Genomic DNA, 96,963 nt, shown 5'->3' with positions numbered 1-96,963 from the left:
TGCCCCTCGGGGACACCGCGGCAGCGCTCAGTCCGTGCCGCGGACGCGGGCGATGCTGTTCATGACGTGGTAGACGACGATCGCGGCGATGGCGCCGAGCGCGATGCCGTTGAACGTGAGCTGCCCGAGGTTCAGGGTGAAGTCGCCGATGCCGATGATGAGCGCGGTGGCGGCCGTGAACTGGTTGACCGGCTTCGAGAAGTCGACCTTGTTGTCCAGCCAGATCTTCACGCCGATGATGCCGATGAGACCGTAGAGCGCCGTGGTGACGCCGCCGAGCACGCCGGCCGGGATGGTGTTGATCACCGCGCCGACCTTGGGGGAGAGGCCGAGGAGCACCGCCACGATGCCCGCCACCCAGTACGCCGCCGTGGAGTAGACGCGCGTCGCCGCCATCACGCCGATGTTCTCGCCGTACGTCGTCGTCCCCGAGCCACCGAAGAAGCCGGCGATCGTCGTGGCGAGGCCGTCCGCGAACAGCGCCCGGCCGGTCAGTTTGTTGACCGTGGGGTCGGTCAGCTGGGCGACGCCGCGGATGTGGCCGACGTTCTCGGCGATCAGCACAAGCACCACCGGCAGGAACGCGGGCAGGATGCCCCAGGTCTCGGCCGGGGCGGTGAACGGGTTCGCCGGCAGGGTGAACTGCGGGAGGCCCAGCCAGTCCGCCTTCTCGACCTTGCTGAAATCGACCTGCCCGGCGAACACGGCGAACACGTAGCCCACGACGACGCCGAGGAAGATCGACAGCCTCCCGAGCATCCCGCGGAACAGGACGGTGCAGAGGATGACCGCCGCCAGTGTCACCAGCGCGGTCACCGGTGCCGCCATGAAGTTGTTCTTGGCCGCCGGCGCGAGGTTGAAGCCGATCAGCGCCACGATCGCTCCGGCGACGATCGGCGGCATCAGTCCGTCGATCCACTTGGTGCCGGTCGCGACCACGATCAGGCCGACGATCGCGAGCAGGATGCCGGTGACGACGATCCCGAACAGCGCCGACGGCATCCCGTGCGCCTTGGTCGCCGCGACGATCGGCACGATGAACGCGAACGACGAGCCCAGGTAGCTGGGGAGCCGGTTGCGCGTGATCAGCAGGAAGAGCATCGTGCCGACGCCGGAGAACAACAGGGTCGTGCTGGGCGGGAAGCCGGTGAGCAGCGGCACCAGGAAGGTCGCGCCGAACATGGCGACGACGTGCTGGGCGCCGAGACCGATCGTGCGCGGCCAGGTCAGCCGTTCGCCGGGGAGCACGATCTCGTGTGCTCCGACCTTCTTGCCGTCACCGTGCAGCTTCCAGGGCAGGGCCATGCGTGTCCTTATCGTGTCGGGAGGGGAATTAGGCTGGTACCGCGCTGTGACATACCTTCGAATGCGCCACGAACCAAACCTCATCGATACTACGGGAGACCACCATTTCCTCTTCGACTTCCACGCCGACGCCGACCGCCAAGGGGCGCCTGGACCGGTTCTTCGAGATCACCTCCCGCGGCACCACGTGGGCGACAGAGATCCGCGGCGGGCTGCTGACCTTCGTGACGATGGCCTACATCGTCATCCTCAACCCGATCATCCTGAGCTCGACGCCCGACGTGACGGGGCACTCGCTCGGTTTCGAGCAGGTCGGTGCCGTCACCGCACTGAGCGCCGGCGTCATGACCGTGCTGTTCGGACTCGTCGCGCGACTGCCGTTCGCGTTCGCGGCCGGCCTCGGCATCAACTCGTTCCTCGCCGTGAACGTCGTGAAGGTGCTCACCTGGCAGGAGGCGATGGGCCTCGTCGTCATCAACGGTCTGATCATCGTGCTGCTCGCGGCGACCGGTCTGCGCCGCCTCATCTTCAACGCGGTCCCTCCGCAGCTGAAGACGGCGATCACTGTCGGCATCGGTCTCTTCATCGCCTTCATCGGCTTCGTCGACAGCGGGTTCGTGCGCAGCACCAAGGCCGCGTCGCCTCCCGTGCAGCTGGGGGAGGCCGGGTCCATCGCCACGCTGCCGACCCTGGTGTTCCTGATCGCCCTGGTGATCATGGGAGTGCTGATGGCGCGCAAGGTGAAGGGCGCACTGCTCATCGGGATCGTGGCCGCGACGGCCGTGGCCATCATCATCGAGGCGATCTTCCACCTCGGCTCCTCGGCGAAGAACCCGGACGGCTGGAACCTCTCCGTCCCGCAGCTGCCGACATCGTTCGTGTCGGTGCCGAATCTCAGCCTCGTCGGACAGTTCGACCTGTTCGGATCGTTCGCCCGCATCGGCGGTCTCGCGGCGATCATGCTCGTCTTCACGCTGGTGTTCACGAACTTCTTCGACGCGATGGGGTCGATGACCGGCCTCGCGCGCAGTGCGGGCCTCGCGAACGAGGACGGCACGTTCCCGCGCCTGCAGTCCGCGCTCATCGTGGAGGGCGTGGGCGCGGTCGTCGGCGGTGGAACGTCGGCGTCGTCCAACACCGTGTTCGTCGAGTCGGCCTCCGGAATCGGCGAGGGCGCGAAGACCGGATTCGCGAGCGTCATCACCGGTGTGCTCTTCCTGCTCGCCATGTTCTTCACTCCGCTGACGAGCGTCGTGCCGAGCGAGGTGGCCGCCGCAGCGCTGGTCATCGTCGGTGCCCTGATGGTGGTGCAGATCCGTCACATCGACTTCCACGAGTTCTCCAGCACGCTGCCGGTGTTCCTGACGATCATCGTCATGCCGCTGACCTACTCGATCGCCAACGGCATCGGCGTCGGCTTCATCTCGTGGGTGCTGGTGCGGTCGCTGTCGGGCAAGGCCCGCGAGATCAGCCCGCTGCTCTGGATCGTCGCAGCCGGCTTCCTGGTGTACTTCACCCGCGGCCCGATCGAGGCCATGCTCCCGCACTGAGAACGGCTTCCGGGGTAATCCCTGAGCACAACCGGGGGTTACCCGGATGTGCTCAGGGTCCCCTCGCCGCTTGACTGGATGCATGACAACGACAGGCACCACCGAGCCGCAGACCACCGCCAACCCGTACGGCACACCGAACCCCTACGCGGCGGCGCCTGCCCGCACCCTCAGCATCATGAGCTTCGCGCTCGGCCTCGCCTCGATCGTCTTCAGCTGGACCTTCCTCGCGCCGATCGCCGGCCTGGTGCTCGGCATCCTCGCTCTCGGCCGCGAGCCGCAGGGCCGCACCTTCGCGATCTGGGGGATCGTGCTCAATGCGGTCATGCTCGCCGGCATCCTGATCAGCCTGCTGATCGCCGTGGTCGGCTTCGGCGTCGGGCTCGCGTTCCTGCCGATCCACTGGGCCATCCCGAACCTCTGAGCGAGGGCGAGGGCTTCTGACGGGGGCGGCTGCGCGGCCTGCGAGAATGGAGGGATGGAACCGTCCCCTCTCGTCCGGCCGCGCAGCTTCGTCATCCGAGGCAGGAAGACCGAAGCCCAGCAGCGGGCCATCGACGAGCACTGGGGCGAGTTCGGCATCGACTTCGATGGTGCGCGACTCGACCTCGACGCGATCTTCGGGCGCTCAGCGCCCCGCGTGGTGGAGATCGGCTTCGGCAACGGCGAGAACCTCCTCGCCCTCGCCGCCCGCCACCCGGAGCGCGACTTCCTCGGCGTCGAGGTGCACGGCGCCGGCGTCGGCCGGGTGCTGGCCGCCGCGCACGAGCAGGGACTGACGAACGTCCGGGTCGTGCGCCACGACGCCGTGGAGGTCTTTGAGCGGGGGCTCGCGGCCGATAGCGTCGACGAGGTGCTGATCTTCTTCCCCGACCCGTGGCCGAAGGCCCGCCACCACCGTCGCCGGCTGGTGCAGCCGGACGTCGTCCGCCTGCTCGTCGGCGCACTGAAGCCCACGGGCGTCCTCCGGCTCGCTACCGACTGGGAGCCCTACGCCGAGCACATGATCGACGTGCTCGACGCCGAGCCCGCCCTCGTCAACGTCGCCGGCCCCGGCGGATTCATCCCACGGCCGGACGAGCGGCCCGTCACCAAGTTCGAGCGACGCGGCGAGCGGCTCGGGCACGCGATCTTCGACCTGGAGTACCGCCCGCGCCGCTGAGCCGGGCGCCCGTGTGATGATGGGCGCATGACGTCCGAGTCCATGCCTCCCGCCGGCACCGTCGCCGGCGCCGCCATCCCGCAGACCGTCGCGGCCCTTCGCGCGGCCTTCGACTCCGGCCGCACCAAGCCGCTGCGCTGGAGGCTGGCTCAGCTGGAAGGTCTGCGCCGGATGCTCACCGAGCGCGCCGCCGAGTTCGAGGACGCCCTCCTGGAGGATCTGGCGAAGAACCCGACGGAGTCGCAGATCGCCGAGCTCGGGTTCGTGGTCGGCGAGATCGACCACATGCGGCGAAACCTGCGCCGCTGGCTGCGGCCGCGTCGGGTCGCGGTGCCCGCCGCGTTGATGCCGGCCACAGCCCGGGTCGTGCTGGAGCCGGTCGGTGTGGTGCTGGTGATCGCCCCGTGGAACTACCCCGTGCAGTTGCTCCTCGCTCCGCTCGTCGGTGCGCTGGCGGCGGGCAACGCCGTCGTCCTCAAGCCGAGCGAGCTGGCTCCCGCGACCTCCGCGGCGATGGCGCGTCTCGTCCCGCAGTATCTCGACCGGGCGGCGGTGGCCGTCGTGGAGGGCGCGGTCGACGAGACCACCGACCTCCTGGCCCAGCGCTGGGACCACATCTTCTACACGGGCAACGGCCGGGTCGGGCGTATCGTCGCCGCCGCAGCGGTCGAGCACCTCACCCCGGTGACCCTCGAGCTCGGCGGCAAATCCCCGGTCTACGTGGACGAGTCCGTCGACCTCGCCGCCGCGGCCCGCAGGATCGCCTGGGGCAAGTTCATGAACGCCGGCCAGACCTGCGTCGCGCCCGACTACGTCCTGGCCTCCCGCCCGGTCGCCGACCGGCTCGCCGACGAGCTGAAGACGGCGGTGAAGGCACTCTACGGCGACGACCCCGCTCAGAGCCCGGACTACGGGCGGATCGTCACCGACCGGCAGTTCGACCGGCTGACCGGCCTGCTGGGCGCGGGCCGTACGGCCGTCGGCGGCGGCTCCGATGCGGCCTCCCGCTATCTCGCGCCGACCGTGCTGGTCGACGTACCGCGCGACTCCGCGGTGATGGGCGAGGAGATCTTCGGGCCGGTGCTGCCGATCGTCCCGGTGGACGGTCTCGACGACGCGATCGCGTTCATCCGCAGCGGAGACAAGCCGCTCGCGCTCTACGTGTTCAGCGAGCGGCGCGAGGTGCGCAGGCGTTTCCTCACCGAGACCAGTTCGGGAGCGGTCGGTTTCGGCGTGCCCGCTGCGCATCTCGCCGTGGGCGGGCTCCCCTTCGGCGGCGTCGGCGAGAGCGGCTCCGGGGCGTACCACGGGCGTCGCTCACTCGGGACGTTCAGCCACGAGAAGGCCGTGTTGTCCAAACCGCTGACCCCCGACACGCTGCAGCTGATCTACCCGCCGTACACCGAGGGGAAGGACCGCTTCGCGCGCGGTCTGCTGCGCAAGCTGGGCTGAGCAGAACCGCTCTCGACACCGTGTCGAACTTCGTCCGGTATCCCGGACGATGTGTCCATCCCGCGCGCCGTCACCGGGGGTAGGCTCGGCACTGCCGGGCGCCACGAACGGCCGGTGACACCCCCGAAAAGCCAACGCACAACGAGAGGCAATGGAGCCAAGCGTGGATTCCACAGCAACGATGGACGAACCGAAGACTCACCCCATCCCCGTCATCGACACCTCCGCCGGCGTCGTCGACGCGTCAGAGAACGTGTCCGACGTCCCGACCCCGAGCGCGGAGGGACGCCCCACCCGCGTGGAGACCGACTCGCTCGGCAGCCGCGAGATCCCCGCCGACGCGTACTGGGGAGTGCACACCTCCCGCGCCCTCGAGAACTTCCCGATCGCCAAGCGGCCGATCTCGGTCTACCCCGACCTGATCGTCGCCCTCGCCGCCGTCAAGCAGGCGGCCGCGCGCGCCAACCTCGAGATCGGCGTGCTCGAGAAGCACAAGGCCGACCTGATCGACCGCGCCTGCCAGCTCATCATCGACGGCCGCTTCCACGACCAGTTCGTGGTCGGCGTCATGCAGGGCGGCGCGGGCACCTCGACCAATATGAACGCCAATGAGGTCATCGCCAACATCGCGCTCGAGCTCGACGGTCGCCCCAAGGGCGACTACGCGCACATGAGCCCGATCGACGACGTCAACCGCAGCCAGAGCACCAACGACACGTACCCGACCGCCATCAAGATCGGACTGACCTTCGCTCTCGGCCATCTGCTGGACGAGCTGGCGCTGCTGCGCGACTCCTTCGCCGCGAAGGGCCGGGAGTTCCGCCACATCCTCAAGGTCGGCCGCACCCAGCTGCAGGACGCCGTGCCGATGACGCTCGGGCAGGAGTTCCACGGCTTCGCCACGACGCTCACGGAGGACCACGCGCGACTCACCGAGACCAAGTGGCTGCTGGCCGAGATCAACCTCGGCGCGACCGCGATCGGCACGGGCATCACCGCGGACCCCGGCTACTCCGCCGCGGCCGTGCGCCACCTCAACCTCATCACCGGCCTCAACCTCGAGACCGCGCCCGACCTGATCGAGTCGACCAGCGACGCCGGCGCGTTCATGTCGTTCTCCGGCTCGCTCAAGCGCAGCGCCATCAAGCTGTCCAAGATCTGCAACGACCTCCGCCTGCTGTCGTCCGGCCCGCAGGCCGGTCTGGGCGAGATCAACCTCCCGCCGCGCCAGGCCGGCTCGAGCATCATGCCGGGCAAGGTCAACCCCGTGATCCCGGAGGTCGTCAACCAGGTCGCATTCTCGGTCGCCGGCGCCGATGTCACCGTGACGATGGCGGCCGAGGGCGGTCAGCTGCAGTTGAACGCGTTCGAGCCGGTCATCGCGCACTCGCTGCTGCAGAGCATCACCTGGATGGCGCAGGCCTTCCACACGCTACGGGTCAACTGCGTCGACGGCATCACCGCCAACGAGGAGCGTCTCGGCGCGATGGTGGGCTCGTCCGTCGGCGTGATCACCGCACTCACCCCGCACATCGGCTACGCGGCCGCGGCCGCACTCGCCAAGTCGGCGCTGCTGACCGGGCACAACGTCGCCGACCTGGTCGTGGAAGCCAAGCTGATGAGCCGCGAGGAGGTCACCCGCCTGCTTTCGCCCGCGCGCCTCAGCGGGCTCGAGGCGATCACCACCTCCATCCCGGTCATCGAGGCCGAGGCCATCGAGAAGGCCGAGAAGGAGCGCGCGATCCAGCCCGACTAGCGGTCCCGCACCTCCGCCGAGGGGCACGTCGTTGTCGCTTTCGCCCGCGAAAAGTGACAACGACGTGCCCCTCGGCGCGTGAAGGGCGGCGTCAGCGCGACTCGGACTCGCGGAACAGCGCGATCATGTCGCGCGCGAGCTGGTTGGGCGCGGTCTCGCACGGGCTGTGCCCGGTGCGGTAGACGGCCAGCCGGGCGCCCAGAGCGGTCGCGTTCGCCGCGTGCAGGCGCGTCGGCCACAGATCGTGGTCGCCGGTGGCCACCAGCACGGGGAGGCCGCTGCCGGCGACGCGCGCCCGCACGTCCGGCACACGCTTCATCAGCCCGACGATGTCGTCGACGCTGGAGCGCCGGGTGAGCGCGAACCGTGAGCGCACGAACGCCAGGCGGGCAGGGCCGACCTTGTTCTTGTTGGTCACGATTCCCCAGATCATCAGCCCGGCGCCCTGGCGGCCGTTCAGGAACCAGCTCAGCCAGCCGATGACCCGCACGCCCCGGAACGCCTGGCCCGGCTCGGGCGGGGAGGTGAGCAGCGTCAGCGTGCGGAACAGCTCGGGGTGGTCGACCAGGGCGAGCTCGGCGAGGATCCCCGCGAACGAGTATCCGAGCACGTGCGCGGGAGCGCCGTCGCGGAGGAACGCGACGAGATCGGCGACGAGCAGGTCGTAGGTGTACCGCCCCGGCCGCACGGGACCCGCGCCGGCGGATTCGTACTGGCCCGCGAGGTCGTAGCTCTGCACGTAGTAGCCGGCGGCGACGAGGATCGGCGCCAGGAGGTAGAAGTCCTCCTTCGACCCGGTCGCCCCCGGCACGAGCACGACGCGGGGATCGCGCGGGTCGCCGAGCGCGACGACGGCGAGCTCGCCACTCGGCGCGCGGAAGCGCGAGAACGTCGCACCGACGGGCGCGACCGACCAGTCGATCTCGGGGAGGACCGCGTCGAGGCGTGCGGCCTCGTCGTCTCCGCCCGTGACACCGGGACGCCGTTCGCCGATAGACATGCACTCACGCTAGCCGACGCATCCGACCGATGTCGGCGATCCGGCGGAATGCGGCCGATTCCGGATCGGTCGTTCGGCCGGTCAGGTCACGCGGCAGTAGGTGGTGAGGTACCCGATGCCGCCGATCGACACCGTGACCGTCGAGCGATCGCGCAGGAACACCGGGGGAGTGCGGGAGTAGCCGGCGCCTCCCGGGCTGCCGGTGGAGATCAGCGTGCCCGGCTGGATGGTCGCCGAGCGCGACAGGAACTCGATGATCTCGGCCACGGAGCGCACCATGTCGGCCGTCGACGCGTCCTGCAGGATGGCGCCGTCGACATTGGTCGTCAGCCACAGGTCTTGCGGGTCGGCGATCTCGTCGGCCGTGACGACCACCGGACCGTTGGGGGTGAAACCGTCGAACGACTTGCAGCGAGACCACTGGGCCTCCGAGAACTGCAGGTCGCGAGCGGTGATGTCGTTGACCACCGTGTAACCCCACACGTAGTCGAGGGCGTCGCGCACCGAGACGTTGCGTGCGGGCTTGCCGATGATGACGCCGAGCTCGGCCTCGTAGTCGACCTGCGTCGTGAGGTCCTCCGGCCAGGAGGTGGTGCCTCCGTGGCCGGCGAGGGAGTTGGGCCACAGGGAGAACACCGTGGCGGCCTTCTCGCTGCGCAGCTTGAGTTCGGAGGCGTGAGCAGCGTAGTTCGCGCCGATCGCGATCACCTGCGGCGGCCGGAGGACGGCGGATGCGTGGCGCAGTTCGTGGACGGGCACGAGCGGCGTCCCCGCCGCGGCGGCCTCGTCGACGATCGCGCGGATGCCGGCGAGGGCCCCGTCGCCCTGCTCGATGAGGGCTTGGAGGTCGCGGGGCGGGTCGGCCAGAAGCTCGTCGAGGAACAGCGCCCCGTCTCCGATGACGGCGGCCAGGCGCGGCTGCGCGTCCGGGGTGGTACTGAGGTGCGCGAATCTCACACTGTCCAACCTATCGGTCGAACGGGTGAGGACAGGTACACACTGTCGAGCGAAACGCGCAGAACTCGACGCTCAGGCGATTGCGCCGGGTGCGTCCTCCGTGTGCTCCTCCTGCCAGCGGCGGCGGGCCGCGCGTCGGCGCCAGGGCGTCTCCTCGGGCAGGTGCATCCGGAGGGTGCCGAACGCCCAGCGGATGCGCCGGCCGAAGCCGCGCCAGGTCGAGAACGGGCGCGCGGAGATCCCGACCAGGAGACGCTCGTCGTAGCGCACGACCACTCCGGGATCGAGGTGGATGGCGAGGTCGAGGTCGTCGTGCACCTCGCGGAGGTCGCTGTGCACGCGGTCGCGCACGTCGCGCCAGACCGCGCGCCGCATCGCGAAGTTGGATCCGAAGATCGGGGGGTGCCCGAGCCAGATCTCCATCGACCAGAAGTAGCCGCCGATGTAGAGCAGCTGGCCGAGCCCCGCGACGAACGTATTGCCGTCGTAGAAGACGCCGGGCCCGGTGAGAACGCCGATGGCCGGGGCATCGACGAACTCCGCCTCGATGTGCAGCAGCCAGTCGACGGGAGGGCGCGAGTCGGCGTCGAGGCGCGCGATGATGTCGCCGGTGGCCGCGTCGTAGCCGGTGGCGGAGGCGGGGAAGATCCCGCGGACCGGCTGCTCGAGAACCCGTGCGCCGCCGGCGAGGGCGACAGCGGCGGTGTCGTCGGTGCTTCCGTTGTCGACCACGATGATCTCGTCGGCCGGCCGCAGTTGGGCCGCCAGGTCGGCCAGGCACCGCTCCAGCATCTCTGCGTCGTCGAGTGCGGGGATCACCACGCTGATCGAGGGCACGAGAACGCTCCCCTCCCGACCGGTTCTTCGATTGTGTCCGTTCGCGATCCTACGCTGTGCGGTGGCCGACCTGCACGCGCGTGGCGGCGCGTGCCGCTCTGGCCTCCTGCTGCGCCGCGTGCGCGCTCTCCCAGAGATGCATCCCCGCGTAGCTGCGCCACGGTGACCAGCTCGCGCCGCGAGCGGCCAGCTGCCGCGGGTCGTCCGGCAGACCGAGTCGCGCGGCGCCCTGCCGCAGGGCGAGGTCGCCGGTCAGCAGTACGTCCGGGCTCCCGAGCACGCGCAGCGCGACGTAGCCGGCCGTCCAGGCTCCGACGCCGGGCAGGGCGAGCAGGCGCTCTTCGAGCTCGGCGCGCGACTCGCCGACGTCGATGACGAGGGAGCCGTCGGCGAGTGCCGTCGCCGCTCCGACGATCGCGTCGATCCGCTTCGCCGGACCGCGGAGGACCTCGCGGCCGTGCTCGGCGATGGCGGCGGAGGTCGGGAAGAGCCGTGAGTGCCCGCCGACCGTCACCGGCTCGCCGAGGGCGTCGGTGAGCCGCGCGAGCGCCGTGCGCGCCGCCGGCACGGAGATCTGCTGTCCGATGAGAGCACGGAACAGGATCTCCTCTGCGTCGACGGCGCCCGGCACGCGGATACCGGGTGCCGCCGCCACGGATGCCGTGAGGGCGGGGTCGGCGGCGAGCGCCGTGTCGATCGCCTCGGCGTCGGCATCGAGGTCGAGGAGGCGCCGCACCCGCGCGACCAGCGGCGCGAGGTCGGCCATGTCGGCGAGGTGGGCCTCGCACACGACCGCGGGCGCGTCTGCATCGCCGGAGTGCGTCAGGCGGATGGCCGCCGGACCGTGCGGGAGGCGCAGGGCGCGACCGTACGAGGGCGGGTTGCCGGCGCTGTGCGGATCGCCGCCGCCCGGGGCTCCGCCGTCCCGGTCTCCGCCGTCGGCCGACTCCATGCCGGCGATGGCGCGCGCGCTGAGGAACCTGAGCACCCGGCTGCCGTCGAACGGGGCCCTGGCCGGCAGGCGCAGGCTGAGGGAGGCTCCGCCCGCCGCGCCGGCCGCGCCGGGCGTGTGCGCGATCGGGTGCCGCCGCCGGGCGGAGGCCCGGATCGCACCGGGAGCGACGTGGTAGATCTCGGCCATCGTCTCGTTGAACTGCCGCACGCTGGAGAACCCGGCGGCGAAGGCGACGTCGGTGATGGGCATGTCGGTGCCGGCGAGGAGGAGTCGAGCGGTCTGGGCCCTGTGAGCGCGGGCGAGCGCGAGCGGGCCGGCGCCGAGTTCGGAGGTGAGCACGCGTCCCAGGTGGCGAGCGGTGTAGCCGAGCCGGTGGGCGAGCCCCGGCACGCCCTCCCGCTCCACCGTTCCGTCGGCGATGAGTCGCATGGCGCGCGCGGCGAGGTCGTCGCGGACGTTCCATTCCGGAGAGCCGGGAACGGCGTCGGGGAGGCATCTCTTGCAGGCGCGGAGGCCGGCCTCGTGTGCGGCCGCTGCCGTCAGGTAGAAGGTGACGTTGTCCGCTTTCGGCGTCACGGCCGGGCAGCTGGGTCGGCAGTAGATGCCCGTCGAGTGCACGCCGGTGATGAACTGGCCGTCGAACCGCGCGTCGCGCGCGCTCATCGCCCGGTAGCGCTGTGCGAAGACCGGGTCGGCCAATCGTTCGTCCGCCGTCTGCCGGCGTGCCGTGGTGCTCGTCATTCCTTCAGCGTGCCATCGGCCGCCGACATCCGATAGCGGAAATCGGACATCACCGCGGGGCGCGTGTGACACGTTGCGCGGCCGTTAGCATGACACCGTGGATGTCATCGACTGGCTCAGGGCGGCGCTCGGCACGGACGCGGACGACGGGGTGCTCTCGACCGATCCCGCTCTGCTCGACGCGGCGCGAGCGGATCGATCCGGGTGGGTCGCCGACGGCAGCCCGCTCGCGGTCGTGAACGCGCGCACGGTCGAGCACGTGCAGGCGACGATGCGTGCGGCCTCCGAGTTCCGGGTCCCTGTCGTGCCGCGGGGTGCGGGAACGGGTCTCGCCGGCGGCGCGAACGGCTCGGCCGGCTCGATCGTCCTGAGCGTGGCCGGAATGAATCGGATCCTCGAGATCTCGACGGAGGATCAGCTCGCCGTGGTCGAGCCCGGCGTGATCAACGAGGATCTCGATGCCGCGCTGGAGCCGTTCGGGCTGTTCTTCGCACCCGACCCGGCCAGCAAGGCGATCTCGACGATCGGCGGCAACATCGCCACCAACGCCGGCGGCCTCTTGTGCGCCAAGTACGGGGTCACCAGGGAGGCCGTGCTCGGGCTGGATGTCGTGCTCGCCGACGGGCGGTTCGTCCGCACCGGCCATCGCACCGTCAAGGGCGTGACCGGGTACGACCTGACGTCGCTGCTGGTGGGTTCGGAGGGGACGCTGGGTGTCATCGTGGGTGCGACCGTGCGGGTGCTGCCGCGCCCGCAGGGGGAGCCGACGACGCTGGGCGCTCTGTTCGCGGACGTGAAGGCCGCCTCGGACGCCGCCGCGCGCGTGACCGCCGCACACCTGCGGCCTGCGGTGATGGAGCTGCTCGACGCCCCTGCGCTGGAGCGGATCTCCGCGTACCTCGGCGAGCAGACGATCCGGGACGCGTTCGGCGCGGCGGGTGGTGCCGCCTCTCTGCTGGTGCAGTTCGACGGCCCGACGGCCGCGGGCGACGCCGCGACGGCGGCGACGGTCATCGCGGAGTCCGGTGGTACCGTCCGCGTCGCCGCGGACGCGGCGGAGGGGGAGCAGCTCCTCGCGATCCGCCGCGCGTTCCATCCGGCGCTCGCGGCGTCCGGGACCGTGCTGATCGAGGATGTGTCGGTGCCGCGCTCGCGGATGCCGGAGATGTTCGCGGCGATCGAGCGGATCTCGGAGCGGCACGGCATCCCCATCCCCACGGTCGCGCACGCGGGCGACGGCAACCTGCACCCGAACTTCGTCGCGCCTGGCGACGAGATCGCGCCAGCGGTGTGGGAGGCGGCGGGGGAGCTGTTCCGCACTGCGATGGAGCTGGGAGGCACGCTGACGGGCGAGCACGGTGTCGGTGTCCTGAAGCGCCGCTGGCTGGCGGAGGAGCTGGGCCCCGACTCCTACGACCTGCAGGTCAAGCTCAAGTCGGTCTTCGACCCCCTCGGCATCCTCAACCCCGGCAAGGTCTTCGGCTAGCCCGGCCAGCCCCCTCCATGCGATCGCGCAGAACCGTCTCGCAGTTGGCGCGATCCCCGAGAATGGCCTGAGTCTGCACCAAGGCGTTCGATCAACGCAGGATGACCCGACCACGTCGCCGCCTGACTCTGAGCGGGGCTGGGAGCCGCACACCCCAGGAACGACCGACAGTAAACACGCAGGGCACCCAGCGAAGCGCCTAAGCGGGGCTGGGAGCCGCACACCCCAGGAACGACCGACAGTAAACGCCGAGGGCTAAAAGAAAACGAAGCGCCCTCCAGGCGCTTAAAAGACTCGACGCCCGGTGGTGCGGCGATGCCTGCAACGCTCCCGGGTCGTCGAGTTATGCGTATAGCCTGCCTCAGGCCGGCCGGGAACGCAAGGCTTTTGACGCAAGCGCCTTGCACCGGTTGGATGGTCTCATGGCAGAGAACACCAACGAGAAGCCCGAAGTCGACGCCCCTGTGGGCCCGGCTCCCACGACCCTCGAGATCGTGGACATCGTCGAGGGCTCCGGCCCGGAGGCGACCCCCGGTTCCAAGGTCGACGTGCACTACCTGGGGGTCGAGTACGACTCCGGCGAGGAGTTCGACTCGTCGTGGAGCCGTGGGCAGTCCATCAACTTCCCGCTCAACAACCTGATCAAGGGCTGGCAGGACGGCATTCCCGGCATGAAGGTCGGCGGCCGTCGCAAGCTCACCGTTCCTCCGGCGCTCGCGTACGGCCCGGCCGGTGGCGGTCACCCGCTTTCGGGCAAGACGCTGATCTTCGTGATCGACCTGCTCGGCGTCAGCTGACCGCTGCGCGTAGGCACGAGGGCACGTATCCGGTGGGTACGTGCCCTCTTCGCGTCCCGTGCCTCAGAGCGCGGGCGGCCGCATGTGGGTGGGGATGGCGATCCGGTTCCAGATGTTGATGGTGCCGATCGCGAGGATGAGGTTGGCGAAGCCTTCTTCGCCGAACTCTGCGACTGCCTGGGTGTAGAGCTCGTCGCTCACTCCGCCCTGGTGGATGAGGGTGACCGCCTCGGTGAGTTCGAGTGCGGTGCGTTCGCGGTGGCTGAACCAGGGCGATTCGCGCCAGGCGGAGACGGCGAACACTTTGCGGAGCGGGTAGCCGCTGTCGGTGAGGTCGACGGAGTGCATGTCGACGCAGTAGGTGCAGCCGTTGATCTGGGAGGCGCGGAGTTTGATCAGGTTGCCGAGGGGCTCTTCGACGACGTGGCCGACGTAGCCGTCGAGGTTGATGACTTTGCGGTAGCCCTCGGGGACGGCGGAGGAGATCTGGAGGCGTTCGGTGGTCTGTTCTGCGGTATCGGTCATGGCTCCACCGTAGGAGGACGATTGGTTCGTTGTAAGCTCCAATTCCAGCGATTCCAATCAGACCATTCCAGTGTTGTCGCGGAGGTGTGCCACGGAGATCCATGTCCCGATCGACGGCAGGGGAGACCGCGCGGAGCGGGTCTACCGTCACCTGCGCGACGCGGTGCTCGACGGCCGGTTGCGGCGTGGCGAGCGGCTGCCGGCCACCCGCGAGCTGGCGGCGCGGCTGGGTGTCTCCCGCAGCACCGTTTCGACCGCCTATGAGCGACTGACGGCGGAGGGATACCTGGCAGCTCGGGTGGGCTCCGGGACGTTCGTCGCGCTCCCCGCCGGTATCGCGGCGCCGGTGTCGGGCGCGCCGGCGTCGCGCGGCGCTGCGGGTGCCGCGCTTCCTGCACCCCGGTGGCGCGGACTCGACGACCCGCTCTGGTCGGAACCGCGCCCGATCGCGTACGACTTCAGCGTCGGCTCACCCGATCCTGCGCTGTTCCCGCACGACGCGTGGCGTCGCAGCGTGGCGGCGGCGCTGCGCGGACCTGCGTTGCGCCGGGCGCATTACGCCGACCCGTCCGGGCTCGAGCGTCTCCGCGTCGGGATCGCCCGGCACGTCGGCCTCGCGCGCTCGGTCGCGACGACCGCGGACGAGGTGGTGGTGACCAGCGGCGCGCAGCAGGCGTTCGACCTGCTGGGGCGTACTCTGGTGCAGCCGGGCGACACAGTGGCCGTGGAGGATCCCGGTTATCCGCCCGTCCGGCAGCTCCTGGAATTGCTCGGGGCGCGGGTGGTCCCGGTCCCGGTGGACGAGCACGGCCTGCGCGTCGACCTGCTGCCCGCCGCTCGGCTGGTGTACGTGACTCCGTCGCACCAGTTCCCGCTCGGGGGAGTGTTGTCGCTTCAGCGGCGCACGGCGCTGCTCGACTGGGCGCGCGCGCACGACGCGGTCGTGATCGAGGACGACTACGACAGCGAGTTCCGTTTCGGTGCCAGGGCGCTCGACCCGGTGCAGCGTCTCGACGGGGACGGCCGCGTCGTCTACGTGGGGACGTTCTCCAAGTCGATGCTGCCCGGCCTCCGCCTCGGCTTCATCGTCGCGCCGCCGTCGCTGGTCCCCGCGCTGCGGAGCGCGAAGCGGCTGACGGACTGGCACAACGACGTCGTCACCCAGACGGCGATGGCGAGCCTGCTCGACTCCGGCGCGTTCGCCGCACACGTGCGGAGGGCGAGCCGGGTCTACGAGGAGCGGCACGCGCTGATCGGCCGGGAAGCGGCGGCGCTGCTGGCGGGGAGACTCGAGGCCGTGCCGTCAGTCGCCGGCCTCCACCTCGCACTGACGCCGGACGCCGGCGTGCCGTTCGACTCCGTGCGCGTGGCGGAGGCCGCCGCGATCGCGGGAGTCGCGGTGCAGCCGATACCGCGCTTCGCCGTGACGGCCGGGTCGGAGGGACTCCTGCTGGGGTTCGGCGCGATCGCCGCCGAGGACATCCCCGACGGGACGCGCCTGCTGGCGGAGGCGGTCGGCCGCACCCATCCCGGGTAGCGGCCGACCGTCGGCCGACCGTGCGGTGCCGCGCGTCAGATCGCCGACCAGCCGCCGTCCGACGCGAGCACGACGCCCGAGATGTTCGCCGAGTCGTCGCTCAGCAGCCAGGTGATGGCCGCGGCGAGCTTCTCCGGCTCCGCCACCGGCGGAACGTTGACCTGCATGAGCGGGCCGAGCCGCTCACCGGCGAGCTGCGACTTGAACGCGCCGTCGACGTTCGTGAGCACGCCGCCCGGGGCGACGGCGTTGGTGCGGACGCCGTTGGGCGCGTAGAAGACGCTGGTGCTCTTGGTGAGGCCGATCACCGCGTGCTTGGACGCCGTGTACGCGGCTCCCGCAGCCGAGCCGCGCAGGCCGGCTTCGGACGAGACGTTGACGATCGCGCCGCTGCCGGCCGCGACCATCAGCGGGAGGACGGCGCGGCTCAGGCGCATGATCGCGGTGACGTTGACGGTGAAGACCCGGTCCCAGGTGGCGTCGTCGACCTCGGCGGCCGGCAGGAAACCGTCCATGATTCCGGCGATGTTGGCGAGCGCGTCGACGCGGCCGCCTGCGGCCTCCAGCACGGCGGCGATGGTCTCCTCGCTGGAGACGTCGCCGGCGACCGTGACGATGTCGAGCTCGGGGTTCTCCTCGACGAGGGCAGTGAGGCGCTCGGCGGAGATGTCGCTGCCGACCACGCGCGCGCCCTCGGACGCGAGGCGCAGGGCGGTCGCCTTGCCGATGCCGGAACCCGCTCCGGTGACGATCGCGGTCTTGCCGGCGAAACGGCCGGTTCCGTTGGTGCTCATAGTGCTGTACTCCTTGACTGTCGATGACATCGTCGGCGCTCGATCAAGCGTCGATGTATTTATAACACTCAGTGCCACAATGGAGACCATGAGTTCGCTGGAAGCCGAAACCACCCCGCGCCGACGCGGCCGCCCCGCCGACGTCGACCCCGATCGGGTCGCCCTGCTGGCCCTGCGCCACTTCGCCGAGCACGGCTACGACGCGACGACGATGGACGAGATCGCCTCGCTCGCCGGCATCGGCCGGCGCACGCTGTTCCGCTACTTCCCGTCCAAGCCCGACCTGGTCTGGGGCGGCCTGGAGCCGGTGGTCGGCCGGATGCGGGCCGTGCTGGAGGAGGCGCCGGCCGGCGAATCGGCGCGCGATGTGATCGCCCGGGCGATGGCCGAGTCGCTCGACCTCGATGCCGAGCACCTGGAGGCGACGCGGTTGCGGCTGCGGTTGATGGCGACCGATCCTGCGCTCATCGGGTTCGGCGTCACCCGGCTGGGCGCCAACCACGACATCCTCGCCGAGTTCATCGCCAGGCGGCTGGGGGAGTCCGTCGACGGGCTGCGCGCGCAGGTGCTCGCGGACGCGATCAGCGCGGCGAACTTCTCGGCGCTGCTGTGGTGGGCCGTGCGAGACGCGGGCGACGACCCGGCGGCGGTCGCCGTCGCCGCGCTCGACGAGGTGCTGCGCGGGCTGCCCGATTGAGCGCCGGCCGCCGTCCGCTCCGCGCTGCAGTGTGCTCCGCGGCGCCGTTCGCTAGGCGTTGGGCACGATGACCGCGCGCCCGCGGATGCGACCCTCGTGCAGGCGCTCGTACGCCTTCGGCGCCTCCTCCAGCGAGTAGGTCTCGATCTCGACCTCCACCCTGCCTGCCCTGGCCAGGTCGAGGACCTCGATGAGCTCCGCCCGCGACCCCCAGTACGGTGCGCGCACGGCCACGTCGTAGGCGACCCGGCCGAAGCCGACGGGAAGCGCGCCCCCGCCGATGCCGACGATCGTCACGTCGCCCTCCGTCGCCGCCATCGCCCCGGCGAGGTCGACGGTCGGCTGCACTCCGACGAAGTCGAAGACCGCGTTCGCGCCACGGCCTCCGGTGAGCTCGCGGACCGCGTCGACCGCCGCCGGGTTCGACAGCAGCGTGTGCTCGGCACCCACCTCGCGCGCCAGTGCGAGCTTCTCGTCGTTGACGTCGAGCGCGACGACGGTCGCGCCGCTGATCGCCCGGAGGATCTGGATGCCGACGTGACCGAGCCCTCCCGTGCCGATCACCACGGCCGTGGTGCCGGCGCCCAGCTTCGGGAGCGAGTTCTTGATGGCGTGGTACGGCGTGAGGCCGGCGTCGGTGAGCGAGACGTTCTTCACCGGGTCGAGTCCGCCGAGGGGCACGAGGTGGCGCTCGCTGTCGACGATCATGTACTCGGCCATCGAGCCGGGGGCACCGAGGCCGGGAGGCATGATGTGCTCTGCGGCGGCGTTCAGGCAGTAGTTCTCCTTGCCCTGGGCGCACATGTGGCAGCGGCCGCAGCCCCACGGCCCGTACACGGCGACGGCGTCACCGGGGCGCACGCCCGTGACCCCCTCGCCGACGGCCTCGACGATGCCGGCGCCTTCGTGGCCGAGCGTGAGCGGGAGGCCGTAGACGTACTGCTCCGCGGGCAGACCCATGATGAACTCGTCGGAGTGACAGACTCCGGCTGCGGTGACCTTCAGGAGGACCTGGCCGGGGCCGACTTCGGGGTCGGGGACCTCGACGACCTCGGGACGTGAGCCGATTTCGCGATACTGGAGAGCCTTCATGACGCCGACGCTACCGCCGGTGACGACGCGGAAGTAAGGCCCGTCTCTCTGGTAAGCTATTCCGGTTGCCGTCCAACGGCCGCGGATAAAGAGAGCCCAGGCATTCGGCCCCGGGCACCGCGCAACGAGAGAAAGGGGATCCCCTCTATGGCACTGGATGCAGAGACCAAGAAGGCGATCATCGACGAGTACGCTACCCACCCCGGTGACACCGGATCCCCCGAGGTTCAGGTCGCCATCCTGACCAAGCGGATCAAGGACCTCACCGAGCACCTCAAGGAGCACAAGCACGACCACCACTCGCGTCGTGGCCTGCTCCTCCTGGTCGGTCAGCGTCGTCGCCTGCTGGGCTACCTGTCCGACATCGACATCAACCGCTACCGTGCGCTCATCGAGCGCCTGGGGCTGCGTCGATAAGACAGCGTCGATCGACAACGCGATCTTCTTGCGAACGGGCCGTCACCTCCGGGTGGCGGCCCGTTCCGCTTTCCCGAGGCGGTCAGTGATTTGCGCCAAATGTGGCGTCTGCGGCCCTGTAGCGCAACATTTGGCGCACATCTGCCACTAGTCTCGCTGCGTGGTCCTTGCGTTCCTGCCGTACATCGTTGTCGGCGTCACTCACTTGATCGCGGTTCTGGCGGGCGCCGATGCCGTCGTCGCCGTCACCAAGCCGCTGCTCATGCCGGCGCTGCTGCTCGCACTCCTGCTCGCGCTGCCGAGCCGCCGCGGGGAGACCGTCGTCCTGGCGTCGCTCGGCATCCTGTTCGGCTGGCTGGGCGACCTGTCGCTGATGGATGTCGGCCCCGGCTTCGTCGTCGGTCTCGCGTTCTTCCTGCTCGGCCACGTGGCCTACATCGTGCTGTTCGTGCGGCGACTGCGCGTGCGGCGGCTGCCGCGCTGGTGGTCTGCGGTGTACGTGCCGTGGTTTGCCGGTCTCCTCGCCGTGCTGGCGCCGCACGCCGGCGGCCTGCTCATCCCACTGGCCCTCTACGGGCTGGCGCTCGCGGTCCTCGGCATCACCGGGTCGGCGTGCTCGCCGTGGATCGCCTCCGGCGCCGCACTCTTCGTCGTCTCCGACAGCATGCTCGGGCTGGACCGGTTCCTGCCCGGCTTCGCGATGCCACAGGTCGACTTCGCGATCATGCTGACCTACATCGCCGCGCAGGGCCTGATCTGCTGGGGCGTCGTGCGGCAGTCCCGCGCGGCGGTCGCGGTGCCGTCGCTCGTCTGAGTCCCAGCGCCGCGACCGGTCAGCCCGGGTTCAGAGCCGAACGCCGCGCCGCCACGCTCCGGTCGATGAGCGTCGCAGCCACCAGCGCCGCCGCGACCAGCGCGATCACCACGGTGACGCCCGCCAGCCCGATTACCGGCGATGCCAGCGGCGCCGCCAGCACGAGCAGTACAGCGATCCCTGTCTTCAGCGGCCGGATGACGACCTCCGGAACCAGCGGAGCGTGCAGCACGTACAGCATGATCAGGAACACCACCACGGGCACGGCGACGGCGTACTCCACGGCGATGTCCGAGACGTGGGCGTGCGCCGCTCCGCGCTTCACCGCGACCTCCAGCCCGGCGCCGAGGGCGGCCAGCGACGCGAACACGAAGTAGTGCCCGTACCCCCAGAAGAACGACCGGTCGCGGTTGGACTGGAGCCCCTCCGCCGCCGGCTCGAGGAAGTACAACCACCACAGCGCGAAGAGCAGCACCAGTCCCGCCGCCGCGATGACGACCAGCGCGGCGGAGATGCCGTGCGCAGCGAGGCCGCTCTGCACACCGATCGCCGACGCCGAGACCGACTCGCCGAGCACGATGATCGTGAACAGCCCGTAGCGTTCCGCGATGTGATGCGGATGCCAGGAGGTCATCCCCGGCCGCTCCGCCCACACCGGCACCAGCAACTCCAGGAGTGCCGCGAGCAGGAACGTCCACAGCTTCCACTCGACGGGCAGGAAGCCCCACGCGATCCAGACGACCTGCACCGCTCCGATCCCGACGGCGTACCGGGTCGCGGTGGCCCGGCCGTCCGGATGTTCGATGGCGGCGCGCACCCACTGCGCGACCATCGCCAGCCGCATGATGACGTAGCCGATGATTATGGCGGTGAATTCCGACAGCTCGAACGAGCCGGGGACGCCGGCCGCGAGCACCAGGACCCCGCCCATCTGCAGGAGCGTCATGAGCCGGTACGGCACGTCGTCGGTGTCGTACGCCGACGCGAACCAGGTGAAGTTCATCCACGCCCACCAGATGGCGAAGAACACCATGAGATAAGGGCCGAGCTTCTCCAGGATGTGTCCCTGCTCGCCGGCGTGGGCGAGCTGGGCGGACACCTGGGCGATCGCGACGACGAAGGTGAGGTCGAAGAGCAGCTCGAGCGGGCTGGAGACGCGGTGCTCCTCGTCGGTCGAGCGTCCGGACATCGGGATGCGGAAGGCGATGCTCATGTGCGCAAGCATAGGAGGATGCGTCACCGTCTCCTCCTCGCCGTCACCGCGCTCTACCTGCTCGCGGTCGCCTGGATCACGCTGAACCCGTTCCCGGGCGACCCGAAGCGCAACACCTTGCTGGAGGGGCTGCTCGCGGCGTTCGCTGCGACGCCGCTGCTCGCCTGGATCGACTACGACGTGGTCGAGTTCACCGCCAACATCCTGATGTTCGTGCCGATGGGTCTCCTGCTCGCCCTGCTCTTCGGCCCAGGCCGCCGCTGGCTCGCCGTGTCGCTCGGGATCGCCGCGACGCTCACGATCGAGTTCGTGCAGCTGTTCGAGCCGGCTCGGGTGAGCGACGCCAGGGACATCGTCGCCAACAGCCTGGGCGCGATCATCGGGGTGGCCGTGGTCGTCGTGGCGGGAGGACGCCGGTCGCGCCTGGATGCGACGCCCTCCCGCAGCTCGTAGGCCTCAGCTCAATCCGAACGCCTCGAGTTCGGTGTCGTCGAGCATCCGCGACCGGATGAGGAAGCGTTTGCCCTCCGGCGCCTCCACCGAGAAGCCGCTGCCGCGGCCGTCGACCAGGTCGATCGTGAGGTGCGTGTACTTCCAGTACTCGAACTGCGACGCCGACATGAAGACCCGGACCGGGTCGATCCCGTCGACCTCCAGCGTGCCGAGCAGCACGTCGGAGGCGCCGACGCGGAACATCCCGACCGGGTAGCACATCGGTGCGGAGCCGTCGCAGCAGCCGCCCGACTGATGGAACATGAGCGGCCCGTGGGCCTCCGCCAGCCGTTGCAGCATCCGTGCAGCGGCTGGCGTGAGCTCCACTCGCCTCAGGTCGGTGCGCATCGGCTTAGAAGAAGCCCATCGGGCCGTCGGCGTACGACACCAGCAGGTTCTTGGTCTGCTGGTAGTGGTCGAGCATCATCCGGTGGTTCTCGCGTCCGATGCCGGACTGCTTGTAACCGCCGAACGCCGCGTGCGCGGGGTACTGGTGGTAGGTGTTCGACCAGACGCGGCCGGCCTCGATGGCGCGGCCGGCACGGTAGAGCTGGGAGCCGTCCCGACTCCAGACGCCGGCGCCCAGGCCGTACAGGGTGTCGTTGGCGGTGCTGATCGCGTCGTCGAAGTCGGTGAAGCTGGTGAGGGCGAGCACCGGGCCGAAGATCTCCTCCTGGAAGATCCGCATCGCGTTGTTCCCCTCGAACACGGTCGGCTGCACGTAATACCCGCCGGCGAGGTCGCCGCCGAGGTCGGCGCGCTCGCCGCCGGTGAGCAGCTTCGCACCCTCCTGCCGACCGATGTTCATGTACGACAGAATCTTCTCCAACTGGTCGTTGGAGGCCTGCGCGCCGATCATCGTGGACACGTCGAGCGGGTTGCCCTGTTTGATGCGCTTCACCCGTTCGAGCCCGTCGGCGACGAAGCCGTCGTAGATCGACCGCTGCACCAGTGCGCGCGACGGGCAGGTGCAGACCTCGCCCTGGTTGAGGGCGAAGAACGAGAAGCCCTCCAGTGCCTTGTCGTAGAACGAGTCCTTCGCGGCGGCGACATCCTCGAAGAAGATGTTCGGGCTCTTGCCGCCGAGCTCCAGCGTCACCGGGATGAGGTTCTCGCTCGCGTACTGCATGATGAGCCGGCCGGTCGTGGTCTCGCCGGTGAACGCCACCTTGCGGATCCGCGGGTGCGACGCCAGCGGGGCGCCCGCCTCGAAGCCGAAGCCGTTCACGATGTTCAGCACGCCGTCGGGCAGCAGGTCGCGCACCAGGTCGAGCCAGACGTGGATGGAGGCCGGCGTCTGTTCGGCCGGTTTGAGCACGACGCAGTTCCCCGCGGCCAGCGCGGGAGCGAGCTTCCACGTCGCCATCAGGATCGGGAAGTTCCACGGGATGATCTGACCCACGACGCCGAGCGGCTCGTGGAAGTGGTACGCGATGGTGTCGTGGTCGAGCTCGCTGATGCCGCCTTCCTGCGCCCTGATCGCCCCGGCGAAGTAGCGGAAGTGGTCGATCGCGAGCGGGATGTCGGCGGCGAGAGTCTCGCGCACCGGCTTGCCGTTCTCCCACGTCTCGGCGACCGCCAGCAGTTCGAGGTTGGCCTCCATGCGGTCGGCGATCCTGGTCAGGAGCAGCGCGCGCTCGGCGACGGAGGTCGTGCTCCACGCGGGGAAGGCGGCCCAGGCGGCGTCCACCGCACGGTCGACGTCGGCCGCGGTGCCGCGGGCGATCTCGGTGAACGGCCTCCCGGTCACCGGTGTGATGTCCTCGAAGTACTGACCGCCAGCGGGTGCGACGTAGCGGCCGCCGATGAAGTGGTCGTAGCGCGTCGCGTAGTCGACCACGGATCCCGCGGTGCCGGGCTGCGCGTAGACGCTCGGCTTCTCGGTGGTGACGGCCGCTGCGGCGGCGTCGGTCTGCTCCGGGCTCAGAGTCATACGAGTCTCCTTTGACTGGTACGGCGTGCACCCTCCGCACGCCTCTGACCCGGAGGCTACGCAGCGGGAGGTTGCATCCGGTTGCGAGCTACGACTCCAGAGCCAGCAGGCGGGCGACCACCTGCGCCCGGCGCGGCGAATGAGCAGGGAGCGCGTGCAGCGCGGCCCGCCAGATGTCTTCGTCGGCCGCGCCCCGCTCCGTCTCGCCCCAGGCGATCAGGAGGTCGGCGGAGCCCGACTCCAGCAGCGCCTCCCGCAGCCGGGAGACGACCTCCTCGCGCAGCTCGTCGATGCCCGGAGCATCCGATCCGGGCAGCGGGCCACCGCCGTACGTCGCGATCGCGGCCCGGTGGGCTCCGCGGCGCTGGAGGTCGAGCACGGCGCCGAGGTCGGTCTCCAGCGGCGCCGCCAGCCGGTAGGGGCGCGCGAGCGGGCCGAGCTCCGGGGCGATCGCGGCGAGGGCGCGCCGCAGCCGGACGATCTCCGCGCGCAGCGTCACCGTGGAGCCCGGGTCGCCGTAGAGGAGCTCGGCGAGCCGCTCCGCCGACAGGCCGTCGCGATGCCACGAGAGCAGCGCGAGGAGCTCGCTGTGCCGGGCGCTCAGGGTGCCGGAGCGGCCGTCGGCACCCGCCAGCTCTCCGGTGTCGCGGCCGAGGACGCGGAGGGCGGCGATCGCCGGGCGCGGGCGCTCCCTGCGCGCAGAACCGGGAGTGCGAGCCTCCCGCAGCCGAGCGATCAGCAGTTCCCGCTCGACGGCCGCCGCCGTCGCCTCCAGCAGTGGCAGCACGTGCGGCGCCGCCACCTGGTCGCCGCCGGTCACGTCGATTACGCCGAGGATGTCGCCGGTCTCGGGATCGCGCACCGGCACCGCGGTGCAGCTCCACGGCTTGACGTCCTCGGCGAAGTGCTCCGCGCCGCGGATCTGCACGCCGTCGCCGATCGCGAGCGCGGTCCCCGGCGCCGACGTTCCGACATCGCCCTCCGCCCACGCGGCGCCGGGCACGAACAGCATGGACTCCGCCCGGCTCCTGAGCACCGGGTCGCCCTCCACCCAGAGCAACCGGCCGCGCGCGTCGCCGACCGCCACGACGACACGGCTGTCCGGCTCGGCGTCGCGCACGAGCAGCTGCCGGATCACGGGGAGGGCCGCGGCGATGGGGTGTGCGCGGCGGGCATCCTCCAACCCGGGGCCGTCGAGCACGAGCGGCGCGGCCACGGCCGGGTCGAGATGCGCCTGCTCTGCGCGACGCCAGGAGGCGTCGACGACCGGGCGCAGGCCCGGGTGGGAACCCGCGACCGCGGAGCCCGCGGGAGCAGTGCCCGCGGGAGCATCGACGCCGTCGTCCATGCGCAGCATCGTACGCGTTGGGTGGTGTCCTGCGTACGGTGGACCCGTGCGCACGATCGTGAAGGAACGCGCCGACGCACCCCGGCTCTTCTTCGAGGCGGAGGCCGCCGGGCTGCGCTGGCTGGGTGCGGCCGAGCGTCTCGGCGGCGCCCGCGTGGTGCGCGTCGCCGAGGTCGGCCCCGGCCGCATCGTGCTGGAGCGGGTGGAGGACGCCCGGCCCACCGCGGACGCCGCGCGCGCCTTCGGGGGAGCGCTCGCCGCGACCCACGCCGCGGGCGCGAGCGCGTTCGGCGCGCCTCCCGGCGGCTGGGACGGGCCGCTGTTCATCGGCCGCCGCCCGCTCCCGGCGGCGAACGAGCCGACCTGGGGCCGGTTCTACGCGCGCGACCGGGTGCGCCCGTACCTCGACCCCGCGGTGGCGGCAGGCAACCTCAGCGAGCGCCAGCGCGCGGTCGTGGAGGCCGCGCTCGAGCGGGTGGAGGCCGGCGAGTTCGACGACGACGAACCTCCCGCGCGCCTGCACGGCGACCTCTGGGCCGGCAACGTGCTCTGGTCGCCCGGCGGTGTCGTCCTCATCGACCCCGCCGCCCACGGAGGCCACCGCGAGACCGACCTCGCCATGCTCGACCTGTTCGGCGCTCCGTTCCTGGACGACATCCTCGGCGCCTACGACGCGGCCCGTCCGCTGCGGCCGGGCTGGCGCGACCGCATCCCGCTGCACCAGCTGCATCCGCTCGCGGTGCACGCGGCGGGCCACGGCCCGTCCTACGGGGCGGCGCTCGCCGAGGCCGCACGCGCCACGCTGGCGCTCTGATCCGGTGATTCCGGGCGTCTTCGGCGCCGGCACTGATAGGATTCCGATGGTCGGCCGAACGCCGACTGGTGGAGCAGGCTGGCAGGAGCTGGTCCTCGGTGGTGGTATCCGGATGCGGTGCACGGTTTTTCGAGTGCGGCGCAACCGTGTATTTCTACTGATGGCCAGACGGGCTCAGCCCACGCACCCGCATGGGATGCCGCGTACACGGACAGCCGTGTCGAACTGCCTGCTCGCTCCGTTGTGGAGTCGCGCCCAAACGGGGCAGCGACGTTAAACAAAGGAGAAAGACCTCTTGGAAGGTCCCGAAATCAAGTTCGCCGAAGCGGTCCTCGACAATGGACGCTTCGGCACCCGCACCGTCCGGTTCGAGACCGGACGCCTCGCCCAGCAGGCACAGGGCGCCGTCGCCGCCTACCTCGACGAGGAGACCATGCTGCTGAGCGCGACGAGCGCCAGCAAGCACCCGAAGGACAACTTCGACTTCTTCCCGCTGACCGTCGACGTCGAGGAGCGCTCGTACGCCGCCGGCAAGATCCCCGGTTCGTTCTTCCGTCGTGAGGGCCGCCCCTCGACCGAGGCGATCCTCGTCTGCCGCCTGATCGACCGCCCGCTGCGCCCGTCGTTCGTCGACGGCCTGCGCAACGAGGTCCAGATCGTCATCACCGTCCTCAGCATCGCTCCTGACGAGTTCTACGACGCCCTGGCGATCAACGCGGCCAGCGCCTCCACGCAGATCTCCGGTCTGCCCTTCTCCGGCCCGATCGCCGGCGTGCGCCTCGCGCTCATCCCGGGCAACGGCCAGCACGAAGACCAGTGGATCGCGTTCCCGAAGGCCTCGCAGCTCGAGGAGGCCGTGTTCGACCTCGTCGTCGCCGGTCGCGTCCTCACGAACGACGACGGCTCCGAGGGCGACGTCGCGATCATGATGGTCGAGGCCGAGGCCACCGAGGGCAGCTGGAACCTCATCCAGGGCGGCGCTGTCAAGCCGAACGAGGAGGTCGTCGCCCAGGGTCTGGAGGCCGCCAAGCCGTTCATCCGCCAGCTGGTGGGTGCGCAGACCGTGCTCGCCTCGCAGTCCGCGAAGGCGATCGCCGACTACCCGGTGTTCCTGCCCTACTCGAAGGAGACCTACGACAACGTCGCCGGCCTCGCCTACGACGAGCTGGTGAACGTCTACCAGATCGCCGACAAGATCGAGCGCCAGAACGCCGACGACGCGCTCAAGGACCGCGTCAAGGTCGCCATCACCGAGAAGGTGGAGGCCGGTGTGCTCCCCGCGGAGACGCTGGAGCAGTTCTCCGCGGCATACAAGTCGGTGTCCAAGGTGGTCATGCGCGGCCGTGTGCTGCGCGAGGGCATCCGTATCGACGGCCGCGGCCTGACCGACATCCGTCCGCTCGACGCCGAGGTGCAGGTCATCCCGCGCGTCCACGGCTCGGCGATCTTCCAGCGCGGCGAGACCCAGATCCTGGGCGTCACCACGCTGAACATGCTCAAGATGGAGCAGCAGATCGACTCGCTGTCGCCGGTCACCAAGAAGCGTTACCTGCACCACTACAACTTCCCGCCCTACTCGACCGGTGAGACCGGCCGCGTCGGCTCGCCGAAGCGTCGCGAGATCGGCCACGGCTTCCTGGCCGAGCGCGCGCTCGTGCCGGTGCTGCCGAGCCGCGAGGAGTTCCCGTACGCGATCCGCCAGGTGTCCGAGGCTCTCGGCTCCAACGGCTCGACCTCGATGGGCTCCGTCTGCGCCTCCACCCTGTCGCTGCTGAACGCCGGTGTGCCGCTGCGCGCCCCGGTCGCCGGCATCGCCATGGGCCTGATCTCCGACGTCGTCGACGGTGAGACCCGCTACGCGGCGCTGACCGACATCCTGGGCGCGGAGGACGCGCTCGGCGACATGGACTTCAAGGTCGCCGGCACCAGCGAGTTCGTGACCGCGATCCAGCTCGACACCAAGCTCGACGGCATCCCGTCGTCGGTGCTGGCGGGCGCGCTCAAGCAGGCCAAGGATGCTCGCACGACCATCCTCAGCGTGCTGAACGCCGCGATCGACACCCCGGACGAGATGGCCCCGACCGCGCCGCGCGTGATCTCGGTCCAGATCCCCGTCGACAAGATCGGCGAGCTGATCGGCCCGAAGGGCAAGACGATCAACGCGATCCAGGACGAGACCGGCGCCGAGATCTCCATCGAGGAGGACGGCACCGTCTACATCGGCGCCACCGACGGCCCTTCGGCCGAGGCGGCCCGCGCCCAGGTCAACGCGATCGCGAACCCGACGAACCCGGAGGTCGGCGAGCAGTTCCTCGGAACCGTCGTCAAGATCGCCGCGTTCGGCGCGTTCATCTCGCTGCTGCCCGGCAAGGACGGCCTGCTGCACATCTCCGAGGTGCGCAAGCTGGCCGGTGGCAAGCGTGTCGAGAACGTCGAGGACGTGCTCGGCGTCGGCCAGAAGATCCTGGTCGAGATCACCAAGATCGACGACCGCGGAAAGCTGTCGCTCGCCCCGGTGCTCGCCGACGAGGCGGACACCCACGGCCGCGACGCGGCCTCCGAAGGCCCGGTCGAGCCCGCCGAGGGCGCGCCGGCTCCCGTCGAGAGCTGATCTCCCGTCTGTAAGCGAAGGCCGCGCCGACTCCGTCGGCGCGGCCTTCGCCGTCTCCCGTGCCCGCGCAGCCATCGCTTCCTCACTTTCTCTCGCGACACGCCGGGTCGCAGCGGGAGAAAGTGAGGAAGCGATGGCTGCGGTCAGTCGCGGGTGAGGAGGGGGCGCAGGCGGTAGGGGATGAGCTCGCCCATGTCGAGGGAGGTCTCGGCTCGGACGACGCCGTCGGTCGACTGGATGGCGCCGGTGATCCGGAACAGGTCCTCCGCGTCGGTGCAGACGACCCGCAGCAGCAGGTCGGACGGCCCGGACAGGCCGTGCGCCTGCACGATCTCCGGGATCGAGGCCAGGTGCTCGACAATCTCGGCGAGCTTCTGCTGCTGCACGTGCACTGTCACGAACGCGGCGAGCGGATAGCCCGCGGCCGTCGCCGAGATGCGGCGCTCGAACGACAGGAAGGCCCCGCTGCGCTCCAGTTCGGCCACCCGCGCCTGCACCGTGTTGCGGCTCAGCCCCAGTCGATCGGCGAGCGAGACATTGGTCGATCGCGGGTCGTCGGTGAGGGCGACGAGGATCCGGCGGTCGGTGATGTCGAACGTGCGCATAGTGTGAAAGCTAGCACCGGCCGCACCTCTCCGACAGTGCAGTGTGCACGGTCGACGCGCCGTTAGTTGTGCGCGCTGAACGGGGAGCGTAGCCTTTCGGGTAATTCCGGCAAGGAGGCCGGAAGCCGATCACGCGTGCCACAAGCGGGCGGATCGGACGTGAGAGTGAAGGTTGCGTGAACCGTGACGATCGACAATCAGCCCGACACCAGACTGGACGACGTCCACCTTCCCGCTGGAGCGGATACCGTCCAGCTGTTGACTCCCGAGGGCGCGCGCACGAGCGACGTCCGCTTCGACGCCTGGGTCGCCGATGTCGGCCCGGAGCAGCTTCTCGACCTCTACGAGGACATGGTCGTCATCCGGCGCATCGACGCGGAGGCGACCGCGCTGCAGCGGCAGGGCGAGCTCGGCCTGTGGCCGCCGCTTCTCGGCCAGGAGGCCGCGCAGATCGGTTCCGGTCGGGCGCTCCGCAGCGACGACTTCGTCTTCTCCAGCTACCGTGAGCACGGCGTCGCGTACTGTCGCGGAGCCGGCCTCGTCGACCTGCTGCGCGTGTGGCGCGGCACGACCCAGAGCGGCTGGAACCCCTACGACATCAACATGGCGACCCCGCAGGTCATCATCGGAGCGCAGACCCTGCACGCCACCGGGTACGCCATCGGCATCCAGGCCGACGGGACCGACGCGGCCTCGATCGCGTACTTCGGCGACGGCGCCACCTCCGAGGGCGATGTCAACGAAGCCCTCATCTTCGCCGCCACCTACGCCGCGCCCGTCATCTTCTTCTGCCAGAACAACCAGTACGCGATCTCGGAGCCCGTCGGCCTCCAGGCGCAGCGCCCGATCGCCGAGCGCGCACCAGGCTTCGGCGTCCCGAGCGTCCGCGTCGACGGCAACGACGTGCTCGCGGTCATGGCCGTGACTCGTGCCGCGCTCGACCGCGCCAGGACCGGAGGCGGCCCGACCTTCATCGAGGCCGTCACCTACCGGATGGGCCCGCACACGACGGCCGACGACCCGACCCGCTACCGCGACCCGGCCGAGCTCGACCAGTGGCGCGGCAAAGACCCGATCGCCCGGGTGGAGGCGCACCTCGCCGCCGCCGGGATGCTCACCGAGGACCGCCTCGCCGCGATCCAGGAGCACGCCGACGCGGTCGCCGTCGAGATGCGCCGGGGCGTCGTCGCACTGCAGGATCCCGACCCGTTGACCGTGTTCGACAACGTCTACGCCGAGCCGCATACCGGCCTGGCCCGGGAGCGGGATCACTACTCGCGCTACCTGCGCACGTTCGTGGGCGGTGACCGATGACCGCTCTCAGCATGGCGAAGGCCATCAACGCCGGCCTCCGGCGCTCGCTGGCCGACGACGACCGCGTGGTCTTGATGGGGGAGGACATCGGCACGCTCGGGGGTGTGTTCCGGGTGACGGACGGCCTCCAGACCGAGTTCGGTCCGCGCCGGGTGATGGACTCGCCGCTCGCCGAGTCGGGCATCCTCGGCACGGCCGTCGGGATGGCGTACCGCGGGCTGCGGCCGGTCGTGGAGATCCAGTTCGACGGCTTCATCTACCCGGCGTTCGATCAGATCGTCAGCCAGGTGGCCCGCATGCACTACCGCACGGCCGGTGCCGTGCGCATGCCGATCACCATCCGGGTGCCGTTCGCGGGCGGCATCGGCGCCGCCGAGCACCACTCCGACTCGCCGGAGGCGTATTTCGCCCATGCGGCCGGCCTGCGCGTGGTCAGCCCGTCCACGCCGCAGGACGCGTACACGCTCATCCAGCAGGCGATCGCCTCGGACGACCCCGTGCTGTTCTTCGAGCCGAAGCGCCGCTACCACGCGAAGGGCGACGTCGACGAGGAGGCGGCGCTGCAGGACGCCCGCCCGATGGGAACGGCCCGCGTGGTCACCCCCGGTGCCGACGTCACCCTGGTGACGTACGGCGGTCTGGTGCAGCTGGCCACGGATGCGGCTCTCGCCGCAGCGGACGAGGGCGTGTCGGTGGAGGTCATCGACCTGCGGTCGCTGTCTCCGCTCGACCTCGACACCGTCGCCGCCTCTGTGCGCAAAACGGGACGGCTCGTGGTCACGCACGAAGCCGCCCTCTCCGGAGGCCTCGGCGCCGAGATCTCCGCATCGATCACGGAGCGCTGCTTCTACTACCTGGAGCACGCCCCCGTGCGGATCACCGGCCACGACATCCCGTACCCGCCCGCCCGGCTGGAGGCCGCGCACCTGCCCGACCTCGACCGCATCCTCGACGGCATCGACCGCGCGATGGACCGGCCGAACTCGCTGAGCGGAGTGGACGACTGATGGCGGTCAAGGACTTCGCGCTCCCGGACCTGGGAGAGGGGCTGACCGAGTCCGAACTGGTGAGCTGGCACGTCGCTGTGGGCGACACGGTTCAGCTCAACCAGATCATCGCCGAGGTGGAGACCGCCAAGGCGCTCGTCGAACTGCCCGCACCATACGAGGGCACGGTGTCGCGGCTGTACGTGGAGCCCGGCGTCACCGTCTCGGTGGGGGAGCCCTTGGTGGCCTTCGAGGTGGCGGGGACGCCGGAGCCGGACGCAGAGTCCGACTCCACTGCCGACGCCGCCGACGCTGCCGACGCAGAGGAGGTGCGCGAGCCGATGCTCGTCGGCTACGGCGCCCGTCCCGATGCCCGGGGGAGGCCGGCCCGCCGGCCGCGCCCGGGACTGACAGCGCCGGTCGTGAGGGAGCCGGCGGTCGCCGCGGCTGCTCCGGCCTCCGCTCCCGTCGCCGCAGAGGTCCAGGAGCGACCGCGCGCGACACCGCCCGTCCGCAAGCTGGCGCGGGAGCGGGGCATCGACCTCGCCGCGGTCGCCGGAACGGGCGAGCGCGGCCTCGTCACGCGCGCCGACCTCGACGCCTACGCGGCACAGGCGCCAGCGCCCGAAGCGCCAGCGACTCCCGCGACCCGTGGCGACGCCGAGGAGATCCGCATCCCGATCCGCGGTGTCCGCAAGGCGACGGCGGACGCGATGGTTCGCAGTGCCTTCGGGGCTCCACAGGCCACCGTGTTCCTCACGATCGACGTGACTCCGACGAACGAGCTGATCGAGCGCCTGCGCGCCCGCCCCGAGTTCGCCGAGTCGCGGCCCGGACTGCTGGCGGTGGTCGCCAAGGCGCTGTGCCTGGCCGTCCGACGCACCCCTGAGGTCAACTCGCGCTGGGACGACGCGGCCCAGGAGATCGTGCAGACCAGGGCCATCCACCTCGGAATCGCCGCGGCAACACCGCGCGGCTTGCTGGTTCCGGTCGTCCGCGATGCGGACGCCCTGTCGCTCGCCGGGCTGTCCGGCGCAATCCGTGAGCTGGCCGTCACCGCGCGGTCGGGCAAGACGCCGCCCGGCGCGCTCACCGGCGGCACGATCACCATCACGAACGTGGGCGTCTTCGGGGTCGACGCCGGCACACCTATCCTGACGCCGGGGGAGGCCGCCATCCTCGCCGTGGGCGCCGTGCGCCGCCAGCCGTGGGAGCACCAGGGCGGGATCGCGCTGCGGGACGTGCTGACGCTCGCGCTCACCTTCGACCACCGCATCGTCGACGGCGAGCAGGGCTCGCGCTTCCTCGCCGACATCGGCGGCATCCTCGCCGACCCCGCGTCCGTCCTCACGCTCGTCTGAGCACCGAACGACCGCGAAGGGCACGCAAACGCCCCTAAAACCGTGTTTTAGGGGCGTTTGCGTGCCCCTCGGCGCTGTCGCCGGGACGCTCAGGCGTGCAGCGCGGCGTTCAGCTCGACCCCGCTGCCGGCGCGCCGGAGCACCTCGACGGCGCCCGTGAGCGAGTTGCGGCGGAACAGCAGGCCGGGGACGCCGGAGAGCTCGACGGCCTTCACCGTCTGTGCGCGACCGTCGGCGGTCACCGGCCCGTCGACGACCACGACCTTGGTGCCGGCCGTTACGTAGAGGCCGGCCTCGACGACCGTGTCGTCTCCGATCGAGATGCCGATGCCGGAGTTCGCTCCGAGCAGGGCGCGCTCGCCGATCGCGACGCGCTGGGTGCCTCCGCCCGAGAGCGTGCCCATGATGGAGGCGCCGCCGCCGATGTCGGAGCCGTCGCCGACGACGACGCCCTGCGAGATGCGGCCCTCGACCATCGAGGAGCCGAGCGTTCCCGCGTTGAAGTTGACGAAGCCCTCGTGCATCACGGTGGTGCCGGGGGCGAGGTGGGCGCCGAGCCGCACGCGCGAGGCATCCGCGATGCGCACGCGGTCGGGCGTCACGTAGTCGAGCAGGCGCGGGAACTTGTCGATGCCGGTCACGTGGATGCCGGCCCGCTGCAGCCGTGGGCGCAGGCGCTCGAGGTCGGCGGGGAGCACCGGCCCTGCGTTGGTCCAGGCCACGATCGGCAGATGAGCGAAGACGCCGTCGAGGTTCACCGTGTTGGGGCGCACCAGGAGGTGCGACAGCAGGTGCAGTCGAAGATAGGCGTCCGGGGTGGAGGCCGGGGCCGCATCGAGGTCGACCTCCACGGTCACGATGTCGACGCGCACGTTGCGGCGGGGGTCGTCGCCCGCGAGCTCCTCCAGCTCGGCCGGCGCGATCCAGCGCTCCCGGCCAGCGGGGATGCCGCCGAGTCTCGGCTCGGGGAACCAGGTGTCGAGCACCGTGCCGTCGCCGGCGATCGTCGCCAGGCCGTAGCCCCAGGCGGTGCGGGCGTCGGCAGCGCCCGCGTCGGCGGACGCGACGGACTGGTCAGGAAAGTCGGAAGGCATGCCCCTAGATTAGTAGCGTGCCTCTCGACCTCAGCGCCACGTCCATCGACCTCACGCGACAGATCTGCGACATCGAGTCGGTCTCCGGCGACGAGAAGACCCTCGCCGATGCCATCGTCGAGGCTCTCTCGCCTCTGCCGCACCTCGAGGTCATCCGCGACGGAGACACCGTGGTGGCGCGCACGAACCTCGGGCGCGAGCGCCGGGCACTCATCGCGGGCCACATCGACACGGTCCCGCTCAACGGCAACCTCCCGACCCGCTTCGAGGAGGACGGCGGCGTCCGGTACCTCTGGGGCCGGGGCACCGTCGACATGAAGGCCGGCGTCGCCGTGCAGCTCAAGCTCGCGGCAGAGCTGACCGAGCCCGCGATCGACGTGACCTGGATGTGGTATGACCACGAGGAGGTCAACGCCGAGCTGAACGGTCTCGGCCGGCTGGCCCGCAACCGGCCCGACCTCTTCGTCGGCGACTTCGCCATCCTCGGCGAGCCGAGCAACGGCGTCGTGGAGGGCGGCTGCAACGGCAACCTGCGCGTGGAGGTCCGCGCCTACGGCCTGCGCGCACACTCGGCGCGCGGCTGGGTCGGCGACAACGCCATCCACAAGATCGCGCCCGTCCTCGATCTGCTCGCCGGCTACACCGCGCGCGAGGTGGAGGTCGACGGGCTGGTGTACCGCGAGGGTCTCAACGCCGTCGGCATCTCGGGCGGAGTCGCCGGCAACATCATCCCGGACGAGGCGATGGTGCACGTCAACTACCGGTTCGCACCGTCGCGCAGTTCGGAGGAGGCCATCGCCTACCTGCACGAGCTGTTCGACGGCTACGAGATCACCGTGGTCGACCGGGCCGACGGCGCGCGCCCCGGGCTCGACGCCCCGCTCGCGCAGGAGTTCGTCGCCGCGGTCGGCGGCGTCGCGAAGCCCAAGTACGGCTGGACCGATGTCGCGCGCTTCAGCGCCCTCGGCATCCCCGCGGTCAACTACGGTCCCGGCGACCCGCTCAAGGCGCACGCCGACGACGAGCGGGTCGACGTCGAGCAGATCGTCTCGGTGGAGGCGGGTCTCCGTGCCTGGCTCAGCGGTTCCGGCTCCCGCTGAGGAGGAGGAGGCCGTCGCCCCTCCCGCCATCCTCTGGTGGTCGCGGTGGTGGGTGCGGGTCCTCGCGATCTTCCTCGCCAGCAGGGTCGTCACGACCGTCATCCTGCTGATCTTCGCGGCGAACCAGGGCAAGAACCCCTGGACGGGCGCGCACCCGGACTACTTCTCGTACGCGACCATCTGGGACGGGCTCTGGTACAACATCGTCGCCGGCTGGGGATACCCGGCGACACTGCCGATGAGCGACGGCCACGTGACCGAGAACGCCTGGGCGTTCCTGCCCGGCTACCCGTGGCTGGTCGACGCCGTCATGTTCGTCACGCGGCTGCCGTGGTCGCCGGCCGCCGTTCTCGTCTCGTTCGCGTGTGCGGCAGGTGCTGCGCTCGTCTTCTACCGGCTGATGCTGCGCGTCGGGCTCGGCGCCTCGACCAGTCTGTTCGCGGTCGTGCTGTTCTGCGTCGCCCCGGTCTCCCCGCTGTTCCAGCTGGCCTACGCCGAGTCGTTCTACCTCCTGCTCCTGACGACGGCGCTGCTGCTGCTCGTGGAACGGCGGTACGGCTGGCTGTTCCCCGTGGTCCTGGTGATGGCGTTCACACGCCCGAGCGGTCTCGCCTTCGCCCTGGCCGTCGGTCTGCACGTGGTCTATCGCTGGGTGCGCAGGAAACGGGAGCCCTTCCCGATCCGGGAGCAGATGCTGAGCGCGGCACTGGCGGTGTTCAGCGCGGTCGCGGGGCTCGCCTGGCCTGCCATCGCGGCGGTGGCCACCGGCTCGCTTACCGCCTACACCGACACCGAGCTGGCGTGGCGCGCGCCCTACATCGGCCACACCCACCTGGTCCCGTTCACGCCGTGGTTCCAGGGCGCCGACTGGTGGGCGAAGGTGATGCTGGGCATCCCCGGCTGGGTCGGCATCGCGGCCATGGTGCTCATCGTGGCGGTCTTCGCCGTGCTGCTGTTCTCGCCCCCCGTGCGCCGGCTCGGCGTGGACCTGCGGTTCTGGATCGTCGCCTACTCGCTCTATCTGCTCGCGGTGTTCTTCCCGCAGTCGAGCACCTTCCGCATCCTGATGCCGCTGTTCCCGCTGCTGGGCGTCGTGGCGATGCCGAAGAGCCGCGTGTACCGGGTGGCGATCGTCGTGCTCTTCCTCGCGTTGCAGGTGGGCTGGATCGCGATCTGCTGGGGTGTCGACGGCGCCGACTGGTCGCCGCCGTGATCATCCGGGGCGATTTCGCGGGTCGGCTCTTGTCGCGGTGAACCGATGGGTCTATGGTCCCTTGGCGTGAGCAACTCCACGAGAGGCGTTCGCCACTGAGGTCGTCATGGGTCGAGAAGGGGACGCGCTCGACTCCACACGTCGCGGAAGCGACGCGCGATCGGTCCTGCGCCGCGTCGTCGCGGCGACCACGGCGCTCGCACTCGGGATTCTCGGTGTGGCCGGTGCCGTTTCGGCAGCCGATGCGATCCCCGGCGTCCCGAGAGCGCTTCCCACGCCCGTCTTCTACGAGAACTTCCAGAACCAGACGGCGACCAACGGTATCCGGATCGGCCAGTACACCGGCGGCCCGGCGGCTGGCAACTCGACCTATGTGACGAGCCCGGCGTGGGCGCCGACGGGCAACCAGTGCAACGGCTGGATCCTCCGCTCGAGCACCCCGCGCAATGCGGTCGTGACGGGCATCGACTCGGGATGCGACGCGACCGCGTGGTCGTTCCTGCAGGGCATGGCGACCGCGATCGGTCTCTACCGCGGCGAGGCGCTCGCCACGGCGCAGACGAACCAGATCCTGTCGGCCTACTCCAACGGCGGCGTCAATCCGGGGCCGGGAGTCCAGTTCCAGACCGCACAGCCGATCACCGGAACGATCGTGCCAGGCCACTTCTACCAGATCAGCGCGATCTACGGCGCTGCGAACTGCGTGTCGGAAGGTCCGGGCCTCGGGCGTGTCGATCCATCGCTGACGTTCAACCTCATCCAGAACCAGACCGGGTCCGGCCCGGCGCCCGGCACCGGCGGCGGGACGATCGCCACCCTCGCGAGCGGGCTGAACCCGTGCACGGACGCGGCGGCGCGGGTCATCACGACCGGCGGCCATACCTATCACATCGCCAAGCTGAACTCGGCGGGCTTCCGCATGCCCGCGGGCGTCACCAGCCTCGGCATCCAGCTCTACAACGCGACGGGAGCGTTCCGCGGCAACGATTCCGGGTTCGACGACCCCACGATCGTCGACGCCACCCCGCAACTGGACAAGGAGTTCTCGCCGTCGACCCTCCCCGCCGGGCAGAACTCCACGCTGACCTTCACGATCACCAACACCGACGAGCTGGCGGCGAAGGACGGCTGGACCTTCTCCGACACGCTGCCCACCGGCCTGGTCTTCTCTGGCCCGGCAACGACCGACTGCCCGGCCGGGGTCGCGACGATCAACGGCACACAGATCACGGGCATCGGCAACCTCGCCGAGGGAATGGCCTCCTGCACGTTCACCGTTCCGGTCACGTCGGCCGTGGCGGGAACGTTCACCAACGGCCCGTCGAACATCGGCACCCTCGACGGCCTGCTGACACCGGGAAGCAGCACGGTGGTGTTCACCACGCCGGACGCGCCGGCCATCTCGCTGGTCAAGTCGACGAACCTCACCGACCCGTCGCAGTTCGTCGTGGGCGGACCGGTGGCGTACTCGTTCCTGGTGACGAACACGGGGAACGTTCCGCTCACGTCGATCGCCGTCTCCGAGACGACGTTCTCCGGCACCGGTCCGCCTCCTGTCGCGTCCTGTCCGGCGACGACCCTGGCCGCGGGTGCATCGATGACGTGCACCGGCACGTACACGATCACGCAAGCCGACGTGAACGCGGGCCACGTCACCAACACGGCCGAGGTCACGGGCACGCCGCCGACCGGCCCAGCGGTCACGGACACCTCCGACGCGGTGATCTCGGGCTCGGCCGCTCCGGCGATCGACCTCGTCAAGACAGCGGACGCATCCGGTGTGGCGAACCCCGCCAGGCCCGGCAATCCGATCGTGTACAACTTCACGATCAAGAACACCGGCAACGTGACGCTGACGGGCGTCAGCATCGCCGACCAGCTGGCGGGACTCGGGACGATCGCCTATACCTGGCCGGGCGTCGCCGGCACCCTGGCGCCCGGGGAATCCGCGACCGCGACGGCGACGTACTCCGTGCTGCAGTCGGACATCGACGCCGGCAGCGTGCGGAACACCGCGACGGCCAGCGGGACCCCGCCCATCGGGCCCCCGGTCGACTCCGCTCCGCAGTCCACCGTGACTCCGCTGGCGCCGGCTCCGGCTCTGGCGCTGACCAAGGCGGCCGCGCCCGCGTTCTCGACCCCCGCGGCCGTCGGCAACCCGATCACGTTCTCCTTCACGATCACCAACACCGGCAACGTCACCCTGAGCAGCGTCGCGATCACGGACCTCCTGCCCGGTCTCCCGGCGATCGCCTACACCTGGCCGGGCACCGCGGGCGTCCTCGCGCCGAACGGGCAGGCGACCGCGACGGTGACCTACCCGATCACGCAGGCCGACATCGACGCGGGCCACGTGGCGAACGAGGCCATCGCGAACGGGACGACGCCGCAGGGGGCGAACACGCCCTCGAACACGGCGGACACCGACACGCCGATCCCTCGCGCCCCGGCCATTGCGCTGACCAAGGCGGCGAACGCCTCCGGCATCCACCACCCCGCCGCGGTCGGCGACCCGATCGTCTACACGTTCACCGTGACGAACACGGGGAACACGACGCTCACGGGGGTCGAGATCACGGATCAGCTGGCCGGGCTGCCCGCGCGGGTGTTCACCTGGCCGGGCGCCGACGGCGTGCTCACCCCGGGGCAGTCCGCGACGGCGACCGCGACCTACACCGTGACCCAGGCCGACATCGACGTGGGGAGGGTCGTCAACAACGCCACCGCGACCGGGACGGCGCCCGACGCCTCGACCGTGACCTCGCCACCGGCGAGCACGACGACTCCGCTCGGCACGGCGCCCGCGCTCTCGCTCGTCAAGTCGGCGAGCCCGAGCGGCCCCGCGCAGTTCGTCGCGGGCCAGCTCATCACCTATTCCTTCGTGGTGACCAACACGGGGAACGTGAACGTCGGCGCCCTGGCCATCCAGGAGACGGTGTTCTCCGGCAGCGGGCCGGCGCCCGTCGCCACCTGCCCGCCCGGTGTACTCGCCCCGGGCGAACAGGCGACCTGCACGGCGACGTACACCCTCACCCAGACCGACATCGATGCGGGGCACGTGACGAACACGGCCACGGCGACCGGAATCGCGCCCGACGAGAGCACCGTCACCTCCAACGACTCGTCGACGACGATCCCGGCGACACCCGCTCCGGCGTTGACGCTGCTCAAGTCCGCCGATCCGACCTCGGTGGCGACGGCCGGGCAGACCATCCTCTACCGGTACACGCTCACCAACACCGGTAACGTGACGCTGACCGCTGCGACCGTGGCGGAGACCATCTTCACCGGCGCAGGCACGGCGCCGACGCCGGTGTGCCCGCCGGACGCCGCCTCGCTCCTGCCGGGCGCGACGGTCGTCTGCACCGCCGCCTACGTCGTCGTGGAGGCCGACCTGACCGGGTCGCCGATCCAGAACACGGCGACGGGGACGGCGACGGGGCCGGGTGGAGGGCCGGTGACGACCCCGCCGGTGACCGTGCTCGTCGACACCACCGCCCCGATTCCGCCGACCCCGACCCCGACGCCGCCGCCCGAGACGGGGACGACGGGCACACCGCTGGCGGGCACGGGTTCCGTGGTGTCGATCGGCGCGATCGCACTGGCCGCTGCGCTGATCGTCGCCGGTGTGATCACGGTGTCGGTCCGCCGGCGCCGACACGGCGGGAACGGTGACGACGGGCGGCCCACGCACCCCCAGGGGTAGACGGGCGATTTCCCCCGCCTGCCCCGGATGTCGGATAATAGGGGAGACATCCACGAAAGGGGAGCTGCATGGCGGCCATGAAGCCGAGGACCGGGGACGGGCCGATGGAGGCTGTGAAGGAGGGACGGCTCATCATCGTGCGGGTGCCGCTCGAAGGTGGGGGACGTCTGGTCGTCTCCGTCAATGACGCGGAGGCCAAGGAGCTCCACGACGCTCTCGCGAGCGTCGTGAGCGCCTCCTGACGATCGACCCGATGAGAAGAGGCCCCGAGCGATCGGGGCCTCTTCTCCGTTTTCGGGCGTGGATCTACGGCGTGAGCTTGGTGAGCTGGAGCAGCCCGTCGCCGGCGGGGGACAGCGCGCTGATGACCGCGCCGGAGCCGGCGGTCTCGGTGATCAGCGTGCGGTAGCCGGTGGAGAGCGGATCGCGCGCGGCCGGGTCGGCGACCCTGCCGCGCCAGAGGGCGCGGGCGACCAGCACCGTGCCGCCCGGCCGGACCAGCCGGAGGCCGTGCTCGACGTACTCGATGACCGACTGCGGATCGGCGTCGACGAAGACGATGTCGTAGGAGTTCTCGTTCATCCTCGGGAGCACGTCCAGTGCGCGCCCGGTGATGAGCCGCACCCGGTTGGCCGCGATCCCCGCCTCGGTGAAGAAGGTGCGCGCGTGCTGCTGGTGGTCGACCTCGACGTCGATGCTGGTCAGCTGCGCCTGCGTCCCCCCGGTGAGCAGCCACAGTCCCGACACCCCGACTCCTGTGCCGATCTCGACGATGTTCTCTGCGGCCGTCGCCGCGACCACGACAGCCGCCTGCGCGCCCGTGCTCGGGGCGATGGGTTCGACGCCCAGCTCGAGGGACTGCTGGCGTGCCCGAGTGATGACCTCGCTCTCGACGATCACGTCGTCGGCGAATCTCCAGTTCGAGTCCTTGTCTGACACTGTTCTCCCGTCGGTGGCTCCGATCCAGGATAGGCCCACGGAATCCAGCATTCGCGCAGCCGCGCGCGATACTCTTCATGTGTGTTCGGCCTGACTCCGGAGAAACTCCTCATCATCGCAGTGATCGCTGCGTTCCTCATCGGTCCTGAGCGCCTCCCGCAGTACGCGGCCAAGTTCAGCCAGTTCATCCGTTCGATGCGCGACTTCGCCAACGGCGCGAAGGCCCGCATGAAAGAAGAGATGGGCCCGGAGTTCGACGACGTCGACTGGAAGAAGCTCGATCCGCGTCAGTACGACCCGCGCCGGATCGTGCGCGAGGCCCTGATGGACGACACCCCCGCCCCGTCGGCGATCAAGCCGGTGACCCAGTCGGCCTACGCGCAGCGCAAGGGCGCGCTCCCGTCGGGCTCTGTGCCGCCCTTCGACGCCGAGGCCACCTGACCGACCGCCCCTTCCCGGCGGTCCTCCGCGCGTCGCGGCTGACCTGACGCCCCGATACGCCTGTGCATCCAATACGATGCGGGAATGATCGCAACGCAGCAGTCGCTGACCCGGTCGACTGTCGCCCGTTACGCCGTCGGCTCGCTCGGTACCGGAGGCTTCGCGACCCTTCCCGGGCTGGTCCTCGTCTACTACCTGACCGAGTCGCTCGGGGTCGCCGCCTTCGTCGCGGGGGCGGTCGTGACGGTCGCCAAGGTCTGGGACGTGATCATCGATCCGGTGATCGGGGCACGCAGCGACCGGATGCTGGCCGCGCGCGGCTCACGGCGGGCGATGATGCTGGTCGGGGCGGTTTCGCTCCCGGTGTTCTTTCTGCTGACCTTCGCCGTGCCTCCCGGAACACCGACGGGAGTGTCCGCGCTGTGGGTCTTCCTGGCGTTCCTGATCACCGCAACGGCGTTCAGCCTGTTCCAGGTGCCCTACATCGCCCTCCCGGCCGAGCTGGCAGCCGGCTATGACGAGCGCACGCGGCTGCTGACCTGGCGGGTGGTCGTTCTCACCTTCGCGATCCTGCTGTTCGGCGCGGGCGGGCCGGCGCTCCGCCAGCTCGGCGGCGGCACGGGATTCGTCGCCTACTTCGTCATGGCGCTGGTGGCGGGGCTCGTGATCGGGGCGGGCATGTTCGTCTCGGCGTTCGTCGCGCCGCGCCAGCAGCCCGCCGCCGTGCTGCCGCCGCGCGAGAGCGTGCTGGTCACCCTGCGAACCAACTACTCGGCCGGCATCGGCGCCCTCCGCGACAGCCAGCCGTTCCGGGCGCTGCTGCTGACATTCCTCCTGCAGGGACTCGCGACCGGGATGATGCTGACCGGCGCGAACTACGTCGCGACCTGGGTGCTGCACTCAGAGGACGCCGTGACGCTTCTCTTCCTCGCGCTGATCGGCCCCGCCCTCGTCGTGACGCCGCTCTGGGGAGTCGTGGCGCGCCGGATCGGCAAGGAGCGCGGCTTCCGCATCGCGAGCGTGCTGTTCGGCGTCGCCGCCCTGTCCATGGTGCTGCTGCTCTGGCTCCCCGGCGCGTGGGTCTATGCGTCCGTGGCACTCGCCGGCGCGGCCTACGCCGGCATGCAGTCCCTGCCGATGTCGATGCTGCCCGACGTCATCTCGCACGACTCCCGCCGCAACGGTCCCGGCAGGGCCGGCACCTTCGGCGGCATGTGGACGGCGGGGGAGACGACGGGGATGGCGCTGGGCGCCGCGGCGTTCACCACGGTCATCGGCATCGCCGGCTACATCTCGGGAGCGGGGGACCCGTCGGCCGCGACCGCGGGGATCACCCAGCCCGGGAGCGCGGTCGCGGGCATCGTGCTCGCCTTCAGCATCATCCCGGCGGCGATCGTCGCGGCCAGTCTCGTGCCGCTGGTCCGCTACCGGCTACGGAAGGGAGACGTCGATGACGTCGTTTGACCGGAACGCGATCCTCGCCCGGTTGTCCGCACTGCGCGCCGCGGACGCACCGACCCACGGCGGCCACGTGCTCAGCTACGTGTACGACTCCGGAATCGCCGAGCTCGACGAACTGGCGGCGGAGGCCGTCCGGCTGGTGCAGCCGGTCAACGGGCTCGACCCGACCACGTTCACCTCGGTCGCCGTCATGGAGCGCGAGGTGCTCGGGTTCGCCCGCGAGCTCCTGCACGGCGGCGACGAGGTCGTCGGGTCGGTGACCTCCGGCGGCACGGAGTCGTGCCTGCTCGCGGTGAAGACGGCACGGGAGGCCTGGCGCACGGCCGGCGGCGTCGGCCGGCCCAGGATCGTCGCACCGGTGACCGTGCACGCGGCCTTCCACAAGGCGGCGGAGTACTTCGACCTCGACCTCGACCTCGTGCCCGTCGACCCGCAGACCGGTCGTCTGGAGGCCGCCGGGCTCATCGAGCGGCTGGGGCCGGACGTCGCGCTGGCGGTCGTGTCAGCGCCCTCCTACCCCTACGGCTCCCTCGACCCGGTGGAGGAGGTCGCGGCAGCGTGCGACGACGGCGGCGTCGACCTCCACGTCGACGCGTGCATCGGCGGCTGGATACTGCCGTTCTGGCGGGGGGCCGACGGCTCGGCCGTCCCGCCGTGGGACTTCCGCGTGGCCGGGGTCACCAGTGTCTCCGCCGACCTCCACAAGTTCGGCTACGCGCCCAAGGGCGCGAGCGTCCTCCTGCAGCGCGGTCGCGACCGGCAGCGGCTGCAGTACTTCGCCACGACCGGCTGGCCGGGCTATCCCGTCGTGAACCCGACTCTGCTGGGGTCCAAGTCCGCCGGCGCCCTCGCGGCCTCGTGGGCGATCATCCAGGCGCTCGGCGCGCGCGGATTCGCGGAGCTCGCCGAGTCGTGCCTGCGTGCGACGCGGGCGCTCGCCGATGTCGTCGCCGACATCGACGGACTCCGGGTCGTCGGGTCGCCCACCGGGCCACTGCTGGCGGTCGCGACGGACGACACGGTGCCGGAGGAGGAGCGCGTCGACCCGCACCACTGGGCCGACCGGGCGCGGCGTCGAGGCTGGTACCTGCAGCTGCAGCCCGGGCTGGGCCAGTCCGACGGCACGCGCCTGCCGCACACGACCCACCTGACGATCACGCCGGTGACGCGCGATCGGCTGGACGAGCTGGAGGCGGCGCTCCGAGCCTCGGCCGACGAGGTGCGCGGAGAGCCGCAGGTCGACGCCGAGGCGGCCCTGGCCGCTCTGCCGCCGCTCGGCGCGGGGGCGCTGGACTCCGACACGGCCGCGGGGATCCTGCGGGCGGTGGGGATCGCCGGCGACAGCCCGGGACTCCCGAGCGATCAGGCGCCGCTGCTGGCCCTGATCGACGCGTTGCCGCGCCCGCTCACGGAGCGACTCCTCGTCGAGCTGCTGGCCCGGATCGTCGAGCCGGGCTGAGGAACTCCCGCGGTTCGGCGGTCGAGCGTCAGCGGGTGGACAGCGGGAGCTTGCGGCGAGGGAGGTCGCGAGGCCGCACGGCCAGCTGCTCCGCTACGGCGCGGATCGCGGCGGCCGCGGGGTCCTGCGGGTCGGTGACGACGATGGGGGCACCGGCGTCGCCGCCCGCGCGCAGCGGCACGCTCAGCGGGACGCTCGCGAGCAGCGGCACCCGCTCGTCCTGACCGGCGCTCAGCCGCCGCGCGACCTCGGCTCCTCCGCCGGAGCCGAACAGCTCGAGGACCGTGCCGTCGGGTTGCACGAGTCCGGCCATGTTCTCGACCACCCCGACGATGCGCTGGCCGGTCTGCCGGGCGACGACGCCGCTGCGCTCCGCGACGTCTGCCGCTGCCGGCTGCGGTGTCGTGATGACGAGCACCTCCGCCTGCGGCAGCAGCTGTCCGACCGAGATCGCCACGTCGCCGGTGCCGGGCGGCAGGTCGAGCAGCAGCACGTCCAGATCTCCGAAGAAGACGTCGCCCAGGAACTGCTGGATCGTCCGGTGCAGCATCGGGCCGCGCCAGGCGACAGCGGCGGAGGCCGAGTCGACGAACATCCCGATCGAGATCACCTTCACGCCATACGCCACCGGGGGCAAGATCATGTCGTCCACACGGGTCGGACGCACCGCGACGCCGTCGGCGTCGGTCAGCCCGAGCAGGCCGGGCACCGAGAAGCCGTGCACGTCGGCGTCCACCACCCCGACCCGCAGGCCGCGCTCGGCGAGCGCGACGGCCAGGTTCGCGGTGACGGTGGACTTGCCCACGCCGCCCTTGCCGCTGGTGACGGCGTAGATGCGCGTCAGCGAGTCGGGCCCGAACTGCTGCACCCTGGCCGCGCGCCCGCCACGCAGCTTCTCGGTCAGCGCCGCGCGCTCGGAGGGCGACATCACCGACACGTCGACGGTCACGGCCGTGACTCCGGGCACGGCGGAGGCGGCGGCGCGCACGTCGCGCTCGATCGCATCGGCCGCGGGACAGCCGACGATGGTGAGCTTCACCCGCACGGTCGCGGCGCCGGCCGCGTCGACGTCCACGCCGCCGATCATGTCGAGCTCGGTGATCGGTTTGCGGATCTCGGGATCCAGGACGCCGCCCAGCGCCCGCTCCACGAGCCGCGCGAGGTCGGGTGAGGACTCAGGCACGCGCGCGCCCGCCATCGTCGGGCTCGCCCCGCTCGAGGTCCTCGAGCAGTGCGCGCAGCTCGGCGCGGATGAAGTCCTTGGTGGCCATGTCCTTGACCGCCAGACGCAGTGCCACGACCTCCCTCGCCAGGTACTCGGTGTCGGCGAGGTTGCGCTCGGCACGCTGACGGTCCTGCTCGATCTGCACGCGGTCGCGGTCGTCCTGGCGGTTCTGCGCGAGCAGGATGAGGGGAGCGGCGTAGGAGGCCTGCAGCGAGAGCACCAGCGTGAGCGCGATGAACCCGAGCGCGGCCGAGTCGAACCGCCACGAATTCGGGGCGAGCGTGTTCCAGAGCATCCAGGCCGCCACGAAGATGGTCAGCCCGAGGACGAACCAGGGCGTGCCCATGGCCCGCGCGATCCACTCCGTGAACCGGCCGAAACGGTCGCTCTGGTCCACCCGGTCGCGTCGGGGGAGCACCGACGTGCGCAGGCCCTTCGGGGCGTCCAGGCTCGCGTCCTGCCTACCTCGTGCCACCTGCGCCCCTCCTTCCGTTCACGATGCGGATACTGCCGGTCTCGTCGGACGGCGCTTTCACGGGCTCGTCCTCGTCTTGACTTCGCCAGTCGTCGGGGAGCAGATAGTCGAGGATGTCGTCGATGGTCACCACCCCGACGAGCCGATGCTTCTCGTCCACCACCGGGACGGAGACGAGGTTGTAGCTGGCGAGGATGCGCGAGACCTCGGCGGCCGAGGTGTCGGCGGTCACCGGCTCCAGGCTCGGATCGAGGAGCGTTCCGAGGCGCACGTGCGGCGGGTAGCGCAGCATCCGCTGGAAGTGCACGACGCCGAGGAAGCGTCCGGTGGGGGCCTCGAACGGAGGCAGGGTGACGCACACGGCGGCCCCGAGCGCCGGCGCGAGCTCGTGACGGCGGATCAGCGCGAGGCCCTCCGCCACGGTGGCGTCGGCCGAGACGATGATCGGCTCGGTGGTCATCAGCCCGCCTGCGGTCTCCGGCGCATAGCTGAGGAGCATGCGGACGTCCTCGGCCTCCTCCGGCTCCATGAGCTCGAGGAGGTGCTCCCCGCGCTCGTCGGAGAGCTGCGCGATGAGGTCGGCCGCGTCGTCCGGCTCCATCTGGTCGAGCACGTCGGCGGCGTGGTCGTCGTCGAGCCGGGACAGGATCTGCACCTGCTCGCTCTCCGGCATCTCCTGCAGGACGTCGGCGAGGCGGTCGTCGGGGAGTTCCTCCGCGACCTCCAGCATGCGCTGCTGCGGGAGGTCGAGGAGCGTGTTCGCCAGGTCGGCTGCCTTCAGTTCCGAGTAGGTCGCGATCAGCTGCTCCGCGGACTGCGCCTCGCCGCGCGCCTGCTTCTCGCGCACCTCGTTCCAGGTCGCGAACGTGGTCGGGCCTTTGCCGAACGGGGAGGAGCCGGCCTTGGGCCGGCGGACGAAGAGCTGGCTGACCGCCCACTCGCCGGTATCGGACTCCTCGATCGCGACATCCTCGATGGTCGCCTCTCCCGTGCCGTCGGTGAAGACCACCTTGCGGCCGAGCAGCTCGGCGATCACTCGGACCTCGCCGCCGCGCTGCTCGAAGCGGCGCACGTTGATCAGGCCGTTGGTGATGATCTGCCCGCTCGAGATGCTGGTCACGCGCCCGATCGAGAGGAACACCCGCCGTTTGCCCGGGATCTCGACGATCAGTCCGACGACGCTGGGCGGATCGTCTTTGCGATACACGACCAGGACGTCTCGGACACGCCCGACACGGTCGCCGACCGGGTCGAACACACTGGTGCCGGCCAGTCGGGCGACGAAGATGCGGGTGCTCACGACTAATAACTTAAGCCCTTCCGGCCGGGCGGACGGTGAGGATGGGACAATGGGGCATGACCACTCCCAGCCCGCTCGGCGGACGTAACCGGATGCTCTTCCCGACGATGCCTCGGGGAGAGGTCGTGGCCACCTACGAGACGTACCTCGACGCGCAGCAGGCGGTCGACGTTCTGGCGCGCGCCGACTTCCCCGTCGACAAGGTGTCGATCGTCGGCAGCGACCTCAAGAGCGTCGAGCGCGTGACCGGCAAGCTGACCTGGGGTCGCGTCGCTCTGGCGGGTGCGGCCTCCGGTGCCTGGCTCGGCATCTTCTTCGGCCTCCTGCTGCTCATCTTCTCGCCGACCGTGAGCTACGCCTTCGTGATCGCAGCCGTGCTCATCGGCGCGGGCTTCGGGATGCTGTTCGGCATCGTGTCGTACGCGATCAACCGTCGACGCCGCGACTACACCTCGGTGATGCAGGTGATCGCCACGAGCTACTCGGTGCTGGTCGACCCCGACCTCCTCAACCGCGCACGCAACCTCCTCGGCGCCGAGCCGGACATCACGCCGGCCCCGGGCGGCTGGGCTCAGCCGGAGCACCCGTCCGACCCGCCGCCCGCACCGCCGGCATCGCCGGCCGGCGACGACGGCCGGCCGCCCGCGCCGCCCGCCTGAGCGATTCTTCGGCGTGGGTGCGTCAGCTGAGCCGACGCACCCACGCCTCCACGTCGTCCGCGGTGCGGGGGAGCGCGATCGAGAGGTTCTCCGCGCCGTCGGCCGTCACGAGGATGTTGTCCTCGATGCGCACGCCGATACCGCGGAACCGCTCGGGGACGGTCAGGTCGTCCGGCTGGAAGTACAGGCCGGGCTCGATCGTGAAGACCATGCCGGGCTCCAGCACGCCGTCGAGGTACATCTCCCGGCGGGCCTGGGCGCAATCGTGCACGTCGAGGCCCAGGTGGTGGCTGGTGCCGTGCACCATGTAGCGCCGGTGGTGCTGGTTGTCGGCCTGCAGCGCGTCCTCCGCGGACACCGGCAGCAGACCCCATTCGGCCGTGCGGCGGGCGATCACCGCCATCGCCGTCGCGTGGATCTCGCGGAACCGGATGCCGGGACGCACGATCGCGAACGCCGCGTCCGCAGCCTCCCTGACCGTCTCGTAGACCAAGCGCTGGGTCTCGCTGAACGTGCCGTCGACGGGGAAGGTGCGAGTGATGTCGGCGGTGTAGTAGCTGTCGACCTCCACACCGGCGTCGAGCAGGATCAGGTCGCCGGGCACCACGGGCCCGTCGTTGCGCGTCCAGTGCAGGATGCACGCGTGCGGTCCGCTGGCGGCGATCGTGTCGTAGCCGACCGCGTTGCCGTCCGCGCGGGCGCGCCCGTTGAAGACGCCCTCCACGAGACGCTCGCCCCGCGGGTGGGCGACGATGCGCGGGAGGTCGGAGATCACGTCGTCGAAGCCGGCGGCGGTCGCGGCGATGGCTGCTCGCAGCTCCGCGACCTCGAAGGCGTCCTTGACCAGGCGCAGCTCGGACAGGTCGCGTGCGAGGGCGTCGTCGTCCGCGTGGTCTTCCGGATCGAGGTCGGCGCCCGCCTCGGCGGCGAGGACCAGCCGCGTCGCGTCGACGCGGTCGGTCAGCTCGGGGTCGGCCTCCCGCAGCACGAGGGTGGCAGCGTCGACCGCGTCGAGCACGGTCTCCACCTCGGCGATCCCTCGGGTCGGCAGGCCGAGGTCGCCGGCGACCTGCGCGAGCGAGGGGCGGGGGCCGATCCAGAACTCGCCGATCTCGGGGTTGGCGTAGAACTCGTCGGAGTCGCGACCCGCGCGCTCCCGGAAGTAGAGGGTCGCGTCGTGTCCCGAACCGTTCGGCTCGAGCACCAGGACGCTGCCGGGCTCTGAGTCGGACCCCCAGCCGGTGAGGTGGGCGAAGGCCGAGTGCGCGCGGAACGCGAAGTCCGTGTCGTTGGAGCGCTGCTTGAGCCGACCGGCGGGGATGATCAGCCGGCGCCCCGGGTACAGCTCGGAGACGCGCGCGCGGCGCGCCGCGGCGTAGGAGGCCTGCTCGCGGGCACCGGGCACGACCTCCGGACGCTCCGCCCAGTTGCTGCCGATGTAGGCGCGGAACGCGTCGGAACCGGGCGTGGTGGACCGGTTCGCCGTGGCGCGAGGGGCGTCCTGCTCTGTGCTGGCGGGTGCGGTGGTGTTCTCGGACGACATGCCGACCATTCTTCCACTCCTAGGATGGAGGGCATGGCTGCGCAGCGACGGTTCCGCGGGCCCGTCGACCTCCACACGCACTCGAGCGTGTCGGACGGCACGGAGACTCCCGCCGAGCTCGTGCGCGCCGCGGCCGTCGCGGGCCTCGGCGCCGTCGCGCTCACCGACCACGACTCGACGGCCGGCTGGGCGGCCGCCGCCGATGCCGGAGCGCAGGTCGGGGTGACGGTGATTCCCGGGATGGAATTGTCCACGCGCGTCGAGTTCGCCAGCGTCCACATGCTCGGCTACCTCTTCGATCCCGCGAACGACGCACTCGTCGCAGAGACCCTGCGTATCCGCGAGGGTCGGATGCGCCGCGCGGAGGACATGGTGCGCCGCATCGCCGAGGACTACGACATCACCTGGGACGACGTGCTCGCACAGGCGACAGAGGGGGCGACGGTCGGCCGGCCGCACATCGCCGACGCCCTCGTCGCCCGTGGCCTCGCCGAAGACCGCAGCGCAGCGTTCGCCGGCATCCTGCACTGGCGCAGCGGCTACTTCCAGCCGCACTACGCGCCGGATCCGATGACAGGGGTCCGCCTCATCCGCGGTGCGGGCGGCGTTCCCGTGCTAGCGCACCCGGCGACGAGCAGCCGCGGCGTCATCCCCGAGCAGCGACTCAGGAGGCTGGTCGACGCCGGGCTGTTCGGCCTCGAGCTCGACCACCGCGAGAACCGGCCGGAGGGCGTGGCCGAGCTGCGCCGCTACGCCGAGAAGTACGGCCTCGCGATCACCGGATCCAGCGACTACCACGGCGCGGGAAAGCCCAACCGGCTGGGGGAGAACACGACGGATCCGGCCGTCGTCGACCGGATGATCGAAGAAGCGACAGGCGCGGCGCCCTTCTACGCGTGAGCTGAACCTGCGGTTAGCCTGGTCGGCGGGGATCGGGAAGCGAGGTTCGAGTGGCTCGGCGAGTCTGGACGTCTACGATCACGGTTGCAGCGCTGGTCTGCGCGCTGACGGTGGCGGGCGGCGCTGCACCGGCGAACGCGGACTCCTACCCCTCCTGGGACGACGTGCAGGCCGCCAAGGCGAACGCCGCCGCGGCGCAGGCCGAGGTCGACCGCATCAACGCCCTGCTGACCTCCCTGCAGACGGCGGCGAACGCCGCAGGGGACCTGGCCGTGAAACGCCTCGGCGAGTACGGCCAGGCGGAGGCCGCCCTGAAGGCCGCGACGGCCAAGGCCCAGGACCTCGGGCAGCAGGCGCAGGCGGCGGCCGCGAAGGCCGACCAACTGCGGGCCGAGAGCGGTAAGTTCGCGGCGCAGCTGACGCGCTCGGGGACCTCCGACGTGTCGATCAGGCTCTTCCTCGGCGGTACAGGTTCACCCGGTGCGTTCGCCACGGGCGGGTCCAAGCAGTCGTTGCTCTATCAGCTGGGCGCGATGTCCCGGCTCGCCGACCAGGCGTCCGGCATGTTCGCGCAGGCCGCAGCGCAGAAGAACGCCGCCGCGGCGCTCAGCGAGCAGGCGGCGGCGGCGCAGAAGATCCGCGATCAGCGGGACAAGGACGCGCAGAAGGCGCTGCAGGTGGCGACCGCGGCGAAGGCAGCGGCCGACGCGCAGCTCGCCGACCAGCAGCAGCACGCGAACACGCTGTACGCGCAGCTGGCGTCGCTGCAGAACACCGAGGCGTCGGTGGAGCAGCAGTACGCCGCGGGCGTCGCTGCCGCCCAGGCGGCGGCGCAGGCCGCGAACAGCGGCGGCGGCTCCGACGGTTTCGCGCCTCCGCCCGGCATGAACGTCGACCCGGCGGCGGCGCAGGCCTACGCGTCCAGCCGACTGGCGGCCTTCGGGTGGGGCCAGGACCAGATGGGCTGCCTCATCAAACTGTGGAACCACGAGTCGGGGTGGCGCGCGGACGCCTTCAACAGCTCGAGCGGCGCCTACGGCATCCCGCAGTCCCTTCCGGCCAGCAAGATGTCGTCCGCCGGCTCCGACTGGATGACCAACCAGAACACGCAGGTCGACTGGGGTCTCGACTACATCAACCGTGCCTACGGATCGCCGTGTGCGGCGTGGAGCTTCGAGATGAGCCACGACCCCAACTGGTACTGAGCGCCCGGAGCGCCCCTCCCGCCGACAGGAAACGGTCTGACAGGAAACGCCGCCCGCCGATATCGGCGGGCGGCGTTCTCCGTCTGTTGGCGCGGGTCGGCCTCAGCTCGCGGGCGTCGCGGGAGAGCCGCCGCGCGAGCGACGGCGGCGCCGGCGAGGTGCACTGTTGCCGTCGCGGTGCTGCGCACCGCCTCCGTCGTGCGTTCCCGCGGCCGCGGCCTTCTGCTCGCCGCCGCCGTCGGTCGACGCCGCAGCGGGAGCCGTCGTGCCCTCGCTTGCCGCACCGCCGGAGCGGGTGCGACGGCGACGGTTGCGCGATCGGCCTTCGCCCTGGTTGGCGGGGCCGGTCGAGTCGCGGCGCGCGCCGTCCTGGTTCTCGGGAGCCTTGACCGCCGGTGTCGACTTGAGCCGGCCCTTGGCGCCCTCCGGGATGCCGAGGTCGCTGTACAGGTGCGGCGACGACGAGTAGGTCTCGGTCGGCTCGGGCTGACCGAACTCGAGGGCGCGGTTGATGAGCGCCCACTTGTGCAGGTCTTCCCAGTCCACGAAGGTGACCGCGATCCCCGTCTTGCCCGCACGTCCCGTGCGGCCCGCGCGGTGCAGGTAGGTCTTCTCGTCGTCGGGGATGGTGTGGTTGATGACGTGGGTCACGTCGTCGACGTCGATGCCGCGGGCGGCCACGTCGGTCGCGATGAGCACGTCCTTCTTGCCGGCCTTGAACGCGGCCATCGCGCGCTCGCGCTGCTCCTGGTTGAGGTCGCCGTGCACCGCGGCGGCGTTGAAGCCGCGGTCGCCGAGCTCCTCGACCAGCTTGGCCGCCGCCCGCTTGGTGCGGGTGAAGATGACGGTCTTGCCGCGGCCCTCGGCCTGGAGGATGCGCGCGACCACTTCGTCCTTGTCGAGCGAGTGCGCCCGGTAGATGAGGTGCTTGATGTTCGCCTGCACCTGACCTTCGTCGGGGTCGGTGGCGCGGATGTGGATGGGCCGCGTCATGAAGCGACGGGCCAGCGCCACGATCGGGCCGGGCATCGTGGCCGAGAAGAGCATCGTGTGCCGGGTCGCCGGGGTCTGCGCGAACAGCTTCTCGATGTCGGAGAGGAAGCCGAGGTCCAGCATCTTGTCGGCCTCGTCGAGCACCATCTCGCGCACGTTGGAGAGGTTCAGGAGGCGCTGGCCGGCCAGGTCGAGCAGCCGGCCGGGCGTGCCGACGACGATCTGCGCGCCGGCCTTGAGCTGGGCGATCTGCCCTTCGTACGCCTTGCCGCCGTAGATGGCGGTCACCGTCGTCGAGCGGTTGGACGCGGCCTGCTCGAGGTCTTCGAAGACCTGGACGGCGAGCTCGCGCGTCGGGACGACGACGAGGGCCTGGACGCCGGGAGCCGGGTCGAGGCCGAGTCGCTGGATGATCGGGAGGCCGAAGCCGAAGGTCTTACCCGTTCCGGTCTTTGCCTGGCCGATGATGTCCTGGCCGTCGAGGGCGAGCGGGATGGTCTGCGCCTGGATGGGGAACGGCTCGACGATGCCCTTGCTGGCGAGGGCGTCCACCATGTCCTGGTCGATATTGAGTTCGGAGAAAGTCACGTAAATGTTGCCTGTCGGTCGAAAAGTGAGTCCACGCCCTGTCTCTCTTCGCAGGCGCAGGGCCGTCGATCCTGCGCCGACGGCACCACAAGCCTACTGGACGTCCCCGTTACACTGCTGTACGTGTCAACGTGGTTCACCAGACGCCGACCCGCGGTCGAGCTTCCCCGCCTCGCGCCGCGCGCCCCGCGGCCGCCGTCCGTGCGCGTCGACCTGCACGAGGTGATGCCCGACCTCCTGCCGTACCTGGGCCAGGCCGCCTACCTGCAGCTGGAGCAGTTCCAGACGCTTTCGCGCGTTGCGGCCGACACCGACGCGCCAGGTGCGCGGAGCGTCGACGCGCTGCGCGCCAAGGAGGCCGTCGCGGTCGCAGCCGGGCTGGCGCTCTCGAAGCACCACGGCATCGTGGCCGAGATCCGGCGTCGCGGCGACGAGCCCTCCGCCGTCATGCGGCCGTTCGCCGACGAGATCGAGGGCTTCCGCGCGCTGCTGATCGGCGCCGATTGGCGGGAGACCCTGCTCGCCGCCCTGATGGCGGGCGGTCTTCTCGACGACTTCTTCATCCGGCTGGCGGGCGGCCTCCCCGGAGACGTCGGCCCGCGCGTGGCCCAGCTGCTCGGCTCGGATTCCGGTCAGGAGGGATTGTTGGAGGTGCTGCGCGCCGAGATCGAGACGGATCCGCAGCTGGGCTCACGCCTGGCCATGTGGGGGCGCAGGCTGGTCGGCGACACGCTGCTGGTCGCGCGCTCCGCTCTGCACCTGTCGGGCAATCGCGCGGACGACGAGCGCATCGAGCCCATCTTCACCGAGCTGATCGCTGCGCACACGCGCCGGATGGACGCCCTGGGCCTGACGGCCTGATCGCTGTCGTCGGCAACGGAGGAGTTTCACCCCGAGACTGCTCCGGAAAGCGGCCAACGGAGGAGTTGCGGCCGATCTCGGCGCCGATCTCCTCCGTTAGCGACGCCCTTATGGCCGTAGGCAACGGAGGAGTTGCGGTCGCAACGGCCGCCGAACTCCTCCGTTAGCTGCCGATCGGGGGCCGCCGACGGCGGATGTCCTCCGTAGCCGACGGCGGGTCGTGTCAGCGGGCGACGGCGCCTTTGGCGAGCGTGTGCAGGAGCTTGTCGTCGTGGCTCGTGCGAACCCGCCCGATGACGAGGTCCGCGACCACGACGATCGCCGCGGTGCCGAGCAGCGTGATCCACCAGATCCAGCCGCCGTTCCACTTCAGTCCGGCCCAGGTGAGGGCGACCCAGAGGATGCACGCGACGCTCACCCCGAGGGCCGGGATGAGCACGGAGCCGTGCGTGTGACGGTTCGGCAGGAGGTACCGGGCGCCGAGGCCGAGGATGGCGCCGGCGAGCGCGACGAAGAGCAGTTCCACGCGAGGAATCTAGCCGACGAAGCCGATGCGGCGCGACTCCTCGGTGCCGACCTCGACGTACGCGATGCCGGCCGTCGGGACGATGTAGACGCGGCCCTTGTCGTCGGTGAGCTTGAGGATTCCGGTGCCGCTGGTGAGGCCGGCCTGGATCTGCTCGGTGAGCTCCTCGGCCGACTGGGCCGACTCGAAGCTGAGCTCGCGGGGGGCGTTGACGATTCCGATGCGGATCTCCACGGGATGTGCCTTTCGAATCAGACCGGCGGTTGCGAGTTCAGACTACGGCACGCGGCTCGCGGGGCTCGGTCGCGTTCTCTGTCGGCGGACGCCGATACCGTGAAGGACATGACAGCCCGAGGTTTCCGACCGCGCATCGACGATGCCGACCCGGTCCTCGAGCTCGACCCGGCGCAGCGCTGCGTGCTCGAGTTGCCGGACGGCGCGTCGGCCGCCGTGCTCGGCGCGCCGGGCACCGGCAAGACCTCCGTGCTCGTCGAGGCGATCGCCGAGCGCGTGCACGAACGCGGCTATTCGGCCGCGCAGGTGCTGGCGCTGAGCGCCTCCCGGGCCTCCGCGACGGCCCTCCGCGATCGCATCGCCCTGCGCCTGGGAGTGCCGACGCCCGGGCCGCTGGCGCGCACGGCCACCTCGCTCGCGTTCCAGCTGGTGGGAGACCAGGCGAAGCGCAACGGCTGGGAGCCGCCGCGGCTCTTGACCGGCGGCGACCAGGACCAGATCATCGCCGAGCTGCTGAACGGCCACCTGGAGGACGGCACCGGCCCGGCCTGGCCGGCTTCCCTCGGCCCGGAGGTCCGCATCCTGCGCGGCTTCCGCACCGAGCTCCGCGAGTTGATCGGCCGCTGCGCCGAGAGAGGCGTCTCCCCGGCGCGCCTGGCCGAACTCGGCGCCATCACCGGGCGTGACGAGTGGAGGGCGGCCTCGCGGTTCATCGCCGAGTACCAGACGGTGCTCGACAGCTTCCGCGGCGGCTACGTCGACTCCGCCGAGCTCATCGCGTCCGCCGTGTCGGTGGTGCGCGAGGGCAGTTCGCTCGACGGCGTGCGCGCCGTGTTCGTCGACGACCTGCAGGAGGCGACGGTCGCCACCATCGCGCTGCTGCGCGCCGTCGCGGCGCGCGGCGTCGCGGTGATCGCGTTCGGCGACCCCGATGTCGCCTCCACTACGTTCCGCGGCGCGGAGGTCTCCGCGCTCGGACAGCTCGGCACGCGCCTCGACGTCCCGGTCACCCGCATCGTCCTCGGCACGGCCCACCGGCAGACACCCGTGTTGCGGGAGCTGACCTCCCGCGTCACCGAGCGCATCGGTGCCGCCGCGGCGGGGGTGCACCGGGTGGCGGCTCCCGCGCGGCAACCCCAGGAGGACTCCGGGCCGGAGGTCCTGGTCGTGCGTGCGCCGTCCGCACCCGCCGAGGCGGCGCGACTGGCGCGCCTGCTGCGCGAGCGCCGGCTCATCGATGGCGTGCCATGGAGCAGCATGGCCGTCGTCGTGCGGTCCGGGGCGCACATCCCGGGCCTCGCGCGGTCGCTCGCGGTCGCCGAAGTGCCGACGACCACCAGCATCGCCGGGCGGCCGCTGCGCGACGACTACGCGGCGCGCCAGCTCGTCACCATCGCGGGCGTCGCCCTCGGCGCACAGCCCCTGACCCCGGAGGTCGCGACCGAACTGCTGATCGGGCCGTTCGGCGGCCTCGACGCGGTGAGCCTGCGACGGCTGCGCCTGGCGCTCCGGCAGGAGGAGCTCGCCGGGGACGGCAACCGCGCAGGTGACGACCTCCTGGTGGAGGCGCTGGCCGATCCCGCCCATCTGGCGACCATCGACTCGTCGCCGGCGCGGCGCGCGGCGCGGCTCGCGGAGACGCTGCGCGGCTGCCGACAGAAGGCCGCGGCCGGGGCGACCATCGAGGAGCTGCTCTGGCACGCGTGGGAGCGCAGCGGTCTGGCTTCGCGCTGGCTGGAGCAGTCGGAGCGGTCGGGGATCGTCGCGGACGAGGCCGACAGGCACCTCGACGGCGTCGTGGCGCTGTTCACCGCGGCCCGGCGCTTCGTCGAGCGGTCGCCGGAGCGCCCGGCCGCCGACTTCGTGGTCGAGCTGCTGGGCGCCGAGGTGCCGGAGGACACGCTCGCGGCGCGCACCACCGGCGATGCGGTCCTGGTGTGCACGCCGAGTGCGACGGTCGGGCGGGAGTTCGAGGTGGTCGCGGTCGCCGGACTCCAGGAGAGCGTGTGGCCGAATCTGCGGCTGCGCGGGTCGCTCCTGCACCCGCAGGAGCTCGACGACGCCCTCGCGGGGCGCCGTCCGGAGACCACGGACGAGCGCGCCGACGTGCTCGGTGACGAACTGCGGATGTTCGCCCTCGCCGTGTCCCGCGCGCGACGCCAGGTGGTGCTGACCGCGACGGCCAACGACGACGAGCAGCCGTCGCCGTTCCTGCGGCTCGCGGCCGGGCTCGCGGTCGATGACGACGACCCCGGCATCCACCCGCTGTCGCTGCGCGGCATGGTGGGCCGCCTGCGGCGCCGGCTGGTGACGACCGGCTCGCCCGACGCCGCCGACGCCCTCGCCCGCTTGGCGGAGGCCGGCGTGGAGGGCGCCGATCCCGCCGACTGGTACGGACTCGTCGAGCCGTCGACGACGGAGCCGCTCGTCGACCTGGACGACCCGGAGGCGATGGTGAAGGTGTCCCCGTCTCGCCTCGGCACGTTCGAGAAGTCGCCGCTGGTGTGGTTCATCGACGAGATGGCAGCGTCGCCGAGCGGTCTCGCAGCGGGCATCGGCACCGTGGTGCACGCCGTCCTGGAGGAGGCGAGCGAGACGGACGAGACCAGCGTCGACGTGCTCTGGGCCGGAATCGAACGCCGCTGGTCGCAACTGCAGTTCGAATCCCCCTGGATCGAGGAGCGCGAGCGCCGCCGCACGCGCGGGCTGGTCGCCGGCGTGTCGGAGTACCTCCGCGACTTCCAGCGCGCGGGCGGACGGCTGCTCGGATCGGAGGGGGCGTTCGAGCTCGACCTCGGACGGGCGCGGATCAGCGGCAAGATCGACCGCGTGGAGGAGACTCCCGACGGCGCCGTCGTGATCGTCGACCTGAAGACGGGCCGCACGGTGCCGAGCGCCGCAGAGACGGCCTCCCACGCCCAGCTCGGCGCCTACCAGCTCGCGCTCGAGCACGGTGCCGTCGAGGCGGGCGAACGGCCTCCCGGCGGTGCCAAGCTCCTCTTCGTCGCGAAGGGCGTGCGGGGCAAGGCGTATCGCGAGGTCGTCCAGGAGCGGGTCGACGAGGAGTCCTTGCGCCGGCTCGAGGAGCGGGTCGCCGCCGCCGCGGAGGGGATGGCGGGAGCGACCTTCGCCGGGGTCGTCGACCTCGGTGACCGGGATCCGCACGCGGCCTACGGGTACCGCATCCATCTGGTTCCGGCGGTCAGCGCATGAACGGGGTGCGGAGATGAACGACGACGGACTCCTCGATCTGGCAGACCAGTTCGGCATCGAAGGAACCGAGCCTGCGATCGACCTGGTCGAGCAGGCCTTCGCCGCGGCGGCCGCCGAGCAGGAGCCCGCGCGCCCGGCCCGTCGGCTGAGCGCCGCGGAGATCGCCGACGCGCTCGGCCTCCCGCGACCGACCGCGCAGCAGGAGGCCGTGATCGAGGCGCCGCTGGGGCCGGCCATCGTCGTGGCCGGGGCGGGCAGCGGCAAGACGGAGACGATGGCCAACCGGGTGGTCTGGCTGCTCGCCAACGGGCTCGTGCGGGTGCCGGAGATCCTCGGGCTGACCTTCACGCGCAAGGCCGCGGGCGAGCTGGCCGAGCGTGTGCGTCGACGCATCGAACAGCTGGCCGCCTCCGGTCTCAGCGACGTCGTGTTCGATCCGTTCGACGCCCCGGAGATCGCCACCTACAACGCGTTCGCCAATGCGATCTTTCGAGAGAACGCGCTGCTGATCGGGCGCGAGCCCGAGTCGGCCGTGCTCAGCGAGGCGTCGGCCTGGCAGCTCGCCCGGCGCGTCGTCGTCGCCAGCTCGGACGACCGGCTCGTCGAGCTCGACAAGAGCGTCGACGCGGTCACCACCGCCGTTCTCGAGCTCAGCAGGGCGCTGAGCGAGAACGTCGCAGAGGCGGCCGACGTGCACCGGATGGTCGAGGGCTTCGCTCGGCTGCTCGACCTGCCGACCGGCAGCGGCCGTGTGAAAGACGCCTACGCCTCCGTGCGGGCGGCCGTCGCCGCGGTGGGATCGCTGCCGCCGCTGCTCGACCTGGCGGAGCGGTTCGCCGACGAGAAGCGGCGGCGCGGCTTCGTCGAGTACTCCGACCAGGTCGCGCTCGCCCTGTCCGTGTGCGAGCGGATCCCGTCGGTGGTCGAGGACTACCGGCGCCGCTACCGCGTCGTGCTCCTCGACGAGTACCAGGACACCTCTGTGGTGCAGACCCGCCTCCTCGCCGCGCTGTTCGCGGGGGAGGCCGTCATGGCGGTCGGCGACCCGCACCAGTCGATCTACGGGTGGCGCGGTGCGAGCGCCGCCAACCTCGGCCGGTTCCCGCTCGACTTCGGCGGACACCGGGACGGTGCCGCGTCGTACGCGCTGAGCACCAGCTGGCGCAATCCGACGCGCGTGCTCGACGCGGCGAACACGCTCGTCGCACCGCTCTCGGCGGGTTCCCCGGTGCACGTCGAGCTGCTGCAACCCCGCCCCGGCGCGATCGCGGGGGAGCTCGACCACCTCTTCGGCCAGACCGTGGAGGACGAGGCGGCCGGCATCGCCGAATGGCTGCGCGAGCGGCTGGCCCAGCGCGATCGCACCGGTCTGCCGCCGTCCGCGGCGCTGCTCTGCCGCTCCATCAAGAAGATCGACGCGTTCACGGCCGCTCTCGCGGAGCGCGGCGTGCCATACCACGTGCTCGGTCTCGGCGGCCTCCTGGAGCAGCCCGTCGTCGCCGACCTGGTGAGCGCACTGCGGGTCATGCACGACCCGACGGCCGGATCCGAGCTGATCCGGTTGCTGACCGGGGCGCGCTGGCGCGTCGGCCCGCGCGACATCGCGGCGCTGCGCCGGGTGGCGAGCTGGCTCGCGGCGCGCGACCATCGCTTCCAGACCCTCGACCCGGAGGTGCGCGAACGGCTGCGCGGCTCCGTGGTCGCGGAGGAGTCGGCCTCGCTCGTCGACGCGCTCGACTTCGTCGTGGAGGCGCCGGACGGCCACGGTCAGCTGGCCGCGTTCACGGCCGTCGGGTTGGAGCGCCTCCGTGCGGCCGGGCGTCAGCTCGACCAGCTGCGCTCGCGCTCGGGCCTCGACCTCCTCGATCTCGTCACGCTCGTGCAGCAGGAACTCCGGCTCGACATCGAGGTCGCGGCGAACGAGTCGGCCCAGCTCGGGCAGGCCTCGCTCGATGCGTTCGCGGAGCAGGTGGCCTCCTATCTCGCCAGTGACGACCGGGCGACGCTCGGTTCGTTCCTGGCCTGGCTGGCCGAGGCCGAGCAGCGCGACAACCTCGCGCCGCGCAGTGAGGACGCCGAGCCAGGCACCGTGCAGATCCTCACCATCCACGGCGCCAAGGGCCTGGAGTGGGATGTCGTGGCGGTGCCGCGGATGGTCGACGGCGAGTTGCCGGGACCACCGCAGAGCAAGCGCGGCTGGCTGGCGTTCGGTCAGCTGCCCAACGAGTTCCGGGGCGACTCCGCCGAGCTGCCCGTGCTCCCGTGGCGCAATGCGGAGGACCAGAAGCAGGTCGACGAGGCGATCTCCGCCTTCGAGGCCGCCAACGTCAGCAGGCACCTCGATGAGCAGCGCCGACTGATCTACGTGGCCGTGACCCGGGCGCGCGAGAGCCTGCTGCTGAGCGGGTCCTACTGGTCGACCCAGTCGCGCCCGCGCGGCCCCGGCGCCTATCTGCTCGAGCTCCAGCAGGCCGGACTCCTGCCGGCAGACGCGTTCCCGCCGTGCGACGAGCCGGACGAGAACCCGCTCGCGCCCGAGTCGCGCACGGTGCTCTGGCCGCTCGACCCGCTCGGCCCGCGCCGGAACCGCGTGGAGGCCGCGGCCGAGGCCGTGCGTTCCGCGCGCGAGCGCGGCCCCGGCGACGGCGGGTTGTACGCCCTCGACGTCGACCTGCTGCTCGCCGAGCGTGCCCGCCGCGAGGCGGAGGACGGGCTCGTCGAGCTACCGACCCGCATCCCCGCCTCCCGATTCAAGGACTTCGTGAGCGACGCGGCCGGGGTGGCGGCGCAGCTGCGCCGGCCGATGCCCGAGCGGCCCTACCGACAGACCCGGCTCGGCACGCTCTTCCACCGTTGGGTCGAGGAGCGGTACGGCGTCCCAGGGGGGACGTCTGACGAGCTCGACGCGGCGGCGACCGAGCTGGACGATCCGGCAGGTGAACTCCTGGGAGCGGAGGCGCTGGCCGAGTTGCAGGCGACGTTCGCGGCGAGCGAGTGGGCGTCGAAGGCGCCGCAGGAGGTGGAGCTCGAGATCCACGTGACGCTGGCCGGTCAGGTCCTGGTCTGCAAGCTCGACGCCGTGTACGCGCTGAGCGGGGGCGACCACGACGTCCAGATCGTGGACTGGAAGACCGGCAAGGCTCCGCGCGACGACGACGATCTGGAACGCAAGCAACTGCAGCTCGCGCTCTACCGCCTCGCCTACGCCCGGCACGCGGGCATCGACCCGGCGCGGATCGACGCCGTGTTCTACTTCGTGGCGGACGACCGGGTCATCCGCCCGCACCGCCTGTACTCGGAGGCCGAGCTCGCCGCCCTGTGGGCGTCCGTAACGGGCTGACGCTCACTCGAAGGGCACGTTGTTGTCCCTTTCGGGCGCCGAAAGGGACAACAACGTGCCCCTCGGCGGCGGGGAGAGCGGGGAGAGCGGGGCAGGCGGGGTCAGCCGGCGGGGGAGTCGTCGACCGGGCGCATACCGCCCGGCCGGACGGAGGCGCGGTCGCCCGGAGTCCGGTCGAGCAGGGCCTCGACGTCGTCGACCGCCATGATCGGACCGGTCGCGGTCGACAGCGGGGTGACGGCGTTGCTGTGGACGCGATCCACCAGCCCGTCGAGCATCTGCACCGCGTCGTCCACGATGCTCTGGTCGCGCAGCTCGCGGCCGTGCAGCAGCCAACGGGCGACCTCCAGCTCGGCGTACAGCATCGCGCGCTGCGTGAACTGGCGGTCGGTGGCGACCTGACGTGCGGAGGCGTAGGCGACGAGCGCGCCGTCGGTGGCCTCCGGGTTCATCGCCAGCAGCCAGTGCAGGTCGCGGGCCGGATCGCCGACGCGCAGCGCTGACCAGCCCAGGACCGCGCTGACGGTCTCGCCGTCGACGAGGAACGAGTCGGCCGTCAGAGCGCCGTTGATCACCGTCGGCTGGAACTGCCAGATCGAGTGGTCGGCGACGGCGTCGCGCCAGCGCTCGCGCAGCGCGGCGGGCAGCTTGCCCGTCGAGGCGGCCGACTCGATGAGGGCGGCGGTCGACGACAGGGACTCGGCAGCCGAGAGCACAGGGAGGCCGGCCTCGCCGACGAAACTGGTGGGGAGGGTGTGGATGGCCGCGATGGCGTGGCCGATCGAACCGGCCAGCCCGTCGCCGGGCGGGATGTCCTCGACGGCGATGTGGTCGCCGGGGAGGAAGTCGTAGACGATCGCGCGCGTGCCGCCGACCGGGGTCTGACCGAGATAGTTCGGCACGTCGAACGGCAGCCGGCTGCGGATGCCGGTGGTGAGAGCGCGGAGGGCGACGAGGTCGGAGCTCTGCTCCGTCTCTGCCGCCTGTGTGAGCGGCACCCGCACGATGCAGGCGCTCCCGTCCGACGCGGTGAGCACGGCGGAGTCGAACTCGCCCGCTCCGTCGGCGGAGTAGCGCCGAGTACCGGTGACGGTGAGGTCGGGCACGGCCGAGCTGGCCAGCGCGGCTAGAGTGAGAGGGGATCTGGCCATGGACCTAGGCTAAATGGACTTCCGCGCGTGGGCAGTTCCGCCACGCCTTGCACGTCCGCTCCGTCCCCGAAGGGTTCTCGATGTCGTCCGCTCCGACGTCTGCTCTGCCGCTCGCCGCCCTCCCGCTCTCCCGTCACGCGATCGACCGCGATCACGCGGCCCGTTCCCGGCCGGCGCTGTTCGACGAACTGTGGGAGGAGCCGACGACGCGGGTCCTCGCCCTGTGGAATGGCCGTGCCCTGCTGACGCCGGAGAGCGTCGCCGCAGCGACGCCCTCCGCTGACGGCTGGAGTGCCCCGGACGCCGGGCCCGCCGCCCTCGACCTGCTCCCGGTCGAGCGGGTGACCGCGGCTCTGCTCCGCGTGTACCTCGGCCGCACGCTGGTCGATGTACCGGGCGAGCCGGCCGGGTCGGCGATCGTGCTGGAGGTGCTCACCGATGCCGCAGCAGGCGAGCTCGAGCCGGACGAGACGCGCTGGGGCAACCTGCGCACCGTGGCCACGGCGCTCAGCGACCGCGACGCCGGGCTCTTCACCGAGGCGCTCGCCATCGCGAACTGGCACGCCTCGCACACGCACTGCCCGCGCTGCGGAACGCCCACCGTGGTCGAGCAGGCGGGCTGGGTGCGGCGCTGCTTCGAAGACGGGTCCGAGGTGTTCCCCCGCACCGATCCCGCGGTCATCGTCACGGTGCTCGACGCCGACGACCGGCTGCTGCTCGGCTCGAACGCGATGTGGGAGCACTCCCGCTATTCGCTGCTCGCGGGCTTCGTGGAGCCGGGGGAGTCGTTCGAGTCCGCCGTCGAGCGCGAGATCTTCGAGGAGGCCGGCGTACGGGTCGTCGATGCGCGGTACAAGGGCTCGCAACCGTGGCCGTTCCCGGCCTCCGTCATGGTGGGCATGTCGGCGCGGCTCGCCGACGACCAGGCGCCCGCTGCTCTCACCCCCGACGGCGAGGAGATCCTCGACCTGCGCTGGTTCAGCCGGGACGAGCTGTGGGCGGCGCGCGAGCAGGTGATCCTGCCCGGCCGCTCCTCGATCGCGCGTGCCCTGATCGAGGACTGGTATGGCGGGTCGCTCGACGAGCCGCCGGTCGTCCCATGAACGCCGGCCTCCCGGCGAGCACGAGCAGCGCCTCTGGGCCCGAGGCGCTCCTGGCCGGCCTCGACGCCCAACAGCGCGTCGTCGCGGAGGCGCTCTTCGGCCCCGTGTGCGTCCTCGCCGGCGCGGGCACGGGCAAGACCCGGGCGATCACACACCGGATCGCGTACGGCGTCGCAACCGGCGCGTTCACCCCCAACCGCGTGATGGCGCTGACCTTTACCAACCGCGCTGCGGCGGAGCTCCGCGGGCGGCTCCGCCAGCTCGGTGCCGGCGGAGTGTCGGCGCGCACGTTCCACGCCGCCGCGCTGTCCCAGCTCAACTACTTCTGGCCGCAGGTCGTGGGCGGCCAGCTTCCGAGCGTGCTCGACGGCAAGGGCCGCGTCCTCGGCCGTGCCGCGGAGAAGCTGGGGCTGCGGGTGGATACCGCGACGCTGCGCGATGTGGCCGCAGAGATCGAGTGGCGCAAGGTCTCGAGCCTGAGTCTCGACGAGTACGCGACGGCTCTGGCCTCCCGCCCGCTGCCCGGAGCGCTCACCGCCGAGAAGCTCGTCGACCTCCACCGCACGTACGAGGAGCTCAAGGACGAGCGCAAGCAGATCGACTTCGAGGACGTGCTGCTCGTGTGCGCCGGCATGATCGAGACGGAGCCGTCGGTCGCGATGCAGGTGCGCGAGCAGTACCGGTACTTCGTCGTCGACGAGTACCAGGATGTCTCGCCGCTGCAGCACCAGCTCCTCGGGCTGTGGCTCGGCACCAGGCGCGACCTGTGCGTCGTGGGCGACGCGAGCCAGACCATCTACTCGTTCGCCGGCGCGCGCAGCGACTATCTGCTCGACTTCGAGCGAGAGCACGCCGGCGCGACCGTCGTCCGACTGGAGCAGAACTACCGGTCGGCCCCTCCGGTGATCGACACGGCGAACCGTCTGATGCGGGGGCGGTCGGGCGCGCTGACCCTCCACGCCGTCCACGAGACCCGCCCCGGCGACGAAGTGCCGCCGCCCGAGGCGTTCGAGGACGATCGCGCGGAGGCGCGCGCGGTGGCCGAGCGCATCGCGCAGGAACTCGGCGCCGGCGCCCGACCCGAGAGCATCGCCGTGCTCTATCGCGTCAACGTGCAGGCCGCGGCGCTCGAGCAGGCGCTCGGCGACCTCGGGATCAGCTATCAGCTGCGCGGATCGAAGCGGTTCTTCGACCTCCCGGAGGTGCGGCAGGCCGTCATGACCCTGCGCGCCGCGAGCGTGGCCGCGACCGACGAGCCGCTCTTCAAGTCGGTGAGCGACGTGCTGCGCACGCTCGGCTGGTCGGTGCGGCCCCCGGAGGGCCGTGGCGCCGTGCGCGAGCGGTGGGAGTCGCTCAACGCGATCATGGGTCTGGTCGACGAGATGCCGGAGGGGGCGACCTTCCGCCGGTTCACCGACGAGCTGATGGCACGACAGGCCGGCCAGCACGAACCCACGCTGTCGGCCGTCACTCTCGCCACGCTGCACGCGGCGAAAGGCCTGGAGTGGGACTCGGTGCACCTGGTCGGTCTGTCGGAGGGGCTCGTGCCGATCAGCTACGCGACCACGTTCGAGCAGGTCGACGAGGAGCGCAGGCTTCTCTACGTCGGCATCACCCGCGCGCGGCATCGGCTTCGGCTCAGCTGGGCACAGCGCGGCAGCCAGCCTGGTCGTCCGGTGTCGCGTCAGCCGTCGCGGTTCCTCGCCGAGCTCGCAGCGCCGCGCGCGGCGACGCGATCGGGAACGTCAGCGGAGTGAGGCACCCGCATTCGGGATGCGGCTCCCAGCCGAAGTCGCTCCAGCGCGCCGTGCCGGCGTCGTAGCGGGAGGCCGTGGCCGTAGCGCAGGGCGGCTCCGTCGCCGATTCTCCCGGTCTCGTGCGCCCGTCGAGCGCGGCGAGCACGACGGACGCCGCGGCCGACGCCACCGCCCCGCACACCAGCTCCGACTCGCCGGGCGCCGGGCGGGTGTGCAGCTGTGCGGCGAGGGCCGGCCACGCCGGGTCCTGGTCTCGCCGATGCAGATCGAGGCAGCGCAGGCACGCCGTCTCGCCCGGAAGCACCAGCGGGCCGACCGTCGCGCCGGCATCGCCGAACACGACGGCGAGGTGCGGGATGTCGCGACGCAGCCAGCGCTGGTGGCGGTGCGGGGCGACGGCGTATGACCCGATCACGATCGCGACGGCGGCGTCGTCCACGGCGGGGTCGTCCGCGTGGAGACCACTGCGGGCGTCGACCCCGGCCTCGCGCAGGAGGCCGAGGATCCGCGCCGCCGTCGGGCCGGTGCCGTCGAGCACGACGATCGCATCGCGCGCGGGGGCGTGATCGCCGTCGGTCTCGCGGGCGAGCACGGGTTCCAGCCGCGCCACCAGGGCGTCGGCGGCAGCCGGATCGGCTCCGGCGCTGCGCGCGATGAGCCGGAGGGCGCCGATCGCGACGCCGCCCGCCAGTGCGGAGACCATCCGTTCACCGGCGGCGTCGAGAGGGTCGAGGATGAGGCGCGGACGCTCCACGCCGAACTGGAGGGCGTGCGGCGAGCGCCACACGCGGGGGACCGCGGGATCGAGCTGGTAGACCATTCGCCCATCCTGGCGGGCGGAGGAATCGCGTTCCGAGTTATCCACAGCACGACGGCCGAGCCGCCTCCGTCCACAGGCGGCCGGAGGATGTGCGGTCAGTCCTCCGTCGGTCGCTCTCCGTCGCCGCGGAGCAGGTCCTCGAGCGCCTGGTCGAACTCGTCGCGCTCCGGCTCCTGCCCGGACGCCGCCGCGGTCAGCCGGGCGACGAGCGCCGACGGGTCGTCGAGGTCGGCGGCCTGGGGGAGGAGGTCGGGGTGCGACCACAGGTGATCGCGTGCCTCCTGGCCGACGGCGTCGGTGACGGCCTGCCACATCGCTGCAGCATCGCGGAGCCTGCGCGGGCGCAGCTCGAGACCGACCAGCGTGGCGAACGCGGACTCGGCGGGCCCGCCCGCCGCGCGGCGCCGCCGCACGGTCTCGGCGATGGCGTCGGCCTTGGGCAGGAGTCGCGTGGCGCCGGCGGTGACCACGTCGACCCAGCCCTCGACGAGGGCGAGCACGGTCTCCAGGCGCCCCAGCGCCTCCTGCTGCTCCTCGGTCTTGGGCGGGATGAGGGCGCCGGAGACCATCGCCTCGCGCAGCTCCTCGGGGTTCGCCGGGTCGAAGCTCTCGGCCAGCGACTCCAGGCGGTCGGTGTCGATCGTGATGCCGCGCGCGAACGCCGTGATCTGCGTGATGAGCTGCAGGCGCAGCCACTTGGCGTGCCGGAACAGCCGTGCGTGCGCGAGTTCGCGGACGGCCAGGTACAGCTGCACCTGGTCGAGCGGGATGTCGAGGCCGTCGCCGAACTCGGCCACGTTCTGGGGGATGAGTGCCGCCGCCCCGTCGGCGAGCAGGGGGATGCCGATGTCGCCTCCCGAGACGACCTCTTTGGAGAGCTGGCCGACCACCTGGCCGAGCTGCATCGCGAACAGCGCGCCGCCGACTGAGCGCATGACCTGGCCCGCGTTCTGGATCATGCCCTGCATCTCTTCCGGCGCCTGCTCGGTGAGAACGCGGGTGAGTGCGTCGGAGATGCTGAGGGCGACCGGTTCGGCCAGCTGCGTCCAGAGCGGCATGGTCTGCCGTGCCCACTCGGCGCGGCCGATGAGCTCGGGCGGTGTCGAGAGCCCGGCGACGGTCGTCGCCTCGTCGAGCCAGAGGGCGGCGACGTTGAAGGCCTGGTCGAGGGCCGAACGCTCGGCCGGGGTGACCGGATGCGCCCCCTCGCCGGCGAGCGTGCGGGCCTGCTGCGACGCCAGGTCCCAGTTGATGCCGCCTCCCGGGTTCAGGAGCGCGTTCTGCAGCTGGCCCAGCAGCTGCTGGATGGCGGCGGGATCGTTGGGCAGCCCCGCCGCCCCGGCGAGCTGGCTCGGGTCGATCGAGGAGTCGCCCGACAGGAACTCGCGGAGCATGTCCCGGAACTCGTCGTCCGGTTCCTTGTTCGGATCGTCGGCCATGGTGCGCCCCTCGTCTCGAATGGATTCCGCCGTTGATTACGGCTTTCCAGGCTTGGGATCTACGCTAGCCCGTGATCGTCGTGAGCCGGGTGAGAATCGGCTCGGGCTGCGCCGTGTGCTGTGCGCCCGTGGCGAACACGACCGAAGGGACTGCACGTGACGCTGTTCACCGACGACGGCCGGCCCGGACCGACGCCCGAGCGCGAGCGGGTGGCCCCCTCCCGCCGGGTCATCGTCGGATGGGTCTCGATCGGCGTCGCCGTCGTGCTCGCCCTCGTCCTCGCGCTGGCGCCTGCGCCGTTCGTGATCGAGCAGCCCGGACCGGTCTACAACACGCTCGGCACCGATCAGAAGGTGGGGTCGGAGCCGACTACCGGCGCCCAGCAGCTGATCACCATCCCCGGTCAGACGACCTATCCGACGGCGGGCTCCCTCGATCTGCTGACCGTGTCGGTCGTCGGCAACCCCGATCAGCGTCCGAGCTGGTTCGACATCATCACCGCCTGGTTCGACCCGAGCCGCGCCGTGCAGCCGATCGACGCCGTCTTCCCTCCTGGGACGACGACCGAGCAGTCCAACGCCGCGAACGCCGCGCTCATGGTCGACTCCCAGCAGGACGCCATCGCCGCGGCCCTCAACGAACTGGGTTACACCTTCCCGCAGCACGTGGAGGTCAAGCAGCTCATCCCGAACTCGCCGGCCGCGAAGGTCTTGAAGACCGGCGACCAGATCACGAGCGTCAACGGCACCGCCGTCTCCAGCGTCGGCGAGCTCCGCAGCGCCGTCTCGGCGAACGGCGCGGGCAAGGCGGCCGAGGTCGGGATCGTCCGCGACGGCGCCGCCTCGACGGTCTCGATCACGCCGGAGGAGACCCAGGGGCAGGTCGTCCTGGGAATCGGCGCCGGCATGGACTACACGTTCCCGTTCGAGGTCAACATCCAGCTGAACAACGTGGGCGGCCCGAGCGCCGGCCAGATGTTCGCCCTCGGAATCATCGACAAGCTGACACCGGGCCACCTCAACGGCGGAAAGAAGGTCGCCGGCACCGGCACCATCGACAACACGGGGACGATCGGTGCGATCGGCGGGATCCGGCAGAAGATGTTCGCGGCCCGCGACACCGGGGGAGCGAGCTACTTCCTCGCGCCCGCCTCGAACTGCGACGAGGTCACCGGACACATCCCGTCCGGCCTGCACGTCTTCGCCGTCAAGACGCTCGCCGACTCCCTCGCCGTGCTGAAGGCCGTGAGCAGCGGGTCGAGCACAGCCGGCCTCCCCACCTGTCCCGCCTCCTGAGTCGGCGCCGTCGCTCGCTGCGCGCGTCCATCCGGCGTTCGCCGTCCTCACCGCCGGGCCGCAGCGTTCTCCAAGCGACGGCCACCTAGGATGGTTCTCTGAGTCACCCCACGAGGAGCAAGAGGGCCACACGTGAGTTCAACCGCTGCAGTTCGACCCCCGGGACGCCGGCGGGCGGCCATCTGGATCACGCTGGGCGTGATCGTGGCGCTCGTCATCCTGTTCTTCGTCTTCGCGGGACTCTACGCCGACGTGCTGTGGTACCAGCAGGTCGGCTACCTCAACGTGCTCACCACCCAGTGGTTCGCGGGCGCAGCGATGTTCTTCATCGGGTTCTTCGCCATGGCCCTCCCGCTGTGGCTGGCCATCCAGCTCGCCTACCGGCTGCGGCCGGTCTACGCCAAGCTGAACACCCAGCTCGACCGGTACCAGCAGGTGATCGAGCCGCTCCGCCGGCTCGCGATGTACGGCATCCCCATCGTGTTCGGCATCTTCGCGGGCGTCTCGGCCGCGAGCAGGTGGCAGGCGGCGGCGATGTGGCTGAACGGCACGTCGTACGGCAAGACGGACCCGCTGTTCCACCTCGACATCGGCTTCTACCTCTTCGCGCTGCCGTTCTACCGCAGCGCCGTCGCCTTCGCGTCCGCCGTGGTGCTCATCGCACTGCTGGCGACCCTCGCAACCTGCTACCTCTACGGCTCCATCCGCTTCAGCGGCCGGGAGGTGCGCATCTCGCGTGCGGCGCGCGTGCAGATCGCGGTCATCGCCGCCCTCTACCTGCTGCTGCAGGGCGTCAGCATCTGGCTCGACCGCTACGCGACCGTGACCGACTCGAACGTCAACGACATGATCAACGGCGCCGCCTACACCGATGTGAACGCGTCCATCCCCGGCCGCGCCGTTCTCGCGGGCGCGGCGATCTTCGTCGCCGTGCTCTTCGCCCTCACCGCGTTCACGGGCCGCTGGCGCTTCCCGGTGGTCGGCACCGCGCTTCTCATCGTGGCGGCGCTGGTCGTCGGCGCGATCTATCCGTGGGTGGTGCAGCGCTTCCAGGTCGACCCGAGCCAGAAGAACTTGGAGACCCCGTACATCCAGGACTCGATCAACGCGACACGCGACGCGTACGGGCTCAGCGACATCCAGGTGATCCCCTACGACGCCACGACGAACGCGCAGGCCGGCGCGCTCCGCCAGGATGCGCAGACCACCGCTCAGATCCGCATCATGGACCCCGCGGTGATCAGCCCGTCGTTCCAGCAGCTCCAGCAGTTCCGGCAGTACTACTCGTTCCCGCGCAACCTCAACGTCGACCGCTACACGATCAACGGCAACGAGCAGGACGCGGTGGTCTCGGTGCGCGAGCTCAACCAGTCCGGTCTCACCAGCCGCAGCTGGTTCAACGACACCATCGTCTACACGCACGGCTACGGGATGGTCGCCGCGTACGGCAACCAGCGCTCCAGCGACGGCCAGCCCGTCTTCATGGAGTCGGGGATCCCGAGCACCGGCACACTCGGCACCTACGAGCCGCGGGTGTACTTCGGCCAGCAGTCGCCGACGTACTCGATCGTCGGCGCGCCGAAGGGCGCCAAGTCGGTGGAGCTCGACTACCCCGGCGGGAGCGATAACGCGCAGCAGACCTACACCACGTTCGCGGGCGACGGCGGTCCGAAGCTCGACAACATCTTCAAGCGGCTGGTCTACGCGCTGAAGTTCCAGGACGAGCAGATCGTCCTGTCGGACGCCGTCAACAGCGACTCGCAGATCCTCTACGACCGCGACCCGATCAAGCGCGTGCAGAAGGTGGCGCCCTACCTGACCCTCGACTCGCAGGCCTACCCCGCGGTCATCGACGGCCGCATCAAGTGGATCATCGACGCCTACACGACGAGCGACCAGTACCCGTACTCGCACGTCGGCAGCCTGAGCGACTCGATCGCGGACACCGAGACACCGAAGCCGGCCTACGCCTTCGACAACATCAACTACATCCGCAACTCGGTCAAGGCCACGGTCGACGCGTACGACGGCTCGGTCCAGCTGTACGCGTGGGACGCGAAGGACCCGGTGCTGAAGACCTGGGAGAAGATCTTCCCGACCACGGTCAAGCCGATCAGCGACATGAGCGCTCAGCTGCTGAGTCACGTGCGGTACCCGTCCGACCTGTTCAAGGTGCAGCGATCGGTGCTCGGCCAGTACCACGTCACCGACGCCGGGTCCTTCTACTCGCGCGACGACGCCTGGACGACCCCCAACGACCCGACCTCGTCGCCGTCGGATCCGACCCTGCAGCCGCCGTACTACCTCACGATGCAGATGCCCGGCCAGGAGAAGCCGTCGTTCTCGCTCTACACGACGTTCATCCCGCAGGCCGCGAGCGAGTCCAGCAGATCCATCCTCAAGGGCTATCTCGCGGTGGATGCGGATGCCGGTTCGGCGAAGGGGAAGAAAGCCGCCGGCTACGGCAAGCTCCGGCTCCTGTCCCTGCCGTCGAGCGACACCATACCCGGGCCGGGTCAGGTTCAGAACAACTTCAACTCCGACCCGACCGTGTCTCAGGAGCTGAACCTGCTGAGACAGGGTAAGACCGATGTGATCAACGGCAACCTGCTGACGCTGCCGGTCGGCGGCGGCCTGCTCTACGTCCAGCCCGTGTACGTGAAGTCGACCGGTGAGACGAGCTATCCGATCCTGCAGAAGGTGCTCGTGGCGTTCGGCGACAAGATCGCCTTCGAGGACACGCTCGACAAGGCATTGGACTCGTTGTTCGGCGGAGACTCTGGGGCGACTGCTGGCGACAACAACATCCCAGCGACAAGTGGAGGGGGAACCGGCGGAACGGGCTCAGGTTCGGGCACGGGCTCGGGAACCGGGGCGGGAACAGGTTCCGGTTCCACGACGGGCCAGAACAACGCCGCCCTGCAGCAGGCCCTTCAGAACGCCAAGCAGGCCCTCGCCGACCGCCAGGCCGCTCTGAAAGCGGGCGACTGGACGGCGTACGGTGCCGCGGATGCCCGCCTGCAGCAGGCGCTTCAGGACGCGATCGCCGCGGAGGGCACCGGATCGAGCTCCAGCTCGAAGTAGCAGCACGCCGCGAGCAGCCCGCACCGATTTCGGTGCGGGCTGCTCTCGTATGCTCGGGCGCCGTGCAAAGTTGTCGGCGCCCTATTGGAACATCGCGAACTCGGGAGAGTACCGGGCTGTCCACTTGTGCAAACTTTGATTGTCCACTTTACTAACAAACATGCTCGTCGACGAAGCGCGCCGCCCCTCCTTCCCTGAGCCCCGTCCGGCCGGAGCGGACGGGCCTCTGGTACCCGGGCGGGTGCTGCGTCCGCACTCCAAGGTTCTTCCCGAGCACGCGCGCAACCACAACCGCTCGCTCGTCCTGCAGTCGCTGTACCGCAACGGTCAGGCGAGCAGGGCGGACCTCGCGAGGGAGACCGGCCTCACCCGCGTCACCATCTCCGACCTGGTCGGCGAGCTGATCGCCGAGGGCCTGGTCGTCGAGGTCGGCCAGCGCGGCGACGCACGCCCGGGCAAGCCGGCCGTCCTCCTGGACGTCGACCGATCGGCCGCGCAGATCGTGGGAGTCGATCTCAGCGAGCACGCGGTCTTCCGCGGCGCCGTCCTCGACATCGACGGCCGCGTCCTGCGGAGCGCTGAGGTCGCCCTCGCCGGAAGCCGCGGCGAGGATGCGGTCGCGAAGGTGCTCGCGTTGGTGGACGAACTCGTGGAGTCCGCCACCGCGCCGATCCTCGGCATCGGGATCGGGTCCCCCGGAATCGTGGACGCGACCGGTACGGTCGTCGCCGCGCCCAACCTCGGATGGACCGACGAGCCTCTGCAGCGCACGATCGCCGAACGGACCGGCCTGGCGGTCTTCGTCGCGAACGACGCCAACGTCGCCGTGTTGGCCGAGCACGGTTTCGGCGACGCGCACGGCGACATGATGCTCGTCAAGGTCGGCCACGGCGTCGGATCCGGACTGCTCGTCGCCGGCGCGCTCGTGTTCGGCAGCCGGTTCGCCGCCGGCGAGATCGGCCAGGTCATGGTCGGCACCGACGACGGCTCCGAGGGGCCGTACGACCGCGAGAAGTGTCTCGAGGCCTGGGTCGCGGTGCCCCGCCTCGAGTCGAAGATCGCCGCGGAGGCGGTCGCCGGGCGTCCCGTCGAGCCGGTGCTCCGCGAGGCGGGCCAGCGGCTCGGTGTCGCCCTTGCGCCCATCGTCGGTGCCCTGAACCTCTCCGAGGTCGTGCTGAGCGGCCCGGAGGAACTGCTGTCAGGCGGGCTGATCGACGCCCTCGGCGAGACCCTCCGCAATCGAACGATGGCCGGATTCCACTCGGACGTGACGCTCCGGATGACCAGTCAGGGCAGGGACATCGTGCTGCGCGGCTGCGTGGTGATGGTGCTTTCCGCCCAGCTCGGCGTGTCCTGAGGACGGTGCTCGCCGGCTTCGGGTTCCTCAGCGCGCCCAGCTGACCCCGAGCGTCGACTGGAGGGCGTACTGGGCGGCACCGCGGAACGGCTGCTCCAGTGCGGTTTTGGCGTACCGGAAGCTGAGCGGCATCGCCGCCCGGACCGGATGCCGGGCCGCCTCCGCCCGCACGTGGCCGATGAAGTCTGCACCGAGCTTGGGCGCGGCGCCGCCGAGCACGATGTTGGGCACGTCGAGCGCTGCGCCCACCATCAGGAGGGCGCGGGCCAACGTCCTGGCGCCGGCGGCGATCCGCTCGCGCGACTCGGGGAGGGCGGCGAGGGCCGCGACGTCCACGGCCTCCAGGTCGGCGCCGTGGGGGAGTCCGAGGAGGCTGGTGACGGACACAACCTCTTCGAGACAACCGCGGTTGCCGCAGGCGCACACCGGGGCATCATCGCCGAACAGCACCGGGACGTGGCCGATCTCGCCTGCCCGATGGGAGGCGCCGGCCAGCACCGCGCCGTCGACGATCACCGCGGCGCCCACTCCGGTGCTGAGCGAGACGAACAGCTGGTTGGCGCCGAACTCGTCGGAGACCGCGTAGTCGGCGATCGCCTCGGCGTCCGCATCGTTGACGAGCCGCACCGGGGCGGACACGATCCCGGCGAGTTCCCGCCCCAGATCGACGTCGACCCAGCCGAGTTGCACGCTCTCCCTGATCAGGTCGCCGTCGGCGATGCCCGGCACCTGGATCCCCACGGCGGCGACCCGTGCTGTGGTCGCTGCGGCCAGCCTGCGCACGACCGAACGGACGTCGTCGAGCGTCGCCGTGGTCGTCGTGCGGTGCGCGATGCTCGTGACGACATCGCCCAGGAGGTCGACGACGGCCCCGCGGACGAGCCCCGGCTGCACGATCACCGACAGCAGGACGTTGTGCTCCGCATCGATGCGGAGTGTCGTGGCGCGCTTGCCGCCCGTGCTCTCGGCCAGCCGGCCCTCGATGACGAGTCCGTCCGCGATCAGACCGGCGAGCAGAGACGAGACGGTGGCGGAGGTCAGGCCCGTTCGACGGGCGATGGCGGCACGCGTGGCGAGCCCGTCGCCGGACAGCACCAGCTGCAGCGCCGTCGTCAGGTTGCGCTCGCGCACGGCGGACTGCGTCGCCTTGACGTGTTCGTCTGCCACAGTCCTCCCTCGAGACCCCCGGTTTACGACCCTAGCGAATGCGGCGCATGATGGAGCGCATGGGATACGGCCTCATCCTCGTCGACGTGCAGCGCGCCATGCTGGAAGGTCAGGACGCCATCGCCGGAGCAGCCGGCTTCCGCGACCTGCTCTCCGGCCTGCTGGACGCCGCCAGGGACGCCGACGCGGCGATCGTCCACGTCAAGAACGACGGCCGCGCCGGCGACCCGGACGAGCCGGGCACCCCCGGTTGGCAGCTGGTGTTCACGCCGTTGCCCGGTGAGCCGGTGATCCGCAAGGACGCGGCCAACGCCTTCGAGTCGAACCCTGCCCTCGCCGATGTGCTGCGGGCGATGGGCGTCGACACCGTCGTGGTCGCCGGGCTGCAGAGCGAGCACTGCGTCCAGGCCACCGCGGTCGGAGCGCTCGAACGCGGCTTCGACGTCATCGTCCCCGCCGGCGCCCACGCGACGTACGACGACGGCGAGCCGGCGGCCGACATCGTCGAGCGCGTCACGCTCGAGCTCGTGGCGGCGGGGGTGGAGGTGCCGGAACTCGACGAGCTGTCGTTCGACTGAGCTCCTCAGCGCGTCCGCGTCGTCCCGGTCAGCCCCTCATTCCGGCAGGAGGGCGAGCCGCTCGCCTTCCAACGCCTCGCGGATGCTGAGCGAGTAGATGCGCGAGAAGCCGGGCCTGGCCGGATCGCCGGTGATGTAGGCGACCGACTCGACATGCTCCTCGAAGGCGTTGACCTTGTCGCGCGGCGCGCCGACGATGAGCTGGAAGCCGAGCCCGCGGAAGGCCGCGAGGGCACGGCCCGTGTACTCGTTGTCGGCCTTCACGAAGCCCTCGTCGAGCACGATCGGCGCGTAGGTCGGGGTCGCGTCGGTACCGTCGCCCAGCCGATACCGCAGCGCGGCTCCGAGCACGAAGGCGATCAGCTCCTGGCCCTCGCCGCCCGACTTGCCCGCGACGCCTTCGTGGACGATCTGGGTGCCGTCGGCGCGCGTCTCGATCGCGCGGAACTGATAGTGCTCGCGCGCGTCGAGCACGCGCCGGCGCCAGGCCTCGCCCGCCCGCGATCGCTCCTCGAGCCGGGACAGGTCGCGCCGGAGGTCCAGGAAGTCGCGCTCGACCGTTGAAGCGTCCCTGCGGTCGGAGCCCGGCCGGTCGGAGGTGTGCCGGCGCAGCGTCCGCGTGAATTCGTGGAGGTCGCTGTTCGACACCGGGCGCGGCTCGATGTCGAGCGTGGAACCCTCGCGGAACTCGATTCCGCGGAGTGCGTTCGAGATCGGGCGCACCCCGCGCCGGATCGTGTGGCCGTCGTCCTCGATCTGGCGGAGCAGCGCGCGCAAACTGTCGCCCATGCTCGCCCCGGCTTTCACGAGCCAATCGGCCTTCGCCCGCGGCAGGTCGTCCTCGACCAGAGTGCGGTGGATGGCGAGAACGGCGGGCAGGCTGTCGATCGTGGCATCGATCTCCGCCGCCGGATCCAGGTCGCGGTAGCGTTCGAACGTGACCACGATCACCTCCGAGAGGTGCTCGACGCTCTGCTGGTGCGTGTCGATCTGGTCGCGCAGAGCCCCCAGCGCCTCGGCGTAGCGGCGATCGACGTCGGCCGACTGCTTCGGAGCCGCGAACGGGAGGGTCCCGAGCAACATGCGCTCGTCCGGGGTGAGCGGGGTGTTGCGTTCCAGCGCATCGGCGACGCTGTCCTCGATGTCGTTGAGGTCGGCGTGTTCCGCCTCGAGCTCGTCGAGCTTCGCCTGGATGGCGGCGGAGCGCTTCGCCGCCTCGATGCGGGCGCGGTCGTGCCGGTCCGCCTCGTCCTGGAGCGCCGCGGCCTCCGGGTTGTCGACGGCGACACGGGCGAGCCGATCGGTGAGCTCGGCGACGCGAGCCTCGTGGGGGACGAGCTCGATCGCGTCCCACTCGATGGCCCGGACCGTTGCGAGTGCCTCGCCGCGGCCACGCGCCGCACTGTGCTCGGCCTCCGCCCGATCCGATTCGGCCCGCGCCGCGCTCAGCTCGGCCTCCAGCTCGGCGATGCGCACCGCCAGCTCCTCGATGCGCGGGGCGTTGTCGAGTCCGATCCAGGACGCGGTCCGGCGGTCGTCCTTGATGACGCGACCTCGGGCGGCCGACCGCATGCCCGCGCGCGTCACTGCCGCCGAGATGCCGGCACCGCGGGGCGCATCGAGCTCGTCGGGCGACTCGACGCACAGCACGCTGCGGTCGCGGACGAGCTCGTCGTGGAGCCAGCCCCAGAACGGGCTGGCCTCGTCGAAGTGCAGCAGGGCGGGAACGGTCCGGTCGATCGGGTCGAGCTCGGGTGCGAGCCCGGCCGTCGCGGGCACGAGCACGACCCGCCCGCGCATGTCCGCGTCGTCGACGAACCGTCGGACCGCCGGGAAGCTGCGCTCGTCGACGATGAGGTGCGTCGCGGTCTCGCCGAGCACGGCCTCGACAGCGCGGCTCCAATCGCGGCGGCCGGGGGCCACCTCGAACAGCTCGCCCGTGTACGGCAGGCTGGCGGCAGGAAGCCCGACGGCCGCGGCGATGCGGCGCCGACGCTCGTCAGCGTCGGCGGGCACGTTGCTGCTGCGCTGCTCGTACGAGCGCTTCTCCTCGACGGCCGCCGCGACGGCCTTCTTGGCGGCGTCGACGCGGCCGGCGAGCTCGTAGCGCTGTGCCTTCTCATCGTCGTCGGACACGTTGGCGGCCAGGAGCGCCTCGGCCTGCTCTTGCAGCCGGGTGAGATGCTCGGCGGACTCCGGCGTGTCCAGGCCGGCCCGGGCGAACACCGCATCCGCCGCGGCCCGATCGCGTTTCTGGGCGAGCAGGAAGCGCTCGGCCGAGTCCAGCTCGCGGCGCAGGGCCACGGACGGGTCCCCGCCGAGGGCGCCCAGGCGTGCTTGCGCATCCTGCAGGGCACGGTGCGCCGCGGTCTCGTCGGACTCGGCCGTGCGGCGCAGAGCCTCCTGTTCGCGCTTGCGCTCGCGGACGGTGTCCACCTGTACTGACACCCAGTCGCGCACGTGCTCGGCGAGCCAGACGCGCAGCCGCGGGTCGTTCTCTCCCTCCGCGGCGCTCAGCAGCCGACGCTTGCCCGTCGCGTCGTCGCGCGCGGCGGCGAGCTGCTCGGCCAGCGCGGGGACGTCGGCCAGCACCTCCAGCTTGCGCCGGGTGGTCTCGAAGACGTCGTAGAGGGCGGAGGCCTCGCGGTAGCTGCTGAGCGTGGTCTCCCACCGGGACAGCGCGCGCGGCTCGGTCAGCACGAAGCTCTTGAACAGCTCGTCGATCGAGAAGACGCCCTTGGACGCCTGCGCGCGGCGCAGCAGGGTGAGCGCCTTCAGCTGCGACTCGTCGCTGCCGCCGATGCCGAGCTCTTCGCAGAGCCGCACCCGCAGCTCGGGCTGCGAGGAGGTCACGAGGTCGCGCTCGGGGTGCACCAGCCGGCCGAGGGAGGCGCGCGTGAGCGGCGACGAGCTCCCCGGCTCCTGCACCAGCTCGGTCAGTCGCGCAAGCGGGAACTCCCCGTGCGCAAGGAGGTAGACCGTCGCCGTGGTGACCTCGTCCTGCGTCGAGGTGTCCGGACCGATCCAGGCGAGGCGTGCCGCGGTGACCGTCTCGCCGAGTTCGGTGCGCCAGGTGATCGCGGCGCCGCTCGGAAAGGCGGTGCCGAGCGGGCGCAGGAAGTGCGTGGTCGTCGAGTCGGAGCCGGCGTCCTTCACCTCGTCGGTCTTTCCGCGCGCGTAGCTGTACACGGTCCGCTCGGAACGCTGCCGGGAGTCGTCCCGTGCTGCCCGGTTGAACTCTTGCGGGTTGGGCATGATGACCGCCGACATCGCGTCCAGCACGGTCGACTTGCCGCGCCCGGTCGGACCCAGGATGGCGATGCCGCCACGGCCGACGGGCATCCGGTGCAGGCCGTCGTATGCTCCCCAGTTGAGAAGCTGCACGAGCTCGATGCGGAACTGGCCGCGGCGGACCAGGCCGTCGTCCTCCGGCAGATCGTTCACTCGCCGTCCTCCTCTGCGGTGTCGGTGGTGTCGTCGGGCTCGTCGGGGTCTTCGTCGTCCGCGACGTCCTCGCCGGCGGCGGTGAGGAACGTCCGCTCCAGGTGCAGCAGCTGGTCCGTGCCGATCAGCGGCACCACGGCCGGTGACACCACGAGCAGGTCGGGGTCCTCGGGAGCGGGCGTCAGCAGCTCGAGCCGGTCGAGTGCGGCGATCGCGGCCTGCACACGCCGATCGGTGCGCACCTCGTCGTGCGCCGAGTCGGCCTGGAACCGGCTGAGGAACTCGGCGATGTGGTCGCGGCTCACCGTGACGGGCTCGTCCGTCGCGTCGGTGTACGCGTGCTCCTGCCGCAGCAGCACCAGCAGCAGGGACGCATCGCGCGAGAGGGGCTTCTCGCGCCGCAGGAGCACCGGCACGCCGTCCTCGCCGCTCTGCCTCTTGAACGCGACCTCGTGAGCGACGTCCAGGTGCAGCGTCAGGAACAGCTCGTCGAGCCGGGCACGGATGTCGGCCTCGTGGTCGAGCAGGCCGCGCCACGCCTCCTGGTGCGTGCCGCGCGTGATGAACCGGCTGGTCAGCAGGGTGACGAGGGCCAGCCGCGCCTCGCGGGGGAGGGGGTCGCCGACCAGTCGATCGCCGAAGGCGTCCGCGGCGGTCGCGCCGGCGTCCTCGCGTCCGTCTGTCACCAGTTCACTGTCCGTCACCGTTCGTCCGTCTCCTGGTCGGCCGCGTCCCGTCCGAAGACCAGGAGCGGCATGGTCACTTCGCGTGCGCCGGCGGCGACATCGAGCGGGACCGTCTGCACGCCCTCCGCCACCGCGCCGTGCTCGGCGCCGAGCTCGATCAGGCTGACGGCGAGACCGAGTCTGCGGTACTCCTCCGGCGTCGCCGCGTACACGTCGGCACCGGTGACGGTCTCCGCGTCCGCGAGGAGTGCGTCGATCGTCTCGCGGACCGCCGCAGAGCTGGTCGCGACGGCGAGGCGGAGCGCCTCGCGCTCCTCGTCGGGCAGCGGGTCGTCGTTCTCGGCGATCGCGACGCCGATGTCGGGGCGCCCTCTGTCACGCCAGAGCTGCGCCTGGGTCACGTCGACGAGATCCCAGGCGCCGATGCCCAGGACATCCCCGTCGACCAGCACCGGGCCGGGCCGGCGTTGGGTCCAGAGCGCTCCCGCGTCGAGCACCCGCCCGGCGAGCGACAGCAGACGCGCGTGCCGGTCGGAGGCGTTCCTGCTGAGGAACCGGCGCAGCGACGACGTCCAGCGCATGTACGTCTCCTGGACGAGCTGCTCTTCGGCGAGCAGCGACGTGATCAAGGTCTCCAGCTGCGCCCGCTGCCGCTCGGTGAGCTCGGTGACCTCGGCGGGCTGGGCGAGCACGCGCTCGATGTCCGCCCGCATCGTGTCCACTTCGCGCGACGACAGCATCGCCGCGAAGCCGCGGTAGGCGCGTCCTTCCGGCGTCTGCTCCAGGAGATCGTTGTCCCGCAGGAAGCGGTCCACCAGTGCGCCCTTGCCGATGGTCTGCGACGACGCGGCCCTGGCGACCTCGCGGTGCCGCTGCTCCACCATCGCGCCCAGTTGGCGGAAGTCCTCCGGCAGGGTCGCGGTCAAGCGCAGCACCTCGCGCACCTGCCGTGCGACCGTCTCCGGTCCCGCGATCTGCGCGCCGTGCTCCGCGATGTTGGCCCTGCGTCGCTGCAGTTCCGCGATCTCGCGGTCGAGCCGATCGAGCTGGGACTCGGCCGTCGGATCGGTCAGTGCCGCCAGATTGTGGACGGCGTGGGCGATGCTCGCGAAGCGGGCCTCCGAGACCGCGCTGTCGGGCTCCGCCAGTTCGCGCACGACCCGGAGCGCCTGCAGCGAGTACTGGGAGAGGCGATATCGTGCCCGTCCCTCGCCGGCGCCCGCACGGGTGCGGACCAGCCAGCGGCTGTCGACCCAACTGCGGCAGTACTCGGCGGGCGACGTCCGCGTGCCCTCGGGATCGGCGGGATCGCGATCGTCTGCCTCGCGATCGTCGCTGAGCTCCTCGAGGGCGTCGGCGACCTTCTGGTGGAACCAGTCGGCGGAGACGGTCCCGTCCGCGAACTCCAGATGACGCGAGAAGAGGGGGAGGACCCAGCGGCCGTTGTAGCTGCGCAGCAGTGCCCAGGTGGGATGCTCTTCCCAGACCGCAGCGACGCGGGTGCCGTCGAGGGCCTCGTCCATCATCCTCCGCTGCCATCATCCGGGTCGAGGCCACAGCCCCGTGAACAAAAAGCGGCCCGGACCTGGGGATTTCTCCTCAAGTCCGGGCCAGTTGGTTGCGGGGGCAGGATTTGAACCTACGACCTCTGGGTTATGAGCCCAGCGAGCTACCGAGCTGCTCCACCCCGCGGCACAAGAAATGACTCTAGCACGGCCGCAGGGTGCTGTGAAATCCGGGTGCACGCCCGGGCGCGTCCGGGCGTGCCCGTGGCGCGTCCGGGGCTCCCTAGACCGCCCGTCCCACTAGAGTCGTCGCAGGACCCAGGAGATGCGTATGGCGAATTCGGCCCAGAAGTACCGCGTGTGCGTGATCGAGGACGACCCCGACGTCGCCTTCTACATGAAGACCGTGCTCGAGAAGCGTGCGGACGCGCAGGTCGTCGCCGTCACCGATCCCTCCGTCGCCCTCGACACGATCGCCTCGTTCGACCCCGATGTCGTCATCACCGACATCGAGATGCCGGGGATCTCGGGCATCGACCTGCTGCGCGAGGTGCGCAGCAGGCACCCAGGGCTCCCTGTCGTGGTCATGACCGCGCACGTGTCGGTGGACTACGCGGTCTCCGCGCTGCGGGCGCAGGCCGACGAGTTCCTCACCAAGCCCATCGCGTCGTCCGAGCTCGTCGCCATCGTGAACCGTCTCGCCGAGGAGGGCCGCACTAAGCGCGCAGCCAGCCAGCAGCAGGTGGTCCTGGCGATCGGAGCGCACCCCGACGACGTCGAGATCGGTGTCGGCGGCATCCTGTCCGCCCACCGCGACGCCGGCAACCAGGTGGTCATCCTGACGCTCTCGCGCGGTGCCCGCGGCGGCGACGCCGACGACCGCCAGCACGAGTCCCTCGCCGCCGCCGAGCTGCTCGGCGCGCGGCTGTTCCTCGAAGACCTCGAAGACACCCGCATCTCGGCCGCCGACCCGACGGTGAGCATCATCGAGCGCGTCGTCGCCGAAGTGCAGCCCGACATCGTCTACACGCACTCCGCGCACGACCGCCACCAGGACCACAGGGCGGTGCACGCGGCCGTCAACGTCGCGACCCGCAACGTCCGCACCGTCTGCTGCTTCCAGAGCCCGTCCGCGACGATCGACTTCCGGCCGACCCGATTCGTGCCGATCGACGGCTTCACCGACGCCAAGCTGCGACTCATCGACTGCTTCCGCTCCCAGACCGAGCTGCGCTCGTACCTGGATCACGACTTCGTCCTCGCCACCGCCCGCTACTGGTCTCGGTTCGGCGGCGGCACCAACTGCGAGCCGCTGGAGGTGATGCGCGACACCGCGGACATCTCCATCCCGGCGTCTGCCATGCAGACCGACGCCCGAATCCGGAGGAACCAGGAATGACCGCATCCCGCACCCGCGTCCTCGTCACGGGAGCCGGCGGCCCGGCGGGTATCGCCGTCATCCGCTCGCTGCTCAAGCGCGACGACGTCGAGGTCTACGCCGCCGACATGGACGGCTGGGCGAGCGGCCTGTATCTCGTGCCAGAATCCGCCAGGCGGATCGTGCCGCCGGGGAAGGCACCGTCGTTCGTCGACGACGTGATCGCCCTGTGCGCCACTGACGACATCGCTGTGCTCTTCTCGACCGTCGATGTGGAGCTGCCCGGCCTCGCCGCGCGCCGCGACGACCTCGCCGCCGTCGGCACGGCGCTGGCAGCGCCCAGCCACGAGACGCTCGTGACCTGCCTCGACAAGTACCGCCTCGCGCAGGCCGTCGACGGCAAGGCGCGCATCCCGGAGACCCGGCTCCTGGACCGGGACGGTGTCGGCGCGGACTGGGTCTTCCCCGTGATTATCAAGCCGCGCAGCGGTGCGGGCTCGCGCGGCGTGCGCCTGATCGCCGATCGTGCCGCCCTGGAGGCGCTGGGGGAGGACCAGAGCATCCTGGTGCAGGAGAACCTGCCGGGCGAGGAGTTCTCGGTGGACGTGCTCGCGGGCCTGGACGGCACGGTGATCGCCGCCGTGCCGCGCTCCCGCGAGCGGGTCGACTCCGGCGTCTCCATCGCGGGCCGGACGGTGCGCAGGGACGAGCTGTCGCAGACGGCCTCCGACGTCGCCAGGGCCATCGGGCTCACCGGTGTCGCCAATGTGCAGCTCCGGTACAGCAGCGACGGCGTCCCCGCTCTGCTGGAGGTCAACCCGCGCTTCCCCGGCGCGATGCCGCTGACGATCGCGGCGGGGGTGGACATGCCGTCGCTGCTCCTCGACCTCGTGCTTGGCCGACCCGTGCCCTCCGCGGTCGACTTCACCGAGCTCGCGAACGTGCGCTACCTCGAAGACGTCTTCCTCGACCCTGCCGACGTCCTCGTCTCGGAGAACGCGGCCCACGCGGAGGGACCGGAGAAGTGACCGATCGTCTGCGCGCCCTGTTGCGCGGCGACTTCCACGTGCACTCCACGTTCTCGGACGATGCCAGGAGCAGTGTCGCGGAGAACCTCGCGGCGGCGTCCGCGGCGGGGCTCGCCCGGGTCCGGCTGACCGACCACGTGCGCGCGTCCACCACCTGGGTGCCCGAGTTCCTCGCCGCGGTGGCGGCCGAGCCCGCGCCGGAGGGCCTCACCGTGCTCACGGGCGTGGAGGCCAAGCTGCTCGACGCCTCCGGTGCGGTCGACATCCCCGCCGATCTCGTGGTCGGAGCGGGCGGCGTCGACGCGATCGTGATCGGCGACCACCAGTTCCCCGGCACCGACGGGCCGTGGTCGCCGGACGAGACGCGCCGCCGCCTCGCCGACGGCCTGTCGGCGGACGACGCTCTCGACCTCCTGATCGAGGCGAGCATCCGGGCCATGGAGGGCACCAGGCACGCGCAGCTCGCGCACTGGTTCTCGATCCTGCCGAAGGTGGGACTCTCCGAGGAGCAACTCGGCGCGGACCGGCTGGCGGCCTGGGCGTCCGCGGCGGCGGCGACCGGCACCCTCGTCGAGGTGAACGAGAAGTGGGGGTGCCCCGGTCCGGTCGCCGTGCTGGCCCTCAGGGACGCCGGAGCGCGTATCGTTGCGTCCACCGACAGTCACGACGCGGCCGATGTCGGCCGATACGACCGGGTGACGGCCGTGCTCGACGCCGTGGAGGCCTCGGAACGGGAGGAGCGCCGATGAGCCCCGTCCAGCTGACCCGCGTGCAGCGCGAGGAGTTGCAGCGCGAGATCGACCGCAACCGGAGGTGGGAGCTGCGTCTGCCGATCTACGGCGCCATCGCGCTTCTCGTGATCGCCGCGGTCGTCGTAGTGCGGGTGGTGTTCTTCTCGTGAGCGACGTCAAGCGCATCGTGATCGCGGACGACGACGACGACATCCGCGGCCTGATGGTGATCGCCGCCAACCGCGCCGGCGTCGAGATCGTGGCCGCCGTCGACAACGGCCGCGCGGCGCTCGACGCCGTGGGCGAGGGCGGTATCGACCTCGCCGTGCTCGACATCTCGATGCCGGGCCTCAACGGGGTCGAGGTCGCCGAGGCGATCCGCGGCGACGACGCGACGAAGGACACGCTCATCCTGATGGTGTCCGCCTCCGTGCAGCTGCTCACCGATCACGGCGTGGTCGCCAACCGGTCCGACTCCTTCATCATCAAACCGTTCAGCCCCCGAGTCCTCTCCGAGCGCATCCGGTCGATGCTCGGGCTGGTGGAGACCGTATGACCGTCGACCGCTGGCTGGGTCGGATCCCGCTGGACTCGCCCTCCGTCTTCCTCAAGCTGGTGCCGACTCTCGTCGGCTTCACTATCGCGCTCGGACTGACCTTCATCCCCGGCGTGATGAGCGCGCACCTTCCGGTCTTCATCATCGGTGCCACCCTGGTGATGATCGGAGCGCTGCTGCTCTCGCTGCTCGTGCCCTGGCGGCAGATCCCGTCCGCCTGGGCGGTCGCCGTCCCGCTCGTCGCGATGATGTCGATCGCGTTGATGCGGATCGGCACAGGAGGCTCGACGTCGGCGATCGGCGTCATCCTGCTGCTGCCGTTCGTCTGGATCGCGACAGAGGAGGGGCGTCGCAACATCGTCATCGCCGCGGCGGGCATCTTCGTCGTCCTGCTCGGCCCGATCCTGGTGGATCATGCCGCGACCAGCGCGGCGGACCTCCTGCGCGCCTTCTTCTCCCCGGTCATCTATCTGATCGTCGCCGCCGTCGTCAACGAGATCGCCCACCGGTCCCGCGTGCAGCTGGCCGCCTCCCGTGCCGTGGCCGCCCAGCGCGAGGAACTGCTCGAGCAGGCCCAGCGCACGCAGGACGAGCTGGTGCTCAACGAAGCGCGGCTCAAGACCGCGAACCGGCTCATCCAGAGCATCTGGAACGCCGTCACCGAGCAGTCCGTGATCGGCACGGACCTCGACGGCGTGATCGACGTCTGGAACCCGGGTGCGGAGAAGATGCTCGGCCTGACCGAGGCGCAGGTCCTCGGTCACGATCGGCGGGTCATCGAGTTCCACCTGGTGAGCGAGCTCGAGGATCGGCTGCGCGACATGGACGCGCGTTTCACCACCGTGGTCAGCGCCGACGACTTCTCGGCTCTGGTCGACACCGTGCGGGCAGGCTACGCGGACGTGCGCGACTGGACGTACGTGCGCGCGGACGGCAAGCACGTTCCCGTGCAGGTGGCGGCGACCCCGCGGATCGATGAGAACGGCCACAGGGTCGGATTCATCTTCGTCGCCACCGACATGACCCAGGCCCGCGAGTTCGCGCGGCTGAAGGACGAGTTCGTCGGTCTCATCTCGCACGAGCTGCGCACGCCGCTCAGCTCGATCCTGGGCTACCTGGAGCTGATGCGCGACGACGACGAGGCGCCGCTCTCCGACGAGCAGCTGCAGTACCTGGGCGTCGCGGAGCGAAATGCCCACCGCCTGCTCCGGTTGGTCGGAGACCTGCTCTTCACCGCGCAAGTCGAGTCGGGGAGGTTCCCGATCGACATCACGGACGCGGAGCTGCGCTCCGTCGTCTCCGCCTCGGTGGAGTCGGCCCGGCCGGGCGCAGCCGCCGCAGGGGTCGCGCTGGTGATGGAGGTGCCGGACGAGCCCGTCGACGTGCGCGGCGACACTGTTCGACTGGGCCAGGCCGTCGACAACCTGGTCTCCAACGCGCTCAAGTTCACGCCGGCGGGCGGCAGCGTCACGGTCTCGCTGCGGCGGGACGGCGACGCGGCGGTGGTCGCGGTCACCGACACCGGAATCGGCATCCCGGCGGTCGAGCTGAGCCAGCTCTCGCAGCGGTTCTTCCGCGCCTCGACGGCCACGCGGAACGCCGTACCCGGCGTCGGCCTCGGCCTCACCATCACGAAGGCGATCGTCACGGCCCACGGCGGCCGGCTCGACATCGCGAGCGAGGAGGGCGTCGGGACGTCCATCAGCCTCCGCCTCCCGATCGAGACCCCTGCGCCGGTCGCCGAGGCGGTGCCCGGCGCGGAGGCCGCACCGTGAGCGGGGTCGGCGTCGCCGTCGCCCAGTTCACGCCGGGCGACGATCGTGTCCACAACCGCGATCTGGTCGCGGGCCTCCTCGCCGTCGCCGCAGCCCGCGGAGCGCGCCTGGTCGTTTTCCCGGAGTACTCGTCGTACTTCGCCGACCCGCTCGGCCCCTCCTTCGCGCGCAACGCCGAGCCGCTCGACGGCGAGTTCGTGCAGTCGCTGGGCACGGCGGCGCGCGAGCACGGTGTCTTCGCGATCGCCGGGCTCGTCGAGCGGACGGGAATCCACGACAAGTTCGCGAACACCCTCGTCGCGGTCGGACCGGACGGCTCGACCCTGGCGGTCTACCGCAAGCAGCACCTCTACGACGCGTTCGGCGCGACCGAGTCCGACTGGGTGGTTCCCGGCGACCTCGCCCTGCCGGAGGTGTTCGAGGTCGACGGCCTCCGCGTCGGGATGCAGACCTGCTACGACCTGCGCTTTCCCGAGGTCACCCGTCGGCTGGTCGACGCCGGCGCCGACCTCGTCGCCGTGCCGGCCGAGTGGGTGCGCGGACCGCTCAAGGAGCACCACTGGTCGACCCTGCTGACCGCGCGCGCCATCGAGAACACCCTCTACGTCGCAGCAGCGGACCACACGCCGCCCATCGGCGTGGGCAACAGCGTGATCGTCGACCCGATGGGCGTCGTGCTCGCGGGCCTCGGCGAGACGACCGGCGTCGCGGTCGCCGAAGTCTCGACAGAGCGCGTCGCGGACGTTCGCAGACGGAATCCGGCCCTGCAGCTGCGCCGCTACCGGGTGGAGCCGAACGACTGAGCAGCCGGTCGGGCTGCGCTCACGAGCGCAACGACGCCAGCCGGCGTGCCGCCTCCTCGAGCACATCCACACGCTTGCAGAAGGCGAACCGCACGAGCGACGCGGTGCGGGCGGCGTAGTCGTCGCGGCAGAAGGCGGCGAGCGGCACGGCCACGACCCCGGCGAGTTCGGGGAGCCGGCGGCAGAACTCCACCGCGTCGGGATGCCCGAGCGCCGCCGCGTCCGCGACGACGAAGTACGTCCCGTCGCTCGGATGCACCTCGAACCCGGCGGCCTGCAGGCCGGCCGAGAGCACGTCGCGCTTGTGGGCGAGGGCGGCGGCGATCCCGGTGAAGAACTCGTCGGGGAGGGCGAGCCCGGCAGCGATCGCCGGCTGGAACGGTGCGCCGTTCACATACGTGAGGAACTGCTTGACGGCGAGGACGGCCGTCACCAGTTCCGCCGGGGCGGTGAGCCAGCCCACCTTCCACCCCGTCGTGTTGAACGTCTTGCCACCGGAGGAGATCGTCACGGTCCGCTCGCGCGCGCCGTCGAGCGTGGCGACCGGGATGTGCCGCGGGCCGAACGTGAGGTGCTCGTAGACCTCGTCGGTCACGATGACGGCGTCGTGCCGCTCGGCGAGGTCGACCACCGTCTGCAGCGTCTCGCGGTCGAGCACGGCCCCCGTCGGGTTGTGCGGTGTGTTCACCAGGATGACGCGCGTCCGGTCGGACACCGTGCTGCGCAGCCGGTCCAGGTCGGGCCGGAACGCGGGCGGTTCGAGCGGCACTGTCTTGTGCACGCCGCCGGCCAGCGCGATCACCGCGCCGTATTCGTCGTAGAACGGCTCGAAGGTGACCACCTCGTCGCCCGGCTCGAGAAGGGCGAGGAGCGTCGCGGCGATGGCCTCCGTCGCGCCCGCCGTCACGAGGACCTCGCGGTCGGGGTCGAACTCCAGCCCGTAGAAGCGGCGCTGGTGGTCGGCGACGGCCTGGCGCAGCAGCGGGATGCCGATGCCGGGCGGGTACTGGTTGGCGCCGTCGCGGATGGCGGCGATTGCGGTGTCGAGCACCACGCCGGGGCCGTCCTCGTCGGGGAAGCCCTGCCCGAGGTTGATCGCGCCCGTGCGCACGGCGAGGGCGCTCATCTCGGCGAAGATCGTCGGGCGCACCGCGCCGTCCGCACCCAGCAGGCCAGCGCCCCCGGCGGCCGCCCGCCACGCTCCGGTTACCGTCATCGTCACCCTCTCGTCCTGTCCCGGACCCAGGCTAGGGCAGGCGAGGGGCTCCCTCACACCGCTTGCATTCGGTACGTTGTGGAGAGTCATCGGGAGGCGGAAGGTCGCCCACAGGACCCGCAAATAGAACGCTCAGGTTGGCATCCCAAGCTGTCTAGTGCTTGGAAGGAGCACCACACCATGACCGACACTCCGATCACACCGGACCCCGCGAAGCCCCAGAACGACGCCGAGACCGAAGCGGTCGTGGATGCCGGCGCTGCGCAGCCCACCCCGGCCCCCGCGGAGGCCCCGGCCGCCGCACAGCCGCAGGTTCCTGCCGAGACGCAGGTTTCTGCCGCGCCGCAGGTTCCTGCCGAGGCGCAGGCTTCTGCCGCGCCGCAGGTTCCTGCCGAGGCGCAGACCCCTGCCCAGCCCCAGACCCCTGCCGAAGCGCAGGTGCCGGCGCAGCCGGTGGCCCCTGCCCAGCCTCAGGCTCCTGTCGAGCCCCCGGCGCCGGCCGCCGGCCACGGCTGGACCGCTCCCGCAGCGCAGGGCGCCGCCCCCGCGGCTCAGCAGCCGACGGCGCAGCAGCCCACCGCGCAGCAGCCGACGGTTCCCCAGCCCGGCGTGCCGGCCGCTCACCAGCCGCAGCAGAACCAGGCCCAGCCGACCCAGCCCGTCGCCCCCCAGCAGCCCTACGGCCAGCCTGCGGCGGCTCAGCCGAACTACGGCAACGGCTCGTTCGGGCAGCCGAACGCCTACGGTCAGGCTCCCTACGCCCAGCAGCACGCCGGCCAGCAGCCGCCCTACCTCGCCGCGCCGGGAACGGCCACCGCAGAGAAGGCGCCGCGCAAGCGCAACACCGGCCTGATCATCGCGACGCTGGCCATCGGTGCGCTCATCGGCGGCGTCGCCGGCGCGGGCGCCGGAATCGGCCTCTACGCCGCCACCGGCAGCAACGCCACCATCAAGACGGTCTCCGGCCCGCAGAACATCACGGTCAACGACGCCAACAACGCCACAACCGTGACCGCGGTCGCCGCGAAGGCGTCGCCGAGCGTCGTCACCATCTCGGTCACGGCCTCCAGCGAGGGCGGCACCGGATCCGGCGTCGTCCTCAGCTCGGACGGCTACATCCTCACGAACACGCACGTCGTCACCCTCGACGGCGCCGCCTCCAACGTCAGCATCAGCGTCACCGACAACGACGGCAAGATCTACACCGCCAAGATCGTCGGCACCGACCCGACCACCGACCTCGCGGTGATCAAGCTCGACGGTGCGAGCGGGATGACGCCGATCACCTGGGGTGACTCCAGCAAGCTCAACGTGGGCGACACGACGGTCGCGATCGGCGCCCCGCTCGGCCTCTCCGGCACGGTGACCGACGGCATCGTCAGCGCGCTCAACCGCTCGATCAGCATCGCGTCCTCGGCAGCGCCCAAGTCGGGCGACGGCAACGGCGGGGGAGGCTCGCAGAATCCGTTCAACTTCGACTTCCCGAACCAGGGCGGAGGATCGTCGCAGCAGGGCCAGAGCCAGGGCACGATCTCGCTCCCCGTCATCCAGACGGACGCGTCGATCAACCCGGGCAACTCGGGCGGCGCGCTGCTCGACAGCAAGGGCCAGCTGATCGGAATCAACGTCGCCATCGCGAGCGCGGGCGGCAGCAGCTCCAGCGGCAGCCAGTCGGGCAGCATCGGCGTCGGCTTCTCGATCCCGTCGAACGTCGCCAAGCGCATCTCCGACGAGCTGATCAAGAACGGCTCGGCCACCCACGGCCTGCTCGGAGCGAACGTCGGAGACGCCGGCAACGACAGCAAGGCGACCACGGTCGGAGCATCGATCAAGTCGGTGGTCTCGGGCGGCGCGGCGGCCGGCGCCGGCCTGCAGGCGGGCGACGTCGTCGTCAACTTCAACGGCCTCCCGATCACCGACGCCACCGACCTGACCGCGCAGGTCCGCGCCCTGGCCGCCGGCTCCAAGGCCGATGTCACGTACATCCGCGACGGCCAGACCAAGACCACGACGGTCACGCTCGGCTCGCTTCCCGCGAGCTGAGTCGCACGACACTCGGAGGGCCGTCCCGCAACGCGGGGCGGCCCTCCGCCGTGCGGGGCGGCGCCGTCACGGCCCGGAGTCCTGCCCATCGCCGGCTGATAAGCTCGGCGAGGCCGAACGACGAATGGATCAGATGCCGGAAGATAGCGTGAACACCCTCCCCGGTGTGTCCTACGTGATGCCGGTCCTCAACGAGGCGACCCATGTCCGGGCCGCAGTGGACAGCCTCCTCGCGCAGGACTACACCGGGCCGTTCGAGGTCACCATCGCGCTCGGCCCCAGCATCGACGGCACCACGGAGCTCGTCGCCGAGCTGGCCTCGGTCGACTCCCGCATCCGCGTCGTCGACAACGTGGTCGGCTCGACGCCCGCCGGACTGAACCTCGCCATCCGCGAGTCCCGGTATCCGGTGGTGATCCGCGTCGACGCCCACAGCGTGCTCCCGCCCGACTACGCGCGCATCGCCGTCGAGACCATCCTCGAGACCGGTGCGGACAACGTCGGCGGTCTCATGGACGCGCAGGGCACGACCCCGTTCGAGCGCGCCGTCGCGCGCGCTTACGGCAGTCGCGTCGGTCTGGGCGGCACGAAGCTGCACGTCGGCGGGTCCGCCGGCCCGGCCGAGACGGTGTACCTCGGAGTCTTCGACCGCGATCGGCTCCTGGCGGTCGGTCTCTTCGACGAGGAGATCAAGCGCGGTCAGGACTGGGAACTGAACCGGCGCATCCGCCAGGCCGGCGGCACGGTGTGGTTCACTCCGCGGCTGCGCGTGGTCTACCGGCCACGCCCCAACCTCTACCGGCTGGCGCGTCAGTTCTTCTCGACGGGGATCTGGCGGGGCGAGCTGGCCAGACGGTTCCCCGCCTCCAACGGCCTGCGCTACTTCGCGCCGCCGGTGATGGTGCTCGGCGTCGCGTTGGGCGTGCTGCTCGGGCTCGGTGGTGTGCTGCAGGCGCTCCTCGGAGCGAGCCCGTGGCTGCTGTGGGCGTTCGCGATCCCGGTCGCCTACCTTCTGATCGTCATCGCGTCGGCGCTGGTGTGGGGCCGCCGCGACGGCTTTTCGTCGTTCCTCTGGTTTCTCGTAGTCTTGCCGTGCATCCATTTCAGCTGGGGGATCGGGTTCATCCTCGGATATCTCTCCCTCACCAGGAACATCACCGCACACACCGGAAGGTAGGCATGTCAGCAGCCGGACCCGCAGCGCACGGAGCGCGGCCGACGTCGATCGCGGAACTGAAAGCGGTCGCGCAGCCGCCCGAGGTACGCGGACGCCGCAACGCGGAGCACTGGACGGCGTCGCTCTATCTGCGCAACCTGTCGCCGTACCTCACCTGGTTCCTGCTGAAGACGTCCATCTCAGCCAACGGCGTTACGGGCCTCATGATCCTCACCGGGTGGGCCACGGCCGCCAGCCTGCTGATCCCCGGAATCGGGGGCGCCGCGCTCGCCCTGGTGCTCGGACAGCTCCAGATGCTCATCGACTGCTGCGACGGGGAGGTCGCTCGCTGGCGCAAGACGTCGTCTCCCGCCGGGATCTTCCTCGACAACGTCGGCCACTACACGACAGAGACGCTCATCGCCATCGCTCTCGGTGTGCGGGCCGCCGGGTATCCGTTCGAGGCGCCGCAGGACTTCCTGTGGACCAACCTCGGCACGCTGCTCGCGCTCGTCATCGTGCTCAACAAGGCGCTCAACGACATGGTCCGCGTGGCGCGTGCCAACGCCGGCCTGCCCAAGCTCGCCGACACGCAGGCGGCGTACGCACCCACCCACGGCCTCATCGCCCGACTGCGCAAGGCCGCCCGGTTCGTCCCGTTCCACCGCCTCTACCACTCGGTCGAGCTCACCATCATGATCTTCGTCTTCTCGATCGTCGGGCTCTTCATCGGGGCGACCCTCGCCGACCGCATCCTGCTCTCGGTGCTTGTGCCGCTGTCGATTCTGGCGGCGATGGGCCACTTCGTCGCGATCATGACCTCCAAGCGGGTCCGTGGCTGACCCGACGGTCGGCGTCGTGGTGCTCACCCAGGGCACCCGGCCACACGACCTCCTGCGCGGCGTGGAGTCCGTCCTCCGCCAGGAGCGCGTGCGCACCGACATCGTGGTCGTCGGCAACGGCTGGGATCCCGCCACGGCCGAGCCCGCGCTGCCCGCCGGCGTCGGAACACTCGCGCTGCCCGAGAACCTCGGCATCCCGGCCGGGCGCAATCAGGGCGTCCCGCAGGTGGAGGGGGAGTACCTGCTGTTCCTCGACGACGACGCCGACATCCCGTCGCCGACGTTCCTGCGCGACGCGGTCGACCTGCTGGGCGCCGATCCAAGCATCGGGATGATCCAGCCGCGCTTGCGCGCCCGCGACGGCAAGCCGTCTCCTCGCCGGTGGATCCCGCGCATCCGCAAGGGTGAGCCCGAGCGGTCCTCTGCGGTGTTCTCTGTTCTGGAGGCCGTGATCGTCCTGCCGCGCGCGGTGTTCGAGCGAGCGGGAGGCTGGGCGGATCCGTTCTTCTATGCGCACGAGGGCATCGAGCTCGCCTGGCGGGTCTGGGACCAGGGCAGACGGGTCTGGTACGCCGGCGATCTCGTCGCGGAGCACCCGGCCGTCTCACCGACCCGGCACTCGTACTACTACCGTCTGAACGCCCGCAACCGCGTGTGGCTCGCCCGCCGCAACCTACCCGCGGTGCTCGTCCCGCTGTATGTCGGGTCGTGGACGGGTATCCAGTTGCTGCGGTGGTTCCGCAAGCCGGCCGTTCTGAGCGCCTGGTTCGGCGGCTGGCGCGAAGGGTGGCGATCCGACCCGGGCGAGCGTCGGCCCATCCGCTGGCAGACGGTTGCGCGCATGACCCTGGCCGGACGTCCGCCGATCGTCTAGCCCTCGGGCTGCGCGGGAGCTGCGGGTTCCTCGATGGCGGCCGGGCCGTCGCCGGGGCGGCGCGACCCGTTGCGACGGACGATCCTGCCGGGCAGCGCGCCGAGCACGGTGCCCGCGCGGACGACCCGACGGCCGGTGCTGCTGCCGAGCCGCTGGAGGGCGCCGGGCCCGTCTGCCGGCGTGAGTGCTGCGGGGATCACCAGCGGGGCGGAGCCGAACGCCAGCCGGGAGTTGGCGACGACGCGTCGGCCCAGGATGTTGTTGCCCGTCCCGCCGACGACGGCGCCGATGCCGAAGGGGATCGCCCGGGCGACGATGGAGGCGCCGCCGCGGACGGCGAACTGTCGGACGAACGTCGTGCGCAGGCGGTCCACCAGGGGGCCGACGACCATCGACGGGAGGGTTGTCGTGACCAGCTCGCCCCAGTACGCCGTGCGGGTCACGCCCGCGCCGGTGACCTGGCCGGCCAGCTGGCGCACCAGATCGGAGCCTTCGCGGCCGAGCATCATGGTGAGCACGAGGGCGCGGGCGCGCGCGGGGTCGTCGACGGCGATGCCGTGCAGTTCGCTGAGCGACTGGGCGTAGAGGGCCGTCGCCTCCAGGAAACCGGCCGTCTCCAGGCCCGACAGTGCGAGGGTGATGCCGGTGCCGATCGCGGGGATGACCGCCGTCGCTCCGACGGCCGCGCCACCAGTCGTCACGGCGGCGAGGTAGCGTCGCTCGAGGATCGCGGCCAGTTCGGCGGCCGAGGCCTGCGGGTGCCGCCGTCGGAGGCTGCGCAAATGGGCGAGCACAACGGGGCGCTGGATGCCGAGGAAACGGTCGAGGGTCGCATCGACGGCGCGCGGCGTGTCTCCGCCACGGGGCGGTCCGCCGGTCGGGGACACGAGGGGCTGGGGTCGCTTGGCCATCCTTACCGAGTGTAGGCCTCCTCGCGAAGGGACCGGGGTGGGGCGACGCCGCATCCTGATCTTCAGCGCCTGGCGCGGGCTGTCAGTCGATTGCGGCACGGGGTGCACGCAGGCATCAACCGTCCAGACCGACAAAGGCCCGGAACGCGTCGATCCCCACCACTTCGATCGGTTCACCCCGCACGAAGGCGTCTGGTGAGAGGACGAGGCGCTGGACTTCCGCGAGGGCGCCTCGACGAGCCATCCGTTGTGTTCCATCAGGCCGGAAGCCCAGCTTGCGACTCACCGCGAGGGATGCGGGGTTGTCGGTGAACGCACCCGACCTGATCTCCGCCGCATCGACATCGTCGAACAGGAACGCGCAGATGGTCTGCCGCATCTTCGTGCCGATGCCGTGACCCTGATAGCGCTGCCCCAACCACGACCCCGTCTCACCCGTGCGCGTGACCAGATAGTCCTGAGTGGAGACCCCCTGTACTCCGACGATTTCTCCGTCATGCTCGACGGCGAACTCGAGCGACCACGCAGCTCGCGACCACCGAGCGCGAATTCCCCAGTGGTACTGGACGAACTCGGCGGGGAGCCTGTCCGGCGGGGCGTCCGTCCACGGATAGTAGAACGGCATCGTGGCGCGGTCGTGGATACCGTCGGCCGCCAGACGGACCAGCTGGGGCAGAACATCGTCGGTGACCGGCCGAAGGGTCAACGATCCGGCTCTGATGGTGAGTCCGAAGGGCGGGTACGCGCTCGTGAGTGCTGAACTGGTCATCCGCATAGCCTGTCAGCTTTGCTCTCACAACAGGGCCGTCGCGCTCATCATCCTGTGTTCGACGCCCTCAGCCCCGACGATCGCGTTCGCGCAGGAAATCCGCGGCCGGGAGCACGTCGAACCCCGTGGGCAGGTCGTCGCGCGAGAGCCCCGCGGTGAGGGTCGCGACATCGGTGCCGAGGACGCTGGCGATCCGGAGGATGGTCACCAGGCTGGGGTTGGCGATACCGCGCTCGATCTTGCCGTAGTTGGTCACGTGCATCTGGGCGAGTTCGGCGATGTTCTCCTGGCTGAGACCGAGTTCGACCCGCGCCCTGCGTACCTTCTCACCGAGCTGCGTCGCAGCGGGAGACTTCGAGTGCTTCATGGTTCATGACTATCCGGTTGCGCATTCCCAGGCCAGAGCGATCGGTACGTCGGCGCGAGTGCCTGAGGCGGTGAGGGTGCAAAATGCTGGCAGCGGCCGCTCCGACACGGCCGCCGCCAGCGGCTCAGAAGCTCACCTGCCAGAGGTACTCGCGCCCATCGGGTGGGAACCAGCGCACGACGAGGAGCGTGTCGCGGGCGGCGTCGCCGCCGTGCAGGCTGGCACGCACCGCTTCGCCCGGCCGGATGGACGCGGGCGAGCTCACCCGCAGCGAGGCGCTTCCGGCGATGCTGACGGTGACTCCGCGAAGCTCCTCCGAACTGGTGTTGACGAGCCGGAAATGGGGAGCGCCGCTACGGTCGACCGTCCACGGCACGCGGTAGGCGAAGCGTCGGGGACGGAGGGAAGGGAGGGGGCTGCGAAGGTTCCGAACGTGTTTCATGCGGCAAAGGTAGCCACCCCCTCCGACGCTCGAACCCCGAAATCGGGCCTAGAGACCCTTTCCGTGGACAACTCGCCGAGATTCTTTCTGTGGAGGACTTTCCTCGCGGCTGAAAATACTTTCTGACCAGGGGTTTTGTTAGCTGCCGTAATCCGTGTTGTAGAGATCGAGAACGTCGTCGATCGGGCCGTCCAATACCAGTGCGCCCTTGTCGAGGTAGAGCCCCCTGGCACAGAACCGCCGCAGATCCTTCTCGTTGTGCGACACGAAGAACATGGTTCGCCCGCCGGCGAGCAGCTCTTCGATCTTCGCGTAGCACTTCTCGCGGAACGATCGGTCGCCCACCGCGAGGACTTCGTCGACCAGAAGCACCGGTTCCTCCAGCTGCGCGATCACCGAGAAGGCGATGCGCACCTTCATGCCGCTGGAAAGGTGCTTGTACGGGGTGTCCACGAAGTCGCCGATCTCGGCGAACTCGATGATCTCGTCGAATCGGGCCTCGATCTGCGGCTTGGTCATGCCGTGCAGGCCTGCCGTCAGGAACACGTTGTCGCGCACGGTGAGATCGTCGACGAAACCGCCGGTGATCTCGATCAGCGGGGCGACGCCCTCCGTGACCCGCACCGTGCCCTCGTCGGGCAGCAGCACGCCCGCCACGAGCTTCAGCAGCGTCGACTTGCCCTGGCCGTTGCGTCCGACCACGCCGATGGCCTCGCCCGCCTCGACCCGGAACGTGACGTTGCGCAGCGGCCAGAAGTCATCAGGCCGCGAGCGGCGCTGCCGGGAACTGAACAGGTCCTTGAACGACCGCCGTGCTCCGCGGTTGCGCTTGAACCGCACGCCGAGGCCGGCGACGTCGATGACGGCTGCCACCTCAGATCTCCTTCAGAACGTCGCGCTCGAAGCGGGTGAACACCAGCCAGCCGATGCCGAGCAGCAGCAGCGACATGACCGCGGCCATGATGACCAGGAACCAGTCCAGCTCCTCCGGGAAGAAGGTGGCGCGATAGAGGCTGAAGATGCCGGTCAGCGGGTTGAACGCCGACCAGAAGTGCAGCGAGAACAGCGTCTCGGTCTGAGCCCCCGGGTGCGCCGCCACATAGGCGGCGCAGTGCTTGGCGGCGACGCCCGCGCCGCAGCCGCCGGGGAGATCTCGCGCGCTGTAGATGATCGGCGACGCATAGAAGAGGAACCGCAGAGCGAGCTTGACCGCCCGCTCCAGGTCGCGGAAGAACACGACGAGAGGGGCGACGATCAGACCGACACCGACCGTCAGCACGACCTGGATGAGGATGGCGAGCGGGAACAGCAGGATGTCGACGTTGACCGGCGCCCCCGTCGCGATCGCGAAGATCGCCAGGACCGGAAGCGACAGCAGGAACTCGATGCCCTTGGAGGCGACGATCCTGTTCACCCAGATCGTGCGGGGGATCATCGTCGAGCGGATGAGCTTCGCCTCGCGGATGAACGCGCGCGTGCTGTCCGAGACGGCGCCGTTGAACCACATCCACGGCAGCAGGGCCGCGAGCAGGAAGACGATGTAGGGATTCTCGCCGACGGTGCGGTGGAAGATGACGGAGAAGACGAACCAGTAGATCGCGCTCATGACGAGCGGATCGAGGATCGACCACAGGTAGCCGAGCGCGCTGGTCGAGTAGC

Annotated in this window: 83 protein-coding genes and 1 tRNA gene (1 of these 84 only partly in view); 47 read left to right on the top strand and 37 right to left on the bottom strand. The window is 70.9% G+C overall.

The features are described from left to right. Positions 1-27: 27 nt before the first annotated feature. On the bottom strand, positions 28-1,305 hold the full coding sequence (locus tag JNB50_RS19660) for a uracil-xanthine permease family protein (protein WP_208041827.1): 1,278 nt from the start codon (positions 1,303-1,305) through the stop codon (positions 28-30). Between the two features lie 149 nt (positions 1,306-1,454). Between JNB50_RS19660 and JNB50_RS19655 the strand changes: the two genes are divergently transcribed. The 5 genes from JNB50_RS19655 to JNB50_RS19635 all read left to right on the top strand — a co-directional run bounded on the left by JNB50_RS19655 (position 1,455) and on the right by JNB50_RS19635 (position 7,225). Then, the gene (locus tag JNB50_RS19655) at positions 1,455-2,855 is read left to right on the top strand and encodes an NCS2 family permease (protein ID WP_243768731.1); all 1,401 of its coding nucleotides are present in this window, start codon (positions 1,455-1,457) and stop codon (positions 2,853-2,855) included. Positions 2,856-2,937: 82 nt separating this feature from the next. Beyond that, positions 2,938-3,279: a hypothetical protein gene (locus JNB50_RS19650; protein WP_208041826.1), complete on the top strand. Its 342-nt coding sequence runs from the start codon at positions 2,938-2,940 to the stop codon at positions 3,277-3,279. A 54-nt stretch (positions 3,280-3,333) separates the two neighbouring features. Beyond that, positions 3,334-4,017 (top strand): tRNA (guanosine(46)-N7)-methyltransferase TrmB, encoded by a 684-nt coding sequence (gene trmB, locus JNB50_RS19645; protein ID WP_208041825.1) that lies wholly within the window; start codon positions 3,334-3,336, stop codon positions 4,015-4,017. Between the two features lie 27 nt (positions 4,018-4,044). Further along, on the top strand, positions 4,045-5,469 hold the full coding sequence (locus JNB50_RS19640) for an aldehyde dehydrogenase family protein (protein ID WP_243768701.1): 1,425 nt from the start codon (positions 4,045-4,047) through the stop codon (positions 5,467-5,469). A gap of 181 nt (positions 5,470-5,650) precedes the next feature. Beyond that, the gene (locus JNB50_RS19635) at positions 5,651-7,225 is read left to right on the top strand and encodes an aspartate ammonia-lyase (RefSeq protein WP_243768730.1); all 1,575 of its coding nucleotides are present in this window, start codon (positions 5,651-5,653) and stop codon (positions 7,223-7,225) included. 91 nt (positions 7,226-7,316) lie between these two features. Here the strand turns inward: JNB50_RS19635 and JNB50_RS19630 are convergent, their stop codons facing one another. The 4 genes from JNB50_RS19630 to JNB50_RS19615 form a co-directional block, all read right to left on the bottom strand. Then, the gene (locus JNB50_RS19630) at positions 7,317-8,225 is read right to left on the bottom strand and encodes an alpha/beta fold hydrolase (protein ID WP_208041824.1); all 909 of its coding nucleotides are present in this window, start codon (positions 8,223-8,225) and stop codon (positions 7,317-7,319) included. An 81-nt stretch (positions 8,226-8,306) separates the two neighbouring features. Continuing rightward, a complete protein-coding gene (locus JNB50_RS19625; protein ID WP_208041823.1) occupies positions 8,307-9,182 on the bottom strand; it encodes a fumarylacetoacetate hydrolase family protein in 876 nt (291 codons plus the stop codon). 72 nt (positions 9,183-9,254) lie between these two features. Then, entirely contained in the window at positions 9,255-10,019 is a 765-nt protein-coding gene (locus tag JNB50_RS19620; protein WP_208041822.1) for a glycosyltransferase family 2 protein, read from the bottom strand. Between the two features lie 49 nt (positions 10,020-10,068). Then, the gene (locus tag JNB50_RS19615; RefSeq protein ID WP_208041821.1) at positions 10,069-11,715 is read right to left on the bottom strand and encodes an AlkA N-terminal domain-containing protein; all 1,647 of its coding nucleotides are present in this window, start codon (positions 11,713-11,715) and stop codon (positions 10,069-10,071) included. Positions 11,716-11,812: 97 nt separating this feature from the next. Between JNB50_RS19615 and JNB50_RS19610 the strand changes: the two genes are divergently transcribed. Together JNB50_RS19610 and JNB50_RS19605 are read left to right on the top strand one after the other, a co-directional pair. Beyond that, positions 11,813-13,201 (top strand): FAD-binding oxidoreductase, encoded by a 1,389-nt coding sequence (locus tag JNB50_RS19610; protein WP_208041820.1) that lies wholly within the window; start codon positions 11,813-11,815, stop codon positions 13,199-13,201. A 422-nt stretch (positions 13,202-13,623) separates the two neighbouring features. Continuing rightward, the gene (locus tag JNB50_RS19605) at positions 13,624-13,998 is read left to right on the top strand and encodes an FKBP-type peptidyl-prolyl cis-trans isomerase (RefSeq protein ID WP_208041819.1); all 375 of its coding nucleotides are present in this window, start codon (positions 13,624-13,626) and stop codon (positions 13,996-13,998) included. A gap of 63 nt (positions 13,999-14,061) precedes the next feature. On the opposite strand, the gene JNB50_RS19600 is transcribed toward JNB50_RS19605, so the two are convergent. Further along, positions 14,062-14,523, bottom strand: coding sequence for a carboxymuconolactone decarboxylase family protein (locus JNB50_RS19600; protein ID WP_208041818.1), 462 nt, complete (start codon positions 14,521-14,523; stop codon positions 14,062-14,064). A 73-nt stretch (positions 14,524-14,596) separates the two neighbouring features. Between JNB50_RS19600 and JNB50_RS19595 the strand changes: the two genes are divergently transcribed. Next, on the top strand, positions 14,597-16,060 hold the full coding sequence (locus tag JNB50_RS19595; protein WP_243768699.1) for a PLP-dependent aminotransferase family protein: 1,464 nt from the start codon (positions 14,597-14,599) through the stop codon (positions 16,058-16,060). Positions 16,061-16,095: 35 nt separating this feature from the next. Here the strand turns inward: JNB50_RS19595 and JNB50_RS19590 are convergent, their stop codons facing one another. Further along, on the bottom strand, positions 16,096-16,854 hold the full coding sequence (locus tag JNB50_RS19590) for an SDR family NAD(P)-dependent oxidoreductase (RefSeq protein ID WP_208041817.1): 759 nt from the start codon (positions 16,852-16,854) through the stop codon (positions 16,096-16,098). An 88-nt stretch (positions 16,855-16,942) separates the two neighbouring features. On the opposite strand from JNB50_RS19590, the gene JNB50_RS19585 reads away from it, so the two are divergent. Next, positions 16,943-17,551 carry a TetR family transcriptional regulator gene (locus JNB50_RS19585; RefSeq protein ID WP_208041816.1) on the top strand — a complete coding sequence of 203 codons (609 nt, stop codon included), beginning with the start codon at positions 16,943-16,945 and terminating at the stop codon, positions 17,549-17,551. A 51-nt stretch (positions 17,552-17,602) separates the two neighbouring features. Here JNB50_RS19585 and JNB50_RS19580 read toward each other — a convergent pair whose 3' ends face one another. After that, positions 17,603-18,643, bottom strand: a complete 1,041-nt coding sequence (locus JNB50_RS19580; RefSeq protein ID WP_208041815.1) for an NAD(P)-dependent alcohol dehydrogenase — start codon at positions 18,641-18,643, stop codon at positions 17,603-17,605. 147 nt (positions 18,644-18,790) lie between these two features. On the opposite strand from JNB50_RS19580, the gene rpsO reads away from it, so the two are divergent. Both rpsO and JNB50_RS19570 read left to right on the top strand, forming a co-directional pair. Beyond that, positions 18,791-19,060, top strand: coding sequence for a 30S ribosomal protein S15 (gene rpsO / locus JNB50_RS19575; protein WP_055919394.1), 270 nt, complete (start codon positions 18,791-18,793; stop codon positions 19,058-19,060). 160 nt (positions 19,061-19,220) lie between these two features. Further along, positions 19,221-19,874, top strand: coding sequence for a lysoplasmalogenase (locus JNB50_RS19570; protein WP_208041814.1), 654 nt, complete (start codon positions 19,221-19,223; stop codon positions 19,872-19,874). 19 nt (positions 19,875-19,893) lie between these two features. On the opposite strand, the gene JNB50_RS19565 is transcribed toward JNB50_RS19570, so the two are convergent. After that, positions 19,894-21,087 (bottom strand): low temperature requirement protein A, encoded by a 1,194-nt coding sequence (locus JNB50_RS19565; protein ID WP_243768698.1) that lies wholly within the window; start codon positions 21,085-21,087, stop codon positions 19,894-19,896. Positions 21,088-21,105: 18 nt separating this feature from the next. Here JNB50_RS19565 and JNB50_RS19560 point away from each other — a divergent pair, with 18 nt between their 5' ends. Beyond that, complete coding sequence (locus tag JNB50_RS19560) at positions 21,106-21,540, top strand: VanZ family protein (protein ID WP_208041813.1); 435 nt, start codon at positions 21,106-21,108, stop codon at positions 21,538-21,540. A gap of 3 nt (positions 21,541-21,543) precedes the next feature. Here JNB50_RS19560 and JNB50_RS19555 read toward each other — a convergent pair whose 3' ends face one another. The 3 genes from JNB50_RS19555 to JNB50_RS19545 form a co-directional block, all read right to left on the bottom strand. Continuing rightward, complete coding sequence (locus JNB50_RS19555; protein WP_208041812.1) at positions 21,544-21,927, bottom strand: DUF779 domain-containing protein; 384 nt, start codon at positions 21,925-21,927, stop codon at positions 21,544-21,546. A gap of 4 nt (positions 21,928-21,931) precedes the next feature. Then, the gene (locus JNB50_RS19550; RefSeq protein ID WP_208041811.1) at positions 21,932-23,512 is read right to left on the bottom strand and encodes an aldehyde dehydrogenase family protein; all 1,581 of its coding nucleotides are present in this window, start codon (positions 23,510-23,512) and stop codon (positions 21,932-21,934) included. 88 nt (positions 23,513-23,600) lie between these two features. Next, entirely contained in the window at positions 23,601-24,860 is a 1,260-nt protein-coding gene (locus JNB50_RS19545; RefSeq protein ID WP_208041810.1) for a GAF domain-containing protein, read from the bottom strand. A gap of 55 nt (positions 24,861-24,915) precedes the next feature. On the opposite strand from JNB50_RS19545, the gene JNB50_RS19540 reads away from it, so the two are divergent. Together JNB50_RS19540 and JNB50_RS19535 are read left to right on the top strand one after the other, a co-directional pair. After that, the gene (locus JNB50_RS19540; protein ID WP_307794803.1) at positions 24,916-25,674 is read left to right on the top strand and encodes a fructosamine kinase family protein; all 759 of its coding nucleotides are present in this window, start codon (positions 24,916-24,918) and stop codon (positions 25,672-25,674) included. A 295-nt stretch (positions 25,675-25,969) separates the two neighbouring features. Beyond that, positions 25,970-28,285: a polyribonucleotide nucleotidyltransferase gene (locus JNB50_RS19535; protein ID WP_208041808.1), complete on the top strand. Its 2,316-nt coding sequence runs from the start codon at positions 25,970-25,972 to the stop codon at positions 28,283-28,285. Between the two features lie 143 nt (positions 28,286-28,428). Here the strand turns inward: JNB50_RS19535 and JNB50_RS19530 are convergent, their stop codons facing one another. Continuing rightward, complete coding sequence (locus tag JNB50_RS19530; protein ID WP_208041807.1) at positions 28,429-28,890, bottom strand: Lrp/AsnC family transcriptional regulator; 462 nt, start codon at positions 28,888-28,890, stop codon at positions 28,429-28,431. 189 nt (positions 28,891-29,079) lie between these two features. On the opposite strand from JNB50_RS19530, the gene pdhA reads away from it, so the two are divergent. From pdhA to JNB50_RS19515, 3 genes are read left to right on the top strand one after another with little or no spacing between them, the layout of a single operon-like run. Next, positions 29,080-30,204 carry a pyruvate dehydrogenase (acetyl-transferring) E1 component subunit alpha gene (gene pdhA, locus JNB50_RS19525; protein ID WP_307794802.1) on the top strand — a complete coding sequence of 375 codons (1,125 nt, stop codon included), beginning with the start codon at positions 29,080-29,082 and terminating at the stop codon, positions 30,202-30,204. Then, a complete protein-coding gene (locus tag JNB50_RS19520) occupies positions 30,201-31,211 on the top strand; it encodes an alpha-ketoacid dehydrogenase subunit beta (RefSeq protein WP_208041805.1) in 1,011 nt (336 codons plus the stop codon). The genes pdhA and JNB50_RS19520 overlap by 4 nt, the downstream gene beginning before the upstream one ends. Then, on the top strand, positions 31,211-32,551 hold the full coding sequence (locus JNB50_RS19515) for a dihydrolipoamide acetyltransferase family protein (RefSeq protein WP_208041804.1): 1,341 nt from the start codon (positions 31,211-31,213) through the stop codon (positions 32,549-32,551). Before JNB50_RS19520 ends, JNB50_RS19515 begins: the two co-directional genes overlap by 1 nt. Before the next feature lie 89 nt (positions 32,552-32,640). Here the strand turns inward: JNB50_RS19515 and dapD are convergent, their stop codons facing one another. After that, complete coding sequence (gene dapD, locus JNB50_RS19510; RefSeq protein WP_208041803.1) at positions 32,641-33,645, bottom strand: 2,3,4,5-tetrahydropyridine-2,6-dicarboxylate N-succinyltransferase; 1,005 nt, start codon at positions 33,643-33,645, stop codon at positions 32,641-32,643. Positions 33,646-33,662: 17 nt separating this feature from the next. On the opposite strand from dapD, the gene dapE reads away from it, so the two are divergent. The 4 genes from dapE (at position 33,663) to JNB50_RS19490 (ending at position 39,906) form a co-directional block, all read left to right on the top strand. Next, on the top strand, positions 33,663-34,745 hold the full coding sequence (dapE, locus tag JNB50_RS19505) for a succinyl-diaminopimelate desuccinylase (RefSeq protein WP_208041802.1): 1,083 nt from the start codon (positions 33,663-33,665) through the stop codon (positions 34,743-34,745). Next, a complete protein-coding gene (locus JNB50_RS19500) occupies positions 34,714-35,958 on the top strand; it encodes a hypothetical protein (RefSeq protein ID WP_307794801.1) in 1,245 nt (414 codons plus the stop codon). Before dapE ends, JNB50_RS19500 begins: the two co-directional genes overlap by 32 nt. Positions 35,959-36,064: 106 nt before the next feature. Then, positions 36,065-39,664 (top strand): DUF11 domain-containing protein, encoded by a 3,600-nt coding sequence (locus JNB50_RS19495; protein ID WP_208041801.1) that lies wholly within the window; start codon positions 36,065-36,067, stop codon positions 39,662-39,664. 68 nt (positions 39,665-39,732) lie between these two features. Continuing rightward, positions 39,733-39,906: a DUF3117 domain-containing protein gene (locus JNB50_RS19490; RefSeq protein WP_021764147.1), complete on the top strand. Its 174-nt coding sequence runs from the start codon at positions 39,733-39,735 to the stop codon at positions 39,904-39,906. Between the two features lie 64 nt (positions 39,907-39,970). Here JNB50_RS19490 and JNB50_RS19485 read toward each other — a convergent pair whose 3' ends face one another. Continuing rightward, complete coding sequence (locus tag JNB50_RS19485; RefSeq protein ID WP_208041800.1) at positions 39,971-40,603, bottom strand: class I SAM-dependent methyltransferase; 633 nt, start codon at positions 40,601-40,603, stop codon at positions 39,971-39,973. 81 nt (positions 40,604-40,684) lie between these two features. On the opposite strand from JNB50_RS19485, the gene JNB50_RS19480 reads away from it, so the two are divergent. From JNB50_RS19480 to JNB50_RS19470, 3 genes are all read left to right on the top strand, one after another. After that, on the top strand, positions 40,685-41,044 hold the full coding sequence (locus JNB50_RS19480) for a Sec-independent protein translocase TatB (RefSeq protein WP_208041799.1): 360 nt from the start codon (positions 40,685-40,687) through the stop codon (positions 41,042-41,044). 84 nt (positions 41,045-41,128) lie between these two features. After that, complete coding sequence (locus tag JNB50_RS19475) at positions 41,129-42,508, top strand: MFS transporter (RefSeq protein ID WP_208041798.1); 1,380 nt, start codon at positions 41,129-41,131, stop codon at positions 42,506-42,508. After that, positions 42,495-43,964 carry an aspartate aminotransferase family protein gene (locus tag JNB50_RS19470; RefSeq protein WP_208041797.1) on the top strand — a complete coding sequence of 490 codons (1,470 nt, stop codon included), beginning with the start codon at positions 42,495-42,497 and terminating at the stop codon, positions 43,962-43,964. The genes JNB50_RS19475 and JNB50_RS19470 overlap by 14 nt, the downstream gene beginning before the upstream one ends. A 28-nt stretch (positions 43,965-43,992) precedes the next feature. On the opposite strand, the gene JNB50_RS19465 is transcribed toward JNB50_RS19470, so the two are convergent. The 3 genes from JNB50_RS19465 to JNB50_RS19455 are packed head-to-tail and all read right to left on the bottom strand — an operon-like array spanning position 43,993 to position 46,964. Next, positions 43,993-45,162, bottom strand: coding sequence for a P-loop NTPase (locus tag JNB50_RS19465; RefSeq protein WP_208041796.1), 1,170 nt, complete (start codon positions 45,160-45,162; stop codon positions 43,993-43,995). After that, on the bottom strand, positions 45,140-45,664 hold the full coding sequence (locus JNB50_RS19460; RefSeq protein WP_208041795.1) for a DUF1003 domain-containing protein: 525 nt from the start codon (positions 45,662-45,664) through the stop codon (positions 45,140-45,142). The genes JNB50_RS19465 and JNB50_RS19460 overlap by 23 nt, the downstream gene beginning before the upstream one ends. Continuing rightward, entirely contained in the window at positions 45,651-46,964 is a 1,314-nt protein-coding gene (locus tag JNB50_RS19455; RefSeq protein ID WP_307794799.1) for a magnesium transporter MgtE N-terminal domain-containing protein, read from the bottom strand. Before JNB50_RS19455 ends, JNB50_RS19460 begins: the two co-directional genes overlap by 14 nt. A 56-nt stretch (positions 46,965-47,020) precedes the next feature. On the opposite strand from JNB50_RS19455, the gene JNB50_RS19450 reads away from it, so the two are divergent. Continuing rightward, positions 47,021-47,623: a general stress protein gene (locus JNB50_RS19450; RefSeq protein WP_208041794.1), complete on the top strand. Its 603-nt coding sequence runs from the start codon at positions 47,021-47,023 to the stop codon at positions 47,621-47,623. A 22-nt stretch (positions 47,624-47,645) separates the two neighbouring features. Here the strand turns inward: JNB50_RS19450 and JNB50_RS19445 are convergent, their stop codons facing one another. Further along, positions 47,646-49,166 carry an aminopeptidase P family protein gene (locus JNB50_RS19445; protein WP_243768696.1) on the bottom strand — a complete coding sequence of 507 codons (1,521 nt, stop codon included), beginning with the start codon at positions 49,164-49,166 and terminating at the stop codon, positions 47,646-47,648. Between the two features lie 33 nt (positions 49,167-49,199). Here JNB50_RS19445 and JNB50_RS19440 point away from each other — a divergent pair, with 33 nt between their 5' ends. Continuing rightward, positions 49,200-50,066: a PHP domain-containing protein gene (locus JNB50_RS19440; protein ID WP_208041792.1), complete on the top strand. Its 867-nt coding sequence runs from the start codon at positions 49,200-49,202 to the stop codon at positions 50,064-50,066. Positions 50,067-50,116: 50 nt separating this feature from the next. Next, complete coding sequence (locus JNB50_RS19435) at positions 50,117-51,271, top strand: hypothetical protein (protein WP_307794798.1); 1,155 nt, start codon at positions 50,117-50,119, stop codon at positions 51,269-51,271. 102 nt (positions 51,272-51,373) lie between these two features. Here JNB50_RS19435 and JNB50_RS19430 read toward each other — a convergent pair whose 3' ends face one another. Beyond that, positions 51,374-52,852, bottom strand: coding sequence for a DEAD/DEAH box helicase (locus JNB50_RS19430; protein ID WP_208041791.1), 1,479 nt, complete (start codon positions 52,850-52,852; stop codon positions 51,374-51,376). A gap of 123 nt (positions 52,853-52,975) precedes the next feature. Here JNB50_RS19430 and JNB50_RS19425 point away from each other — a divergent pair, with 123 nt between their 5' ends. Continuing rightward, positions 52,976-53,713: a ferritin-like fold-containing protein gene (locus JNB50_RS19425; RefSeq protein ID WP_208041790.1), complete on the top strand. Its 738-nt coding sequence runs from the start codon at positions 52,976-52,978 to the stop codon at positions 53,711-53,713. A gap of 223 nt (positions 53,714-53,936) precedes the next feature. Here the strand turns inward: JNB50_RS19425 and JNB50_RS19420 are convergent, their stop codons facing one another. Together JNB50_RS19420 and JNB50_RS19415 are read right to left on the bottom strand one after the other, a co-directional pair. Continuing rightward, positions 53,937-54,239, bottom strand: coding sequence for a hypothetical protein (locus tag JNB50_RS19420; RefSeq protein ID WP_208041789.1), 303 nt, complete (start codon positions 54,237-54,239; stop codon positions 53,937-53,939). Positions 54,240-54,248: 9 nt separating this feature from the next. Continuing rightward, the gene (locus JNB50_RS19415) at positions 54,249-54,473 is read right to left on the bottom strand and encodes a DUF3107 domain-containing protein (protein WP_208041788.1); all 225 of its coding nucleotides are present in this window, start codon (positions 54,471-54,473) and stop codon (positions 54,249-54,251) included. Between the two features lie 108 nt (positions 54,474-54,581). Between JNB50_RS19415 and JNB50_RS19410 the strand changes: the two genes are divergently transcribed. Then, positions 54,582-57,686, top strand: a complete 3,105-nt coding sequence (locus JNB50_RS19410) for an ATP-dependent DNA helicase (RefSeq protein WP_208041787.1) — start codon at positions 54,582-54,584, stop codon at positions 57,684-57,686. A 13-nt stretch (positions 57,687-57,699) separates the two neighbouring features. Beyond that, positions 57,700-61,026: an ATP-dependent DNA helicase gene (locus JNB50_RS19405; RefSeq protein WP_208041786.1), complete on the top strand. Its 3,327-nt coding sequence runs from the start codon at positions 57,700-57,702 to the stop codon at positions 61,024-61,026. 101 nt (positions 61,027-61,127) lie between these two features. Here JNB50_RS19405 and JNB50_RS19400 read toward each other — a convergent pair whose 3' ends face one another. After that, positions 61,128-62,177: a phosphotransferase gene (locus JNB50_RS19400; protein ID WP_208041785.1), complete on the bottom strand. Its 1,050-nt coding sequence runs from the start codon at positions 62,175-62,177 to the stop codon at positions 61,128-61,130. A gap of 80 nt (positions 62,178-62,257) precedes the next feature. On the opposite strand from JNB50_RS19400, the gene nudC reads away from it, so the two are divergent. Then, positions 62,258-63,280, top strand: a complete 1,023-nt coding sequence (nudC, locus tag JNB50_RS19395; protein ID WP_208041784.1) for an NAD(+) diphosphatase — start codon at positions 62,258-62,260, stop codon at positions 63,278-63,280. Next, positions 63,277-65,037 (top strand): ATP-dependent helicase, encoded by a 1,761-nt coding sequence (locus JNB50_RS19390; protein WP_208041783.1) that lies wholly within the window; start codon positions 63,277-63,279, stop codon positions 65,035-65,037. Before nudC ends, JNB50_RS19390 begins: the two co-directional genes overlap by 4 nt. Here JNB50_RS19390 and JNB50_RS19385 read toward each other — a convergent pair. Continuing rightward, entirely contained in the window at positions 64,919-65,857 is a 939-nt protein-coding gene (locus tag JNB50_RS19385) for a hypothetical protein (RefSeq protein WP_208041782.1), read from the bottom strand. The two genes, JNB50_RS19390 and JNB50_RS19385, sit on opposite strands and share 119 nt — an antisense overlap. A 95-nt stretch (positions 65,858-65,952) precedes the next feature. Then, the gene (locus JNB50_RS19380) at positions 65,953-67,296 is read right to left on the bottom strand and encodes a zinc-dependent metalloprotease (RefSeq protein ID WP_208041781.1); all 1,344 of its coding nucleotides are present in this window, start codon (positions 67,294-67,296) and stop codon (positions 65,953-65,955) included. 156 nt (positions 67,297-67,452) lie between these two features. On the opposite strand from JNB50_RS19380, the gene JNB50_RS19375 reads away from it, so the two are divergent. The 3 genes from JNB50_RS19375 (at position 67,453) to JNB50_RS19365 (ending at position 73,033) form a co-directional block, all read left to right on the top strand. Then, positions 67,453-68,592: a PDZ domain-containing protein gene (locus JNB50_RS19375; RefSeq protein ID WP_208041780.1), complete on the top strand. Its 1,140-nt coding sequence runs from the start codon at positions 67,453-67,455 to the stop codon at positions 68,590-68,592. Positions 68,593-68,724: 132 nt separating this feature from the next. Further along, entirely contained in the window at positions 68,725-71,676 is a 2,952-nt protein-coding gene (locus tag JNB50_RS19370; RefSeq protein WP_208041779.1) for a UPF0182 family protein, read from the top strand. A 160-nt stretch (positions 71,677-71,836) separates the two neighbouring features. Beyond that, on the top strand, positions 71,837-73,033 hold the full coding sequence (locus tag JNB50_RS19365; RefSeq protein ID WP_208041778.1) for an ROK family transcriptional regulator: 1,197 nt from the start codon (positions 71,837-71,839) through the stop codon (positions 73,031-73,033). A gap of 27 nt (positions 73,034-73,060) precedes the next feature. On the opposite strand, the gene JNB50_RS19360 is transcribed toward JNB50_RS19365, so the two are convergent. Beyond that, positions 73,061-74,200, bottom strand: a complete 1,140-nt coding sequence (locus JNB50_RS19360) for an ROK family transcriptional regulator (RefSeq protein WP_208041777.1) — start codon at positions 74,198-74,200, stop codon at positions 73,061-73,063. 47 nt (positions 74,201-74,247) lie between these two features. Between JNB50_RS19360 and JNB50_RS19355 the strand changes: the two genes are divergently transcribed. Continuing rightward, positions 74,248-74,778 carry an isochorismatase family protein gene (locus tag JNB50_RS19355; RefSeq protein ID WP_208041776.1) on the top strand — a complete coding sequence of 177 codons (531 nt, stop codon included), beginning with the start codon at positions 74,248-74,250 and terminating at the stop codon, positions 74,776-74,778. 36 nt (positions 74,779-74,814) lie between these two features. Here the strand turns inward: JNB50_RS19355 and JNB50_RS19350 are convergent, their stop codons facing one another. From JNB50_RS19350 to JNB50_RS19335, 4 genes are all read right to left on the bottom strand, one after another. Next, a complete protein-coding gene (locus JNB50_RS19350) occupies positions 74,815-78,222 on the bottom strand; it encodes an ATP-binding protein (RefSeq protein ID WP_208041775.1) in 3,408 nt (1,135 codons plus the stop codon). After that, positions 78,219-78,908: a DUF4194 domain-containing protein gene (locus JNB50_RS19345; RefSeq protein WP_208041774.1), complete on the bottom strand. Its 690-nt coding sequence runs from the start codon at positions 78,906-78,908 to the stop codon at positions 78,219-78,221. The genes JNB50_RS19350 and JNB50_RS19345 overlap by 4 nt, the downstream gene beginning before the upstream one ends. A gap of 14 nt (positions 78,909-78,922) precedes the next feature. Continuing rightward, on the bottom strand, positions 78,923-80,434 hold the full coding sequence (locus JNB50_RS19340) for a DUF3375 family protein (RefSeq protein WP_208041773.1): 1,512 nt from the start codon (positions 80,432-80,434) through the stop codon (positions 78,923-78,925). A gap of 89 nt (positions 80,435-80,523) precedes the next feature. Continuing rightward, a tRNA-Met gene (locus JNB50_RS19335) sits at positions 80,524-80,600 on the bottom strand. A gap of 144 nt (positions 80,601-80,744) precedes the next feature. Here JNB50_RS19335 and JNB50_RS19330 point away from each other — a divergent pair. The 7 genes from JNB50_RS19330 to JNB50_RS19300 are packed head-to-tail and all read left to right on the top strand — an operon-like array spanning position 80,745 to position 86,684. Then, positions 80,745-81,812, top strand: a complete 1,068-nt coding sequence (locus tag JNB50_RS19330) for a response regulator (protein WP_208041772.1) — start codon at positions 80,745-80,747, stop codon at positions 81,810-81,812. Beyond that, on the top strand, positions 81,809-82,819 hold the full coding sequence (locus JNB50_RS19325) for an ATP-grasp domain-containing protein (protein ID WP_208041771.1): 1,011 nt from the start codon (positions 81,809-81,811) through the stop codon (positions 82,817-82,819). Before JNB50_RS19330 ends, JNB50_RS19325 begins: the two co-directional genes overlap by 4 nt. Beyond that, on the top strand, positions 82,816-83,568 hold the full coding sequence (locus JNB50_RS19320; RefSeq protein ID WP_307794797.1) for a PHP domain-containing protein: 753 nt from the start codon (positions 82,816-82,818) through the stop codon (positions 83,566-83,568). The genes JNB50_RS19325 and JNB50_RS19320 overlap by 4 nt, the downstream gene beginning before the upstream one ends. Then, positions 83,565-83,720 carry a hypothetical protein gene (locus tag JNB50_RS19315; RefSeq protein WP_208041770.1) on the top strand — a complete coding sequence of 52 codons (156 nt, stop codon included), beginning with the start codon at positions 83,565-83,567 and terminating at the stop codon, positions 83,718-83,720. Before JNB50_RS19320 ends, JNB50_RS19315 begins: the two co-directional genes overlap by 4 nt. Then, positions 83,717-84,106, top strand: a complete 390-nt coding sequence (locus JNB50_RS19310) for a response regulator (RefSeq protein WP_208041769.1) — start codon at positions 83,717-83,719, stop codon at positions 84,104-84,106. The genes JNB50_RS19315 and JNB50_RS19310 overlap by 4 nt, the downstream gene beginning before the upstream one ends. Next, positions 84,103-85,881, top strand: coding sequence for a cell wall metabolism sensor histidine kinase WalK (locus JNB50_RS19305; RefSeq protein WP_208041768.1), 1,779 nt, complete (start codon positions 84,103-84,105; stop codon positions 85,879-85,881). The genes JNB50_RS19310 and JNB50_RS19305 overlap by 4 nt, the downstream gene beginning before the upstream one ends. Beyond that, positions 85,878-86,684: a carbon-nitrogen hydrolase family protein gene (locus JNB50_RS19300; protein ID WP_208041767.1), complete on the top strand. Its 807-nt coding sequence runs from the start codon at positions 85,878-85,880 to the stop codon at positions 86,682-86,684. The genes JNB50_RS19305 and JNB50_RS19300 overlap by 4 nt, the downstream gene beginning before the upstream one ends. 19 nt (positions 86,685-86,703) lie before the next feature. Here the strand turns inward: JNB50_RS19300 and JNB50_RS19295 are convergent, their stop codons facing one another. Beyond that, entirely contained in the window at positions 86,704-87,900 is a 1,197-nt protein-coding gene (locus JNB50_RS19295) for a pyridoxal phosphate-dependent aminotransferase (RefSeq protein WP_208041766.1), read from the bottom strand. 180 nt (positions 87,901-88,080) lie between these two features. On the opposite strand from JNB50_RS19295, the gene JNB50_RS19290 reads away from it, so the two are divergent. The 4 genes from JNB50_RS19290 to JNB50_RS19275 all read left to right on the top strand — a co-directional run bounded on the left by JNB50_RS19290 (position 88,081) and on the right by JNB50_RS19275 (position 92,815). Further along, positions 88,081-89,943, top strand: a complete 1,863-nt coding sequence (locus JNB50_RS19290; RefSeq protein WP_208041765.1) for a S1C family serine protease — start codon at positions 88,081-88,083, stop codon at positions 89,941-89,943. Between the two features lie 133 nt (positions 89,944-90,076). Then, positions 90,077-91,120: a glycosyltransferase family 2 protein gene (locus JNB50_RS19285; RefSeq protein WP_208041764.1), complete on the top strand. Its 1,044-nt coding sequence runs from the start codon at positions 90,077-90,079 to the stop codon at positions 91,118-91,120. 2 nt (positions 91,121-91,122) lie between these two features. After that, positions 91,123-91,941 (top strand): CDP-alcohol phosphatidyltransferase family protein, encoded by an 819-nt coding sequence (locus tag JNB50_RS19280; RefSeq protein ID WP_208041763.1) that lies wholly within the window; start codon positions 91,123-91,125, stop codon positions 91,939-91,941. Beyond that, positions 91,934-92,815 carry a glycosyltransferase family 2 protein gene (locus tag JNB50_RS19275; protein WP_208041762.1) on the top strand — a complete coding sequence of 294 codons (882 nt, stop codon included), beginning with the start codon at positions 91,934-91,936 and terminating at the stop codon, positions 92,813-92,815. The genes JNB50_RS19280 and JNB50_RS19275 overlap by 8 nt, the downstream gene beginning before the upstream one ends. Here the strand turns inward: JNB50_RS19275 and JNB50_RS19270 are convergent. The 6 genes from JNB50_RS19270 to JNB50_RS19245 all read right to left on the bottom strand — a co-directional run. Further along, a complete protein-coding gene (locus JNB50_RS19270) occupies positions 92,812-93,726 on the bottom strand; it encodes a hypothetical protein (protein WP_243768695.1) in 915 nt (304 codons plus the stop codon). The genes JNB50_RS19275 and JNB50_RS19270 overlap by 4 nt on opposite strands. Before the next feature lie 115 nt (positions 93,727-93,841). After that, positions 93,842-94,495, bottom strand: a complete 654-nt coding sequence (locus JNB50_RS19265; protein ID WP_208041761.1) for a GNAT family N-acetyltransferase — start codon at positions 94,493-94,495, stop codon at positions 93,842-93,844. A 67-nt stretch (positions 94,496-94,562) separates the two neighbouring features. Next, entirely contained in the window at positions 94,563-94,862 is a 300-nt protein-coding gene (locus tag JNB50_RS19260) for a helix-turn-helix domain-containing protein (RefSeq protein WP_208041760.1), read from the bottom strand. A 124-nt stretch (positions 94,863-94,986) separates the two neighbouring features. Further along, complete coding sequence (locus JNB50_RS19255; RefSeq protein ID WP_208041844.1) at positions 94,987-95,304, bottom strand: hypothetical protein; 318 nt, start codon at positions 95,302-95,304, stop codon at positions 94,987-94,989. Between the two features lie 138 nt (positions 95,305-95,442). Then, positions 95,443-96,177, bottom strand: coding sequence for an ABC transporter ATP-binding protein (locus JNB50_RS19250; protein ID WP_208041759.1), 735 nt, complete (start codon positions 96,175-96,177; stop codon positions 95,443-95,445). A 1-nt stretch (position 96,178) separates the two neighbouring features. Beyond that, on the bottom strand, positions 96,179-96,963 hold the 3' portion of the coding sequence (locus tag JNB50_RS19245; RefSeq protein ID WP_374222274.1) for an ABC transporter permease. Its footprint extends 100 nt past the window's final position; only the last 785 of its 885 coding nucleotides appear in the window; its start codon lies off the right edge, out of view; its stop codon occupies positions 96,179-96,181.

It is taken from the genome of Leifsonia sp. TF02-11, assembly GCF_017565305.1.
In the GTDB taxonomy this organism is placed as follows: Bacteria; Actinomycetota; Actinomycetes; order Actinomycetales; family Microbacteriaceae; genus Leifsonia.
Note: the sequence above shows the minus strand (reverse complement) of the source record. Positions and strands in the feature narration are given on the sequence as shown.

What these genes read in the sequence shown, in the direction of transcription:
- JNB50_RS19660 (WP_208041827.1), bottom strand. Translation starts at nt 1,305, where the DNA reads ATGGCCCTGCCCTGGAAGCTGCACGGTGACGGCAAGAAGGTCGGAGCA.
- JNB50_RS19650 (WP_208041826.1), top strand. Translation starts at nt 2,938, where the DNA reads ATGACAACGACAGGCACCACCGAGCCGCAGACCACCGCCAACCCGTAC.
- trmB (WP_208041825.1), top strand. Translation starts at nt 3,334, where the DNA reads ATGGAACCGTCCCCTCTCGTCCGGCCGCGCAGCTTCGTCATCCGAGGC.
- JNB50_RS19640 (WP_243768701.1), top strand. Translation starts at nt 4,045, where the DNA reads ATGACGTCCGAGTCCATGCCTCCCGCCGGCACCGTCGCCGGCGCCGCC.
- JNB50_RS19635 (WP_243768730.1), top strand. Translation starts at nt 5,651, where the DNA reads ATGGACGAACCGAAGACTCACCCCATCCCCGTCATCGACACCTCCGCC.
- JNB50_RS19630 (WP_208041824.1), bottom strand. Translation starts at nt 8,225, where the DNA reads ATGTCTATCGGCGAACGGCGTCCCGGTGTCACGGGCGGAGACGACGAG.
- JNB50_RS19615 (WP_208041821.1), bottom strand. Translation starts at nt 11,715, where the DNA reads ATGACGAGCACCACGGCACGCCGGCAGACGGCGGACGAACGATTGGCC.
- JNB50_RS19605 (WP_208041819.1), top strand. Translation starts at nt 13,624, where the DNA reads ATGGCAGAGAACACCAACGAGAAGCCCGAAGTCGACGCCCCTGTGGGC.
- JNB50_RS19600 (WP_208041818.1), bottom strand. Translation starts at nt 14,523, where the DNA reads ATGACCGATACCGCAGAACAGACCACCGAACGCCTCCAGATCTCCTCC.
- JNB50_RS19590 (WP_208041817.1), bottom strand. Translation starts at nt 16,854, where the DNA reads ATGAGCACCAACGGAACCGGCCGTTTCGCCGGCAAGACCGCGATCGTC.
- JNB50_RS19585 (WP_208041816.1), top strand. Translation starts at nt 16,943, where the DNA reads ATGAGTTCGCTGGAAGCCGAAACCACCCCGCGCCGACGCGGCCGCCCC.
- JNB50_RS19580 (WP_208041815.1), bottom strand. Translation starts at nt 18,643, where the DNA reads ATGAAGGCTCTCCAGTATCGCGAAATCGGCTCACGTCCCGAGGTCGTC.
- rpsO (WP_055919394.1), top strand. Translation starts at nt 18,791, where the DNA reads ATGGCACTGGATGCAGAGACCAAGAAGGCGATCATCGACGAGTACGCT.
- JNB50_RS19565 (WP_243768698.1), bottom strand. Translation starts at nt 21,087, where the DNA reads ATGAGCATCGCCTTCCGCATCCCGATGTCCGGACGCTCGACCGACGAG.
- JNB50_RS19560 (WP_208041813.1), top strand. Translation starts at nt 21,106, where the DNA reads ATGCGTCACCGTCTCCTCCTCGCCGTCACCGCGCTCTACCTGCTCGCG.
- JNB50_RS19555 (WP_208041812.1), bottom strand. Translation starts at nt 21,927, where the DNA reads ATGCGCACCGACCTGAGGCGAGTGGAGCTCACGCCAGCCGCTGCACGG.
- JNB50_RS19550 (WP_208041811.1), bottom strand. Translation starts at nt 23,512, where the DNA reads ATGACTCTGAGCCCGGAGCAGACCGACGCCGCCGCAGCGGCCGTCACC.
- JNB50_RS19545 (WP_208041810.1), bottom strand. Translation starts at nt 24,860, where the DNA reads ATGGACGACGGCGTCGATGCTCCCGCGGGCACTGCTCCCGCGGGCTCC.
- JNB50_RS19530 (WP_208041807.1), bottom strand. Translation starts at nt 28,890, where the DNA reads ATGCGCACGTTCGACATCACCGACCGCCGGATCCTCGTCGCCCTCACC.
- JNB50_RS19520 (WP_208041805.1), top strand. Translation starts at nt 30,201, where the DNA reads ATGACCGCTCTCAGCATGGCGAAGGCCATCAACGCCGGCCTCCGGCGC.
- JNB50_RS19515 (WP_208041804.1), top strand. Translation starts at nt 31,211, where the DNA reads ATGGCGGTCAAGGACTTCGCGCTCCCGGACCTGGGAGAGGGGCTGACC.
- dapD (WP_208041803.1), bottom strand. Translation starts at nt 33,645, where the DNA reads ATGCCTTCCGACTTTCCTGACCAGTCCGTCGCGTCCGCCGACGCGGGC.
- JNB50_RS19495 (WP_208041801.1), top strand. Translation starts at nt 36,065, where the DNA reads ATGGGTCGAGAAGGGGACGCGCTCGACTCCACACGTCGCGGAAGCGAC.
- JNB50_RS19490 (WP_021764147.1), top strand. Translation starts at nt 39,733, where the DNA reads ATGGCGGCCATGAAGCCGAGGACCGGGGACGGGCCGATGGAGGCTGTG.
- JNB50_RS19475 (WP_208041798.1), top strand. Translation starts at nt 41,129, where the DNA reads ATGATCGCAACGCAGCAGTCGCTGACCCGGTCGACTGTCGCCCGTTAC.
- JNB50_RS19470 (WP_208041797.1), top strand. Translation starts at nt 42,495, where the DNA reads ATGACGTCGTTTGACCGGAACGCGATCCTCGCCCGGTTGTCCGCACTG.
- JNB50_RS19465 (WP_208041796.1), bottom strand. Translation starts at nt 45,162, where the DNA reads ATGGCGGGCGCGCGCGTGCCTGAGTCCTCACCCGACCTCGCGCGGCTC.
- JNB50_RS19450 (WP_208041794.1), top strand. Translation starts at nt 47,021, where the DNA reads ATGACCACTCCCAGCCCGCTCGGCGGACGTAACCGGATGCTCTTCCCG.
- JNB50_RS19445 (WP_243768696.1), bottom strand. Translation starts at nt 49,166, where the DNA reads ATGTCGTCCGAGAACACCACCGCACCCGCCAGCACAGAGCAGGACGCC.
- JNB50_RS19440 (WP_208041792.1), top strand. Translation starts at nt 49,200, where the DNA reads ATGGCTGCGCAGCGACGGTTCCGCGGGCCCGTCGACCTCCACACGCAC.
- JNB50_RS19410 (WP_208041787.1), top strand. Translation starts at nt 54,582, where the DNA reads ATGACAGCCCGAGGTTTCCGACCGCGCATCGACGATGCCGACCCGGTC.
- JNB50_RS19405 (WP_208041786.1), top strand. Translation starts at nt 57,700, where the DNA reads ATGAACGACGACGGACTCCTCGATCTGGCAGACCAGTTCGGCATCGAA.
- JNB50_RS19400 (WP_208041785.1), bottom strand. Translation starts at nt 62,177, where the DNA reads ATGGCCAGATCCCCTCTCACTCTAGCCGCGCTGGCCAGCTCGGCCGTG.
- nudC (WP_208041784.1), top strand. Translation starts at nt 62,258, where the DNA reads ATGTCGTCCGCTCCGACGTCTGCTCTGCCGCTCGCCGCCCTCCCGCTC.
- JNB50_RS19390 (WP_208041783.1), top strand. Translation starts at nt 63,277, where the DNA reads ATGAACGCCGGCCTCCCGGCGAGCACGAGCAGCGCCTCTGGGCCCGAG.
- JNB50_RS19385 (WP_208041782.1), bottom strand. Translation starts at nt 65,857, where the DNA reads ATGGTCTACCAGCTCGATCCCGCGGTCCCCCGCGTGTGGCGCTCGCCG.
- JNB50_RS19380 (WP_208041781.1), bottom strand. Translation starts at nt 67,296, where the DNA reads ATGGCCGACGATCCGAACAAGGAACCGGACGACGAGTTCCGGGACATG.
- JNB50_RS19365 (WP_208041778.1), top strand. Translation starts at nt 71,837, where the DNA reads ATGCTCGTCGACGAAGCGCGCCGCCCCTCCTTCCCTGAGCCCCGTCCG.
- JNB50_RS19355 (WP_208041776.1), top strand. Translation starts at nt 74,248, where the DNA reads ATGATGGAGCGCATGGGATACGGCCTCATCCTCGTCGACGTGCAGCGC.
- JNB50_RS19340 (WP_208041773.1), bottom strand. Translation starts at nt 80,434, where the DNA reads ATGATGGACGAGGCCCTCGACGGCACCCGCGTCGCTGCGGTCTGGGAA.
- JNB50_RS19330 (WP_208041772.1), top strand. Translation starts at nt 80,745, where the DNA reads ATGGCGAATTCGGCCCAGAAGTACCGCGTGTGCGTGATCGAGGACGAC.
- JNB50_RS19325 (WP_208041771.1), top strand. Translation starts at nt 81,809, where the DNA reads ATGACCGCATCCCGCACCCGCGTCCTCGTCACGGGAGCCGGCGGCCCG.
- JNB50_RS19315 (WP_208041770.1), top strand. Translation starts at nt 83,565, where the DNA reads ATGAGCCCCGTCCAGCTGACCCGCGTGCAGCGCGAGGAGTTGCAGCGC.
- JNB50_RS19305 (WP_208041768.1), top strand. Translation starts at nt 84,103, where the DNA reads ATGACCGTCGACCGCTGGCTGGGTCGGATCCCGCTGGACTCGCCCTCC.
- JNB50_RS19295 (WP_208041766.1), bottom strand. Translation starts at nt 87,900, where the DNA reads ATGACGGTAACCGGAGCGTGGCGGGCGGCCGCCGGGGGCGCTGGCCTG.
- JNB50_RS19290 (WP_208041765.1), top strand. Translation starts at nt 88,081, where the DNA reads ATGACCGACACTCCGATCACACCGGACCCCGCGAAGCCCCAGAACGAC.
- JNB50_RS19285 (WP_208041764.1), top strand. Translation starts at nt 90,077, where the DNA reads ATGCCGGAAGATAGCGTGAACACCCTCCCCGGTGTGTCCTACGTGATG.
- JNB50_RS19280 (WP_208041763.1), top strand. Translation starts at nt 91,123, where the DNA reads ATGTCAGCAGCCGGACCCGCAGCGCACGGAGCGCGGCCGACGTCGATC.
- JNB50_RS19270 (WP_243768695.1), bottom strand. Translation starts at nt 93,726, where the DNA reads ATGGCCAAGCGACCCCAGCCCCTCGTGTCCCCGACCGGCGGACCGCCC.
- JNB50_RS19265 (WP_208041761.1), bottom strand. Translation starts at nt 94,495, where the DNA reads ATGACCAGTTCAGCACTCACGAGCGCGTACCCGCCCTTCGGACTCACC.
- JNB50_RS19260 (WP_208041760.1), bottom strand. Translation starts at nt 94,862, where the DNA reads ATGAAGCACTCGAAGTCTCCCGCTGCGACGCAGCTCGGTGAGAAGGTA.
- JNB50_RS19255 (WP_208041844.1), bottom strand. Translation starts at nt 95,304, where the DNA reads ATGAAACACGTTCGGAACCTTCGCAGCCCCCTCCCTTCCCTCCGTCCC.